At 70.3% G+C, this 115,343-nt stretch carries 101 protein-coding genes, 1 tRNA gene and 1 pseudogene (2 of these 103 only partly in view); 55 read left to right on the forward strand and 48 right to left on the reverse strand.

Annotation, left to right across the window (positions count from 1 at the left end; genetic code table 11):
* From lpxD to rpsB, 11 genes are all read right to left on the reverse strand, one after another.
* Positions 1-802: the 5' portion of a UDP-3-O-(3-hydroxymyristoyl)glucosamine N-acyltransferase gene (gene lpxD / locus NF681_12835; GenBank protein ID UST53208.1), read on the reverse strand. Its footprint begins 176 nt before the window's first position; only the first 802 of its 978 coding nucleotides appear in the window; the start codon lies at positions 800-802; its stop codon lies beyond the left edge, outside the window.
* Positions 803-829: 27 nt separating this feature from the next.
* A complete protein-coding gene (locus NF681_12840; protein ID UST53209.1) occupies positions 830-1,375 on the reverse strand; it encodes an OmpH family outer membrane protein in 546 nt (181 codons plus the stop codon).
* Positions 1,375-3,774 (reverse strand): outer membrane protein assembly factor BamA, encoded by a 2,400-nt coding sequence (gene bamA, locus NF681_12845; protein ID UST53210.1) that lies wholly within the window; start codon positions 3,772-3,774, stop codon positions 1,375-1,377. Before bamA ends, NF681_12840 begins: the two co-directional genes overlap by 1 nt.
* Positions 3,775-3,814: 40 nt before the next feature.
* Positions 3,815-5,173, reverse strand: coding sequence for an RIP metalloprotease RseP (rseP, locus tag NF681_12850; GenBank protein UST53211.1), 1,359 nt, complete (start codon positions 5,171-5,173; stop codon positions 3,815-3,817).
* A gap of 90 nt (positions 5,174-5,263) precedes the next feature.
* Positions 5,264-6,460: a 1-deoxy-D-xylulose-5-phosphate reductoisomerase gene (gene ispC / locus NF681_12855; protein UST53212.1), complete on the reverse strand. Its 1,197-nt coding sequence runs from the start codon at positions 6,458-6,460 to the stop codon at positions 5,264-5,266.
* Entirely contained in the window at positions 6,457-7,311 is an 855-nt protein-coding gene (locus NF681_12860; GenBank protein UST53213.1) for a phosphatidate cytidylyltransferase, read from the reverse strand. Before NF681_12860 ends, ispC begins: the two co-directional genes overlap by 4 nt.
* Positions 7,311-8,045 (reverse strand): polyprenyl diphosphate synthase, encoded by a 735-nt coding sequence (gene uppS, locus NF681_12865; GenBank protein ID UST53214.1) that lies wholly within the window; start codon positions 8,043-8,045, stop codon positions 7,311-7,313. The genes NF681_12860 and uppS overlap by 1 nt, the downstream gene beginning before the upstream one ends.
* Positions 8,045-8,605: a ribosome recycling factor gene (gene frr / locus NF681_12870; GenBank protein UST53215.1), complete on the reverse strand. Its 561-nt coding sequence runs from the start codon at positions 8,603-8,605 to the stop codon at positions 8,045-8,047. Before frr ends, uppS begins: the two co-directional genes overlap by 1 nt.
* A gap of 14 nt (positions 8,606-8,619) precedes the next feature.
* Positions 8,620-9,342 carry a UMP kinase gene (gene pyrH, locus NF681_12875; protein ID UST53216.1) on the reverse strand — a complete coding sequence of 241 codons (723 nt, stop codon included), beginning with the start codon at positions 9,340-9,342 and terminating at the stop codon, positions 8,620-8,622.
* Between the two features lie 99 nt (positions 9,343-9,441).
* Complete coding sequence (gene tsf / locus NF681_12880; protein UST53217.1) at positions 9,442-10,365, reverse strand: translation elongation factor Ts; 924 nt, start codon at positions 10,363-10,365, stop codon at positions 9,442-9,444.
* An 80-nt stretch (positions 10,366-10,445) separates the two neighbouring features.
* Positions 10,446-11,201, reverse strand: coding sequence for a 30S ribosomal protein S2 (gene rpsB / locus NF681_12885; GenBank protein UST53218.1), 756 nt, complete (start codon positions 11,199-11,201; stop codon positions 10,446-10,448).
* A 290-nt stretch (positions 11,202-11,491) separates the two neighbouring features.
* Between rpsB and NF681_12890 the strand changes: the two genes are divergently transcribed.
* Positions 11,492-12,742, forward strand: a complete 1,251-nt coding sequence (locus NF681_12890; protein UST53219.1) for a D-amino acid dehydrogenase — start codon at positions 11,492-11,494, stop codon at positions 12,740-12,742.
* 30 nt (positions 12,743-12,772) lie between these two features.
* Positions 12,773-14,248, forward strand: coding sequence for an NAD(P)H-hydrate dehydratase (locus tag NF681_12895; GenBank protein UST53220.1), 1,476 nt, complete (start codon positions 12,773-12,775; stop codon positions 14,246-14,248).
* 10 nt (positions 14,249-14,258) lie between these two features.
* Here NF681_12895 and NF681_12900 read toward each other — a convergent pair whose 3' ends face one another.
* Both NF681_12900 and rnr read right to left on the reverse strand, forming a co-directional pair.
* On the reverse strand, positions 14,259-15,032 hold the full coding sequence (locus NF681_12900; protein UST53221.1) for an SDR family oxidoreductase: 774 nt from the start codon (positions 15,030-15,032) through the stop codon (positions 14,259-14,261).
* Between the two features lie 38 nt (positions 15,033-15,070).
* Entirely contained in the window at positions 15,071-17,392 is a 2,322-nt protein-coding gene (rnr, locus tag NF681_12905) for a ribonuclease R (GenBank protein UST53222.1), read from the reverse strand.
* 89 nt (positions 17,393-17,481) lie between these two features.
* Here rnr and NF681_12910 point away from each other — a divergent pair.
* A tRNA-Leu gene (locus tag NF681_12910) sits at positions 17,482-17,566 on the forward strand.
* 399 nt (positions 17,567-17,965) lie between these two features.
* Here the strand turns inward: NF681_12910 and NF681_12915 are convergent.
* The 5 genes and pseudogenes from NF681_12915 to NF681_12935 all read right to left on the reverse strand — a co-directional run bounded on the left by NF681_12915 (position 17,966) and on the right by NF681_12935 (position 22,716).
* Positions 17,966-19,066, reverse strand: a pseudogene (locus NF681_12915) (winged helix DNA-binding domain-containing protein).
* A gap of 58 nt (positions 19,067-19,124) precedes the next feature.
* Positions 19,125-19,958, reverse strand: a complete 834-nt coding sequence (locus NF681_12920) for a DNA/RNA non-specific endonuclease (GenBank protein ID UST53223.1) — start codon at positions 19,956-19,958, stop codon at positions 19,125-19,127.
* Between the two features lie 253 nt (positions 19,959-20,211).
* Positions 20,212-21,627 (reverse strand): 30S ribosomal protein S12 methylthiotransferase RimO, encoded by a 1,416-nt coding sequence (gene rimO / locus NF681_12925; GenBank protein ID UST53224.1) that lies wholly within the window; start codon positions 21,625-21,627, stop codon positions 20,212-20,214.
* 45 nt (positions 21,628-21,672) lie between these two features.
* Complete coding sequence (gene phaR / locus NF681_12930) at positions 21,673-22,245, reverse strand: polyhydroxyalkanoate synthesis repressor PhaR (GenBank protein ID UST55768.1); 573 nt, start codon at positions 22,243-22,245, stop codon at positions 21,673-21,675.
* A gap of 99 nt (positions 22,246-22,344) precedes the next feature.
* Positions 22,345-22,716 carry a hypothetical protein gene (locus NF681_12935; protein UST53225.1) on the reverse strand — a complete coding sequence of 124 codons (372 nt, stop codon included), beginning with the start codon at positions 22,714-22,716 and terminating at the stop codon, positions 22,345-22,347.
* Between the two features lie 160 nt (positions 22,717-22,876).
* Here NF681_12935 and NF681_12940 point away from each other — a divergent pair, with 160 nt between their 5' ends.
* Positions 22,877-23,905 (forward strand): P1 family peptidase, encoded by a 1,029-nt coding sequence (locus NF681_12940; protein UST53226.1) that lies wholly within the window; start codon positions 22,877-22,879, stop codon positions 23,903-23,905.
* A gap of 5 nt (positions 23,906-23,910) precedes the next feature.
* Positions 23,911-25,284: an ABC transporter substrate-binding protein gene (locus NF681_12945; GenBank protein ID UST53227.1), complete on the forward strand. Its 1,374-nt coding sequence runs from the start codon at positions 23,911-23,913 to the stop codon at positions 25,282-25,284.
* An 81-nt stretch (positions 25,285-25,365) separates the two neighbouring features.
* On the opposite strand, the gene ettA is transcribed toward NF681_12945, so the two are convergent.
* Positions 25,366-27,027, reverse strand: a complete 1,662-nt coding sequence (gene ettA, locus NF681_12950) for an energy-dependent translational throttle protein EttA (GenBank protein ID UST53228.1) — start codon at positions 27,025-27,027, stop codon at positions 25,366-25,368.
* A gap of 344 nt (positions 27,028-27,371) precedes the next feature.
* On the opposite strand from ettA, the gene NF681_12955 reads away from it, so the two are divergent.
* On the forward strand, positions 27,372-29,186 hold the full coding sequence (locus NF681_12955) for a DEAD/DEAH box helicase (GenBank protein UST53229.1): 1,815 nt from the start codon (positions 27,372-27,374) through the stop codon (positions 29,184-29,186).
* A 113-nt stretch (positions 29,187-29,299) separates the two neighbouring features.
* On the opposite strand, the gene NF681_12960 is transcribed toward NF681_12955, so the two are convergent.
* Positions 29,300-30,223 carry a tripartite tricarboxylate transporter substrate binding protein gene (locus NF681_12960; protein ID UST55769.1) on the reverse strand — a complete coding sequence of 308 codons (924 nt, stop codon included), beginning with the start codon at positions 30,221-30,223 and terminating at the stop codon, positions 29,300-29,302.
* Positions 30,224-30,542: 319 nt separating this feature from the next.
* Between NF681_12960 and NF681_12965 the strand changes: the two genes are divergently transcribed.
* Genes NF681_12965 through NF681_12975 form a run of 3 tightly spaced genes read left to right on the forward strand, consistent with a single transcriptional unit; the run spans position 30,543 to position 32,928 of the window.
* On the forward strand, positions 30,543-31,520 hold the full coding sequence (locus NF681_12965) for a 2-dehydro-3-deoxygalactonokinase (protein UST53230.1): 978 nt from the start codon (positions 30,543-30,545) through the stop codon (positions 31,518-31,520).
* A complete protein-coding gene (locus NF681_12970) occupies positions 31,517-32,161 on the forward strand; it encodes a 2-dehydro-3-deoxy-6-phosphogalactonate aldolase (GenBank protein UST53231.1) in 645 nt (214 codons plus the stop codon). The genes NF681_12965 and NF681_12970 overlap by 4 nt, the downstream gene beginning before the upstream one ends.
* 11 nt (positions 32,162-32,172) lie before the next feature.
* Positions 32,173-32,928 (forward strand): aldolase, encoded by a 756-nt coding sequence (locus tag NF681_12975; GenBank protein ID UST53232.1) that lies wholly within the window; start codon positions 32,173-32,175, stop codon positions 32,926-32,928.
* A 3-nt stretch (positions 32,929-32,931) separates the two neighbouring features.
* Here the strand turns inward: NF681_12975 and NF681_12980 are convergent, their stop codons facing one another.
* The 3 genes from NF681_12980 to NF681_12990 all read right to left on the reverse strand — a co-directional run bounded on the left by NF681_12980 (position 32,932) and on the right by NF681_12990 (position 36,331).
* Complete coding sequence (locus NF681_12980; GenBank protein UST53233.1) at positions 32,932-34,383, reverse strand: MATE family efflux transporter; 1,452 nt, start codon at positions 34,381-34,383, stop codon at positions 32,932-32,934.
* Positions 34,384-34,412: 29 nt separating this feature from the next.
* On the reverse strand, positions 34,413-35,756 hold the full coding sequence (locus NF681_12985) for an MFS transporter (GenBank protein UST53234.1): 1,344 nt from the start codon (positions 35,754-35,756) through the stop codon (positions 34,413-34,415).
* 86 nt (positions 35,757-35,842) lie between these two features.
* The gene (locus NF681_12990; GenBank protein ID UST53235.1) at positions 35,843-36,331 is read right to left on the reverse strand and encodes a MarR family winged helix-turn-helix transcriptional regulator; all 489 of its coding nucleotides are present in this window, start codon (positions 36,329-36,331) and stop codon (positions 35,843-35,845) included.
* Positions 36,332-36,384: 53 nt separating this feature from the next.
* Here NF681_12990 and NF681_12995 point away from each other — a divergent pair, with 53 nt between their 5' ends.
* The 5 genes from NF681_12995 (at position 36,385) to gloA (ending at position 41,121) form a co-directional block, all read left to right on the forward strand.
* On the forward strand, positions 36,385-36,993 hold the full coding sequence (locus tag NF681_12995) for a PaaI family thioesterase (protein ID UST53236.1): 609 nt from the start codon (positions 36,385-36,387) through the stop codon (positions 36,991-36,993).
* Positions 36,994-37,108: 115 nt separating this feature from the next.
* Positions 37,109-38,173, forward strand: coding sequence for an extracellular solute-binding protein (locus tag NF681_13000; protein ID UST53237.1), 1,065 nt, complete (start codon positions 37,109-37,111; stop codon positions 38,171-38,173).
* A 20-nt stretch (positions 38,174-38,193) separates the two neighbouring features.
* The gene (locus tag NF681_13005) at positions 38,194-39,891 is read left to right on the forward strand and encodes an iron ABC transporter permease (protein UST53238.1); all 1,698 of its coding nucleotides are present in this window, start codon (positions 38,194-38,196) and stop codon (positions 39,889-39,891) included.
* Positions 39,888-40,589 carry an ABC transporter ATP-binding protein gene (locus tag NF681_13010; GenBank protein UST53239.1) on the forward strand — a complete coding sequence of 234 codons (702 nt, stop codon included), beginning with the start codon at positions 39,888-39,890 and terminating at the stop codon, positions 40,587-40,589. The genes NF681_13005 and NF681_13010 overlap by 4 nt, the downstream gene beginning before the upstream one ends.
* A 121-nt stretch (positions 40,590-40,710) precedes the next feature.
* Complete coding sequence (gloA, locus tag NF681_13015) at positions 40,711-41,121, forward strand: lactoylglutathione lyase (protein UST53240.1); 411 nt, start codon at positions 40,711-40,713, stop codon at positions 41,119-41,121.
* A 40-nt stretch (positions 41,122-41,161) separates the two neighbouring features.
* Here the strand turns inward: gloA and NF681_13020 are convergent, their stop codons facing one another.
* The 5 genes from NF681_13020 to NF681_13040 form a co-directional block, all read right to left on the reverse strand.
* Positions 41,162-41,698, reverse strand: coding sequence for a DUF924 domain-containing protein (locus NF681_13020; protein UST53241.1), 537 nt, complete (start codon positions 41,696-41,698; stop codon positions 41,162-41,164).
* A gap of 74 nt (positions 41,699-41,772) precedes the next feature.
* A complete protein-coding gene (locus tag NF681_13025) occupies positions 41,773-42,531 on the reverse strand; it encodes a haloacid dehalogenase type II (GenBank protein UST53242.1) in 759 nt (252 codons plus the stop codon).
* A 13-nt stretch (positions 42,532-42,544) separates the two neighbouring features.
* Entirely contained in the window at positions 42,545-43,180 is a 636-nt protein-coding gene (eda, locus tag NF681_13030) for a bifunctional 4-hydroxy-2-oxoglutarate aldolase/2-dehydro-3-deoxy-phosphogluconate aldolase (GenBank protein ID UST53243.1), read from the reverse strand.
* Positions 43,181-43,224: 44 nt separating this feature from the next.
* Positions 43,225-45,063: a phosphogluconate dehydratase gene (gene edd, locus NF681_13035; protein UST53244.1), complete on the reverse strand. Its 1,839-nt coding sequence runs from the start codon at positions 45,061-45,063 to the stop codon at positions 43,225-43,227.
* Positions 45,064-45,352: 289 nt separating this feature from the next.
* A complete protein-coding gene (locus NF681_13040) occupies positions 45,353-45,901 on the reverse strand; it encodes an OmpA family protein (GenBank protein UST53245.1) in 549 nt (182 codons plus the stop codon).
* Between the two features lie 48 nt (positions 45,902-45,949).
* Here NF681_13040 and NF681_13045 point away from each other — a divergent pair, with 48 nt between their 5' ends.
* Positions 45,950-46,669, forward strand: a complete 720-nt coding sequence (locus tag NF681_13045; protein UST53246.1) for a gamma-glutamylcyclotransferase — start codon at positions 45,950-45,952, stop codon at positions 46,667-46,669.
* On the opposite strand, the gene NF681_13050 is transcribed toward NF681_13045, so the two are convergent.
* Positions 46,638-47,345 (reverse strand): NTP transferase domain-containing protein, encoded by a 708-nt coding sequence (locus NF681_13050; protein UST53247.1) that lies wholly within the window; start codon positions 47,343-47,345, stop codon positions 46,638-46,640. The two genes, NF681_13045 and NF681_13050, sit on opposite strands and share 32 nt — an antisense overlap.
* Positions 47,346-47,401: 56 nt before the next feature.
* On the opposite strand from NF681_13050, the gene pdxH reads away from it, so the two are divergent.
* The 7 genes from pdxH to dnaJ all read left to right on the forward strand — a co-directional run bounded on the left by pdxH (position 47,402) and on the right by dnaJ (position 53,974).
* Positions 47,402-48,103, forward strand: coding sequence for a pyridoxamine 5'-phosphate oxidase (pdxH, locus tag NF681_13055; GenBank protein ID UST53248.1), 702 nt, complete (start codon positions 47,402-47,404; stop codon positions 48,101-48,103).
* 86 nt (positions 48,104-48,189) lie between these two features.
* Positions 48,190-49,047 carry an archaetidylserine decarboxylase gene (asd, locus tag NF681_13060; protein UST53249.1) on the forward strand — a complete coding sequence of 286 codons (858 nt, stop codon included), beginning with the start codon at positions 48,190-48,192 and terminating at the stop codon, positions 49,045-49,047.
* Entirely contained in the window at positions 49,044-49,421 is a 378-nt protein-coding gene (locus tag NF681_13065) for a winged helix-turn-helix transcriptional regulator (GenBank protein ID UST53250.1), read from the forward strand. Before asd ends, NF681_13065 begins: the two co-directional genes overlap by 4 nt.
* Positions 49,422-49,517: 96 nt before the next feature.
* Positions 49,518-49,868 (forward strand): FKBP-type peptidyl-prolyl cis-trans isomerase, encoded by a 351-nt coding sequence (locus NF681_13070; GenBank protein ID UST53251.1) that lies wholly within the window; start codon positions 49,518-49,520, stop codon positions 49,866-49,868.
* 208 nt (positions 49,869-50,076) lie between these two features.
* Positions 50,077-50,670 (forward strand): nucleotide exchange factor GrpE, encoded by a 594-nt coding sequence (gene grpE / locus NF681_13075; protein UST53252.1) that lies wholly within the window; start codon positions 50,077-50,079, stop codon positions 50,668-50,670.
* A 110-nt stretch (positions 50,671-50,780) separates the two neighbouring features.
* Complete coding sequence (gene dnaK / locus NF681_13080; GenBank protein UST53253.1) at positions 50,781-52,736, forward strand: molecular chaperone DnaK; 1,956 nt, start codon at positions 50,781-50,783, stop codon at positions 52,734-52,736.
* Positions 52,737-52,834: 98 nt separating this feature from the next.
* Positions 52,835-53,974 carry a molecular chaperone DnaJ gene (gene dnaJ / locus NF681_13085; protein ID UST53254.1) on the forward strand — a complete coding sequence of 380 codons (1,140 nt, stop codon included), beginning with the start codon at positions 52,835-52,837 and terminating at the stop codon, positions 53,972-53,974.
* 25 nt (positions 53,975-53,999) lie between these two features.
* Here dnaJ and NF681_13090 read toward each other — a convergent pair whose 3' ends face one another.
* Positions 54,000-55,028: a tripartite tricarboxylate transporter substrate binding protein gene (locus tag NF681_13090; GenBank protein ID UST53255.1), complete on the reverse strand. Its 1,029-nt coding sequence runs from the start codon at positions 55,026-55,028 to the stop codon at positions 54,000-54,002.
* Between the two features lie 167 nt (positions 55,029-55,195).
* On the opposite strand from NF681_13090, the gene NF681_13095 reads away from it, so the two are divergent.
* From NF681_13095 to NF681_13110, 4 genes are all read left to right on the forward strand, one after another.
* Positions 55,196-56,011: a DeoR/GlpR family DNA-binding transcription regulator gene (locus tag NF681_13095; protein UST53256.1), complete on the forward strand. Its 816-nt coding sequence runs from the start codon at positions 55,196-55,198 to the stop codon at positions 56,009-56,011.
* 252 nt (positions 56,012-56,263) lie between these two features.
* Positions 56,264-58,186 (forward strand): PrkA family serine protein kinase, encoded by a 1,923-nt coding sequence (locus tag NF681_13100; GenBank protein ID UST53257.1) that lies wholly within the window; start codon positions 56,264-56,266, stop codon positions 58,184-58,186.
* A 65-nt stretch (positions 58,187-58,251) separates the two neighbouring features.
* A complete protein-coding gene (locus NF681_13105; protein ID UST53258.1) occupies positions 58,252-59,547 on the forward strand; it encodes a YeaH/YhbH family protein in 1,296 nt (431 codons plus the stop codon).
* The gene (locus tag NF681_13110; protein UST53259.1) at positions 59,544-61,079 is read left to right on the forward strand and encodes a SpoVR family protein; all 1,536 of its coding nucleotides are present in this window, start codon (positions 59,544-59,546) and stop codon (positions 61,077-61,079) included. Before NF681_13105 ends, NF681_13110 begins: the two co-directional genes overlap by 4 nt.
* 10 nt (positions 61,080-61,089) lie before the next feature.
* Here the strand turns inward: NF681_13110 and NF681_13115 are convergent, their stop codons facing one another.
* Both NF681_13115 and aroQ read right to left on the reverse strand, forming a co-directional pair.
* The gene (locus tag NF681_13115; protein ID UST53260.1) at positions 61,090-61,794 is read right to left on the reverse strand and encodes a DNA-3-methyladenine glycosylase I; all 705 of its coding nucleotides are present in this window, start codon (positions 61,792-61,794) and stop codon (positions 61,090-61,092) included.
* The gene (gene aroQ, locus NF681_13120; GenBank protein UST53261.1) at positions 61,791-62,243 is read right to left on the reverse strand and encodes a type II 3-dehydroquinate dehydratase; all 453 of its coding nucleotides are present in this window, start codon (positions 62,241-62,243) and stop codon (positions 61,791-61,793) included. The genes NF681_13115 and aroQ overlap by 4 nt, the downstream gene beginning before the upstream one ends.
* Positions 62,244-62,350: 107 nt before the next feature.
* Here aroQ and NF681_13125 point away from each other — a divergent pair, with 107 nt between their 5' ends.
* From NF681_13125 to NF681_13140, 4 genes are read left to right on the forward strand one after another with little or no spacing between them, the layout of a single operon-like run.
* Positions 62,351-63,460, forward strand: coding sequence for an S-(hydroxymethyl)glutathione dehydrogenase/class III alcohol dehydrogenase (locus tag NF681_13125; protein UST53262.1), 1,110 nt, complete (start codon positions 62,351-62,353; stop codon positions 63,458-63,460).
* On the forward strand, positions 63,453-64,388 hold the full coding sequence (locus NF681_13130; protein UST53263.1) for an alpha/beta hydrolase: 936 nt from the start codon (positions 63,453-63,455) through the stop codon (positions 64,386-64,388). The genes NF681_13125 and NF681_13130 overlap by 8 nt, the downstream gene beginning before the upstream one ends.
* Positions 64,389-64,408: 20 nt before the next feature.
* Positions 64,409-65,278: an S-formylglutathione hydrolase gene (gene fghA, locus NF681_13135; protein UST53264.1), complete on the forward strand. Its 870-nt coding sequence runs from the start codon at positions 64,409-64,411 to the stop codon at positions 65,276-65,278.
* Positions 65,275-65,949, forward strand: a complete 675-nt coding sequence (locus NF681_13140; protein UST53265.1) for a 3'-5' exonuclease domain-containing protein 2 — start codon at positions 65,275-65,277, stop codon at positions 65,947-65,949. The genes fghA and NF681_13140 overlap by 4 nt, the downstream gene beginning before the upstream one ends.
* Positions 65,950-66,007: 58 nt before the next feature.
* Here the strand turns inward: NF681_13140 and NF681_13145 are convergent, their stop codons facing one another.
* Complete coding sequence (locus NF681_13145) at positions 66,008-66,556, reverse strand: gluconokinase (GenBank protein UST53266.1); 549 nt, start codon at positions 66,554-66,556, stop codon at positions 66,008-66,010.
* A 207-nt stretch (positions 66,557-66,763) separates the two neighbouring features.
* Here NF681_13145 and NF681_13150 point away from each other — a divergent pair, with 207 nt between their 5' ends.
* Positions 66,764-67,390 carry a hypothetical protein gene (locus NF681_13150; protein UST53267.1) on the forward strand — a complete coding sequence of 209 codons (627 nt, stop codon included), beginning with the start codon at positions 66,764-66,766 and terminating at the stop codon, positions 67,388-67,390.
* Positions 67,391-67,415: 25 nt separating this feature from the next.
* Here the strand turns inward: NF681_13150 and NF681_13155 are convergent, their stop codons facing one another.
* The gene (locus NF681_13155) at positions 67,416-68,504 is read right to left on the reverse strand and encodes a PA0069 family radical SAM protein (protein UST53268.1); all 1,089 of its coding nucleotides are present in this window, start codon (positions 68,502-68,504) and stop codon (positions 67,416-67,418) included.
* A 207-nt stretch (positions 68,505-68,711) separates the two neighbouring features.
* On the opposite strand from NF681_13155, the gene glgB reads away from it, so the two are divergent.
* From glgB to NF681_13190, 7 genes are all read left to right on the forward strand, one after another.
* Complete coding sequence (glgB, locus tag NF681_13160; GenBank protein ID UST53269.1) at positions 68,712-70,607, forward strand: 1,4-alpha-glucan branching protein GlgB; 1,896 nt, start codon at positions 68,712-68,714, stop codon at positions 70,605-70,607.
* 443 nt (positions 70,608-71,050) lie between these two features.
* Complete coding sequence (locus tag NF681_13165; GenBank protein ID UST55770.1) at positions 71,051-73,051, forward strand: alpha-1,4-glucan--maltose-1-phosphate maltosyltransferase; 2,001 nt, start codon at positions 71,051-71,053, stop codon at positions 73,049-73,051.
* Positions 73,052-73,090: 39 nt separating this feature from the next.
* On the forward strand, positions 73,091-76,417 hold the full coding sequence (treS, locus tag NF681_13170; GenBank protein ID UST53270.1) for a maltose alpha-D-glucosyltransferase: 3,327 nt from the start codon (positions 73,091-73,093) through the stop codon (positions 76,415-76,417).
* 39 nt (positions 76,418-76,456) lie between these two features.
* Positions 76,457-77,329 carry a hypothetical protein gene (locus NF681_13175; protein ID UST53271.1) on the forward strand — a complete coding sequence of 291 codons (873 nt, stop codon included), beginning with the start codon at positions 76,457-76,459 and terminating at the stop codon, positions 77,327-77,329.
* Between the two features lie 16 nt (positions 77,330-77,345).
* On the forward strand, positions 77,346-79,544 hold the full coding sequence (gene glgX / locus NF681_13180) for a glycogen debranching protein GlgX (protein UST53272.1): 2,199 nt from the start codon (positions 77,346-77,348) through the stop codon (positions 79,542-79,544).
* A gap of 14 nt (positions 79,545-79,558) precedes the next feature.
* Entirely contained in the window at positions 79,559-81,454 is a 1,896-nt protein-coding gene (gene treZ / locus NF681_13185; protein UST53273.1) for a malto-oligosyltrehalose trehalohydrolase, read from the forward strand.
* A complete protein-coding gene (locus NF681_13190; protein ID UST53274.1) occupies positions 81,447-86,645 on the forward strand; it encodes a malto-oligosyltrehalose synthase in 5,199 nt (1,732 codons plus the stop codon). Before treZ ends, NF681_13190 begins: the two co-directional genes overlap by 8 nt.
* Positions 86,646-86,684: 39 nt before the next feature.
* Here NF681_13190 and NF681_13195 read toward each other — a convergent pair whose 3' ends face one another.
* The gene (locus NF681_13195; protein ID UST53275.1) at positions 86,685-87,155 is read right to left on the reverse strand and encodes a CBS domain-containing protein; all 471 of its coding nucleotides are present in this window, start codon (positions 87,153-87,155) and stop codon (positions 86,685-86,687) included.
* 112 nt (positions 87,156-87,267) lie between these two features.
* On the opposite strand from NF681_13195, the gene NF681_13200 reads away from it, so the two are divergent.
* Together NF681_13200 and NF681_13205 are read left to right on the forward strand one after the other, a co-directional pair.
* Complete coding sequence (locus NF681_13200) at positions 87,268-88,578, forward strand: O-acetylhomoserine aminocarboxypropyltransferase (protein ID UST53276.1); 1,311 nt, start codon at positions 87,268-87,270, stop codon at positions 88,576-88,578.
* 1 nt (position 88,579) lies between these two features.
* On the forward strand, positions 88,580-89,392 hold the full coding sequence (locus NF681_13205; GenBank protein ID UST53277.1) for an alpha/beta hydrolase: 813 nt from the start codon (positions 88,580-88,582) through the stop codon (positions 89,390-89,392).
* Here the strand turns inward: NF681_13205 and NF681_13210 are convergent.
* A complete protein-coding gene (locus NF681_13210) occupies positions 89,381-89,773 on the reverse strand; it encodes a thioredoxin family protein (protein UST53278.1) in 393 nt (130 codons plus the stop codon). The genes NF681_13205 and NF681_13210 overlap by 12 nt on opposite strands.
* A gap of 196 nt (positions 89,774-89,969) precedes the next feature.
* Here NF681_13210 and NF681_13215 point away from each other — a divergent pair, with 196 nt between their 5' ends.
* The 8 genes from NF681_13215 to NF681_13250 all read left to right on the forward strand — a co-directional run bounded on the left by NF681_13215 (position 89,970) and on the right by NF681_13250 (position 97,941).
* The gene (locus NF681_13215) at positions 89,970-90,383 is read left to right on the forward strand and encodes a DUF2069 domain-containing protein (protein ID UST53279.1); all 414 of its coding nucleotides are present in this window, start codon (positions 89,970-89,972) and stop codon (positions 90,381-90,383) included.
* Positions 90,380-91,849, forward strand: coding sequence for an FAD-binding oxidoreductase (locus NF681_13220; GenBank protein ID UST53280.1), 1,470 nt, complete (start codon positions 90,380-90,382; stop codon positions 91,847-91,849). The genes NF681_13215 and NF681_13220 overlap by 4 nt, the downstream gene beginning before the upstream one ends.
* A 62-nt stretch (positions 91,850-91,911) precedes the next feature.
* Entirely contained in the window at positions 91,912-92,706 is a 795-nt protein-coding gene (locus NF681_13225) for a thymidylate synthase (GenBank protein ID UST55771.1), read from the forward strand.
* 14 nt (positions 92,707-92,720) lie between these two features.
* Positions 92,721-93,227, forward strand: a complete 507-nt coding sequence (locus NF681_13230) for a dihydrofolate reductase (GenBank protein UST53281.1) — start codon at positions 92,721-92,723, stop codon at positions 93,225-93,227.
* Positions 93,224-94,288: a nitronate monooxygenase gene (locus tag NF681_13235; protein ID UST53282.1), complete on the forward strand. Its 1,065-nt coding sequence runs from the start codon at positions 93,224-93,226 to the stop codon at positions 94,286-94,288. The genes NF681_13230 and NF681_13235 overlap by 4 nt, the downstream gene beginning before the upstream one ends.
* A gap of 130 nt (positions 94,289-94,418) precedes the next feature.
* Positions 94,419-95,858, forward strand: coding sequence for an NAD-dependent succinate-semialdehyde dehydrogenase (locus tag NF681_13240; protein UST53283.1), 1,440 nt, complete (start codon positions 94,419-94,421; stop codon positions 95,856-95,858).
* A gap of 103 nt (positions 95,859-95,961) precedes the next feature.
* On the forward strand, positions 95,962-96,120 hold the full coding sequence (locus NF681_13245) for a hypothetical protein (GenBank protein UST53284.1): 159 nt from the start codon (positions 95,962-95,964) through the stop codon (positions 96,118-96,120).
* A 165-nt stretch (positions 96,121-96,285) separates the two neighbouring features.
* On the forward strand, positions 96,286-97,941 hold the full coding sequence (locus NF681_13250; protein UST53285.1) for a histidine kinase famiy protein: 1,656 nt from the start codon (positions 96,286-96,288) through the stop codon (positions 97,939-97,941).
* 25 nt (positions 97,942-97,966) lie between these two features.
* Here the strand turns inward: NF681_13250 and NF681_13255 are convergent, their stop codons facing one another.
* The 12 genes from NF681_13255 to flgB form a co-directional block, all read right to left on the reverse strand.
* The gene (locus NF681_13255; protein UST53286.1) at positions 97,967-99,214 is read right to left on the reverse strand and encodes a histidine kinase; all 1,248 of its coding nucleotides are present in this window, start codon (positions 99,212-99,214) and stop codon (positions 97,967-97,969) included.
* A gap of 19 nt (positions 99,215-99,233) precedes the next feature.
* Positions 99,234-100,433, reverse strand: coding sequence for a flagellar hook-associated protein FlgL (gene flgL / locus NF681_13260; protein UST53287.1), 1,200 nt, complete (start codon positions 100,431-100,433; stop codon positions 99,234-99,236).
* 67 nt (positions 100,434-100,500) lie between these two features.
* A complete protein-coding gene (gene flgK, locus NF681_13265; protein UST53288.1) occupies positions 100,501-102,384 on the reverse strand; it encodes a flagellar hook-associated protein FlgK in 1,884 nt (627 codons plus the stop codon).
* Between the two features lie 66 nt (positions 102,385-102,450).
* Positions 102,451-103,347, reverse strand: coding sequence for a glucosaminidase domain-containing protein (locus tag NF681_13270; protein UST53289.1), 897 nt, complete (start codon positions 103,345-103,347; stop codon positions 102,451-102,453).
* A gap of 4 nt (positions 103,348-103,351) precedes the next feature.
* Positions 103,352-104,455: a flagellar basal body P-ring protein FlgI gene (locus tag NF681_13275; protein ID UST55772.1), complete on the reverse strand. Its 1,104-nt coding sequence runs from the start codon at positions 104,453-104,455 to the stop codon at positions 103,352-103,354.
* A gap of 16 nt (positions 104,456-104,471) precedes the next feature.
* The gene (locus NF681_13280; protein UST53290.1) at positions 104,472-105,254 is read right to left on the reverse strand and encodes a flagellar basal body L-ring protein FlgH; all 783 of its coding nucleotides are present in this window, start codon (positions 105,252-105,254) and stop codon (positions 104,472-104,474) included.
* On the reverse strand, positions 105,254-106,036 hold the full coding sequence (flgG, locus tag NF681_13285) for a flagellar basal-body rod protein FlgG (GenBank protein ID UST53291.1): 783 nt from the start codon (positions 106,034-106,036) through the stop codon (positions 105,254-105,256). Before flgG ends, NF681_13280 begins: the two co-directional genes overlap by 1 nt.
* Positions 106,037-106,079: 43 nt before the next feature.
* The gene (gene flgF, locus NF681_13290) at positions 106,080-106,820 is read right to left on the reverse strand and encodes a flagellar basal-body rod protein FlgF (GenBank protein UST53292.1); all 741 of its coding nucleotides are present in this window, start codon (positions 106,818-106,820) and stop codon (positions 106,080-106,082) included.
* A 31-nt stretch (positions 106,821-106,851) separates the two neighbouring features.
* Positions 106,852-108,069 carry a flagellar hook protein FlgE gene (flgE, locus tag NF681_13295; GenBank protein ID UST53293.1) on the reverse strand — a complete coding sequence of 406 codons (1,218 nt, stop codon included), beginning with the start codon at positions 108,067-108,069 and terminating at the stop codon, positions 106,852-106,854.
* A 37-nt stretch (positions 108,070-108,106) separates the two neighbouring features.
* Complete coding sequence (locus NF681_13300; GenBank protein UST53294.1) at positions 108,107-108,796, reverse strand: flagellar hook assembly protein FlgD; 690 nt, start codon at positions 108,794-108,796, stop codon at positions 108,107-108,109.
* 52 nt (positions 108,797-108,848) lie between these two features.
* Positions 108,849-109,253, reverse strand: a complete 405-nt coding sequence (gene flgC, locus NF681_13305) for a flagellar basal body rod protein FlgC (protein ID UST53295.1) — start codon at positions 109,251-109,253, stop codon at positions 108,849-108,851.
* A gap of 3 nt (positions 109,254-109,256) precedes the next feature.
* The gene (flgB, locus tag NF681_13310; GenBank protein UST53296.1) at positions 109,257-109,682 is read right to left on the reverse strand and encodes a flagellar basal body rod protein FlgB; all 426 of its coding nucleotides are present in this window, start codon (positions 109,680-109,682) and stop codon (positions 109,257-109,259) included.
* Positions 109,683-109,902: 220 nt separating this feature from the next.
* Here flgB and flgA point away from each other — a divergent pair, with 220 nt between their 5' ends.
* From flgA to NF681_13345, 7 genes are all read left to right on the forward strand, one after another.
* Entirely contained in the window at positions 109,903-110,643 is a 741-nt protein-coding gene (gene flgA, locus NF681_13315; protein ID UST53297.1) for a flagellar basal body P-ring formation chaperone FlgA, read from the forward strand.
* 104 nt (positions 110,644-110,747) lie between these two features.
* Positions 110,748-111,068: a flagellar biosynthesis anti-sigma factor FlgM gene (gene flgM / locus NF681_13320; GenBank protein UST53298.1), complete on the forward strand. Its 321-nt coding sequence runs from the start codon at positions 110,748-110,750 to the stop codon at positions 111,066-111,068.
* A 5-nt stretch (positions 111,069-111,073) separates the two neighbouring features.
* Positions 111,074-111,433 (forward strand): hypothetical protein, encoded by a 360-nt coding sequence (locus tag NF681_13325; protein ID UST53299.1) that lies wholly within the window; start codon positions 111,074-111,076, stop codon positions 111,431-111,433.
* 59 nt (positions 111,434-111,492) lie between these two features.
* Positions 111,493-111,726 (forward strand): hypothetical protein, encoded by a 234-nt coding sequence (locus tag NF681_13330; GenBank protein UST53300.1) that lies wholly within the window; start codon positions 111,493-111,495, stop codon positions 111,724-111,726.
* A 233-nt stretch (positions 111,727-111,959) separates the two neighbouring features.
* The gene (locus tag NF681_13335) at positions 111,960-113,123 is read left to right on the forward strand and encodes a zinc-binding dehydrogenase (protein UST53301.1); all 1,164 of its coding nucleotides are present in this window, start codon (positions 111,960-111,962) and stop codon (positions 113,121-113,123) included.
* A gap of 328 nt (positions 113,124-113,451) precedes the next feature.
* Positions 113,452-114,447, forward strand: coding sequence for a patatin-like phospholipase family protein (locus NF681_13340; GenBank protein UST53302.1), 996 nt, complete (start codon positions 113,452-113,454; stop codon positions 114,445-114,447).
* Positions 114,444-115,343, forward strand: partial view of an OBAP family protein gene (locus NF681_13345; GenBank protein ID UST53303.1) — the 5' portion only. It continues 3 nt past the right edge of the window; 900 of the gene's 903 nt are visible here — the first part of the coding sequence; its start codon is at positions 114,444-114,446; its stop codon lies off the right edge, out of view. The genes NF681_13340 and NF681_13345 overlap by 4 nt, the downstream gene beginning before the upstream one ends.

The following is a 115,343-nucleotide window of genomic DNA, read 5'->3' on the forward strand; positions in this document are numbered from 1 at the left end:
CGCCATCGACCAGCGTGAGATGACCCAGCACGATGGCGCCACCGCCCACCGTGCAATGTGCGCCGATCACCGCACTGCCCGCGACGCCCACGCATCCGGCCATGGCGGAATGCCTGCCGATGCGCACGTTGTGACCGATCTGGATGAGGTTGTCGAGCTTCACGCCATCCTCGATGACGGTATCGTCCAATGCGCCTCGATCGATGCAGGTGTTGGCACCGATCTCCACGTCGTCGCCGATGCGCACGGCCCCCAGCTGTTCGATCTTGATCCAATGCCCCTCATGCGGCGCGAAGCCGAAACCGTCGGCCCCGATCACGACGCCCGGATGCAGCAGGCAACGAGCGCCGATGACGCAATCCTCGTTCACGGTCACGCGCGACTTCAGCACCGTGCCGGCACCGATCCTCGCACCACGTTCGACGACGCAGAAGGCACCGATGCGAACGCTCTCGTCGATCACCGCGTCGGCGTCGATGGCCGCGCTCGGATGGATGCGCACGGCATCGGGACGCGCATGCGCGACCTTCCAATGCTGCGTCAGGCGCGCGAAATAAAGATAGGGATCGGGCGTGAGGATGCATGCGCCGCGGGACATCGCGACATCGCTCAGAGCGGGCGCCACGATGACGCACCCTGCCCGGGACGCCGTCAATTCCTTGCGGTATTTGGGATGGCTCAGAAAGGAGAGCGCATCCGGCGTGGCATTCTGCAGCGACGACAGGCGCTCGATCGACAGGGCCGCATCGCCATGCAACTCGCCTCCCAAGGCATCGACGATGGCGCCCAGTCGCAATGCCACTTGCAGATCTGACGTCGGTTCCGGTCCTTACTTGCCGCCGGTCGGGGCGGCAGCAGGCACGGAATTGTTGAGTGCCTTGATCACTTTTTCAGTGATGTCGTGCTTGGGATTGATGTAGATCGCTTCCTGGAGGATGGCGTCGTACTTCTCGGCTTCGGCGACCTGCTTGACCACGCGGTTCGCACGGTCGTAGACCTGCTGCAATTCCTCGTTCTTGCGGGCGTTCAGATCTTCCTGGAATTCTCGGCGCTTGCGCTGGAACTCGCGGTCCTGATCGACCAGGGCCCGCTGGCGTGTGGCCCGCTGGCCCTCGGAGAGCGTCGGCGCCTCGCGCTCGAACTTCTCGGATGCCACCTTGAGCGCTTCGCCCTGGCTGGCCACGTCCCGCTCCCGCTTCAGGAATTCCGACTCCAGCTTGGCCTGGGCCAACTTGGCCGGCTGCGCCTCGCGCAGCACGCGGTCGGGATTGACGAAGCCGATGCGGAACGTCTCTTGCGCCTGGGCGGGCAGGACAGCCAGCACAGCCAGTGGAACCAGCAGAACCGCACTGGCGACACGGAACGAATGAATCATTAGAACGAGGTTCCGATCTGGAATTGGAAGCTTTGAATTCTATCTTTGTAGATCGGATTGAGCGGGTCGGAGAGGTCATCCTCCTTCTGCGAGCGGATCGGCCGGGCAACCGCGAGACGCAGCGGCCCCAGCGGGGAAATCCAGCTGATGCCCAGACCGAGCGAAGCCCGGATCTTCTTCTGCGCAGCCCATTGCGCATCCGTCTGCGTGGTGCGGTCGGTGAAGACGTTGCCCACGTCGAAGAAGCCGTAGAGGCGCAGGGTGCGATCGTTGCCGGCGCCCGGGAACGGCGTGCTCAACTCGACATTCAGGATGGCCTTCTTCGTGCCACCCAGGGCGGCACGCGTCACCGAGTCACGCGGACCGAGCGAGTTCTGCTCGAAACCACGAATCGAACCCAGGCCGCCGGCATAGAAGTTCTTGAAGATCGGATAGAGCTGGTCCTGGAGTGCCTTGCCATAGCCGACTTCACCGTTGAACGCCAGCGTGTATTGCTTCGTGAGCGGGAAGTACTGCTGGTATTGATAGCTGCTCTTGATGTACTTCAGATCGCCGCCCACGCCCCATTCGAGGTTGCCGCGCTGGAGTCGGCCGCTGGTGGGGACGAGTGCGCTGTCGCGATCGTCCCGGGCCCAGCCGATGGTCAATGGCAGGCCCCATTTGCTGTCGTCGGTGCAGGACGTGATGATGCCGGCCGCGCTGAGTTGGCAGCCGAAATATTCCCGGTAGGCCTGGGGCGTGGTAGCCGCCACGATGGAGCCGGGCTTGAAGTTGAAGCGCTCGAGGCCGGCACCGAAGAAGACGGTGTCCACTTCGCTGAAGGGCACGCCGAACTTGATCGAGCCGCCTTCGCTGACCAGGGAATAGTCACCGTCCTGGGTGTAGTAGGGGCGCGACGTCTGGTGGAAAACGCTGAAGGTCCGGGAGATGCCGTCCTTGGTGAAATACGGATCCGTCGCGGTCAGCGAGATCGTCTTGTAGTACTTGCTGGTATTGACCTGCAGGCCCAGGAAGTTGCCCGACCCGAAGACGTTCTCCTGCGAAATGCCGAAAGTCAGCGACACCTTCTCGGAGCTGGAGAAGCCGGCACCCAGTTGCAGCGACCCGGTGGGTTTTTCCACCACGTTGACCGTGAGGTCGACCTGATCGGGCGAGCCCGGCACCTCCTGGGTGTCGACGGTGACTTCCGTGAAGAAGCCCAGGCGGTCCACCCGGTCTCGCGAGAGCTTGATCTTGTCGCCGTCGTACCAGGACGCCTCGTACTGGCGGAATTCGCGCCGCACCACCTCGTCGCGCGTCTTGTTGTTGCCACCGACGCTCAAGCGCCGCACGTACACCCGGCGCGCCGGCTCGGCCAGCAGGGAGAGTGTCACGCGATTGGTCGTGCGGTCGATCTCCGGCCGTGCCTCCACCCGCGCGAACGCATAGCCGAAGGTACCGAAGTAGTCCGTGAACGCCTTGGTCGTCTCGGCCACCTGTTCGCCGTTGTACGGCTGCCCTGCCCGGATGGTCACCAGCGACTTGAACTCCTCGTCGCGTCCGAGGTAGTTGCCGTCGAGCTTCACGCCCGCCACCGTGAACTTCTCGCCCTCGGTGATGTTCACGGTCACCGCCAGATCTTCCCGGTCGGGCGACAGCGCCACCTGGGTCGAATCGATGCGGAATTCCAGGTAGCCGCGCGAGAGATAGTAAGAACGAAGCGTCTCCAGGTCGGCGTTGAGCTTGGCGCGCGAGTACTGGTTGGACTTCGTGTACCAGCTCATCCAGCCGCCCGCGTCCTGGTCGAACAGGTTGAGAAGCGTGGACTCGCTGAACGCCTTGGCCCCGACGATGTGGACCTCGCGGATGCGCGCGGATTCACCTTCGGTCACGGTGAACGTCAGGTTCACCCGATTGCGCTCGATGGGCGTGACGGTGGTCACGACCTGGGCGTTGTAGAGGCTCTTGCTGACGTACTGGCGCTTGAGTTCCTGTTCGGCACGATCGGTCAGGGCCTTGTCGTAGGGTCGCCCATCGGCAAGTCCCACTTCGCGCAGCGACTTCTGCAATGCCGCCTTGTCGAATTCCTTGGTGCCCACGAAATCGACGTCGGCCACCGTCGGGCGCTCCTCGACGATCACCACCAGAACGCCGTTGTTGACATCGAGGCGCACATCCTTGAACAGCCCCAGCTCGAACAACGCACGGATCGCGGCGGACCCGGTCTCGTCGCTGTAGGTGTCGCCCACGCGCAGCGGCAGCGAGGCGAAGATGGTGCCGGGCTCCACGCGCTGCAGGCCTTCGACACGGATGTCCCGTACCGTGAAGGGCTCCACCGCCCAGGCGGCCGTGGCGGCCAGGGTGGCGGCGATCGCGGCCGCGACGCTTCGCAAACGGAAGCGACTGATTCTTTTGTTCATGAGATTTGCAGAATGCCGGCGCATGGAAGGCCGGCAGTGATTAACCAAAAAGCCGATTGACGTCGTTGAACAGCGCGATCGACATCATCACGAGCAACAGCGCCACGCCGCCACGCTGAAACCGCTCCATCCACGCATCCGAGACACTCTTGCCCGTCAGGCCCTCCCAAAGATAATACATCAGGTGTCCGCCATCGAGGACCGGCAGCGGCATCAGGTTGAGCACGCCCAGACTGACGCTGATGAGGGCCAGGAAGATGAGGTATTGGGTCAGTCCGAGACTGGCCGACTTGCCGGCGTAGTCGGCGATGGTGAGTGGCCCGCTCAGGTTCTTGAGCGATGCTTCGCCGATCACCATCTTGACCATCATGCGCACCGTCAGCGCCGAAACCTCCCAGGTCCGGACGACCCCCTTGCGCAATCCCTCGAGCGGTCCCTGGCGCACCGTGACCATCTCGGGCGGCGAACCCACGTAGGCACCGATGCGGCCCACCATGGTCGTGCCCTCTTCCTTGGCCTCGGGCGTCACGTCGAGGGACAGGGCGTGGCCGTCGCGCTCGATGCGCCACGTCTGCGAACGCGGGGTCGCACCATCGATCGACGCGCGGATGAGCTCGCGCAACTGCTGACCGTCGATGACGGACACCGATCCGATGGCGCGTACCACGTCGCCCTGGCGGAGACCGGCACGTTCGCCCGTGCCACCCGGGACGAGTTCGCCGATCTCGGGACGTGTCAAGGGTGCGAGGACGCCGATCCTGCGGAACATCTGCGCGTCGGCGTCGCGGGTCTCGATGCGGCTGAGCGGCAGGACGACTTGGCGTCCGCCATCGGCGATCTCCAGCGTGAGATCACGCCCGTCGAGCGCGCCCCGGGTCATGCGCCAGCGCAGGTCCTCGAACGAATCGACCGGCGTCAGGACGCCATCGAAGCCGGCCCGCGTGATCCGCTCGCCACCACGCAGGCCCGCCTGCTCGGCCAGCGATGCAGCGACCGGTCGTGCCAGCGTGGCCACCGGCTCCTGCACGCCGATCCAGTTCACCGTCGTGTAGAGCGCCGCCGCCAGCAGGAGGTTGGCGATCGGGCCGGCCGCCACGATGGCCACGCGCGAGCGCAGCGGCTGGGTGTTGAAGGCAAGATGGCGCTCGCCGGCGTCCACGGGCGCCTCGCGCTCGTCGAGCATCTTGACGTACCCGCCCAGCGGGAAAGCGCCGATGACGAACTCGGTGTCCTGCCCGGGGCGTTGGTTCGTCGGTTTCCAGCGGAACAGCGTCTTGCCGAAACCCACCGAGAACCGCAGCACCTTGACTCCGCACGCCACGGCCACGCGATAGTGGCCATATTCATGGACCGCGATCAGGAGACCCAGTGCGACGATGAATGCGATGACGGTGAGCATGGGAGATCCTCGAATGAAGGCGGCGAGCGGCGGATGCTCGACAGGAACCCGGAACGACGCCGTCTGAACGCCCGCCTGTCGGCCGGCGACTCAGGTTCCGGCGCGCCGGACGGCGGCACGCGCCGCCTCGCGGGCCATGGCATCGATCGCCAGCAGATCGCCGAGCGACGAGGGTTTGGAGGGTGACAGGACCGCCAAAGTTTCCATGTTGACCGAATGAATGCGGTCGAAACGCAGCCGCCGGTCGAGGAACGCCTCGACGGCGATCTCGTTGGCGGCATTGAGCACCGCCGTGGTACCCGGCGCGGCCGCCAACGCCTGCCAAGCTAATGCCAATCCCGGAAACAGCATGTCGTCGGGTGCCTCGAAGGTCAGGGCCGACAGCGCACGGAAATCCAATCGGGCCGCGCCGCTCTCGATGCGTTGCGGCCAGGCGAGACCGACCGCGATGGGCACGCGCATGTCGGGCGTGCCCAGTTGGGCGATGACGGACGCGTCGGTGAACTGCACCATCGAGTGGATGACGCTCTGCGGATGGATGACGACCTCGATCTGCCCGGGCGCGACACCGAAGAGGTGGCGAGCCTCGATCACCTCGAGCGCCTTGTTCATCATGGTGGCCGAGTCGACGGAGATCTTGCGGCCCATGACCCAGTTGGGATGGGCGCACGCCTGTTCGGGCGTGACCTCGGCGAGCGAGCCCGCCGCCCACGTGCGAAACGGCCCGCCCGATGCCGTCAGGATCAGCTTGTCGATGCATCCGGCCCAGCTCGAGGCATCTTCAGGCAGCGACTGGAAGATGGCGGAATGCTCGCTGTCGATCGGCAGGAGCGTCGCGCCGCCGGCTCTCACGGTGTCCATGAAGAGTTCGCCACCGACCACCAGCGCTTCCTTGTTGGCCAGCAGAAGCCGCTTGCCCGCGCGCGCGGCCGCCAAGCAGGGCGCCAGCCCGGCCGCGCCGACGATGGCGGCCATCACGGCATCGACTTCGTCATGCGACGCGATGACCTCGAGCGCATCGGGCTCGGACAGCACGCGGGTCGGAAGGCCATCGCGAACCAGCCGTTCGGCCAGGATCGCGGCATGCGGCGCGCTCGCCATCACCGCGAAACGTGGACGGAAGCGGCTGCACTGCGCCAGCAACTCCTCGACGCGGGTCGCGGCCGAGAGCGCGAACACCTCGAAGCGATCCGGATGTCGGGAAATGACGTCGAGCGTGTTGACGCCGACCGACCCCGTCGAGCCCAGGACCGTGATGCGCTGCCTCGGAGACGTCTGATCGGTCACGTCGCGGCCAATGAAGCCAGCATCATCGCGATGGGCAGGGTAGGAAGGAGCGCGTCGACACGGTCGAGCACGCCGCCATGGCCCGGCAGCAGGTTGCTGCTGTCCTTGGCGCCGGCGCTGCGCTTGACCAGCGACTCGACCAGATCGCCGACGACGCTCATGGCCGCCATGGCGATAACGCCGACGACAAGCAGCCACCAGCCCGTCGCGGCCAGCCGGCTGTAGAGACTCGCGACGTTCGCCCGGTTGGCCGCGTCGGCCCAGACCCAGATCAAGGCCAGCAGCATGACCCCGACCATGCCGCCCCAGACGCCTTCCCAGCTTTTGCCGGGGCTGATGGAGGGCGCGAGCTTGTTGCGCGTGAACCTGAGACCGAATGCCCGGCCGGCGAAGTACGCGAACACGTCGGCCACCCAGACGAGCAGGAAGATCGACAGCAGGAAGTTGATGCCCCAGGTCCGCGCCTGCACGGCGGCGAGCCAAGCGACCCAGAGCGCCAGCAAGCCGCCCACGAGCCGGATCGGCCGCGGAATCTTCGGCCATCCCGGCACGGCGCCACGCAGCAGCGCCGCGCCGCCAGCGACCCATGCGACGCTGGACACGATCCAGACCGGCAGCAGATCCTGGCCGATCAGGCCGGCCCACCACGAGAAGGCGCACAGCACCACCATCTCGATGCCCAGGAACACGGACATGCGGGGGCCGTGGCCGTTGAGCCGCCCCCACTCCCAGGCCGCGGCACCGATGAGGGCCAGCATGACCACCGTGAACGGCACGGGTGTCGCGTAGAACAGCGCCGGCAACAGGATGGCCAGCAGGACCAGCGCGGTGATGATTCGCTGCTTGAGCATCAGGCGGTGCGCCGGTCGCGCGACGTCGAGGGCTTGGCCTGGGCGGGGATCTTGCCGAACCGGCGCTCGCGGCGCTGAAAGGCGGCGATGGCCTCGTCGAGCGCCGCTTCGTCGAATTCCGGCCACAACCGGTCACTGAAGAAGAGTTCGGCGTAGGCGCTTTGCCAGAGCAGGAAGTTCGACAGGCGTTGCTCTCCACCGGTGCGGATGAAGAGATCCGGATCGCTCACGTGAGCGAGTGCCATGGCGCGATCGAGGTTGTGTTCGGTCAACGGCTCGCCGCGTTCGACCAGCGTCGCGGCCGCGCGCGCGATGTCCCAGCGTCCGCCATAGTTGAAGCACACGTTCAGCACGAGCCGCTGATTGTGCGCCGTGGCGTTCTCGGCCTGCCGGAGGCCGGCCGTCAGCTTCTCCGACAAGCCGCCCTTCTCGCCGATGAAATGCAACTGCACGCCATCGGCCGACAGCCGGGGCACCTCCCGCGCCAAGGCGCCGACCATCAGGTCCATGAGTCCGGAGACTTCGTCGACGGGACGGTTCCAGTTCTCCGACGAGAAGGCGAACACGGTGAGCACCTTGACGCCGCGATCGGCACAGGCCTTGACGCATCGGCGCAGCGACTCCACGCCCTGCTTGTGACCGGCCACGCGCGGCAGGAAACGCCGCGTCGCCCAGCGGCCATTGCCGTCCATGACGACGGCGATGTGATGAGGAACCGCCGGCGACGTGCTCATCAGACCGCCATGATCTCGGCTTCCTTGGCCGTCACCAAGCGATCGATCTCGGTGATGTGGCGGTCGGTGACCTTCTGGATCTCGGCCTCGGCGCGCTTCTGGTCGTCTTCGGAAGCCAGCTTGTCCTTCACCAGCTTCTTGACCGCTTCGTTGGCATCGCGTCGCAGGTTGCGCGTGGCGATCTTCGCGGACTCGCCTTCGTTGCGGACCAGCTTGGTCATCTCGCGACGGCGCTCCTCGCTCATGGCCGGGAGGGGCACGCGGATCAGGTCGCCCATCGATGCCGGATTGAGGCCCAGGTCGCTCTCGCGAATGGCCTTCTCGATCTTGGCGCCCATTCCCTTTTCCCAGGGCTGGACGCTGATGGTGCGCGAATCGAGCACCGACACGTTCGCCACTTGGCTGAGCGGCACCGACGATCCGTAATAGTCGACATGGATCGAATCGAGCAGCGCCGAATTGGCGCGACCGGTGCGGATCTTGGTCAGGTTGCTCTGGAAGGCGGCGAGCGACTGGTTCATCTTGGCGTCGGTCGCGCTCTTGATGTCTGAAATGGTCATGTTCGTTTTACTCCTCAGGCATGCACCAGCGTGCCTTCGTCCTCGCCCCTGACGACCCGCTTGAGCGCGCCGTTCTTGAAGATCGAGAACACCTTGATCGGCAGGTTCTGGTCGCGGCACAGCGCGAAGGCCGTGGCGTCCATGATGCCGAGATTGCGGGCGATCGCCTCGTCGAACGTCAACGACGTGTAGCGGGTCGCCTCGGGATGCTTCTTCGGGTCGGCGGTATAGACACCGTCGACCTTGGTGGCCTTGAGCACCAGTTCGGCACCGATCTCGGCACCGCGCAACGCAGCGGCCGTGTCGGTGGTGAAGAACGGATTGCCGGTGCCCGCGGCGAAGATGACCACCTTGCCCTCCTCGAGGTACTGCAGTGCCTTCGGACGCACATAGGGCTCGACCACCTGATCGATGGCGATGGCCGACATCACCCGCGCGATGAGACCCTGCTTGTTCATGGCGTCGGCGAGCGCCAGCGCGTTCATGACCGTGGCCAGCATGCCCATGTAGTCGGCCGTCGCCCGGTCCATGCCCACCGATCCACCCGCCACGCCGCGGAAGATGTTGCCGCCGCCGATCACCACGGCCACCTGCACGCCCATGTTCACCACTTCGCCGACCTCGCCGACCATGCGCACGATGGTGGCGCGATTGATGCCGAACGCATCGTCGCCCATCAGTGCCTCTCCCGACAGCTTCAACAGGATGCGCTTGTGGGCAGGGCTGGCTTCGGGCATGTGGAGGTTCCTCGGGGTAAAGATCGGAGACGAGTGTAAAACCATGTCACAACGGTCGCCCACCGAAAATTCGGCGCGCGACCGTGGACCGGTCGGTTGTCAGGCGGCGGCCTTGGCGGCGGCGACCTGGGCGGCGACCTCGGCCGCGAAATCGTCGACCTTCTTCTCGATGCCTTCGCCCACGACGTACAGGGTGAAAGCCTTGATCGACGAGTTCGACGCCTTGAGCATCTGCTCGACCGTCTGCTTGTCGTTCTTCACGAAAGGCTGGTTGTGCAACGAGACTTCCTTGAGGTATTTCTGCACGCCGCCCTCGATGCGCTTGGCCACGATCTCGGCCGGCTGGGTCGGCTTGCCGGCGGCTTCGGCGGTCTTGCGGTCCTCCTCGGCCTTGCCCGCGGCCACGGCGCGTTCCTTCTCGATCAGGTCGGCCGGCACGTCGGCGCTGGAGATCGACACCGGCTTCATCGCGGCGATGTGCATCGCCACGTCCTTGGCCGCCGTGTCGTCGCCTTCGAACTCCACGATCACGCCGATGCGCGTGCCGTGCAGATAGGACGCGATCTTGCCGTTGCCCGAGAAGCGCTTGAAGCGACGAAAGCTCATGTTCTCGCCGATCTTGCCGATCAGTCCCTTGCGCACGTCCTCGAGCGTGGGGCCGAAGCCGTCCTGCTCGTAGGGCAGCGCGCCCAGCGCGGCCAGGTCGGCGGGATCGTGCTTGGCGACCAGCGCGGCCGACGCGTTGGCCAACGCCAGGAAGCTGTCGTTCTTGGTGACGAAATCGGTCTCGCAGTTGATCTCCACCATGGCACCGGCGTCGCCGTCGACAAACGCCGTGACCACGCCTTCGGCGGTGATGCGGCCCGATGCCTTGCCGGCCTTGTTGCCGAGCTTGATGCGCAGCAGTTCCTCGGCCTTCTCCATGTTGCCTTCGGCCTCGGTCAGGGCCTTCTTGCATTCCATCATGGGTGCGTCGGTCTTCGCGCGCAGTTCGCCCACCATGCTTGCGGTGATTGCAGCCATTGTCATTTCTCCGTCATTCTAAAAATCAGATCAAAAAAAGGGGCCGAAAAGCCCCTTCTTCAAGGCTCGCGAGAACGCGATCAGGCCGAAGCGCCCTCTTCGACTTCGACGAATTCGTCGCTCTCGCTCTCGGCGATGGCCTTCACCACATCGTTCGTGGCGCTGTTGCGGCCTTCGATGATGGCGTCGGCGATGCCGCGTGCGTAGAGCACCACGGCCTTCGACGAGTCGTCGTTGCCCGGGATCACGTAGTCGATGCCTTCGGGCGAGTGGTTGGTGTCGACCACGCCGATCAGCGGGATGCCCAGCTTCTTGGCTTCCGCCACGGCGATCTTGTGGAAGCCCACGTCGATCACGAAGATGGCATCGGGCAGCGCGGTCATGTCCTGGATGCCGCCGATGTCGCGCTCGAGCTTCTCGATCTCGCGGGTAAAGGTGAGCTGCTCCTTCTTGCTCAGGCTGTCGAGCCCGGCTTCCTGCTGGGCCTTCATGTCCTTCAGACGCTTGATCGACGTCTTGACGGTCTTGAAGTTGGTCAGCATGCCGCCGAGCCAGCGGGTGTCGACGAAGGGCACGCCGGCGCGGCGGGCTTCGGCCGAGACGATCTCGCGGGCCTGGCGCTTGGTGCCGACCATCAGGATGGTGCCGCGGTTGGCCGTGAGCTGCTTCGCGTACTTCTGTGCGTCCTGGAACAGCGGCAGCGACTTTTCCAGGTTGATGATGTGGATCTTGTTGCGATGGCCGAAGATGAACGGGGACATCTTGGGGTTCCAGAAGCGGGTTTGGTGACCGAAGTGGACACCGGCTTCCAGCATTTCGCGCATGGTCGTCGACATAGGAGTTTCTCCGAAGGTTGGGTCTGAAATCCGGTCCGTTTCGCGGCTTGATCTGAAAGCCGCGACACCTTGAATGGACCGGTTTGCGAGTTGTTCCGCGCTGGTGACCGGCCGGCTGACCGTGTCGGGCGAAACCCAACGAGTATAACACTGCCCTTTCCAGCTTCAGGGTTTCCCCGGTGATGCCGACGCGGACGCGGGCGAGGGCACAATCGCCGCCTGAGTTTCCCCCCTCTCCCGTCGTTTTGGTGTCCGCCAGCCGGACCGCGCATCTGTCCACAAGAACTCCAATGAAAATCGCGATCGTGGGTGCCGGCATCATCGGCGTCGCCACTGCCTGGGAACTCGCCTGCGACGGCCACGAGGTCAGCGTCTTCGAGCGTCGCGGCGCCACCGCCGAGGAAGCCAGCTTCGCCAACGCCGGCGTCGTCGCGCCGGGCTATGTCACGCCCTGGGCCGCGCCGGGCATGCGCACCAAGGTCTTGCGTTCCCTGCTGTCGACGCACGGCGCCATCAAGGTGCGCTGGCCGTTGTCGATGCGCGACGTGGGCTGGATGCGGCAGTGGCAGCGCGCCTGCCGGCTGGAGACCTATTTGGCCAACCGCGCGCGCATGCAACGCCTGGCGTTCTACAGCCGCACGCGCCTGCACGAGATCAGCGCGGCGCGCGAACTCGCCTACGAGCGCAGCGACGGCTACCTCGTGCTGCTGCGATCGCGCCGTGAACAGAAACTCGTGCAGGCGGGCCTGGAAGTGCTGCGCACGGCCGGCACCGTCTTTCGCGAGGTCGACGCCGACGAAGCGCGGCGCATCGAGCCCGCGCTCAACCACGACACGCGCCTCGCAGGCGCCATCCATCTGCCCGACGACGAGGTGGCGAACTGCCGGCAGTTCGCGCTCCTGCTCAAACGCGAGGCCGAGGCCCTGGGCGCGCGCTTCCACTTCAATTGCGACATCGCGCCACTCGCGCGCGCGGCGCCACGCTCGCTGACGCTGGCGAGCGGCTCCGAGGCGGTGCCCTTCGATGCGGTCGTGATGTGCGCCGGCGTGGCCTCGGCCGCACTGCTGCGCCCGCTCGGGCTGCGCCTTCCGCTCGCGCCGGTGTACGGCCATTCGATCACCGCGACGCTGCGCGAGCCGCTCAACGCACCGCGCAGCGCCGTGATGGACGAGCGCTACAAGGTCGCCATCTCGCGCCTCGGCCAGCGCGTGCGCGTGGCGGGCAGCGCCGAGATCGGCGGCATGCCCGACACCCTCCATCCCGCGGCCCTGCAGACCCTCTACAAGGTGCTGCACGACTGGTTCCCCGGGGCGATCGCACTGGACGCAGGGGTACAGAAATGGAAGGGCGCGCGCCCGATGCTGCCCGACGGGCCGCCGGTCATCGGGCCGAGCGGCGTGCCGGGCGTTTGGCTCAACCTCGGCCACGGCTCCAGCGGCTGGGCGCTGTCGTGCGGGAGCGCGCGCGTGCTGGCGGACCTGGTGGGAGGCCACGACGCCGGCATCGACCTCGAAGGCCTGGGCCTCGACCGGCTGCTCTGACCCGCCGGGCGCCGCTCGCACAATCGCCGGATGCACCGCATCACCACCGGCCTCGGGGCCGATCTCTTCGACGTGGCGGCCACGCGCCGCATCGAGCACCGCGTCGCCGCCGACCTGGCGCCCCACGTGCTGATGCAGCGCGCCGGGGACGCGGTGGCCCGGCTGGCACTGGCCCTCGTCCCGCACGCGCGCCGCGTCTGGGTCGCCTGCGGTCCCGGCAACAACGGCGGCGACGGGCTGGAGGCCGCAGCGCGACTGCGGCAGCGCGGCCTCGACGTGGTCGTCACCTGGCTGGGCGACGAAGGGCGACTGCCGCCCGACGCGACGGCCTCGCTGCGGCGCGCACGCGAGCAGGGCGTCGCCTTCGCGGACGTCCCACCCGATACTCATGACCTGGCCATCGATGCCCTGCTGGGCATCGGCGCCTCTCGCCCTCCTGACGGCACGATGGCCCGCTGGCTTGAGGCCATGGCCCGGGGTCCGGCGCCGGTCCTGTGCGTGGACGTGCCCTCGGGGCTGGACGCGGACACCGGGCGACTCGCCGCCGGCATGACGCCGACTTCCCCGGAAGGCGCTCCGTCGGTCGCTACGACGACACGGCGTCACTGCCTGTCGCTGCTCACGCTCAAGCCCGGTCTTTTCACCGCGCACGGGCGCGACGCCGCCGGCGAAGTCTGGTTCGACGACCTCGGCAGCGACCCGGGCGGCGAACCCCCGGTCGCCCGCCTCCCGGGTCGCCCAGTGCATCGGGCACGCGCCCACGCGACCAACAAGGGCAGCCATGGCGACGTCGCCGTCGTCGGCGGCGCCCCCGGCATGGCGGGTGCGCCGCTGCTGGCGGCCACGGCGGCCCTGCACGCGGGCGCCGGACGGGTCTTCGTGGCGCCGCTCGACGACGCCGCCCAGAGGTTCGACCTGCTGCGTCCGGAACTGATGTTCCGCCACCCGAGCGAGATCGGCCTGGAGATCGCCGCGATCGTCTGCGGCTGCGGTGGCGGCACGGTCGTACGCGACGTCCTGCCACGGCTCCTCGACCAAGCACCCACCCTGGTGCTGGATGCCGACGCACTCAACGCCGTGGCACTCGACGGCGCGCTGCGGCTCGCCACGCGCCGGCGTGCCGAACGCGGCTGGCGCACGGTGCTGACGCCTCATCCGCTGGAAGCGGCGCGTCTGCTCGGCATCGAGACCGCCGACGTCCAGGCCGACCGGCTCGCGGCCGCCTCGATGCTGGCGATGGAGTTCGGCGCGGTCGCGGTGCTCAAGGGATCGGGCACCGTGATCGCGCTGGCGGGCGAAATCATGTACATCAATCTCACCGGCAACGGCCTGCTGGCGACCGCCGGGACGGGTGACGTGCTCGCCGGCATGGTCGGTGCGGCGCTGGCATCCGGGCAGCCGGCGTTCCAGGCCGCCTGCGAAGCGGTCTGGCGCCACGGCGACCTCGCCGACCGCTGGCCAGCGCACCTGCCGCTCACGGCCGGTGCGCTGGCGACGGCGGCCTGAGCCGGAGCGCTCAGCCGCGCCCGACGAAAGGCATCTTGGTGGCCATCACCGTGTGGAACAGCACGTTCGCCTCCAGCGGCAGGTTGGCCATGTAGAGCACCGACTGGCCGACGATCGCGACGTCGATCAGCGGCTCCACGGCGATGTCGCCGCTGGCCTGCGGCACGCCCTTGGCCATGCGCGAGGCCAGTTCGGTCATCGCGTTGCCGACGTCGATCTGGCCGACCGCGATGTCGTACTTGCGCCCGTCGAGCGAGGCGGTCTTGGTCAGGCCCTCGACGCCGTGCTTGGTCGCGGTGTAGGCCGCCGAGTTCGGGCGGGGCGTGGTCGCCGAGATCGAGCCGTTGTTGATGATGCGGCCACCGCGCGGCGACTGCGACTTCATCGTGCGGAAGGCCTGCTGGATGCAGAAGAACATGCCGCTCAGGTTGATGTCGACGACACCGCGCCATTGCTCGGCGGTCCAGTCCTCGAACGGACCGGGCGGGTTGCCCACGCCGGCGTTGTTGAACAGCAGATCGACGCGGCCGAAGCGCCCGACGGTCGCCTCGAACAGCGCGCGCACCGAGTCCGGGTCGGACACGTCCGTGGACACGGCCTGCGCGCGCGTGCCGGCGCCCGACGCGTCGGCCACCGCCTGAAGCGGTTCCGGGCGGCGGCCGGCCAGGGTCACGTTCCAGCCGTCGGCCAGCAGCGCCAGCGCCGCGGCGCGGCCGATGCCGCTGCCCGCGCCAGTCACGATGGCGGTGCGGGTCTGGGGGCTGGATGCATCTTTGTCGTTCATGGGTCTGTCTCCGATGTGAATGGCGTTCGAATGTCGGTTCAGCGGCGCGGCTTGCGCCCCTTCATCTTGTTGGCGGCTTTCTTGACGGCGGACTTGAAGGCCTGCATCGCCGACTGTGGTGCCTCGGCCCCGCGTTCGGCGATGTCGTTGCGCTCGGCCACGGCACGCTCGACGCGTTCCGGTGTCCCCCGGGCGGCGCCGTCCCTGGCGCGCGCCGCGCCCCGTGCGCCGTTCTTTCCACCACCACCGCCACCGCGCTTGGACTTGCCCCCTGCATCGCCCGACGCCACGCCCTTCTCCTTCATCGCGCGCGACACCAGGTCCTCGCCTTCGCGCACGAGGCGGAAGTCGATCTTGCGGCCGTCCAGATCGACGCGGCTGACCTGCACCCGGACACGGCTGCCGATGGCGTAGCGGATGCCGGTGCGCTCGCCGCGCAGTTCCTGGCGCATCTCGTCGAACTTGAAGTACTCGCCACCCAGTTCGGTGATGTGCACCAGCCCCTCGACGTACATCGCGTCGAGCGTGACGAAGATGCCGAAGGTGGTGGCTGAGGACACCACGCCGCCGTACTCCTCGCCGAGGTGCTCACGCATGTACTTGCACTTGAGCCAGGCCTCGACGTCACGGCTGGCCTCGTCGGCACGACGCTCGTTGGCGCTGCAGTGCAGGCCCGCGGCCTGCCAAGCGAGCACTTCCTTGGTGGGGGCGACGGTCTCCTTCTGCGGCTTCTGGGTCGGCGCCTTCACGCGCGAGGCCAGGCGCTTGGCCAGCTTGGCATGCGCCTCGCCCGGCGTCGGCAGCATCGGCAGCGTGTACTTCTGCTTGTTGAGGATCGCCTTGATGACGCGATGCACCAGCAGGTCGGGATAACGTCGGATCGGACTCGTGAAGTGCGTGTAGGCCTCGTACGCCAGGCCGAAGTGGCCGCTGTTCATGGGCGTGTAGATGGCCTGCTGCATCGAGCGCAGGAGCATGGTGTGGATCTGCTGGGCGTCGGGGCGGTCCTTGGTCGCCTCGGCGATGGCCTGGAACTCGCCAGGCACCGGGTCGTCGGTGATCGACAGGCCCACGCCCATGGCCTTCAGGTAGCCGCGCAGGATCTCCTTCTTCTCCGGCGTCGGGCCCTCGTGCACGCGGAACAGGCCGGGATGCTTGCCCTCGGCGATGAAGTCGGCGCTGCAGACATTGGCCGCGAGCATCGCCTCCTCGATCAGCCGGTGCGCCTCGTTGCGGGTGCGCGGCACGATCTTCTCGATGCGCCCGGCGTCGTCGCAGACGATCTGCGTCTCGGTGGTCTCGAAGTCGACCGCGCCGCGTCGCGCGCGCTGCTTGAGCAGCGCCTTGTAGACATCGGAGAGGTTGAGCAGGTCCTTGACGCGGTCCTTGCGCTTGGCGGCCTCGGGACCGCGGGTGTTGCTCAGGATCGCGGCGACTTCGGTGTACGTGAAGCGCGCGTGGCTGAACATCACGGCCGGGTAGAACTGGTAGGCGTAGATCTCGCCGTCGGCGGCCACCAGCATGTCGCACACCATGCACAGGCGCTCGACCTCGGGATTGAGCGAACACAGGCCGTTGCTGAGCTTCTCCGGCAGCATCGGAATGACGCGGCGGGGAAAGTAGACGCTGGTGGCGCGGTCGTAGGCGTCGATGTCGATCGGTGCGCCGGTCTGCACGTAGGCGCTGACGTCGGCGATGGCGACCAGCAGCCGCCAGCCCTTTCCGCGCCCCACCTTCGCGGGCTCGCAGTAGACCGCATCGTCGAAGTCGCGGGCGTCCTCGCCGTCGATGGTCACCAGCGGCACGTCGGTCAGGTCGATGCGCCCGCGCTTGTCGGCCGGACGCACTTTCTCGGGCAGCGCACGCGCCTCGGCGAGGCAGGCTTCGGAGAACTCGTGCGGCACGCCGTACTTGCGCACCGCGATCTCGATCTCCATGCCCGGGTCGTCGATCTCGCCGAGCACCTCCTTCACCCGTCCGACCGGCTGGCCGAACAGCGCGGGCGGCTCGGTGAGCTGGACGACGACGACCTGCCCGGCCTTGGCCGGACCGGTCGCGCCCTTGGGAATCAGGACGTCCTGACCGTAGCGCTTGTCCTCCGGGGCGACGAGCCAGATGCCGCCTTCATGCAGCAGGCGGCCGATGATCGGCTGCTCGGGCCGCTCGACGATCTCGACGACGCGACCCTCGGGCCGACCACGCCGGTCCTGGCGGACGATGCGCACCTTGACGCGGTCCTTGTGCAGCACCGCGCGCATCTCGTTGGGAGGCAGGTACACATCGGCTTCGCCGTCGTCGCGCTGCACGAAACCGTGGCCGTCGCGATGTCCCTGGACCGATCCTTCAAATTCTTCCAACAAGTTGTTGGAGTGTTCATTATTTTTGATATGATTGCTCTCTTTCCTGAAATTCAAAACGCGTTGCAAGGTTAGTTCCTTGCAGCAAGTGGGCCCAGATGGCGGAATTGGTAGACGCACTAGTTTCAGGTACTAGCGAGTAACATCGTGGAGGTTCGAGTCCTCTTCTGGGCACCATACCTAATTCGACAGAACCCCGACAGATCAACGATCCGTCGGGGTTTTTTCTTGTCTGCTCGAACGGCAAGGCGATCGATCCTGCGCCCGCTTCACCGAGCAGCGCCCGTCCATTCGCCGCGATCGTGAGGACGATCGGCGAATCGTTCGAGGCACTTCCGCGGGTTGCGGCCGGCAAGACAGATTCGGGCAAGGAAGGAAGACGGCGTCGGATGGAGGAAGGCGGGAATCCGCCGGGGTGTCGGTAAAGGCCCGACCGTGCGATCCACGCCGTGTGCGCCTGGATCGATCGCAGTCTATCCCAGATGAACCGATGCATCGGACCTCTCCGATTCGCGGGCGGCTGCGGCACCCGGACCGTTCCTTGCCGACCGTGCCGTGCGCGAGCGCGACGCATCGACGTTGTTCCAGGAAACGCGCCATGCGCTCCAGCTCCTCGTCCAGGGCGACGGGGAACGCCGGATCATCGGGTCTCGCCGCGTCCACGTAGCCCAGCACCGGCAACACGCGGCCGTCGCGCACCGAGACATTGGCCCACCCGATGACCTGCGTCCGCCAGAGCAGCGGCAGGGCGTAATGGCCGAACCTGCGCTCGGAGGGTGGCGTGTACGCCTCGAACTTGTATTTCCAGCCCCAGAACAACTCGAACCGGCGCCGGTCCCAGACCACAGGATCGAACGGCGCGAGCAGTCGCACCCGGTCGTCGATCGCGTGACGTCGCGAGCGAGGGTTCTCGTCGGCCGGCCAGAACCAGACCGTGTCGCCGATGCGGGCGCTCGCCAGCCGCTCGCGTGCCGCTGCGAGGGCCGCCCGCATCGGCGCCGCCAGATGCGGCGCGCCGTAGCCGACGAGCAGGCGGACCAGGTAGGTCAGGCTGGCGGCCGGCAACGGCGCGTACTTGCGCACCACCGGATCGATCAGTGCGCCAGCACGCCGCACACGGCCCTCGGTGCTGTCGTCGGCGACGGGCGGATGTGTCGCCGCCTCGTAGACCCGCGTGCCGCTGTCGCGTCGCTGGACGCGCAGCAGGCCGCGGTAGTGCATGCCGTCGAGCAGGTGCGAGCTGGCATTGCTGGTGCCGCCCCATTGGTTCGTCATGCGGCCGTGCGCGAAATGACGCTCGACATCGCGCGGATGAACCGTGCCCCGTTCGCGCACGAAGGCCAGGATGTCGGCGACCTTGCGTCGCGTCTCCTCGTCCCAGGACTGCGCGGCTTCGCGCGGATGCATCAGCGCGAGGTGGGCGCGCGGGAGGAACCCGTGGTTCACCAGGCCGTCCTCCTCGATCGCGAGGCGCTCGTAGCGGCGCTCGAGGTCGCCGGCGCGGTAGTCCTCCACCCGGTGGCGCAGCGTGAGATCCTGCGCCCGCGTGGGCGCGCGGATCGGATCGGCCTGCACGAAACCCAGGCGCCGGATGGCGGCCGGCAGCGTCGTCGGCTTGAAAAGGGAACGCGCCACGGCGTAGCGGCGCAGGTCGTCGAGATCGGGTTCGGGCGCCATCGCGTGGATTGCAACATGGCTCGGACCCGGCGGCGCGACGCGGGACGCGCGCCCTGCCCTACGGCGCCGCCTGCGCCAGCAGATCGAGGCCCGAGCGCTGCCGGAACGCCTGGTAGCTGATGGGGCGGAGGTCGTGGCGGCCGGCGTCGTTGGTCGCCCAGTAGGCCCAGGTGCGGCCGTCGGCGCGGCTGTGGACCACCTTCCAGGTGTGGCTGGGCACCCAGACCTGGCCGGCTCCGATGGTGCGGGGCCGCTGGTCGAACGCCGGGCCGGTGAAGACGAACACGTCGCCCGGCGCGCGGGCGGCGTACTTGCGCGTGGCCTGCTCGATCTGGCTCCAGGCGCGCTGGTTCAGCTCCGGGGCCTGGGGGACCATGTTGGCCAGCGAGAACGACTGCGCCTTGGCGGCGTCGGTGGGCATGTCGCCGGCGGGGGCCATGTGGCCCCGGTCGTAGCCGCTGCCCGCGTAGTCGGCGAGCTGCGCGCGGTCGGCCGAGGGCAGGCGCGCCTCGGGGTAGAAGCGGTCGGTCCGCTTGATCGCCTTGGCGGCCTCGACGCCGGCGCGCGTCAGGCGCTCGACCGTGTAGACCGGCGTCTTGCTCTCGCCCGAATGCAGCACCGCGAAGCTGTCGAAGCACAGCGCGCGCTGGCGGCCCGGCCAGGCCACCGCCGGCGCGTGGCCGGGGAAGTGCTGGGCGCAGCGGGCGAAGTCGCCCGCGACCGCCGAGGTGGCCGGCGACTGCGAGGCCGTCGCGGGCGTGGTCTGCGAGGGCGCCGGTGTCCGGGTCGTCGTCGCGGTGCCCGGACGGGTGGCGGGGGCCTGGTACGGCTGGAGGCTGCACCCCGGCGCCTGCACCGCGGCGGCCACCGCCAGCACCACGCTGACGCCCATCCGCCGGACCGCGGGCGGAAGACCGCCGTTTCGTTTCTTCGTTCTGTAACTGCGCTTTGCCATGCCCGGATCATCGGGGATGACAAAGATTTGTTAAAAATCTTCCTCAGATTGGTCTCAAAAATTCAGACCCCGTGAACGAGGGCGCCACACGACCCATGCCGTCCCCTGACCAGACGGTCCCCGGATCTGCGCTTCCTGACATGGGGCGACCCACGCGACGCGGCCACGACGCGCGCCCGTGCGGAGACCCTCAGACCGGCAGCGCGACCAGGTCGTGGCCTTCGACGCCGACGATGCGCGCGCGCGTGAACTCGCCGACCTTCATCGTCTTGCTGATCTTCTCGGGCGGCAGCAGCCGCACGATGCCGTCGATCTCGGGCGCGTCGGCATAGCTGCGGCCGACGCCGCCCTTGCGACCGAGGCCGGGGGCCGAATCGACCAGCACCTGCATCGTGGCGCCGACACGGCGCTGCAGCCGGGCGATCGACACCGCCTCGGCCACTTCCATGAAGCGCGCGCGGCGCGCCTCGCGCTCGGCCTCGGGCAGCATGCCCGGGATCGCGTTGGCGGCGGCCCCTTCGACCGGGCTGTAGGCGAAGCAACCCGCGCGGTCGATGCCGGCCTCGCGGATGAAGTCGAGCAGGTGCTCGAACTCGGCCTCGGTCTCGCCCGGAAAGCCGGCGATGAAGGTGCTGCGGATGACGAGTTCGGGACACATCTCGCGCCAGCGGGCGATGCGCTCCAGGTTCTTCTCGCCGCTGGCCGGGCGCTTCATGCGGCGCAGCACGTCGGGGTGGCTGTGCTGCAGGGGCACGTCGAGGTAGGGCAGCACGCGGCCGCTGGCCATGAGCGGAATCACCTCGTCGACGCTCGGATACGGGTAGACGTAATGCAGCCGCACCCACGCGCCATAGGGCTCGGCGATCTCGCCCAGCGTGCGCACCAGCTCCAGCATGCGTGTCTTGACCGGCGTGCCGTCCCAGAAGCCGGTGCGGTATTTGACGTCGACGCCATAGGCCGAGGTGTCCTGGCTGATGACCAGCAGTTCCTTCACGCCCCCCTCGAACAAGGCCCGGGCTTCGCCCAGCACGTCGCCGATCGGGCGCGAGACCAGGTCGCCGCGCATCGACGGGATGATGCAGAAGGTGCAGCGGTGGTTGCAGCCTTCGCTGATCTTCAGGTAGGCGTAATGGCGTGGCGTGAGCTTGAGGCCGGCGATGCCGAAGGCATTGGGCACGAGGTCGACGAACGGGTCGTGCGGCTTGGGCAGGTTCGCATGGACGGCGTCCATGACCTCCTGGGTCGCGTGCGGCCCGGTGACGGCGAGCACGCTCGGGTGCATCTGACGCACCAGGTTGCCGCCCTGGTCGCCGGTCTTGGCGCCCAGGCAGCCGGTGACGATCACGCGGCCGTTCTCGGCCAGCGCCTCGCCGATGGTGTCGAGGCTCTCGCGCACCGCATCGTCGATGAACCCGCAGGTGTTGACGATGACGAGGTCGGCGCCCTCGAAGGTCTTGGAGGTCTGATAGCCCTCGGCGCTCAGGCGGGTGAGGATCAGTTCGGAGTCCGTGAGGGCCTTCGGGCAGCCGAGGCTCACGAAGCCGACCTTGGGTGCGGCCGAGGGTGGGATGGTCAGGGTGGGTTCGGGGAAGACGACGTCGCTCATCTCCCGATTGTCGGCGTTAACGCCGCGCGGCCGCGCCAGGACGTGTCAACGTCCTTCGCTCGGGCGCTTGATTCCGAAGGCGCCGAGCACTTGCTCGGTGTTCTTCTGCATCTGCTCCTGCATCTGGATGAACACGTTCTTGGACTGCTCGACGTAGTTGCCCATCACGCCCTGGAGCACCGGCGACTGAGTGGTCATGAAGCGCGCCCAGAGCTCGGGCGTGAGGCCCTCGGCCTTGTCGGCCAGCTGGGCCTGCATCTCGGTCATGGCCTGGATGTTCTTCTCCAAGTAGGTGCCCATGACGCCGTGCATCGCCTTGCCGTGGAAACGGATGATGCTGGCGAGCACGGGCTCGGTGAACATCGGGGCGCCGCCGGCCTCCTCTTCCAGGATGATCTGGAGCAGGATGCTGCGGGTGAGGTCGTCGCCGCTCTTGGCGTCGCGCACCACGAACGGGGCACTGCGCATGACCAGCTGCTTGACCTCGGCCAGCGTGATGTAGGCCGACGTTTCCGTGTCGTAGAGCCGCCGGTTGGGGTACTTTTTGATCACCCGCGGTTCAGGCTTGGCGGCGATCTTGTTGCTCTGCACAGAAATTTCCTTGGATGGGTTGCCAATGGCGCGCAAGCCATTCTAGGAACCGGTTTTGTTGCACTGCACCCAAGGTTACCCTGAGCCTCCGATGCTCGGGCCGGCGTGTCGTCGCGGTCGCGCCGCTCACTCCTCGGGCGGCGGAGCGGTGAGGTATTCGGCACCGCAGACCTTGCAAGTCGCCGAATCCGGGCGCTCGTCCGTCGCGGGACGAAAGTTCAGCGGGTTCTTCACGCCGCCCAGGACCCAGCAGCGCGGGCAGTGCGCCTGACCCGTGACGGGAAGGTAGCCACGCGAACGCTGCTGGGCACGGTCGCGGGTGACGGGCGCGCCCATCTGCTCGATGCGCGCCACGTCGTGGGCCACCGAGGTCCAGTGCTTGCCCTGCGCCGTGTCGCGCAGGCCGTAGACGACACGGGCGAACTCCAGCGGCGCCTGCCGCAGCAGAGCGGCGATGCGGTGCTGTTCGAGTGACGGATCGATGGCGGTGTGATTCATCGGGCGTGCGGGCGAGCTTTGCTGGCAACAAGTTAACACATAGTTCTCATTTTTGTTCTTCTTTGGTTAACACGCTGAAAATATGAGTACTTTCATATGTTGAATCGATGGTCGACCGGCACCCCGGGAGGCCTCGCATCCCGCCCCGGATAATCGCATCATGCCCCCCCCGCTTCCTCTCGTTCCGGCCCCCGGCCCGGGTGCCATCACCGACGTCCCGGGCATCGAGGTCGGCCATTTCAGCGACACGCGCCGCCCGACCGGCTGCACCGCGATCCTGGTGCGCGACGGCGCGATCGGCGGCGTGGACGTGCGCGGCGCGGCGCCCGGCACGCGCGAGACCGACCTGCTCGCGCCTGGCAACCTGGTGACGCACGTGCACGGCGTCATGCTCGCCGGCGGCAGCGCCTGGGGCCTGGCCGCCGCCGACGGGGCGATGCGCTGGCTGGAGGAACGCGGCATCGGCCTGGACGTGCGTTTCGGCGTCCTGCCCATCGTGCCGGCGGCGGTGCTGTTCGACCTGCCGATGGGCGACGCGCGCATCCGACCCGACGCCGCCTCGGGCTACGCGGCCTGCGAGGCCGCTTCCTCGCGGCCGCCCGCCGAAGGCAACGTCGGCGCCGGCAGCGGGGCGCTGGTGGGCAAGCTCTTCGGCGTCGAACGGGCGATGAAGGGCGGCATCGGCAGCGCGTCGGTCACGGTCGGTGGCGTCACCGTCGGCGCGCTGATCGCGTGCAACGCGCTGGGCGACGTCCTCGATCCCGACACGGGGCGGGTCGTCGCGGGCGCGCGCACCGCCGACGGCGCCGCGCTGCTGGACACCCGGCGTGCCCTGCTGCGCGGCGACCCTCCGCGTCCGCTGCTCGCGGGCACCCACACCACGCTCGGCGTGGTCGCGACCGACGCGGCGCTGACCAAGGTCCAGGCCAGCCGGCTCGCCGCGGTCGCGCACGACGGGCTGGCGCGCGCCATCAACCCGGTGCACACGATGAGCGACGGCGACACCCTCTTCGCGCTGGCCACCGGTCGCGTGCCGCTCGAGGGCGATGCGCCCGGCATGACCGTGCTGGGCACCATGGCGGCCGAGGCGGTCGCGCGCGCCACCCTGCGCGCGGTCCTGGCGGCGCGCTCGGTGGATGTGGGTGGCTGGCACGTGCCGTGCGCGGGCGAACTGGCGGCCGGGCGTTGAGTCGGATGCCCAAGACGCTCAAGCTCGTCCTGCTGTCGCTGCGCGACCTGATCGTCTCGATCGGTCCGGTGGTGTTCGTCGTCATCGGCCTGCTGATCGCCGCCTACTGGTGGCTCGACCCGCAGCCGCCCCGGCGCGTGACCCTGGCCACCGGCCCGGCGGGGAGCGCCTATGCCGAATTCGGCCGCCGCTACGCGCAGGCGCTGGCCCTCGAGGGCATCCAGGTCGAACTGCGCGCGAGCGACGGCTCGCTGGACAACCTGCAGCTGCTGCGCAACGGCGGCGCCGACCTGGGCTTCGTGCGCGGTGGCAGCGCCGACGTGGTGGCCGACGAGCGCGCCGGACTGACGTCCCTCGGCAGCCTGTTCTACGAACCGCTGTGGGTCTTCTACCGCGCCGACGTGGCCGCGCGCGTCGATCGGCGGACCTCGGCGCTGACCTCGCTGGCCCAGCTGCGCGGCCTGCGCGTGAACGTCGACAAGCACGGCAGCGGCGTGCCCGAGATGGTCGACCAGATGCTGCGCGCCAATCGCCTGGACACCACCTCGCTCGCGCTGTCGCACCTCGAACCGACCCCGGCCGCCGAGGCGCTGGAACGTGGTTCGCTCGACGCGGTGATGTTCGCCTCGGCCCCGGAGGCGGCCCTGGTGCAGCGGCTGCTGCGCACGCCCGGCATCCGCCTGATGGACTTCGGCCAGAGCGACGCCTATGCGCGGCGGTTCGCCTTCCTGTCGGCGGTGACGCTGCCGCGCGGCGTGGTCGACCTGGCGCGCGACCTGCCTTCGCACGACGTGTCGATGCTCGCGGCCACCACCTCCCTGCTGGCGCGCGAACAGACGCATCCCGCGCTGCGTCAGTTGTTCGCGCAGACCGCGCAGACCCTGCACGGCGGCGCCGGCTGGTTCAACCGCGCGCGCGATTTCCCCAACACCCGCACCAGCGAACTGCCCGTGAGCCCCGAGGGCGACCGCGCCATCAACGGCACGCCGCCCTTCTGGCAACGCTATCTGCCCTTCTGGGCCAGCAACCTGGTCGAGCGCATGTGGCTGGTGCTGGGCGGCCTGCTGGTGCTGATGCTGCCGCTCAGCCGCGTCGTGCCGCCGCTCTACCAGTTCAGGGTGAGGTCGCGCGTCTTTCGCTGGTATGCGCAATTGCGCGACATCGAGAACAAGGTCGACGCCGACCGCAGCGACACCCGGCGCGAGGCGCTGGTCGCGGAACTCGACGAACTCGACCGCGTCGTCAACAAGGTGGCCGTCCCGCTGTCGTACGCCGACGAGCTGTATGCGCTGCGGCACAACATCCGCATCGTGCGGGAGCGGCTGATGGAAGGCGATGGGCCCGTCGGCACGGCACCGGCGCGGCGCGCGGCCGGTTGAGGACGTCCGGAGACGACCGGCCCGGGTCCCCACCTCCCCGTGCCCGGTGCGAGGGAGGAAGGGACCCCGGGCGAGCCCCCCTTACTTCAGGGCCTTGTAGCGCATGCGCTTGGGCTTGGCGCCCTCCTCGCCCAGGCGCTTCTTCTTGTCGGCCTCGTACTCCTGGTAGTTGCCGTTGAAGAAGGTCCACTGGCTGTCGCCCTCGGCGGCCAGGATGTGCGTGGCGATGCGGTCGAGGAACCAGCGGTCGTGGCTGATGACCATCACCGTGCCGGCGAATTCCAGCAGCGCATCTTCCAGGGCGCGCAGGGTTTCCACGTCGAGGTCGTTGGACGGTTCGTCCAGCATCAGCACGTTGCCCCCGGCGATCAGGGTCTTGGCCAGGTGGAGGCGGCCGCGTTCGCCGCCCGAGAGCGTGCCCACCTTCTTCTGCTGGTCGGCGCCGTTGAAGTTGAAGCGGCCCGCGTACGCGCGGCTGGCCATCTGGAACTTGCCGACGTTGATGATGTCCAGGCCGTTGGAGATGTCTTCCCACACGGTCTTCTGGTTGGCGAGCTCGTCGCGGTGCTGGTCGACGAAGGCGGCACGCACCGTGGAGCCGATGACGACGTTGCCGCTGTCGGGCTGCTCCTTGCCGGCGAGCAGCTTGAACAGCGTGGACTTGCCCGCGCCGTTCGGGCCGATGATGCCGACGATGGCGCCCGGCGGCACGGTGAAGCTCAGGTTGTCGATCAGCATGCGGTCACCGAAGGACTTGCTGACGTTGTGGAACTCGAAGACCTGCTGGCCCAGTCGCTCCGCGACCGGGATGAAGATCTCCTGCGTCTCGTTGCGCTTCTGGTATTCCATGTCGCTCAGCTCCTCGAAGCGGGCGAGGCGGGACTTGCTCTTGGCCTGGCGCGCCTTCGGGTTCTGGCGCGACCATTCGAGTTCCTTCTTCAGGGCCTTGGCATGGGCTTCCTCGCTCTTCTGCTCCTGCGCCAGGCGTTCACCCTTCTGCTCGAGCCAGGTGCTGTAGTTGCCCTTCCACGGAATGCCGCGTCCGCGGTCCATTTCCAGGATCCATTCGGCCGCGTTGTCGAGGAAGTAGCGATCGTGGGTGATGGCCACGACGGTGCCCGTGAAGCGCTGCAGGAAGACTTCCAGCCACTCCACGGATTCGGCGTCCAGGTGGTTGGTCGGCTCGTCGAGCAGCAGCATGTCGGGCTTGGACAGCAGCAGGCGGCACAGCGCCACGCGTCGCTTCTCGCCCCCCGACAGCAGGCCGATCGTCGCGTCCCACGGCGGCAGGCGCAGCGCGTCGGCGGCGATCTCCAGCTGGTGCTCGGAATCGGTGCCGGCGGTGGCGATGACGGCTTCGAGTTCGGCCTGCTCGGCGGCCAGGGCGTCGAAATCGGCGTCTTCCTCGCCATAGGCGATGTAGACCTCCTCCAGACGCGCCTTGGCGGCGAACACCGCGCCCATCGACTCCTCGATCGATTCGCGCACCGTGTGCTCGTTGTCCAGCTTGGGTTCCTGCTCCAGGTAGCCGATGGTCATGCCGGGCATCGGCAGCGCCTCGCCCTCGTACTCCTTGTCGACGCCGGCCATGATCTTGAGCAGGGTCGACTTGCCCGAGCCGTTGAGGCCGAGCACGCCGATCTTGGCGCCCGGAAAGAACGAGAGCGAAATGTCCTTCAAGAGCTGCCGCTTGGGCGGCACGGTCTTGCTGACGCGGTTCATCGAATAGACGTATTGGGCCATCTGTGTGTGTGCGTGTGTGGTGTCGGGTTTGCTGCGGAATGGCGTGGCGCGAGGGTGCGCTGGCGGCCGGTGCGGCGGGTCCATGGAGGCCCGCGCGGGAACGTCGATTATCCGCGCAGATCGACGGGATGCCGATCGTGCGACAATCCGCCTTCGTCGCCGGGTGCAGTTGCCCGCGACAGCGGCTCTTCCGCCGGGGACAAGAAGACACCACGCATTCGCATGCGACGGGCCTTCGGCTCCCACCCCTGATTCATCCGCCTTGACTGGCCGGGTCGCTCCCAACCAAAAGAGCACCACGGCGGGCTGATGCCACCGCGCCATGCAAGGCGCCATTGCTTCCAATGACTTTCGCAGAACTGAATCTGGCCCCGGCCATTCTCAAGGCCGTGCTCGAGCACGGCTACGACACCCCCACCCCCATCCAGGCCCAGGCCATTCCGGTAGTGCTCGACGGCCACGACCTGCTCGGCGGCGCGCAGACGGGCACCGGCAAGACCGCGGCCTTCACGCTGCCGCTGCTGCAGAAGCTCTCCACCGGCGAGCGCGCGCGCAACAAGTTCGGCGGCATCGGCATCCGCGCCCTGGTGCTCACCCCGACGCGCGAGCTCGCCGCGCAGGTCGAGGAATCGGTGCGCACGTACGGCAAGTACCTCGAGCTCACCTCCAGCGTGATCTTCGGCGGCGTGGGCATGAACCCCCAGATCAGCAAGCTCAAGAGCGGCGTCGACATCCTGGTGGCCACGCCCGGGCGCCTGCTCGACCTGCAGCAGCAGGGCATGCTGGACCTCTCGCAGGTGCAGATGCTGGTGCTCGACGAGGCCGACCGCATGCTCGACATGGGCTTCATCCACGACGTGAAGAAGATCCTGGCGCTGGTGCCGCGCGACAAGCAGAGCCTGCTGTTCTCGGCCACCTTCAGCGACGAGATCCGCGACCTGGCGGCCAACCTGCTGAAGAACCCGCAGAGCATTCAGGTGACGCCGCGCAACACCACCGTCCAGCGCATCACGCAGGTGATCCACCCGGTGGGCCGCGGCAAGAAGAAGGCGCTGCTCGCGCACATCATCAACGAGCACAGCTGGAGCCAGGTGCTGGTGTTCACGCGCACCAAGTTCGGCGCCAACAACGTCGCCGAATTCCTGACCAAGAACGGCATCGAGGCGATGGCGCTGCACGGCAACAAGAGCCAGAGCGCCCGCACCCAGGCACTCGCCGGCTTCAAGAGCGGCGACATCCGCGCCCTCGTGGCCACCGACATCGCCGCGCGCGGCATCGACATCGACGAGCTGCCGCACGTCGTGAACTACGAGATCCCCAACGTCAGCGAGGACTACGTCCACCGCATCGGCCGCACCGGCCGCGCGGGCAACAGTGGCGAGGCCGTGAGCCTGGTCTGTCTGGACGAGGAAGGCTTCATGCAGGAGATCGAGCGCTTCACCAAGCAGCAGATCCCCGTGAAGATCGTCGAGGGCTTCGGCCCCGAGGACGACGAGCGCGCCGAACCCATCGCCATGGGTCGCCAGACGATCTGGGGCGGTGCCGGACGCCCGCCGAGCCGCGACGTGATGCAGGCCGCCGCCAAGGCCGCCCGCACCGAGATGCTCCAGCGCATCCGCGACAACAAGGCCGGCCAGGGTGATCGCGCCGGCGGCGGCCAGGGCGGCAACGGTGGCGGCAATGCCGGTGGGCCGCGCCGCGGCCCGGCGCCCCAGGGTGCCCGTGGCGGCAACGGCGGCGGCAGCGCCCAGGGCCCGCGTGGTCAGGGTGCCCGTGGCCCGCAGGGCGGCGGCGCGGGTTATCGCGGCGCGCCGAGCCCGGCGCGCGCGCCCCAGCCGCACCATGCGGCACCTCACGCCGGCGTGCCGCACGACGAGCGTCAGCCGCGTCATCACGGCAACAGCCACAGCCCGACGCAGGCCAACCAGGTCGCGCACCTGCGCGCCGAAGCGGTCGCCGGCGGCGAAGGCCAGCCCGATCCGTTGCGCACCAGCGTCGACGCCTTCGGCGGCGGCCGTGGTCGCCGGGGCGGCGGTGGCGGTGGCGGTGGCGGCGGCTACGGTGGCAACCGTTCCGGCGGCGGTGGCCGTTCGGGTGGCGGTGGCGGCTACGGGGGTGGCGGCAACCGCTCCGGCGGCGGCGGCCGTTCGTTCGGCTGACCGGACGGGTCTCCCGATCCCTCATTGAAAAAAGGCGCTTCGGCGCCTTTTTTCATGGGGTGGTCGATCCGGCCGCGCCGCGGGGCGCGAAGGCGCCCGACGGAACGCGCGCCCTACGAACGGATGCCCAGCTTGGGCACCAGGTCCTTGAAGAATTCGTGGTCGCGCTTCATGGCCGCGCCGAACTCCGGCGCGTCCAGGTAGGAAAAGCCGAGGTTGAGCTTCTCCAGCGCCTCGGGCAGCGCCGGGTCGGCGGCGGCCTTGCGCGTGGCCACCCGCAGCACGTCGACGACCTCGGCGGGCGTGGCCTTGTGCACCGCCAGACCGCGCCACGTGCCGATCGACAGATCGACCTTGCGTTCCTTCAGCGTGGGCACCTTGTCGAAGGCCTTCAGGCGCTGGTCGGCCATGACCGCGAGCATCTTCAGCTTGCCGCCCTGCACGTGCGCGGCGACCTCGCCGGGGCTCACGGCCACCGCGTCGATGTGGCCGCCCAGCAGCGCCACCACGCCCGGCGCCGCGCCCTGGTAGGGCACGTGGTTGAACTTGACGCCGGCGCGGTCCTCCAGCGCGGCGGCGGCCAGGTGCCAGATCGAGCCGTTGCCGGAGTTGCCCACACGGACCTCGTCGGGCTTGGCCTTGGCGGCCGCCAGGAACTCCTCGATCGTGTTCCACGGCGCCTCGGCGCGCACCGTGATGGCGGCCGGGTCGGCGTTGAGCCGGGCGACCGGCTGGAAGTCGGCGTAGGTGAACTTGGACAGGTTCAGGTGCGGCAGGATCACCAGCTCGGCGATCACCACGCTGACCTTGTAGCCGTCGGACTTGCCGTTGAGCACGTCGCTCATGCCCACGACGCCGCTCGCGCCGGGCTTGTCGTTGACGATCAGCGGCTGCGGCAGGTGCTTCTTCACGATCTCGGCGAAGGCGCGCGCCAGCGCGTCGGTCCCGCCGCCCGCCGAGGCCGGCACGACCAGTTCGATGGGCTTGTTCGGGTAGGCGGGCGACTGCGCGCGCGCCAGGAGCGGCAGCGGCAGCATCGCCACGCCCAGGCCCTGCAGCACGCGGCGGCGCGGGGTACTCGACGGGTTCGACGGATCGGTCATGGGCATGGTCTCGGGCTCGGAGGGATCGGGCATGGGAGAAGCGCCGGGACGACGTCGACGGGAGCCCGTCGCAGGCCCCTCGCGCTCGGCGAAAACCCCGGCGGGCCGGGGGACTTGCCGACTTATCATATGACCATAGAAATCGGCGGACCGGCAGGGCAAACCCTGCGTTTCCGCCACCCGTCGCGCTGCCCGGGCGGCTGCCGCGCGGTCGTTTTCCCTGCAACCCTGTTATTCAAGGAGATCCCTCGGCATGGCATCGGTCGCGGTCGATTGGGGCACGAGTTCACTGCGCGGCGCGCTGCTCGACGCGGACGGCCGCGTCGTCGAGGAACGCGCCGCGCCACGCGGCATCCTGACGGTGCCCACCGGCGGTTTCGCGGCGCTCTTCGAGGAACTCTTCGGCGACTGGATGCGCGCCGCGCCGGGCACGCGCTGCCTGATCTCGGGCATGGCGGGCAGCCGGCAGGGCTGGATCGAGGCGCCCTACTGCCCCTGCCCGGCGGGGCTGGCCGACGTGGCCGCCCACGTCGTCGCGGTCGAACCCGGCCGCATCGCGATGGTGCCCGGCCTGAGCGCCGCGAACGACGGCGTGCCCGACGTGATGCGGGGCGAGGAGGTGCAGCTCTTCGGCGCCATGGCGCTGACCGGACGGCGCGACGGCGTCTTCGTGCTGCCCGGCACGCACAACAAGTGGGTGCGCGTGGCCGACGGGCGCGTCGCCGGCTTCCGCACCTTCATGACGGGCGAGTTCTACGCGCTGCTGTCCACCCAGTCGATCTTGGCGCGCACGCTCGACGCCGCCGCGCCGCTGGACGAGGCCGCCTTCGCCCAGGGCGTGGCGCGCTCGGGCAACGGCCACGGACTGCTGCACAACGCCTTCGGCGCCCGCACGCTGGCGCTGTTCGACCGGATGGGCGCGGCGCCGCTGTCGAGCTATCTGTCGGGCCTGCTGATCGGCGAGGAGCTGCGCACGCAGGCGCTCGACGCGGACCACGACGTCGTGCTGATCGGCTCGCCCGCGCTCACGCAACGCTATGCGCTGGCCCTGCGCGCGAACGGCATCGCCAGCCGCACGCTGGGCGCCGAGGCGACCTGGGCCGGGCTGCATGCGCTGCACGGGCCGACGGCCTCCGGCGGAGCCTGGGACGCACCCGGGCGACCTTTCTCCGAACGCCACACGCCATCCGGCAGGACGACCCTGGCACCGCAACGAACGAAACCGACATGACCCCTTCCGCCCACGACACCTTCGAAGCCGCGCTGCGGCAGCTCCCGCTCGTCGCCATCCTGCGCGGCCTGACGCCGGCCGAGGCGCCCGCCGTCGGCGACGCGCTGATCGAAGCCGGTTTCCGGCTGCTGGAGGTGCCGCTCAATTCACCCGATCCCCTCGAGAGCATCGCCCTGCTGCGCGCGCGCTGTCCGGACGCGCTCGTGGGCGCGGGCACCGTGCTGACCGTGCGGCAGGTCGACGAGGTGCGCGAGGCGGGAGGCGAGCTGATCGTCTCGCCCAACTTCGACGCCGCCGTCGTCGCGGAGACGGCGCGCCGGGGCCTGGTGAGCCTGCCGGGCGTGGCCACGCCGAGCGAGGCCTTCGGCGCGCTGGCGGCCGGCGCGAGCGGTCTGAAGCTGTTCCCGGCCGAGGCGGCCTCGCCGGCCGTCGCCAAGGCGTGGCTGGCGGTGCTGCCACGCGGCACGCGGCTGATGCCGGTGGGCGGCATCGGACCTCGCGACATGGCGGCCTGGCGGGCGGCGGGCGCGACCGGCTTCGGCATCGGCTCGGCGCTCTACAAGCCGGGCAAGTCCGCCGCGGCGGTCGGCGAGGACGCACGCGCGTTCGTCGCCGCCTGGCACGACGCCACGCGCGCCTGAGGGACGCGGCCATGCCGGACACCACCCTCGCCGACGCCCGCGCCGAGTACGCGAGCCCCGCCGTCGCCCGGCTGCGCGAGGACCTCGCGCTGGCCCTGCGCGCGGCGGCGCACCACGGCCTCTCCGAGGGCGTGTGCAACCATTTCAGCGTCGCCGTGCCCGGCGACGCCGAGCGCTACCTCATCAATCCGCGCGGGCTGCACTGGAGCGAGGTCGACGCCGACGACGTCGTGCTGATCGACGTGCGCGGCGAGGTCCTGGCAGGCCGCCACCGCGTGGAGCCGACCGCCCTCTTCATCCACGGCGCGGTGCATCGCATCACCGGTCACGCCGTGGTGCTGCACGTGCATGCGCCCTACGCCACCGCGCTCACGCTCACCGTCGACCGCGCGCTGGACCCCACGCTGAGCCAGAACGCGATGCGCTACCTGGGTCGCATCGCCATCGACGACGCCTACAACGGTCTGGCGCTCGACAACGCGGAGGGCGAACGCATCGCCCGCGCCATGGCCGGCAAGGACGTGGCCTTCCTGGCCAACCACGGCGTGCTGGTGGCGGGCGCGACCCTGGCCCACGCCTACGACGACCTGTACTACCTGGAGCGCGCCTGCCTGCACCAGGTCATCGCGCAGTCCACCGGCCGGCCCCTGGCGCCGGTCGATGCGGTGCTGGCCGCGCGCGTGGCGGCGCAGGTGCAGGGCGAACGGGAGCAGTCGGACCTGTTCTTCGAGGCCCTGCGCCGCCTGCTGCCGGCGTCTCGGCGCTGACGCTCAGGAACCCGCCGGCCGCAGCCGCCGCAGCAGGCCGGCCGTGGTACGCGGCCAGCCCACGCGACCGAACCACGCCCCACCGGCGATGGCCGAGGCGATGACCACGCCGTACACCGCCAGGGCCACGCCCTGCGCGACGAAGACGTGGACCAGTTCGCCGCTCCAGCGCAGCGCCAGCCAGCCGCCCACGCCCGCCACCGCCAGCCGCGCCAGGTTGCCCAGCACCGGCCACAGCAGCCGCCCCGCGCCCTGCGAGGCGAAATACAGCACCAGCCCGACCCCGAAGAAGCCGTAGAGCGGACCGACCGCGCGCAGGTACTGGGACCCGGTCTCCAGCATCGCCGGGTCGCTGCCGAACAGCATCAGCCAGGGCCGGGGAAACAGCGCCGCCGTGATGCCGATGGCCTCCGTGAGCACGAACGCCAGGCCGGCGCCGGTCCAGGCCGCGCGCATCGCCCGTTCGCGCTGGCCGGCGCCGATGCAGGTGCCCACCATCGCCACCAGCGGGGCGCCCAGGCCGAAGACCAGGGGCACCAGCAGGTACTCCAGCCGCGAGGCCGTGCCGTAGCCGGCGATGGCGCCGGCGCCGAAATGCGCCGATTGCGCCGTGGCGATGCCGATCGACAGGTTGGTCGCCACGGTCGAGACCGCGCCGATCAGGCCGACGCGCAGGATGTCGCGGAACAGCGTCCAGCGCAGCCGCACGCCCGCGAGCCCCAGCCGCAGCAGGCTGCGCGGCGAGCGCAGGTAGGCCAGCAGCACCAGCGTGCCGCCGAGGTAGTAGATCAGCAGCGCCAGCGCCCCGCCCGCGATGCCCAGGCCCGGCACCGGCCCCCAGCCGAAGATCAGGAGCGGCGACAGCGGCACCAGCACCACCACGCCGGCCACCGTGACGTTGGCCGGCACGGCCATGTTGCCGGTGCCGCGGATCACCGCCGCCAGCGCGTTGAACAGCCACACCAGCACCGCCCCGGCGAAGACCCAGTGCGAATACGTCAGCGCGGCGTCGAGCGCGGCCCCGCCGCCGCCCATGAGCGCGTAGAGCCAGCGTCCACCCAGCCACAACGCCACCGTGAAGACGACGCCGAAGCCCAGCGCGATCACCAGCGCGTGCACCACCAGCGCGTCGGCGGTGTCGCGCCGCCCCGCGCCCAGCGCGCGCGCGATGGCCGAGGCGATGCCACCGCCCATCGCGCCGGCCGAGGTCATCTGCATCAGCATCACGATCGGGAACACGAGCGCCATGCCGGCGAGCGCGTCGGTGCCGAGCTTGCCGACGAAGTAGGTCTCGACCAGGCCGACGGCCGCCTGCGCGACCATCACCAGGACGTTGGGCGCGGCCAGCCTCAGCAGGGTCGGGACGATCGGCGCCTCCAGCAGCAGGCGGGTGCGGGCGTCCAGGACCCGGGGTGCGGCCGTGGCCGTGGAAGCGGAGGCGGCGGTGGCGTTCATGGCGATCCGATCGTGACCGTGGGTTCGGTTCAGGCGCGCGCCGCCGCGCTCGACGCGCGGGCGGGGGACGAGGGCGATGCGGGCGGCGACGTGCCGGCCGGCACGCCGGGCCGGCGGATCGCCATCACGACCAGCGCGGCGACCAGGCAGGCGGCACCGGCCGCGTACAGCGCCGGCGTGTAGGTCAACAGCAGCGTGCGGGAGAAGCCGGCGCCGTAGGCCGCTGCGGCCGCGCCCAGCTGGTGGGCGGCGAAGATCCAGCCGAACACCAGCCCGACCTTCTGCGGACCGAACGCGGCCCCGGCGAGCTTCACCGTCGGCGGCACGGTGGCGATCCAGTCGAGACCGTAGAACATCGCGAACAGGCCCAGGCCGTAGAACGTGAAGTCCGAATGCGGCAGCCAGAACAGCGACAGGCCGCGCAGGCCGTAGTACCAGAACAGCAGCTTGCGGTTGTCGTAGCGGTCGGACAGCCAGCCCGACAGGATGGTGCCGACGAAGTCGAAGGCGCCCATCATCGCCAGCACCGACGCGGCCGGCACCGCCGACAGGCCGTTGTCGCCGCACAGCGAGATGAAGTGCGTCTGCACCAGGCCGTTGGTGCTCAGTCCGCAGATGAAGAAGGTGCCCGCCAGCACCCAGAACGTGCGGTGGCCCGAGACCTCGCGCAGGGTCGTGAACGGCGTGCGCCAGGTCATGGCGGCGGCGCCCGCCGCGGGGGCGGCGGCGGCGGCCTCGGGCGTCTGGCCGTAGGGCCGCAGCCCCAGGTCCGACGGCCGGTCGCGCACCAGCGCCAGGCAAAGAAAGGCGATCAGCACGGCCCCGACGAACACGGGCGCCACGGCCGAGCGCCAGCCCCAGTGCTCGATCATCCAGGCCGCCACCGGGAGGAACGCGAGCTGCCCGGTGGCGGCGCTGGCCGTGAGCAGGCCCACCACCAGCCCGCGGCGGGCGACGAACCAGCGGTTGGCGACCACCGCGCCGAGCACCAGCGCCGTCAGCCCCGTGCCGATGCCCAGCATCAGGCTCCAGACGATGAACAGCTGCCAGAGCTGCGAGGCCAGCGTGACCAGCGCCATTCCCGAACCCACCAGCGCCAGGCCGACGCACATCACCGCGCGCAGTCCGTAGCGCTCCATCAGCACCGCGGCGAACGGTCCCATCAGCCCGAACAGCGCGAAGCGCAGCGCGAGCGCCGAGGAGATGTCGCCGGTGCTCCAGCCGAATTCCCGCCCGAGCGGCTGCATCATCGCCCCGGGCAGGCCGAGCGCGGCCGACATGGTCAGCATCGTGAGGAAGGTGATCGCCGCGACGACCCAGCCGTAGTGGATGCCGTGGCGCTGCAGCCACGGGAAGAGTCGTTGGGCGAGCATGGTGCGGGTCCTGGCGGTGGGGGTTCGGAGGCGGCGCGACGGTCTTCGGCGGCGGTCTTCGGCGGCGGTATCGGTGTTGGCGTCGCTCAGTCGCCGCCGCCGGCGGGCGCGTCGCCGCCCATCAGGGCCATCGCGTCGTCGATCAGCGTGTGCAGCGCCCGCACGCGGTCGAGGCCCAGCCGGTCGTTCAGGGTCCGCTGCGCGACCTTCCAGTGCGCCTGCCCTTCACGCCGCTTGGCGATGCCCGCCGGCGTGATGCGCACCAGGCGGCTGCGCGCATCGTCGCCCGCGCCCAGGTCGAGCCAGCCGGCGGCGATCAGCGGCTGCAGGTTGCGGCTCAGCGTGGAGGCGGTCATTCCCATCGCGGCGGCCAGGTCGACCGGGCGCAGCGGGCCGAGCTTGAGCACATGCGAGAGCAGCGAGTACTGCGTCGTCTTCAGGCCGCTGCGCGCCATCTCGACGTCGTAGTGCTGCGAGACGCGGCGCATCAACTGGCGCACCTTGAAGCTGGTGCAGCCCTGCGGCCGGGAAGGCACGGCGAGCGTGCCGGCCGATGTCACATTGTCGGTGTCCATGCCAACGATTGTACCTACAATCGTTGCATGTGCAACTCAATCAGGACCCTGGCATGACCGACGACACGACCCGGACGACCGACACGGACGCCGCCCGCACCCTGGCGCGCTGGCTGGCCGAGGAACGCGCGGTGGCCGCGCGGCTCGACGCCGGTCCGGGGCCGGGCCTGGCCCGGCCCGAAGCGATCGCCGGGCGCAGCGGCCTGGAGGTGATGCGCGCGATGCTCGACGGGACGCTCCCCTACGCCGCCATCGCCCGCACGCTCGACTTCACCATCGTCGAGGTCGGCGACGGCCGCGCCGTGTTCCAGGGCACGCCCCTCGCGCGGCACCTCAACCCGCTGGGCACCGTGCACGGCGGCTGGATCGCGACGCTGCTCGACTCGGCCCTGGGCTGCGCCATCCACACCCTGCTGCCGGCCGGACGCGGCTACACGACGGCGGAGCTGGGCGTGAACTACGTGAAGGCCGTGACGCCCCGCGTGCCGTGCGTGCGCGCCGAGGGCCGGGTGATCCACTGCGGCCGGCAGCTGGCCACCGCCGAGGCCCGGCTGGTGGGCGCCGACGGCACGTTGTACGCGCACGCGACGACCACCTGCCTGGTGTTCGAGGCGCGCGTGGACCGGGACGCGGCGGCGACGCCGTCGCCCGGCGGCCGATAGCTGGCCCTGGCGCAGGGGCAATGCGGTCGGCGAGGCCGTTACAGTTGAAAATCATTCTCATCGGCTTTGCCGGTGCGCTTCGTTTCTCGACAACAACATCCGGAGGAATCCTTCCATGACCGACCGCCCCCGCGCGACCGGCCGCTCGCCGCGCGCCCTCGCCTCCCTCACCGCCGCCGGCATCGCCCTCGCCGTGCTATCGGCCACCACGGTCGTGCAGGCGGCCGACGAACTCACGCTCTACACCACGCGCGAGCCGGGCCTGATCCAGCCGCTGCTCGCGGCGTTCACCGCGACCACGAAGGTGCAGGTGAACACGGTGTTCGTGAAGGACGGCCTGCTCGAACGCGTGAAGGCCGAGGGCACGCGCTCGCCGGCCGACGTGCTGATGACGGTGGACGTCGGCAACCTGATCGACCTGGTCGAAGGCGGCGTGACGCAGCCGGTGACGTCCGCCGCGCTCGAATCGGCCGTGCCCGCGCCCCTGCGCGGTGCCGACGGACAGTGGTTCGCGCTGTCGATGCGCGCCCGCGTGCTGTACGCCGACAAGTCATTGAAGCTCGGCGCCTTCCGCTACGAGGACCTCGCCGACCCGAAGTGGAAGGGCAAGGTCTGCATCCGCGCCGGCCAGCACCCCTACAACACGGCGTTGGTCGCCGCGCTCATCGCGCACGACGGGGAGGCGAAGGCCGAGCAGTGGCTGCGCGGCGTCAAGGCGAACCTGGCGCGCAAGGCGACCGGTGGCGACCGCGACGTGGCGCGCGACATCCTCGGCGGCATCTGCGACGTCGGCCTGGCCAACTCCTACTACGTCGGCCAGATGAAGGCGTCCAAGGAAGGCACCGACGCGCGCCGCTGGGGCGACGCCATCCAGGTGGTGCGCCCGACCTTCGCCAACGGCGGCGGCACGCACGTCAACATCAGCGGCGCGGCGGTCGCCCGGAACGCGCCGCAGCGCGCCAACGCGGTGAAGCTGCTGGAGTTCCTGGTCTCGGCGCCGGCGCAGGCGCTCTACGCCCAGGCCAACTACGAGTACCCGGTGCGCAAGGGCGTCGCGCTCGACCCGATCATCGGCCAGGCCATCGGCGAGCTGAAGGTCGATGCGCTGTCGCTCGCCGAGATCGCGAAACACCGCAAGCAGGCCAGCGTGCTGGTCGACAAGGTCGGCTTCGACCGTTGAGCCTTCCCGCGAGTCACGGGATGTCCGCGGCCGGCCGTCCATGGCGGGCGGCCACGTTGCTGATCGCGCTGGGCGTGCTCGCGCCGGTGGCGACGCTCGCCGTGCTGGCGCTGCGCGCGGACGCCTCGCACTGGTCGCACCTCCTCGCCCACGTGCTGCCCGACGCGGCGTGGAACACGGCCGTGCTGCTCGCAGGCGTGGGCGCGGTGGTGCTGGCGGTCGGCGTGGGTTGCGCCTGGCTCGTGAGCGCCTGCGACTTCCCCGGCCGGCACGTGCTGCACTGGGCGCTGCTGCTGCCGCTGGCGATGCCGACCTACATCGTCGCCTTCGCCTACCTCGATCTGCTCCATCCCATCGGCCCGGTGCAGGGCGCGTTGCGCTGGCTGCTGGGCCACGACAGTCCGCGCGACTTCCGCCTGCCCGACCTGCGCTCGATGGGCGGCGCGATCCTCGTGCTGGGCAGCGTGCTCTACCCGTATGTCTACCTGACCGCGCGCGCCATGTTCATGACGCAGCCGGCGCACCTGATGGAGGCCGCGCGCACCCTGGGCGCGAGCCGCTGGGGCGCCTTCGGGCGGGTCGCGCTGCCGCTCGCGCGCCCGGCCATCGCCGTCGGCCTGAGCCTGGCGCTGCTGGAGACGCTCAACGACATCGGCGCCTCCGAATTCCTGGGCGTCAACACCCTGACGGTGGCGGTCTACACGACCTGGATCACCCGCTCGGACCTGGCCGGCGCGGCGCAGATCGCCTGCGCGATGCTGGTCATGGTGACGGCGCTGGTGCTGCTGGAGCGCCACGGGCGGCGCCACCAGCGCTTCGGCTCGGCGCAGCGCATGCGGGCCATCCAGCCCCGGCGCCTGCGGGGCGCGGCCGGCTGGGCGGCCACGGCGGCGGCGGCGCTGCCGGTGCTCGTCGGCTTCGCCGCGCCGGCGGCCTATCTGGTGTGGGAGACCGTGAAGCGCCTGCGCCAGGGCAGCGGCGTCTCGCCGGGACTGGTGGCCAGCCTGGGCAACACGATCGCCCTGGCGCTGGGCGTCACGACGGTGGCGGTGGCGGCCGGGCTGGTGGTGGCGTGGACCGCGCGCCGCACCGGCTCCGCGCCCGCCCGGGCGCGCTGGCAGGCGCGCGCGGCGACGCTCGGCTATGCGCTACCGGGCACGGTGCTGGCCATCGGCCTGCTCACGCCCGCGCTCGCCTTCGATGCCGCGCTGGCCGGGTGGCTGGGCCTGCCCGGCCTGCCGCTGATGGGCGCGGGCGTGGTGCTGGTCGCGGCATGCACGATCCGCTTCCTGGCGATGCCCGTGGGCGGCATCGAATCGGGACTGGCGCGCATCCCGCCCGCGCTGGAACAGGCCGCGCGCCTGCTGGGCGAGGGCCCCGGCGGCACGCTGCGCCGCGTCCACCTGCCGCTGCTGCGGCCGGCCCTGGCGACGAGCGCGCTGCTGGTGTTCGTCGACGCCATGAAGGAGCTGCCCGCCACGCTGCTGCTGCGCCCGGCCAACTTCGACACCCTGGCCACCTGGCTCTATGCCGAGGCCGCGCGCGGCACCTACGAGGAAGGCGCCATCGCCGCGCTGGCCATCGTGGCGGCCGGGCTGGCGCCGGTGCTGCTGCTCGCGCGCGCGCAGTTCACGACGACCGCACCGCCGGGCACGCCCATCGAAGCCGCCACGCCGGCCGACCCGTCCTCCCTGTATCCCTTGCCTCTGCATCCATGACGCCGACGCCATCGGGCACCGCCCTGCACCTGGAAGCCGTGCGCATCGCCTACGACGGCGCGCGCGGACCGCACGCCGTCGTCGACGGCTTCTCGCTCGCGCTGGATGCCGGGCGCATCGCCTGCCTGCTCGGGCCCTCGGGCTGCGGCAAGACGACCGTGCTGCGCGCCATCGCCGGCTTCGAGCCGGTGCGCGCCGGGCGCATCGCCCTGGGCGGGCAGACGCTGTCCTCGCCTTCGGTGCACCTGCCGCCGGAGCGCCGTCGCGTCGGCATGATGTTCCAGGAGTACGCCCTGTTCCCGCACCTGAGCGCGGCGCAGAACGTCGCCTTCGGGCTGCGCCGGTCGCCGCGCGCGGCGCAGGCGGCGCGCACGGCCGAACTGCTGGCGCTGGTCGGTCTGCCCGATGCGGGCGGGCGGCATCCGCACGAGCTCTCCGGCGGCCAGCAGCAGCGCATCGCGCTGGCCCGCGCGCTGGCGCCCTCGCCGGCGCTGCTGCTGCTCGACGAGCCGTTCTCCAACCTCGATGGCGACACCCGCGAGCGCCTGACCGCCGAGGTGCGCGCCATCCTGCGCGCGGCCGGCCAGACCGCGCTGCTGGTCACCCACAACCAGACCGAGGCCCACGCGATGGCCGACCACATCGGCGTGATGCACGGCGGGCGGCTGGCGCGTTGGGACGCGGTGGCGCGCGCCTGAGCGAGGACCGGCCGCGGCGTGGCGTGGGGTCTCCCGCCGGGGGTGGCGCGACGTGGCGGAGGCTGCGCCGACAATGCCCGGCCCACCATTTCCACGCCCCGGTCCACGGGCTTCTGCCGTAATGAGACTCCTCCACACCATGCTGCGCGTCGGCGACCTCCAGCGCTCGATCGACTTCTACACCCAGGTGCTGGGCATGAAGGTGCTGCGCACCTCCGAGAACCCCGAATACAAGTACAGCCTCGCCTTCGTCGGCTTCGAGGGCAATCCGGCCCAGGCCGAGATCGAGCTGACCTACAACTGGGGCACCGACGCCTACGAACTGGGCACCGCCTACGGCCACATCGCCCTGGGCATGCCCGACATCTACGCCGCCTGCGAGAAGATCCGCGCGGCCGGCGGCAACGTCTCGCGCGAGCCCGGCCCGGTCAAGGGCGGCACCACCGTCATCGCCTTCGTGACGGACCCGGACGGCTACAAGATCGAGCTGATCCAGCGCGACGAGGGCGCGGGCGGCGGCGGGTTGCGCTGAGACCCCGCGCGAACCGGGTCCCGGCAGCGTCGACGGACGCCTAGAAGCTCGATCCGGGCGTTTTCAGGAACGCCAGTTCCTCGTCGCTCGAGACCCGCCCCAGGATCGCGTTGCGGTGCGGATAGCGTCCGAAGCGCTCGATGATCGCCTTGTGGCGGCGCTCGAAATCCAGGTTGTTCTGGATGCCGAGCGCGGTGAACAGGCGTTCGGCTTCCTCGTGCACGCGCCGCGATTCGCTGTGCATGAAGGGCATGTAGAGGAAGACGCGGCGCTCGGGTGGCAGCGCCAGATCGTGGCCGGCCGCGACGGCCTCCTGCGCCAGGACCAGGGCCATCGGGTCGGCCGCGAACGCGTCCGGCGCGCCGCGATGGATGTTGCGCGAGAACTGGTCGAGCACGATCACCTCGGCCAGCCGGCCGGCCGCGTCGCCGCGCCAGCCGGAGAGTTCGCCCTGCAAGGCCGCCGCGTGCAGTGCGCCGAAGCGTTGCGCGATCGCGGCGTCGAAGGCGGGGTCGACCTTCCACCATTGGGCGGGCGTGGTCTCGTCGAACCAGAAGCGGAGAATGTCGTCGGGCATGTCGAGGGTCCGGGGAGTCGAAAACCGACGATTGGACACCGGATCGACCACGGCGCCGCGCGGGCGCCCGCCGCTCAGCAGCCCAGCAGGTCCGCCAGCCCCCCGATGTCGCGGGCATGGAGGTCGTTGCCGGCCTCGGGCGAGACGTCCTTGACCTGTCGCGCGCCGAATTCCAGCGGACGCTCGATGTAGGCCGTGCGCAACCCGCAGGCACGCGCGGCGGCCAGGTCGTCGTGGTGCGCGGCGGCCAGCATCACCCGCCCGGGCGCGACGTCGAACACCGACGCCACGCCCCGGTAGGTGCGCGCGTCGGGCTTGTAGGCCTGGAAGACCTCCGCCGACAGCACGCAGTCCCAGGGCAGCCCGGCGCGCTTGGCCATGGCCGCGAGCAGCGCGATGTTGCCGTTGGACAGCGGACAGATCGTGTAGCGCCGCTTCAGGCGCGCGAGTCCGGCGACCGCGTCCGGCCAGGCCGGCAGGCGGTGCCAGGCGCGGTTGAGGTCGCGCCGCGCGGCGTCGTCGAGTCGTCCGGCGACGCCGAAGTCGCGCAGCACGCCGTCGAGGATGCGCAGGTGCAGGTCGTCGAGCCGCACGAAGCCGCTCTCGCCCGCCTCGATGGCCGCCATGACGCCGCGCATGGCCGGCTGGTAGCCGGCACGCCAGGCCAGCGCGAAGGCGTCGCCGTCGATGCCGGGCAAGGCGCGGGACGCCTCGGCGGCGATGCCGCCGTGCCAGTCGACCACCGTGCCGAAGACGTCGAAGGCGATGACGTCGATGCCGGCCGGGTCGAAGCCGGACCGGAGAGCGGTGGTGGTCGAGGCGGCGGCGTCCATGGCGTGCCGGCGGTCAGCGCGCGAGCTTCGACGCGTCGCGCGCCAGCTGCTCGATGCGGCCCCAGTCGCCGGAGCGGATGGCGTCGGTCGGCACGATCCACGAGCCCCCCACGCACGCCACGTTCGACAGCGCCAGGAACTCCGGCGCGTTGCCCAGGTGGATGCCGCCGGTCGGACAGAACGTCACGTCCCCGAACGGCCCCTGCCACGCCTTGAGCATCGCCAGCCCGCCGGCCTGCACCGCCGGGAAGAACTTCAGCTGCTGGTGGCCGTCCTCCTGCGCCATCATGATCTCGCCTCCGGTCGCCACGCCCGGCAGCAGCGGCAGGCCCAGGTCGTGGCACGCCTTGCCCACCGAGCGGGTGTAGCCCGGGCTCACGCCGAATCGCGCCCCGGCCAGCGCCGAGGCCTGCGCGTCGGCGGCCGTGCGGATCGTGCCCGCCCCCACCACCGCCTCGGGCACCTCCCGGGCGATCGCCTCGATGCACTGCAGCGCCTGCGCCGTGCGCAGCGTCACCTCCAGCATGCGGATGCCGCCGGCCACCAGCGCGCGCGCCAGCGGCACGGCCTGCGCCACGTCGTCGAGCACGATCACCGGGATCACCGGCGCGTCGCGCATCACCTCGAGGGCGGTCAAAGAATTCGTCATGTCATGGCTCCGTCGTTGTTGGGTCGTGGGTGCGGGGGATGGGACTACAGCCACGTGCAGGCGCCTTCTTCGGCGGTCAGGGCGTTGCGACGCATGCCCGCGAAAAGTTCGCGGCCCAGGCCGTGGCCGTCGGCGAAGCGCTGTTCGTCGGTCATGGTGGCGTGCTCGCGGGCGGCCCACTCGTCCTCGGGGATCAGCACGGCCAGTGTGCCCGCCACCGAATCCAGCCGGATCAGGTCGCCGTCGCGCACCTTGGCCAGCGGACCGCCGGCGGCGGCCTCGGGCGAGACGTGGATCGCCGCGGGCACCTTGCCCGAGGCGCCGCTCATGCGCCCGTCGGTCACCAGCGCCACGCGGAAGCCCTTGCCCTGGAGCACCGACAGCGGCGGCGTGAGCTTGTGCAGTTCGGGCATGCCGTTGGCGCGCGGGCCCTGCCAGCGCACCACGCAGACGACGTCGCGATCGAGTTCACCGGCCGCGAAGGCCTTCTGCAGGCCGGCCTGGGAATCGAAGACGCGCGCCGGTGCCTCCACCACGTGCCGGTCGTCGGGCACCGAGGACACCTTGATCACGCTGCGTCCCAGGTTGCCCTTGAGCAGCTTGAGCCCGCCGCTGGCGCTGAACGGCGCCGACACCGGCCGCGCCACGGTCTCGTCCTTCGACGGCGCGGCGCTGCGCCAGCTCAGCGACGGGTCGCCGCCCCCGGCGAGCACCGGCACGTTCGCGAACTCGGCGATGCCCCCGGCGCGCACGGTCAGCACGTCGGCGTGCATCAGGCCGGCGCCGACCAGTTCGCCGATGACGAAGCCCGGTCCGCCCGCCTCCTGGAAGGCGTTGACGTCGGCGCTGCCGTTGGGATAGACCCGCGTGAGCAGCGGCACCACGTCGGAGAGGTCGGAGAAGTCGTTCCAGTCGATCCGGATGCCGGCGGCGCGGGCCACGGCGACCCAGTGGATCAGGTGATTGGTCGAGCCGCCGGTGGCCAGCAGCGCGACCATGGCGTTGACGATGCAGCGCTCGTCGACCACCTCGCCGATCGGCGGGCAGCGGAAGGACGCGTCGGCACCCGATGCCCGGCCAAGCACCGTGCGCACGGCCTCGCGCGTGAGCGCCTCGCGCATCGAATCGCCGGGCTGGATGAAGGCGGTGCCGGGCACGTGCAGGCCCATGGCCTCCAGCAGCATCTGGTTGCTGTTGGCGGTGCCGTAGAAGGTGCAGGTGCCGGGCGCGTGGTAGGCGGCCATCTCGGCCTCCATCAGGCCGTCGCGGCCGACCAGGCCCTGCGCGGCCTGCTCGCGCACCTTGGCCTTGGCGCTGTTGGACAGGCCCGAGGGCATCGGCCCGGCCGGCACGAACACGGTGGGCAGGTGGCCGAAGTGCAGCGCGCCGATCAGCAGGCCCGGCACGATCTTGTCGCACACGCCCAGCATCAGCGCGGCGTCGAACATGTCGTGGGTCAGCGCCACCGCAGTGCCCATGGCGATGGTGTCGCGGCTGAACAGGCTGAGCTCCATGCCGGGCGTGCCCTGCGTCACGCCGTCGCACATCGCCGGCACGCCGCCGGCGACCTGCGCGGTGGCGCCCAGACGGCGCGCCTCGTGCTTGAGGATGTCGGGATACCCCTGGTAGGGCGCGTGGGCCGAGAGCATGTCGTTGTAGGCCGTGACGATGCCGATGTTGGGCGCCCGTTCGGCGACGATGCGCAGCTTGTCGCTGGCCGGCACCCCGGCCACGGCGTGCGCCACGTTGGCGCAGCCCATGCGGTCGGAGCCGCGATCACGCCGGGCCATCTCGGCGATCTGGTGCAGGTAGCGCTCGCGCTCGGGACGGCTGCGCTCGCGGATGCGGTCGGTGACGCGGCTGACGATGGGATGGGTGGTCATGGGGAGGTCTTTGTGCTCTCTGGAGGAAGAGTGCCGCCGGGCGGTCCCGGCTTCGAGGGAACACTATCGTATCAAGCACATGCCGGAAAAACCCGTCCTTTCACGCGCCCGGGCGGCGGGCCGGCGCAATCGAACGCGGCCGGCGCAACGCGGTACGCGGGGGACGCGGCGGCGTATCGACGCGCCTGGCGCCGAGGCACCTTCCGGGCCCGGCCGGAACGGCATCCCGGCCGTGGCCCGGACGAAAAAAAGCCCGGTCGTCGCCGGGCTCGATCGGGGCGCGCGCCGGTCAGTCGACCAGCTTGACCTCGACGCGGCGGGCCTCGGCGTTGTTGCCCGAACCGGTGCCCATGACCGGCTTCTGCAGGTCCACGCGATCGGCCGGCACGCCCAGGCCGATCAGCACGTCGCGCACGGTCTGGGCGCGCAGCTTGGCGAGTTCCTCGTTCACCGCCGCGTCGCCGGTGGCATCGTGGAAGCCCGACACCATGGCGCGGCGACCGGTGCCGATGCCCTGGATCACGGCGGCCAGCGCCTCGGCCGCGCCGGGAGCGAGGTCGGCGCTGCCGGTGGCGAAGTAGAAGTTCACGATGCCGTTGGCCACGCTGATGCTGGCGCCTTCGGGGATGACGACGGTGACCGTCTCGGTGACGACGCTGACCGTCGGCGTGCCGGGCACGATCACGACCGCCGCGGCTTCCGGTTCGGCCGGACGCGTGGCCAGGCCGTAGCGGTAGACGGCGAAACCGACGACCGTGAAGACCACCAGCGCGATCAGTGCGAAAAGGAAGCCGAGGGCGAAACGCTGCTGACTGTCGTCGTCGTGGGGGGATGACATCCGGTGATCTCCGTAGGAAAGTGAATTGGGCACGTGAATAATGGGCGGGTGAGCCATGATCGCGAAATTGTAGGCGGCGCCGCGCACCGGTCCGCCGCGGCCGCCGCGCCGACGCCCCTCGACCCCCAGCCGTCGCTCGAACGCGTCATCGCCGAATGGGGCGGTCGCGACGACCTCTGGCTGTTCGGCTACGGCTCGCTCATCTGGCGCCAGGAGTTCGACGCCGCCGAGCACCGGCCGGCGCTGGTGCACGGCTGGCACCGGGCCCTCAAGCTCTGGAGCCGCGCGCATCGCGGCACGGTGCACAACCCGGGCCTGGTCTTCGGACTGCTTTCGGGCGGAAGCTGCCGGGGCGTGGTGTTCCGCGTGCCGGCCGCCGCCGGACTAGAGGCGCTCGGACGGCTCTGGCTGCGCGAGATGGCCGACTCGATCTACGACCCGCGCTGGCTCGACTGCCGCACCGCCGGCGGCACGGTGCGCGCGCTCGCCTTCACGCTTTCGCGACGCAGCCCGCATTTCGCCGGCCAGCTCGACGACGACCACTACCGCCATGTCTTTCGCAGCGCCAGCGGGAATTTCGGCACCTCGCTCGACTACGCGCGCCTGACCCTGCAGGAACTGCAGCGCCACGCGATCCACGACCGCGCACTGGCGCGGCTGGTGCGACTGGCCGAGCGGGTGGAGCAGGAGCGTGCGCCGACGCCGGAGCCGACGCCGGACGCGGCCGAGGTCGCGCTCAGTCTTCCGCCGGTCCCGCCACGCGACTGAGGAACAGGGCCTCGGCCGCGGCCAGGTCGGCCAGGGTGTCGATGTCGGTGACGATGCCGGCGTCGTCCACCGCCAGTTCGGCCACGCGCCCGGCGTCGCGCAGGCGCCGCAGCACCGGGGCGGCGCCGAACTCGCCGGTCAGGCGCAGCAGGTCGTCGCGGCAGGCGGCGGAGAAGGCGACCGGGTGCCCGCGCCGGCCCGCGTGAACCGGCTGCACGGCATGACCGGCGACCCCGTCCGGCGACGCCGCGTCCATCCCGGGTGCCCGGGCCGCCCCGGACGTCGGAATGACGGGCGTCGCCGGCCGCTCGCCCAAGGCCCGCGCCACGCGCCGCAGCGTGCGCGGCCGCACCAGCGGCAGGTCCGCCGGCAGCACCAGCCAGCCGGCGGCGCCCGCCGTCGCCCGCACCGCCGCCGCGATCGAGTCGCCCATGCCCGGATGGCCGGCGTCCTCGACGTGCCACGGCAACCCGCTCGCGCGCACGGCGTCCAGGGTGCGCTCGCGCACCGGCCGGCCGCCGATCGGCGCGTCGAGCTTGTGCAGGGTTCCGCCCGAGGCCCGGAAGCGCTCGCCGCGCCCGGAGGCGAGCACGATCACCGTGGGTCGGTCGGCGCTCGGAGCGGCCGGGACGTCGGGGACGGGCGCGAGGCCGCGGAGGGATTCGGGAGGCTGCATCGGCGTCAGTATCCGGTGCGCGTGCGCGACGCCCGTGCAGCACGGACAATTCGGCCATGACCGATCCCCAGCACCCCGGCGCCGCCCCCGCCCCTTCCTCCACCGAACTCGCCGCGCTGCGCAAGAGCTACGAACGCGCCGAACTCGACGAGACCCGTAGCGAAGCCGACCCGCTGCGACAGTTCGAGCGCTGGCTGGGCGAGGCCATCGACGCGCGCGTGCCCGAGCCCAACGCCATGACGCTGGCCACCGTCGGCGCAGACCTGCGGCCGTCCACGCGCATCGTGCTGATCAAGGGCCTGGATGCGCGCGGCCTGGTCTGGTACACCAACTACGACAGCCGCAAGGGGCGCGAACTCGCGGGCAATCCGTTCGCGGCCCTGCAGTTCCACTGGGTGGAGCTCGAACGCGTCGTGCGCATCGAGGGCGTGGTCGAGAAGACCGATGCCGCCGAGAGCGACGCCTATTTCGCGAGCCGGCCGCTCGACTCGCGCCTGGGTGCCTGGGCGAGCCCGCAGAGCGAGGTGATCGAGGGCCGCGAGGTCCTGGTGGCGAACGCCGAGCGGGCCGCCGCGCGTTTCTCGCAATCGCCGCCACGCCCGCCTCACTGGGGCGGCTACCGGCTGGTGCCCGAACGCTGGGAGTTCTGGCAGGGCCGCAGGAGCCGTCTGCACGACCGGCTGCGCTACCGCCGCGAGGACCAGGGCGCGCCTGGCGCGGACGCGCCGGGCTGGCTGCGCGAGCGGCTGGCGCCTTGACCGACGCGCGCACGCTCGAAATCCCCCGCCGCGCGGCGGGCCGAATTCCTAGAATGCACCGTTCCCCGCTTCCCGAGACCCACGCCGTGTCCGAACGACTCCCAGTGCTGCCCCAGTACGTCCTGCCCAAGCAGGCCCTCACCTCCTTCGCCGGCTGGGTCGCGGGCAAGGAACGCGGCGCCGTGACGACCTGGATCGTCCGGCGCTTCGTCGCCAAGTACGGCGTGAACATGAGCGAGGCGCTCAACAGCGACATCGCGGGCTATGCCAGCTTCAACGACTTCTTCACGCGCGCGCTCAAGCCCGGCGCGCGGCCGATCGCCCCGACGGCGCTGGTCTCCCCGGTCGACGGCGCGATCAGCCAGTTCGGCACCATCGACGGCGACCAGATCTTCCAGGCCAAGGGCCACCGCTACGGCACCACCGCGCTGGTCGGCGGCGACGCCACGCTGGCGGCGCGGTTCGAGCACGGCAGCTTCGCCACGATCTACCTGAGCCCACGCGACTACCACCGCATCCACATGCCCTGCGACGGCCGGCTGGTGCGCATGATCTACGTGCCGGGCGACCTGTTCTCGGTCAATCCGACGACCGCGCGCGGCGTGCCGGGGCTGTTCGCGCGCAACGAACGCACGGTGTGCGTGTTCGAGACGGCGCGCGGGCCCTTCGTGCTGGTGCTGGTGGGCGCGACCATCGTCGGCAGCATGGCGACGGTCTGGCACGGCGTGGTCAATCCGCCACGCGGGGGCGGCATCCGCGAGTGGCACTACGACGACCAGGACATCCGCCTGAAGAAAGGCGACGAGATGGGGCGCTTCCTGCTGGGCTCGACGGTGGTGCTGCTGTTCCCGGCACCGCCCCTGCGCTTTAACGCGGACTGGGCACCGGCCCGCGCGGTGCGCCTGGGCGAGCCCATGGCCGAGTACGCCAGCGCGGCCGAATGAGCGCCAAGGAGAACGTCGCCGTCAGCCAGCTGCTGGCACTGCTGGAAGCGCGCTATGCGCTGCGCGTGCTGTGGGCGCTGCGCGACGGTCACGCACAGACCTTCCGGCTGCTGCAGGACAGCGTCGGCGGCATCACGCCCAACACGCTCAACACCCGCATCAAGGAATTGCGCGAGGCCGGCGTGGTGAGTCATGGCGGCGACGGCTACAGCCTGACGCTGAGCGGGCAGGACCTGCTGCGACGCCTGTCGGACCTGCAGGCCTTCGCGGTCAAGTGGCAACTCGGCCAGCAGCGCAAGTCGGGCACCCCCGCGCCGGCGGTCGCACCCGCGACCACGCCCTGTGCCATGGCCGACCTGCCGCTCGTGCGCTGACGCACGGACCGGCATCGGCCTACCGCGAGGGCTGGAAACGCGTCGTTAAACTCCGCCGCTTCCATCCATCGACCCTCCCGAAAACAAGGAACGTTCATGCCCACCTCCCCCTCCGGTCTGCAATACGAGGACACCGTCGTCGGCGACGGCGCCGAAGCCAAAGCCGGCCAGCACGTGCACGTGCACTACACCGGCTGGCTCTACAAGGACGGCGTGCAGGGCGCCAAGTTCGATTCGAGCCGCGACCGCAACGACCCGTTCGCCTTCTCGCTGGGCGCCGGCCAGGTCATCAAGGGCTGGGACGAAGGCGTCGCCGGCATGAAGATCGGCGGCCAGCGCACGCTGATCATCCCGGCCGCCCTGGGCTACGGCGCGCGCGGCGCCGGCGGTGTGATCCCGCCGAACGCGACGCTGAAGTTCGACGTCGAGCTGCTCGACGCGCACTGAGCACGGCGCGCATCGCGCGGGGCACGCCGACGGCGCGCCCGACACCCGGGGCCGCATCGCGGCCCTTTTTCATGGGCGCGGCCGCGCCACGCCGCCCGGTCGCGCCGAGCTTCATGCACCGTTCGATTTCTTCTTGAAAAGTTCCGCGGGCATCCCCAAGTGGCCCGGAGTCGCTATTTCCAAGGTCCGGTTCACGCCGCCATCGAACATGTCAGCACCCTTCCATCCCGAATCCCCCGCCACGAATCCGAACGATCCGAACGCCCTGCAGGGCGCCGTCAGCCCCGAGGAACTCGAAGCCGCGCAGGCCGCCAACGCGGCGGACGCGCAGTCCGAACTGGCCAACGCGCAGGCCGAACTCACCGCGCTCAAGGCGAAGAACGCCGAGCTGGCCGACCAGTACCTGCGCGCCCAGGCCGACGTGCAGAACGCGCGCCGCCGCGCCGACGACGAGATCACCAAGGCGCGCAAGTTCGCGGTCGAGGCCTTCGCCGAGAGCCTGCTGCCGGTGACCGACAGCCTGGAGGCCGGCCTGGCCATCCAGGACGCCACGCCCCAGCAGATCCGCGAGGGCGCCGCCGCCACGCTGCAGCAGCTCAAGAGCGCACTGGAGCGCAACAAGGTCATCGAGATCGCGCCGGCCGCCGGCACCAAGTTCGACCCGCACCAGCACCAGGCCATCTCGGTCGTGCCCGCGCCCGGCCAGGAGGCCAACACCGTCGTGGCCGTGCTGCAGAAGGGCTACACGATCGCCGAACGCGTGCTGCGCCCGGCGCTGGTCACCGTCAGCGCGCCGTCCTGACCCACAAGCGGTCACCGCTTGGAAAATCGGCCGGTTCATGCACTTGAATCGCGCCATGTGATCCGCAGATTCTCGACAACTCAATTTTCCGCATCAGGAGCAAGAACATCATGGGCAAGATCATCGGCATCGACCTGGGCACGACCAACTCGTGCGTCTCGATCATGGAGGGCAACACGACCCGCGTGATCGAGAACTCCGAAGGCGCGCGCACCACGCCGTCCATCGTGGCGTATCAGGAAGACGGTGAAGTGCTGGTCGGCGCCTCGGCCAAGCGCCAGGCCGTCACCAACCCCAAGAACACGATCTACGCCGTCAAGCGCCTGATCGGCCGCAAGTTCGAGGAGAAGGAAGTCCAGAAGGACATCGACCTGATGCCCTACACCATCACCAAGGCCGACAACGGCGACGCGTGGGTGGAGAGCCGCGGCAAGAAGCTCGCGCCCCAGCAGGTCAGCGCCGAGATCCTGCGCAAGATGAAGAAGACCGCCGAGGACTACCTGGGCGAGCCGGTGACCGAGGCCGTGATCACGGTGCCGGCCTATTTCAACGACAGCCAGCGCCAGGCCACCAAGGACGCCGGCCGCATCGCCGGCCTGGACGTCAAGCGCATCATCAACGAGCCCACCGCGGCCGCGCTGGCCTTCGGCCTGGACAAGCAGGAGAAGGGCGACCGCAAGATCGCCGTCTACGACCTGGGCGGCGGCACGTTCGACGTCTCGATCATCGAGATCGCCGACGTCGACGGCGAGAAGCAGTTCGAGGTGCTGTCGACCAACGGCGACACGTTCCTGGGCGGCGAGGACTTCGACCAGCGCATCATCGACCACATCATTTCCGAGTTCAAGAAGGACCAGGGCGTCGACCTCGGCAAGGACGTGCTCGCGCTGCAGCGTCTGAAGGAAGCCGCCGAGAAGGCCAAGATCGAGCTGTCCAACGGCGCGCAGACCGACATCAACTTGCCCTACATCACGGCCGATGCGTCGGGTCCGAAGCACCTGAACATCAAGCTCAGCCGCGCCAAGCTCGAGAGCCTGGTCGACGAGCTGATCGAGCGCACCATCGCGCCGTGCCGCACCGCCATCAAGGACGCCGGCGTGTCCGTGTCGGACATCAACGACGTGATCCTGGTCGGTGGCATGACCCGCATGCCCAAGGTGCAGGAGAAGGTCAAGGAGTTCTTCGGCAAGGAGCCGCGCAAGGACGTGAACCCCGACGAGGCCGTGGCCGTCGGCGCCGCCATCCAGGGCCAGGTGCTCTCGGGCGACCGCAAGGACGTGCTGCTGCTGGACGTGACCCCGCTGTCGCTCGGTATCGAGACGATGGGCGGCGTGATGACCAAGATGATCACGAAGAACACGACCATCCCGACGAAGTTCGCGCAGACCTTCTCGACCGCCGAGGACAACCAGCCGGCCGTGACCATCAAGGTGTTCCAGGGCGAACGCGAGATCGCCTCGGGCAACAAGGCGCTGGGCGAGTTCAACCTCGAGGGCATCCCGCCGGCCGCGCGCGGCACGCCGCAGATCGAGGTGAGCTTCGACATCGACGCGAACGGCATCCTGCACGTGGGCGCCAAGGACAAGGGCACCGGCAAGGAGAACAAGATCACCATCAAGGCGAACTCGGGCCTGTCCGAGGACGAGATCCAGAAGATGGTGAAGGACGCCGAGCTCAACGCCGCCGACGACAAGAAGAAGCTCGAACTCGTGCAGGCGCGCAACCAGGGCGAGGCCATGGTCCACAGCGTGAAGAAGTCGCTGGGCGAGCACGGCGCGAGCCTGGACGCGGGCGAGAAGGAGAAGATCGAGGCCGCCATCAAGGACGTCGAGGAAGCCCTCAAGACCGAGGACACGGCGGCCATCGGCGAGAAGACCAACACGCTGATGAGCGCGAGCCAGAGGCTCGGCGAGAAGATGTACGCCGAGTCGCAGGCCGCGGCCGGCGGGGCGGCCGAGGGCGCGGGTGCGGGCGGTGCCGGCAACGGCGGCACGCAGTCCTCGTCGAGCGCGGCGGCCGACGACAACGTGGTCGACGCCGAAGTCAAGGAAGTCAAGAAGGGCTGATCGCCCTTCCCTGACCCGAGGCTGGATCACCCAGGTGGGTGATCCAGCCTTTTCCGTTTCCAGTCCCTGCTCCGCTCCGCTTCCGAAGATCACCGACCATGGCCACCAAACGCGACTATTACGAAACCCTCGGCGTTCCCAAGAACGCGAGCGACGAAGAAATCAAGAAGGCTTATCGCAAGCAGGCGATGAAGCACCATCCGGACCGCAATCACGGCGACACCAGCAAGGACGCCGAGGCCAAGTTCAAGGAAGCCAAGGAAGCCTACGAGATGCTGTCGGACGCGCAGAAGCGCGCGGCCTACGACCAGTACGGCCACGCCGGCGTCGACCCGAACATGCGTGGCGGCCCCGGGGCGGAAGGTTTCGGTGGCTTCGCGGAAGCCTTCGGCGACATCTTCGGCGACGTCTTCGGCGGTGCACGCGGCGGCCGCCAGAGCAGCGGGCGGCAGGTCTTCCGTGGCGGCGACCTGAGCTACGCGATGGAAGTCACCCTGGAGGAAGCGGCCGACGGCAAGGACGCGCAGATCCGCATCCCGAGCTGGGACGAGTGCGGCACCTGCCACGGCTCCGGCGCCAAGGCCGGCACCAAGCCCATCACCTGCACCACCTGCCACGGCCAGGGCGCGGTGCAGATGCGCCAGGGCTTCTTCAGCGTGCAGCAGACGTGTCCGCAGTGCCATGGCACCGGCAAGATCATTCCCGAGCCGTGCCCCACCTGCCACGGCCAGGGCAAGATCAAGAACAACAAGACGCTGGAGGTGAAGATCCCCGCGGGCATCGACGACGGCATGCGCATCCGCAGCACCGGCAACGGCGAGCCCGGCACCAACGGCGGCCCGCCGGGCGACCTGTACATCGAGGTGCGCCTGAAGAAGCACGAGACCTTCGAGCGCGACGGCGACGACCTGCACTGCGTCGTGCCGGTGAGCATGACCACCGCAGCGCTCGGCGGCGAGATCGACGTGCCCACGCTCAAGGGCGACGCGGCCATCGACATCCCCGAAGGCACGCAGAGCGGCAAGCAGTTCCGCCTGCGCGGCAAGGGCATCAAGGGCGTGCGTTCGAGCTATCCGGGCGACCTGTACTGCCACGTGCGCGTGGAGACGCCGGTGAAGCTCACCGAGCACCAGCGCAAGCTCGTGAAGGAACTCGACGAGTCCCTCAAGAAGGGCGGCGACAAGCACAGCCCCGCCGACAAGGGCTGGATCGACAAGGCCAAGGACTTCTTCAGCTGACCGGCGCACGCACCGGCCGGACCGCTCAATCGGCGCGGATGTCCGCGCTCTTGATGACCTTGCCGTATTTCGCGTGCTCGTCCCGGGTGAAGGCCGCGAGTTCCTGCGGCGTGCCGTAGGCCGGCGTCACGGCCAGCCCCTTGAGCTTGTCGACCACGTCGGGCGACTTCATGAGCCGGCCGAGTTCGGTGCTCAGGCGCTCGACCACCGGCGGCGGCGTGCCGGCGGGCGCGTAGAGCGCGTACCACGCGTTGACCGCGAAATTCGGATAGCCGGCCTCGGCGAACGTCGGCACGTTGGGCAGCTCGGGCAGGCGCGCGGGCGCGGCCACCGCGATGGGCCGCAGCTTGCCGCCACGGATCAGGGGCATCGCGCTGGTGGTGGTGTCGAAGATGACCGACAGGCGGCCACCCATCAGGTCCATCGTGTGCGCGTTGCCGCCCTTGTAGGGCACGTGCGTCATCTTCGCCCCCGCGGTCTGCGAGAACAGCTCGCCCGCCAGATGGAGCGGCGAGCCGTTGCCGGCCGAGCCGTACATCACCTCCCCCGGTTTCTGCTTGGCCGCCGCGACGAGCTGGCCGAGCGTGGTGTAGGCCGACTCCGTGTTGACCATGGCGATGGTCGGGGCCAGTCCGATCAGCCCGATCGGCGCGAAATCCTTCAGCGCGTCGTAGGTGACGCCGGGCAGCAGCTGCGGGCTGACGGCATGGCTGGCCAGCGAACCGAGCAGCAGCGTGTAGCCGTTGGGCGCCGCCTTGGCGACCAGTCCCGCGCCGATGGTGGTGCCCGCGCCGGGCCGGTTGTCGACCACCACGCTCTGGTTCAAGGCCTCGCCCAGCTTCTGCGCCATCAGCCGGCCGATGGCGTCGTTGGCGCCGCCGGCCGGATAAGGCACCACCAGCGTGACCGGGCGGTTGGGATAATCACCGGACTGGGCGCGGGCGCCCGTGGCGGCGCACAGGCCCAGCGACAGCGCCGCGCCCGCCATCAGGCAGACGCGACGGCGGGCCGGATGCGGCATGGAAAGCGGGAACGGGGAATGGATCTGGGACATGGAACGGGTCTCCTTTGTTCTGCGTCGCGGCACGGTCGCTACCACCTTGCACGACGTTTCAAATTCTTCCACACTCGATCAGGTTCGGGCAACACACATTCCTTCCGTCTCGGTCTCCATTGGTGGAAACACCTACCACCATCCACCAGAATCTATCGGTATCGATCATGAGCGTTTCCATCGCGCTGTCGGGCGTGAGCATGCTGCCGGTGCAGCGTCGCGAGCGGATCGTGGCCTTCCTGCAGCGGCACGGGGCCGTCACGCTGCAGCAGCTCGCGCAGGCGCTGGACGCCTCGCTGTCGACCCTGAGGCGCGACCTCGACGGTCTCGAAGCCGAGGGCGTGCTCGACCGCACGCACGGCGGTGCCGTCCTGCGACAGCAGCACTACAGCACCTTCGAGCCCGATCCACAGGCCGCCGCCGAGCTGTCGCCGCGCGAGAAACGCGCCATCGGCGTCGCCGCCGCGGCCGCGCTGCAACCGGGCCAGAGCGTGATCTTCGACAGCGGCAGCACCGTGCTGCAGGCCGCGCGTGCCGCCGTGGAGCGGCGCATCCCGCTGGTGGCGGTGACCAACGACCTCGCCATCGGCCAGGTGCTCGGCGCCAGTCCGGTCGTCAAGGTGCACGTGCTGGGCGGCCACCTGCGTGCCGGCAGCCACACGCTCACCGGCGACGGCCTGATCGAGGGCGCCCGGGCCCTGCAGGTCGACGTGCTGCTGCTGGGCACGCACGCGGTGACCGATGGCGTGCTGTCGGAGACCGATGCCGACGTCGCCGCCGTGAAGCGCGCCTTGCTGCAGGCCGCGCGCAGCCGGCGCCTGCTGGCCGATGCATCGAAGTTCCGCCCGCGCGCCTTCATGCGCGTGTGCGCCACCAGCGACCTGCACGAATTGATCACCGATGCCGGACTCGATCCGGCCGAGGCCGAGACGCTGCGCCGCGCCGGTCTGACAGTCAGCCAGGTGCGGGTGGGCGCGACGTGAATCCGCGCCGCGACCGGCGGGCAATGCACTCGAAAGCGGACTAAGGTTCTATTGGCAAAGTCCCGCGTCCGGAACTTTGCCTCGCCCCTGTTGCTCTGAAAGGACATTGCGCCTTCACGGGTGCGATCTTTGCTTTATGCTGAATCTCAGCACAGGCACGCAGCCCTCGCAACGCACCGACACCCAGGGTGTCGACGACCCGGCTGCTGCAGATCGGGGCCACCGCCTCATTGACTCGATGGAGGTATTTCCATGGACGTGATCAGCAACTTTGCCGCCCGCTACGACCGCACGCGAGAAGAGGTTATCTCGCTGCAGGAGTATCTGGACCTCTGCAAGCGCGACCCGCTCGCCTACGCCACCGCCGCCGAACGCATGCTGCGGGCCATCGGCGATCCGCAATTGGTCGACACGCGCAACGACCCCCGCCTCTCGCGCATCTTCGCCAACAAGGTCATCAAGCTCTATCCGGCCTTCAAGGAGTTCTATGGCATGGAGGACGCCATCGAGCAGGTGGTGTCCTATTTCCGGCATGCCGCGCAGGGACTGGAGGAGAAGAAGCAGATCCTCTATCTGCTGGGCCCGGTGGGCGGCGGCAAGAGCTCCATCGCCGAACGCCTGAAGCAGCTCATGGAACACGTGCCGTTCTATGCCATCAAGGGCTCGCCCGTGAACGAATCGCCCCTGGGGTTGTTCGATCCGGTGGAGGACGGCGAGATCCTGGAGAAGGAATACGGCATCCCGCGGCGCTATCTCCAGCGCATCCTCTCGCCGTGGGCGGTGAAGCGGCTGGAGGAATACGGCGGCGACATCCGCAAGTTCCAGGTCGTGCGCCGCTATCCGTCGGTGCTGCGCCAGATCGGTGTGGCCAAGACCGAGCCGGGCGACGAGAACAACCAGGACATCTCGTCGCTCGTGGGCAAGATCGACATCCGCAAGCTGGAGACCTACGCGCAGGACGACCCCGATGCGTACTCCTACTCCGGCGGCCTGTGCCTGGCGAATCAGGGCCTGCTCGAATTCGTGGAGATGTTCAAGGCGCCCATCAAGGTGCTGCATCCGCTGCTGACGGCCACGCAGGAGGGCAACTTCAAGGGCACCGAGGGCTTCGGCGCCATTCCCTTCGACGGCGTCGTGCTCGCGCACAGCAACGAAAGCGAGTGGAAGGCGTTTCGCAACAACAAGAACAACGAGGCTTTCCTCGACCGCATCTACATCGTCAAAGTGCCCTACAGCCTGCGGGTTTCCGAGGAGATCAAGATCTACGAGAAGCTGGTGCGGACCTCCTCGCTCGCGCAGGCGCCCTGCGCGCCCGGCACGCTGCGGATGATGGCGCAGTTCTCGGTCCTCACGCGACTGAAGGAACCGGAGAACTCCAGCATCTTCAGCAAGATGCAGGTCTATGACGGCGAGAGCCTGAAGGACACCGATCCGAAGGCCAAGTCGCTTCAGGAATACCGTGACTACGCGGGTGTCGACGAGGGCATGAGCGGCGTCTCCACGCGCTTCGCCTTCAAGATCATCTCGCGCGTCTTCAACTTCGACAGTTCGGAGATCGCCGCCAATCCGGTGCATCTGATGTACGTGCTCGAGCAGCAGATCGAGCGCGAGCAATTCCCGGCGGAGACCGAGCAGAAGTACCTCGCCTACATCAAGGAGCAGCTCGCCGCGCGCTATGCCGAGTTCATCGGCAAGGAGATCCAGACCGCCTATCTGGAGAGTTACAGCGAGTACGGCCAGAACATCTTCGACCGCTACGTCACCTACGCCGACTACTGGATCCAGGACCAGGAATACCGTGACGTCGACACGGGCGAGGTGTTCGACCGCGTCTCGCTCAATGCGGAATTGGAGAAGATCGAGAAACCCGCGGGCATCTCCAATCCCAAGGACTTCCGCAACGAGATCGTCAATTTCGTGCTTCGCGCGCGCGCCGGCAATGCCGGCAGCAATCCGGCATGGACCAGCTACGAGAAGCTGCGCACGGTGATCGAGAAGAAGATGTTCTCCAACACCGAGGAGTTGCTGCCCGTCATCAGCTTCAACACCAAGAGCAGCGCCGACGAACAGAAGAAGCACCAGGACTTCGTGGCGCGCATGGTGGAGAAGGGCTACACGCCCAAGCAGGTGCGCCTGCTGTGCGAGTGGTACCTGCGGGTGCGCAAGAGTTCCTGAGTCCCGCGGGCGGGAGACGGTGTCGTAGGTGACGCAGATGCGCTTCGGCGCGGAGGTCGGGCAACGTGGCAATGCTTCAACAGATCATCGACCGGCGCCTGTCGGGGAAGAACAAGTCGATCGGCAACCGCGAGCGCTTCCTGCGCCGCTACCGGGGGCAGATCCGGGACGCGGTGAGGAAGGCCGTGAGCGGGCGCAACATCCGGGACCTCGAACGTGCCGAGGACATCACCCTGCCCCGGCGCGATGTCTCCGAGCCGGTCTTCGGCCATGGCGCCGGCGGCAACCGTGAACACGTGCATCCGGGCAACCAGGAATACCTGAAGGGCGACCGGATCGCCCGGCCGCCCGGCGGCGGCTCCGGCAAGGGCAAGGGCGGCGGCGAGGCCGGCGACAGCGGCGAGGGAGAGGACGACTTCGTCTTCACGCTCACGCGCGAGGAGTTCATGCAGGTCTTCTTCGAGGACCTCGCCCTGCCCCACCTGATCCGCACCCAGCTCGCCGAAGTACCGGAATGGAAGAGCCATCGCGCCGGCTTCAAGAGCGACGGCAATCCCAGCAGCCTGCACGTCGTGCGCTCCATGCGCGGCGCGCTCGCGCGGCGCATCGCCCTGGGTGGCGCCGAGCGCATCGCGCTGCACCGCATGGAGGCCGAGCTGCTGCGCCTGGAACTCGAACCCGGCGCCGACGCGCCGCCGTTGTCCGAGCGCGTCGAGGCGCTGAAGGCCGAGATCGCCGAGGCGCGCCGCACCGCCAAGCACGTGCCCTACATCGACCCGATCGACCTGCGCTTTCGCAACCGCGTGCGCGTCCCGGTGCCCAGCGCCAAGGCGGTGATGTTCTGCCTGATGGACGTCTCGGGCTCGATGGACGAGTCGCGCAAGGACATGTCCAAGCGCTTCTTCATGCTGCTCTATCTGTTCCTTACGCGGCACTACGAGAAGATCGAACTGGTCTTCATCCGCCATCACACGCAGGCGCAGGAAGTCACCGAGGAGGAGTTCTTCCGCGCCACCGAGACCGGCGGCACGGTGGTCTCCAGCGCGCTGGTGCTGATGGAGGAGATCGCGCGCGCGCGCTATCCGAGCGGCGAATGGAACATCTACGGCGCGCAGGCCAGCGACGGCGACAACTGGCACCAGGACAGCGGGCGCTGCCGCAAGGTGCTCGACGAATCGATCCTGCCCCTGGTGCGCTACTACGCCTATGTGCAGGTGGCCGAGGCGGAGCAGAACCTGTGGCAGGAATACGCCCAGCTCGCCGCCATCAAGACCAACTTCGCGATGCGCAAGGTCGCGAGCGCGCAGGACATCTATCCGGTGTTCCGCGATCTGTTCAAGAAGGAAGGAACGCACGCATGACGACCGACCTGCGCTCCGCGTCCCGCGCACGGCAGTTGCCCAGTCCCTCGGACTGGACCTTCGAGCTGATCGAGACCTACCACCAGGAGATCCGGCGCACCGCCGAGTCCTTCGGACTGGACACCTATCCCAACCAGCTGGAGGTCATCACCTCCGAGCAGATGATGGACGCCTACGCCAGCGTGGGCATGCCGGTCATCTATCGCCACTGGTCCTACGGCAAGCAGTTCATCGCCACGGAGAAGAACTACAAGCGCGGCCACATGGGCCTCGCCTACGAGATCGTCATCAATTCCGATCCCTGCATCGCCTACCTGATGGAGGAGAACACGCTGGCGATGCAGGCCCTGGTGATCGCCCACGCGGCCTATGGCCACAACAGCTTCTTCAAGGGCAACTACCTGTTCCGCATGTGGACGGACGCCTCCTCGATCGTCGACTACCTGGTGTATGCGCGCAACTACGTGCACGAATGCGAGGAACGTCACGGCCTCGACGCGGTGGAGGAACTGCTCGACTCCTGCCATGCGCTGATGAACTACGGCGTCGACCGGTATCGCCGCCCCCAGAAGCGCTCGCTGGCGCAGGAGGTGAGCCAGCGCGCGGAGCGCGAGCATCACCTGCAGCAGCAGGTCAACGACCTCTGGCGCACCCTGCCGAGGCGCGTCGAGGCAACCGCCGGCGTGGACGCGCTGCGGCGCTTTCCGGCCGAGCCGCAGGAGAACCTGCTGTATTTCATCGAGAAGAACGCCGCCCTGCTCGAGCCCTGGCAGCGCGAGATCGTGCGCATCGTGCGCAAGATCGCGCAGTACTTCTATCCGCAACGCCAGACCCAGGTCATGAACGAGGGCTGGGCCACCTTCTGGCACTACACCCTGCTCAACACCATGTACGACCGTGGCCTGCTGGCCGACGGCTTCATGATGGAGTGGCTCGCCTCGCACACCAGCGTGGTCCACCAGCCGCCCGTGGGCCATCGCGCCTACAACGGCATCAACCCGTACGCGCTGGGTTTCGCGATGTTCACGGACCTGCGCCGCGTCTGCGAGAAGCCGACCGAGGAAGACCGCCGCTGGTTTCCGGACTACGCCGGCAGCGACTGGCTCGCGACGCTCGACCATGCGATGCGCAACTTCAAGGACGAGAGCTTCGTCGGGCAGTTCCTGAGCCCCAAGACCATGCGCGACTTCCGCCTCTTCGCGGTGCGCGACCATGTCGATCAGCCCGAACTGGTGATCTCCGCCATCCACGACGACGGCGGCTACCAGGCGCTGCGCGAATCGCTCTCGCGCCAGTACGACATCGGCAGCCGCGAACCCGACATCCAGGTCTGGAACGTGAACCTGCGCGGCGACCGCTCGCTCACGCTGCGCCACGTGCAGCGCAACGGCCAGCCGCTGCACGAGGGCACGCACGAGGTGCTCAAGCACGTGGCGCGGCTGTGGGGCTTCGACGTGCGGCTCGAGAACGTCGACGCGCAGGGCCGCGTCACCCTGCGCGACACGGCCCTCGGCCCGAAGCATCCGTTCTGAACACGCCCGCTCAGGGCGGTCGCGGCACGCGCAGGTCCCGGCGCGCCCGCAGCGCCTGCTCGCGCGCCACGCAGCCTTCGACGTGGTCGTTGACCAGTCCCATGGCCTGCATGAAGGCGTAGGTCGTGGTCGGCCCGACGAAACGCCAGCCGCGCTGCTTCAGGTCCTTCGACAGCGCGGCCGCGGCCGCGGTCGCGGAAGCGGTCGGCGCCGCCAGCGCCCCGGCGATGGCCCGCGCCGGCCGCGCCGAGGTGTCGGGCTCGAAGCGCCAGACATGCGCCGCGAGCGAGCCGCACGCGTGGCGCAGTTCGATCGCCCGGCGCGCGTTGTTGATCGTCGCCTCGATCTTGCCGCGATGGCGCACGATGCCCGCATCCGCCAGCAGGCGCGCCACGTCCGCCTCGCCGAAGCGTGCGACGGCCTCGGCATCGAAATCGGCGAAGGCGCGCCGGAATTGCGCACGCTTGTTCAGGATGGTCAGCCAGCTCAGGCCGGCCTGGAAGCCCTCCAGGCACAGCTTCTCGAACAGCCGGCGGTCGTCGGTGACCGGGAAGCCCCATTCGTGGTCGTGGTAGTGGCGGTAGGCCGGTGTCGCCCGGCACCAGCGGCAGCGCGCCAGCCCGTCGTCCTCGGCGACGAAGAGTCCGTCGCCGACCTCGGGCGCCGTCGCGGCCGGCGACGGCGAGGGTGAAGGCGACGGATCCCGCGTCGTCATCGGTCGTCGAGTCGCGCCAGCGCCCCGATGGCCAGGGCATAGCCCTTGACGCCCAGGCCCACGATGATGCCGCGCGCCACCGGCGAGATGAACGAGTGGTGGCGGAAGGCCTCACGCGCGTGCACGTTGGAGATGTGCAGCTCGATCACCGGCACGTTGGCGCCCTTGATGGCGTCGTGCAGCGCGACCGAGGTGTGCGTGTAGGCGCCGGCGTTGAACACCACGCCCAGCAGGCGGCCGGCGGCCACCTCGCGGCCGGCCTCGTGGATCCAGTCGATCAGCGCGCCTTCGTGGTTGGACTGTCGGCATTCGACCTCGACGCCGAGCTCCGCGCCCGCCGCCTCGCACAGGCGCACCACGTCGGCCAGGGTTTCGTGACCGTACTGGGCCGGCTCGCGGGTACCGAGCAGGTTGAGGTTGGGGCCGTTGAGGACCAGGATCTTCTTCATGGGCAGTCTCCGATTGGGGCGGACATTATGTGGGTCGCCGAACCGTCTTAAGCTCTGCCGTCCACGACGCGCGCCGTCGTCATCCACACCGCGAAGGAAACGCTTCCATGAAAACCAAAGCCGCCGTCGCCTGGCAGTCCGGCCAGCCGCTCACCATCGAGACCGTCGACCTCGAGGGACCGAAGTTCGGCGAAGTGCTCGTCGAGATCAAGGCCACCGGCATCTGCCACACCGACTACTACACGCTCTCCGGCGCCGACCCCGAGGGCATCTTCCCGGCCATCCTGGGCCACGAGGGCGCGGGCATCGTGGTCGACGTCGGTCCCGGCGTGACCTCGCTGAAGAAGGGCGATCACGTCATTCCGCTCTACACGCCGGAATGCCGCCAGTGCAAGTTCTGCCTCTCGCGCAAGACCAACCTCTGCCAGCTCATCCGCGGCACGCAGGGCAAGGGCCTGATGCCCGACGCCACCAGCCGCTTCAGCCTGGACGGCAAGCCCATCTTCCACTACATGGGCACCTCGACCTTCAGCAACTACACGGTCGCCCCGGAGATCTCGCTGGCCAAGATCCGCGAGGACGCGCCGTTCGACAAGGTCTGCTACATCGGCTGCGGCGTGACCACCGGCATCGGCGCGGTGATCTTCACGGCCAAGGTCGAGGCCGGCGCGAACGTGGTGGTCTTCGGCCTCGGCGGCATCGGCCTGAACGTGATCCAGGGCGCGCGGATGGTGGGCGCCGACAAGATCATCGGGGTGGACATCAACCCCGCCCGCCAGGAGATGGCGCGCAAGTTCGGCATGACGCATTTCATCAACCCGAACGAGGTCGACAACGTGGTGGACGCCATCGTGCAGCTCACCGACGGCGGCGCCGACTACAGCTTCGAGTGCATCGGCAACACCAAGGTGATGCGCCAGGCGCTCGAATGCACGCACAAGGGCTGGGGCCGCAGCATCATCATCGGCGTGGCCGAGGCCGGCGCGGAGATCGCCACGCGGCCGTTCCAGCTCGTCACCGGGCGCCACTGGGAGGGCTCGGCCTTCGGCGGCGCGCGCGGCCGCACCGACGTGCCCAGGATCGTCGACTGGTACATGGAAGGCAAGATCGACATCGACAGCCTCATCACCCACACCATGCCGCTGGAGGACATCAACAAGGGCTTCGACCTGATGAAGCGCGGCGAGTCGATCCGCGGCGTGGTGCTGTATGACTGAAGCGGCCGCGTCCCTGGGCAGCCTGCGCCGCGTGCGCGCCGGGGTGCTGGACGTCGCCTTCCACGAGAGCGGCCCGGCCGACGGCACGCCCGTGCTGCTGATGCACGGTTTTCCCTACGACGTCCACGCCTATGCCGAGGTCGCACCGCTGCTGGCCGCGCGCGGCTGCCGCGTGGTCGTGCCGTACCTGCGCGGGTACGGGCCCACCTCCTTCGTCGACGCCGCGACGCCGCGCTCGGGCGAGCAGGCCGCGCTCGGCGCCGACCTGCTCGCGCTGCTCGATGCGCTGGGCATCGAGCGCGCCGTGCTGGCGGGCTTCGACTGGGGCGGCCGCGCGGCCTGCATCGTCGCGGCGCTGTGGCCGGAGCGCTGCATCGGCCTGGTCTCGTGCAACAGCTACAACCTGCAGCACATCGCCGCCGCCGGCCAGCCCGCTCCGCCCGCGAACGAGCACCGCCACTGGTACCAGTACTACTTCCATTCTGAGCGCGGCCGCGCCGGGCTGGCGCAGGACCGCGAGGGGTTCTGCCGGCTCCTGTGGTCGCTGTGGTCGCCCACCTGGGCGTTCGACGACGCGACCTACGCGCGCACGGCCGCCGCCTTCGCCAACCCGGACTTCGTCGACGTGGTGATCCATTCCTACCGCCACCGCCACGGCCTGGTCGATGGCGATCCGGCCGTGCGGGACATCGAGGCGCGTCTCGCCGCGCAGCCCGACATCGCCGTGCCGGCCATCACGCTCGACGGCGCCGACGACGGCGTGATGTCGGTCGGTGGCACCGCCAGCCACGCGCACCACTTCACCGGCCATCACGCGCACCGCGTCGTGCCCGGTGCCGGCCACAACCCGCCGCAGGAGAAGCCGCAGGCCTTCGCCGACGCCGTCCTCGACGTCATCGCGCCCGCGCCCCTGTCGACCGCCCCCTGACCGCCCCCCTTGATCACCTCATGACCGACGCCCTCAAGACCCTCTCGGCGCACCGCTGCTTCGGCGGCACGCAGCAGTTCCTCGAACACGACGCGCGCGCGACCGGGCGGCCGATGCGCTGCTCGGTCTTCCTGCCGCCGCAGGCCACCCCGGACCGGCCGGTGCCCGCCCTGGTCTACCTCGCCGGACTGACCTGCAACGAGGAGACCTTTCCGACCAAGGCCGGCGCCCAGCGGCTGGCGGCCGACCTCGGCCTGGCGCTCGTCGCGCCCGACACCAGCCCGCGCGGCGCGAACGTGCCGGGCGAAGCCGACAGCTGGGACTTCGGCGTCGGCGCGGGCTTCTACCTCGACGCCACCGAGGCGCCCTGGGCCGCCAACTGGCGCATGGAAAGCTGGCTGATCGACGAGTTGCTGCCGTTGCTGGGCACCGCGCTGCCGATCGACCGGTCGCGCCTGGGCGTGTTCGGGCACTCGATGGGCGGCCACGGCGCCCTGACCCTGGCGCTGCGGCATCCGGGCCTGTTCGGCTCGCTCTCGGCGCTGGCGCCGATCTGCGCGCCGATGCGCTGCCCGTGGGGCGAGAAGGCCTTCACCGGCTACCTGGGCGCCGACCGCACGCGCTGGCTCGAACACGACGCCACCGTGCTGATGGAGAACCAGCCGACGGCGCCCTACCCCGGCGGCATCCTGGTCGACCAGGGACTGGACGACAGATTCCTCGCCGCCGGGCAACTGCGGCCCGAACTCCTCGAAGCCGCCTGCGCGGCCGTCGGCCAGCCGCTGACCCTGCGCCGCCACGCGGGCTACGACCACGGCTACTACTTCGTGCAGAGCGTCGTCGGCGACCACCTCGCGCACCACGCGCGTCAGCTGGGAGCGGCGGCATGAGCGATCGCCACGACACCCCCACGTCCCCCACGCGAATCCAGCAGTCCAACCGGCCGCAGGTGCCCACGCGCGAGGAGATCGCGCTGCTCGACGTCTTCGAGGGACTGGGCCCGCGCGACATCGAGGTCGTCTCGACCGCGCCGCAGGCGGCGGGCGCCCTGGCCGCCGTCGGCGCGCTGCGGGTCGTCGGCTTCGACACCGAGTCCAAGCCGACGTTCCTGAAGAACGAGGTCTCCACCGGCCCGCACGTGGTGCAGTTCGCCTCGCCCGACCGGGCCTGGGTGTTCCAGCTGCACGACCCCGAATGCCGCGCCGCCGCCGCGCACCTGCTCGCCTCCAGCGCGCTGACCAAGGTCGGTTTCGGCCTGGCCGGCGATCGCACGCAGATCCGCCACACGCTGGGCATCGAGCCGCAGGCGGTGGTCGACCTCGACACCGTCTTCAAGCGGCGCGGCTACCGCAACTCGGTCGGCGTGAAGGGGGCCGTGGCGATGGTGTTCGGCCAGCGCTTCGTGAAGTCGCGCAAGCAGACGACTTCGAACTGGGCCGCTAGGCACCTGTCCGAGGGCCAGGTCTGCTACGCGGCCAACGACGCCTACGCGGCGCTGCGCGTGTGCGAGGCGCTCGGACTGGACGCGCCGTCGCTGACGCCGCTGCCGCTGTCGGACTGAGCGACGGCGCGTCGTCGCGCCGGCGTCGGAGCGGCTGCGGACCGGCCGCGGCCTCGACTCAGACGGCCGCTTCCTCCAGCCACCGCACCACCGCCGCGACCGAACGCGACATCGTCGCCGTCGCCGGCACGTCGATGACGCCCGGCTCGCCGGTGGGCGCCTCCAGCGTGGCGAACTGGTTGGCCACCAGGCTGGCCGGGAACATGTGGTGCGACGAACGTGCCGCCACGCGGCGCTCGGCCTCGTCGCGCTCCAGCACCAGGAAGACGAAGCACAGGCCCGGCACCACCGCGCGCAGGCGCTCGCGATAGTCCCGCTTCAGGGCCGAACAGGTGAGCACCGCGCCCCCGCGCGCACCGTCCATCGCGCGCCCCAGGGTGTCGAGCCAGCCGGCGCGGTCGGCATCGGTCAGCGGGATGCCGGCACTCATCTTCTCGACGTTGGCCGGCGGATGGAAGTCGTCCCCCTCGATCAGCGGCAGCGCCAGGCGTTCGGCCAGCGCCGCGCCGAGCGTGGACTTGCCGCAGCCCGAGACGCCCATGACGACGAGCCAGCGGGCACCGGGTGGGAGGGAGCGGACCGGTGCGGTTTCGGTGGGGTGGGACATGGTGCGGACGTGGAAGCGGAATGAGGATCGGATGACGGCTGACTGCGCGGGCCGTCTTTGTACTGCGCCCGGTTCGGCGGAACGCCCGATTCTCGACACGTGCCGGACGATGGACAAGCCCAGGCACGCAGGAAGACCCTGCCTCGCTCCCACCACCAGCTCGTCGACGGAGTCTGCGACCTTCATCCACCCATTGCTTCGACCGCCATGACCACACTGCTTTCCCTCGCGCGTCCGGCCGCCCTCGCGCTGGCCGCCTCCCTGCTCGTCGCCTGCGCCTCGACGCCACGGCCCGAGGCCCAGTGGACCGATCCGGCCCTGGGCACCCAATCGCGTCTCCTCCAGGGCCAGAAGGTGCTGGTGGCCTGCGATGCCTACGACGTGGCGGTGCGCCAGCTCTGCCAGGACGCGTTGTTCCAGGAAGTCCTGGCCCGGGGCGCGCAGCCGGTCGTGCTGCCCGCCGGCGCCACCTTCATGACCGACCGCGAACTCGATGGTCAGCTGGTGGGCAGCGCCACGGGGCTGGGCGCCCGGGCGGTGATCGTGCTGGCGCTGACGCCGGCCACCGCCAGCGCGGGCTCGGGGGTGTCGCTGGGCATCGGCGGCTTCAGCTTCGGCCGGGGCGGCGGCGGCGGCATCGGCCTGGGCGTGCCGATCGGCGGCTCGCAGGTCAGCACCGGCTTCTCCGCCAACGGCCGCGTGACGGACGCGCGCACCGGGCGGCTGGTGTGGACCACCAGCTTCGTCGCCTCGCCCTCGCAGGACCTGCGCGCGCAGTCGGCGGCGCTGGCCAAGTCGGTGGTCGACGCGGCGCAGGCGTCCGGCTTGTTCTGAACCCGGCGGCCCGGCCCGCGCCGGCTCAGAACAGGTTGCCCTGGCCCGCCGCCGACGGCGGCCGGAACGCCCCCAGGTCCAGCGCGATGCGCTCGCGGCCGAAGCCGATGCGTCGGGTGGCCTTCTCGAAACGCTGCCGGATCAGGTCGGCCCACGGACCGCTTCCCTTCATGCGCGTGGCGAAGTCGGCGTCGTAGTCCTTGCCGCCGCGCAGGTCCTGGATGCGCGCCATGACGCGCGCGGCGCGCTGCGGATGGTGCAGGTCCAGCCATTGCCGAAACAGCGGCGCCACCTCCCACGGCAGACGCACCACCGTGTAGAAGGCGCTGCGCGCCCCGGCCTCCCAGGCGGCATCCAGCACCTGCTCCATGTCCTCGGTCAGGAACGGGATCTGCGGCGCCACGCTCACGCCGACCGGCACCCCGGCCTCGGCCAGCGCCCGGATGGTGCGCAGCCGCCGGTGCGGCGCGGCGGCACGCGGCTCCAGCGCGCGGGCCAGCACCGGATCGAGCGTGGTGACGGTGACGTAGACGGCGGCCAGGCGGCGGGCCGCCATCGGCGCGAGGAGGTCGAGGTCGCGTTCGACCGCGCTCGACTTGGTGACGATGCCCAGGGGATGGCGCGCCTCCTGCAGCACCTCCAGGATGGCGCGCGTGAGCCGCAGTTCGCGCTCGATGGGCTGGTAGCAGTCCGTGGCGGTGCCGATCGCGATCTGCCCGGGGCGGTAGGCCTTGCGGCCGAGTTCCGCGCGCAGCACCTCGGCGATGTTGCGCTTGGCGACCAGGCGGGTCTCGAAGTCCAGGCCCGGCGACAGCCCGAGGTAGCTGTGCGTGGGGCGGGCGAAGCAATAGATGCAGCCGTGCTCGCACCCCCGGTAGGGATTGAGCGAGCGATCGAAGGGAATGTCGGGCGAGTCGTTGTGGCTGAGCGCGGACTTCGCGTCCTCGAAGCGGACGTGCGTCTCGGGCGGCGGCGGACCGTCGGCCACACCGTCCTCCAGCGTGCCCCAGCCGTCGTCGAAGGCGTCGCGCGCGTCGCGCTCGAAGCGGTGCGGGAGGCGCGTCGCCGCGCCGCGGCCCTTGAGGGCGTGCAGGGGAATGAATGCGTCGGCCATCAGGACTGTGGTTATACACAGTCTTCGAGCACGGGAAAACGAGGACGACGGAATCGGACGCCCGGGCGCGCGAAGTGAGGACTGAAGTTAGCCATCGTCCGACACGCCAAAGCGCGCGCTGTCACCGGAGTGCCAACGCCCATGCGTTCCAATGGTTCGACAAGCAGTTGCCGGAATGGTCCGGCACGGTTTCGAGGAATTCCACCCGTGCACATCGAACAATCGCGCCTGAGCGAGCAGGACGTCTGGCTTTTCCGCGAGGGTCGGCATGCCCGGCTCCACGACACCATGGGCTGTCAGCTGCACGAGGGCGGGGGTGCCTCCTTCGCCGTCTGGGCGCCCAATGCCTGGGCCGTCTCGGTCATCGCCGACTGGAACCACTGGAACGACCAGGCGACGCGGCTCACGCTGCGCGACGACGGCAGCGGCATCTGGGAGGGCCACGCGCCCGAGGCCACGCGCGGCGCGGTCTACAAGTACCGGATCTTCTCGACCCAGAACGGCTACGTGGTCGACAAGGCCGACCCCTTCGCCTTCTACGCCGAGCAGGCGCCCGCGACCGGCTCGCGCGTCTGGTCGCTCGAGCACGAATGGAACGACGCCGAGTGGATGGCCGGGCGGGGACCGAAGAACGCCCTGGACGCCCCGATGTCCATCTACGAGCTGCATCCGGGCTCCTGGCAGCGCGAGGACGGCGCGATGCTCGGCTGGGCCGAACTCGGCGAGCGGCTGGCCGACTACGTGGTCGAGATGGGCTTCACGCACATCGAGCTGATGCCGGTGACCGAGCACCCCTTCTACGGCTCCTGGGGCTACCAGACCACCGGCTACTTCGCCCCGACCTCGCGCTACGGCACGCCGCAGGAGTTCATGGCGTTCGTCGACCACCTGCACCAGCGCGGCATCGGCGTGCTGCTCGACTGGGTGCCGTCGCACTTTCCCACCGACCAGCACGGCCTGGGCTATTTCGACGGCACGCACCTCTTCGAGCACGCCGATGCGCGCCAGGGCTTCCACCCGGAGTGGAACTCGAGCATCTTCAACTACGGGCGCAACGAGGTCCGCAGCTTCCTGATCTCGTCGGGCCTGTTCTGGCTGGAGAAGTACCACCTCGACGGCCTGCGGGTCGATGCCGTGGCCTCCATGCTCTACCTCGACTACGCGCGCAAGCACGGCGAATGGATCCCCAACAAGTACGGCGGCCGCGAGAACCTCGAGGCCATCGAGTTCCTGCAGGACCTCAACCGCGCGGTCTACCGCGAGCACCCCGACACCGTGTCCATCGCCGAGGAGTCGACCGCCTGGCCGATGGTCTCGCGTCCTACCGACATGGGCGGCCTGGGCTTCGGCATGAAGTGGAACATGGGCTGGATGCACGACACGCTCAAGTACTTCTCGCGCGACCCGCTGCACCGCCGCCATCACCAGGGCCAGCTCACCTTCTCGATGGTCTACGCCTTCGACGAGAACTTCGTGCTGCCCCTCTCGCACGACGAGGTGGTGCACGGCAAGGGTTCGCTGATCGACAAGATGCCCGGCGACGACTGGCAGCAGTTCGCCAACCTGCGCGCGCTGTTCGGCCTGATGTGGGGCCATCCCGGCAAGAAGCTGCTCTTCATGGGCTGCGAATTCGGCCAGCGGCGCGAATGGACGCACGACGGCGAACTGCAGTGGTGGGCCCTGGGCGACCCGAAGCACGCCGGCCTGCAGCGCTTCGTGCGCGACCTCAACCGGCTCTACCGCGACGTGCCGGCGCTGTACGAGGTCGATTTCTCGGCCGCCGGCTTCGAGTGGATCACCGCCGACGACAGCGAACACAGCGTGATCGCGTTCCTGCGCAAGCCGCGCGATGGCGGCGCGCCCGCGCTGGTGGTGTGCAACCTGACGCCGCTGCCGCGCGTGAACTACGTGGTGGGCGTGCCGCACGGTGGCGTCTGGGACGAGCGCCTCAACAGCGACGCCGCCGTGTACGGCGGCTCGGGCTGGGGCAACCTCGGCGACGTCACCGCCGCGCCGCTGCCCGCGCAGGGCCGGGCGCACTCGCTCACCCTCACCCTGCCGCCGCTGTCGACCCTCATCCTCACGCCCGCCCAGACCCTCTGACGCCCGACGACGCCATGCCCAAATCCGACCTGCCCAAATCCGCCAAGCCAGCCAAAGCCGCCAAGAACGCCAAGGACACCGCCGTCGCGGCGGCACCGGCACCGAAGAAGTCCGCCCGTCGTGCGGCCGAGGCCGCGGCCAAGCCGACGCCGGCCGTGCAATCGACCCTGATCGAGGAGACGCCGCCCGCGCTGGTGTCGATCCCGGCCAAGGCCGCGCCCGCCGCCAAGGCGCCCCGCGCCTCGCGCGCCAGGAAGCCGAAGCCGGCCGCCGTGGTGGACGGCACGCTCGAAGCGGGTGCCGATCCGGGGCCCGCCGGCGGCGCCGTGGTCGCCGAGGCGGCGCCCTCGGTCTTCGCCGACGCCGCCACGGCGGTCGTGCCGGTCACGCCCTCGCCGAAGCCGGCCACGGCGCCCGTCGCGCCCGCGCCCGCTTTCGCCAACATGCCCGAGGACGGGCACGTCCGCGCCGTCGTCGACGCGGTGCTGCCGGCCGTCGACGGCGGGCGTTTCGCCGTCAAGCGCGTGGCCGGCGAGCGTTTCGACGTCACGGCGCACTGCTTCGCCGACGGCCACGACGTGCTGCGGGTGATCCTGCAATGGCGCGCCGAGGGCGATGCCGAGGTCACCGAAGTGCCGATGACGCTGCTCAACAACGACATCTGGGAGGCCTCCTTCACGCCGCCGGTGCCCGGACGCTACGGCTACACGGTGGTGGCCTGGGTCGACGGCTTCGCGTCGTGGCGACACGAACTCACGCGACGCGTCGACGAGGACGACATCCGCATCGCCGCGCAGGTCGGCGCGATCGAGCTGCTGGCCGCCGCCGGCCGCGCGCGTGGCGCGGACGCCGACGCGCTGAGCCGGTTCGCCCGCGAGCTGGAGCAGGCCGCGCTCGACCGGTCCATGGAAGCCGCCGCCATCAAGGCCCTCGCGCTGGACGCCGACACCGAGGCGCTCGCCGCCCGCTATCCGGACCGTCGCGCCGAGGCGCGCCACGCGGTGGAACTGCCGCTGGTGGCCGACCGCGAACGCGCGCGCTTCAGCAGCTGGTACGAACTCTTCCCGCGCTCGGCCGGCGACACGCCGGGCGTGCACGGCACCTTCAAGGACGTCGAGAAGCGCCTGCCGGCCATCGCCAAGATGGGCTTCGACGTGCTGTATTTCCCGCCCATCCATCCGGTGGGCCGGGTGCAGCGCAAGGGCAAGAACAACGCGCTCGTGGCCGGTCCCGACGACGTCGGCAGCCCCTGGGCCATCGGCTCGACCGAAGGCGGCCACAAGTCGATCCTGCCGGCACTGGGCACGCCCGAGGACTTCCGCCACCTGGTCGCGCAGGCCAGGGCGCTGGACATCGACATCGCGCTGGACATCGCGTTCCAGTGCGCGCCGGACCACCCCTACGTCACCGAGCACCCGGGCTGGTTCCGCTGGCGTCCGGACGGCAGCGTGCAGTACGCCGAGAACCCGCCCAAGAAGTACCAGGACATCTACCCGTTCAACTTCGAGTGCGAGGAATGGCGCGGCCTGTGGGCCGAACTCAAGAGCGTGTTCGACCACTGGATCGGCGAGGGCGTGACGGTGTTCCGCGTCGACAACCCGCACACCAAGGCGTTCCCGTTCTGGGAATGGGCCATCACCGAGATCAAGCGCGAGCACCCGGAGATCATCTTCCTGGCCGAGGCCTTCACGCGCCCGAAGGTGATGCACCGCCTGGCCAAGCTGGGCTATTCGCAGTCCTACACCTACTACACCTGGCGCAACACCAAGGCCGAGCTGGAGGCGTACTTCACCGAGCTGTCGCAGGGCCCGGGCCACGACTACTTCCGCCCGAACGTCTGGCCCAACACGCCCGACATCCTGCACGAGCAACTCCAGGAAGGCGACGCGGCCACCTACCGCGCGCGCCTGGTGCTGGCGGCCACGCTGGCGGCGAGCTACGGCATCTACGGCCCGGCCTACGAACTCCTGGAGCACCGCCCGCGCCATGCCGGCAGCGAGGAATACCTCGACTCCGAGAAGTACCAGTTGCGCACCTGGGACCACGACCAGCCCAAGAGCCTGGCGCCCTTCATCGAGCGCGTCAACCGCATCCGCCAGGACAACGAGGCCCTGCGCGCGAACGGCAGCCTGCGCTTCCTGGCGGTGCAGAACGACCAGCTGATCGCTTACGCCAAGGCCTCCGAAGACGGCCTGAACGTGATCGTGACCGTGGTCAACCTCGATCCGCACCACGCGCAGGAAGGCTGGATCGGGCTGGAACCCGACTCGATCGACGTCGAGCCCGGCCAGCCCTGGCAGATGCACGACCTGCTGAGCGACCAGCGCTTCACCTGGAACGGCGACTGGCACTACGTGCGGCTCGACCCGCAGCGCGCGCCGGCGCACGTCTTCGTGGTGCGCCGCAAGGCGCGCGACGAGAACGACTTCGAATACTTCGTCTGACCCCGTCGACCCGACATCCTCCCTAAGAAGTCTCTCGCCATGAATGCTCCTTTGCCCGGCCTGACGCTGGAAAACCCGCAGATCGACACCAGCGACGATCCGCAGTGGTACCGCGACGCGGTCATCTACCAGCTCAACGTCAAGGCCTTCTTCGACACCAACAACGACGGCGTCGGCGACTTCAAGGGCGTGACGGCCAAGCTCGACTACGTGAAGGAGCTGGGCGTCAACACCATCTGGCTGATGCCCTTCTATCCCTCGCCGCTGCGCGACGACGGCTACGACATCTCCGAGTACGAGAACGTCAATCCCCAGTACGGGACCATCGAGGACTTCAAGGAGATGCTCGACGCGGCGCACCAGCGCGGCCTGCGCGTGATCACCGAGCTGGTCATCAACCACACCTCCGACCAGCACCCGTGGTTCAAGGCCGCCCGCCGCGCCCCGCCCGGCTCGCCCGAGCGCAACTTCTACGTCTGGAGCGACACCGACCAGATCTACCAGGGCACGCGGATCATCTTCACCGACACCGAAACCTCCAACTGGACCTGGGACCCGGTGGCCAAGCAGTATTTCTGGCACCGCTTCTTCAGCCACCAGCCGGACCTCAACTTCGACAACCCGGCGGTGATGGAGGCCATCCTGAAGACGATGCGCTTCTGGCTCGACATGGGGGTCGACGGCTTCCGGCTCGACGCCATCCCCTACCTCGTGGAGCGCGACGGCACCAGCAACGAGAACCTGCCCGAGACCCACGTGGTCATCAAGCAGCTGCGCGCGGCGATCGACGCCGAGTACAAGAACCGCTTCCTGCTGGCCGAGGCCAACATGTGGCCGGAGGACGTGCGCGAGTACTTCGGCAACGGCGACGAGTGCCACATGGCCTACCACTTCCCGCTGATGCCGCGCATGTACATGGCCATCGCGCAGGAGGACCGCGACCCGATCATCGAGATCCTGCAGCAGACCCCGGAGATCCCCGACGGCTGCCAGTGGGCGATCTTCCTGCGCAACCACGACGAGCTGACCCTGGAGATGGTGACCAGCCGCGAGCGCGACTACATGTACCGCATGTACGCGGCCGACCCGCGCGCGCGCATCAACCTGGGCATCCGACGGCGCCTGGCGCCGCTGATGGAGAACGACACCGACCGCATCAAGCTCATGAACAGCATGCTGCTGTCGATGCCCGGCTCGCCCATCATCTACTACGGCGACGAGATCGGCATGGGCGACAACGTGTTCGTGGGCGACAGGAACGGCGTGCGTACGCCGATGCAGTGGAGCCCGGACCGCAACGCCGGCTTCTCGCGCGCCGACCCGCAGAGCCTGTACCTGCAGCCCATCATGGACGCGATGTACGGCTACGAGGCGCTCAACGTCGAGACGCAGTCGCGCGAGGCCAGTTCCCTGCTCAACTGGACCAAGCGCATGCTGGCCGTGCGCAAGACCAGCCGCGCCTTCGGCCGCGGCCGGCGCCGCTTCCTGAAGCCCGGCAACCGCAAGGTGCTGGCGTACATCAGCGAGCACGACAACGACCTGATCCTGTCGGTGTTCAACCTCTCGGGCTCGGCCCAGCCGGTGGAGCTGGACCTGTCGGCCTACAAGGGCCGCGTGCCGGTGGAGATGCTGGGCAAGACCGCGTTCCCGCCGGTGGGCGACCTGCCCTACCTGCTGACCATGCCCTCGCACGGCTTCTACTGGTTCCGCCTCTCGGCCGACGTGGCGATGCCCAGCTGGCACCAGGAAGGCGTGCCGCTGCAGGACCGCCCGGTGCTGGTGCTGTTCGACGGCTGGACCAGCTTCTTCCGCGAACGCGTGATGCCCTGGCGCATCGGCATGGCCGAGCGCATGCGGCTGCAGCTGGAGACCGAGACGCTGCCGCTGCACGTGCAGACCCAGCGCTGGTACGCCTCCAAGGGCACGCCGGTGCAGCGCGCCCGCCTGCGCGACCACGCCGTCTGGGAGGACGGCGAGCGCAGCTGGATGCTGCCGCTCGTCGACCTCGACGGCCCGGCCGAGGCCTCGACGTACTTCATGCCCCTGGCGCTGGCCTGGGAGGACCGCGACGACGAGCAGATCAAGGCGCTGATGCCCGGCGCCGTGGCCAAGGTGCGCCAGCAGGCCGACGTCGGCGTGATGGCCGATGCCTTCTGCGACGAGCACTTCTGCCGCGCGGTGGTCCAGGCGATCGGCCGGCGCACCGAGCTGCCGACCACGCGCGGCAAGCTCCTGTTCCGCCCGACCGCGGCCTTCGCCAGCCTGGCGGGCGAAGGCATCGACGCGATGGCGGTCACTCCGCCCAGCGCGCACAGCAGCAACACCGTCGTCACGCTGGGCGAGCAGCTGTTCCTCAAGGGCTATCGGCGCCTGCGCCCGGGCATCAACCCGGAACTGGAGATCGGCCGTTTCCTCACCGAGGTCGCGCGCTTCCCCAACTGCGTGCCGGTGGCCGGCGCACTGGAGTACGCCGCCGAGGACGGCGGCGTCATGACGCTGGCGATCGTGCAGGCCTTCGTGCCCAACCAGGGCGACGGCTGGGACTACACCCTGGCCTACCTGGAGCGCCACCTGGAATCCCTGCGCACGTTCGACGCGCCGCAGCCCGAGGACGTGCACGGCGGTTTCCTGGCGCTGATCCACACCCTGGGCGAGCGCACCGCCGAGCTGCACCTGGCCCTGTCGGTGCGTTCGGGCGACCCGGCCTTCGACCCGGAACCGGTGACCACCGTGGACGTGCAGGGCTGGCGTGACCGCGCCGGCAGCGAGGCCACGCGCACGATGGAACTGCTGTCCGAACGCCTGTCGGAGCTCAGCCCGGAAGTGCAGGAGGACGCCAAGCGCCTGCTGGCCCATGCCGACGAGGTGCGCGCGCGCGTGGCCGCCTTCCCGCTCGAGGGCCAGGACGGCCTGAAGACCCGCTACCACGGCGACTACCACCTGGGCCAGGTGCTGGTCTCGCGCAACGACTTCCTGATCATCGACTTCGAAGGCGAGCCGGCGCGCACGTTCGAGGAGCGCCGCCAACGCAGCTCGGCCCTGCGCGACGTGGCCGGGATGGTGCGCTCGTTCAACTACGCGCACTGGTCGGCGCTGCGACGCGTCGCCCAGAGCCCCGACGAGCTCGTCAAGCTGGAAGCGGCCGCGCGCGACTGGGAGAACCAGACGCGCGACGCCTTCCTCAACGCCTACGGCGAACGCATGATCGAAGGCGGATCGACCCAGTCGGGCGAGGCGGCCGAACGCCTGCTCGCGCTGTTCGAGTTCGAGAAGGCCATGTACGAGCTGCGCTACGAGCTCAGCAACCGCCTCGACTGGGTGCAGGTGCCGCTGCAGGGCATCCTGGCCCTGGTCGACCGCGCCTGATCCGGCATCAGGCCCCACCCCTCACCGGAGAACGACGACATGGAAAATTTCGGCATCCACCTGGAGCCCTTGCGGGCCATCCTCTATCAGATCGGCATCTTCCTGCCGCGCCTGCTGTTCGCCGTGGCGGTCATCATCGGTGGCTGGCTGCTGGCCAAGGTGGTGCGCTTCGCCGTCATCAAGGCGCTGCGGGCGGTCAACTTCAACGTCCTGACCGAGCGCTCGGGCATGGACAACTTCCTGCGCCAGGGCGGCATGGTCGGCGACACGACCAGCATCTTCGGCATCCTGGCCTACTGGCTGGTGGTGCTGGCGGCGCTGCTCATGGCCTTCAACAGCCTGGGGCTGACCTACATCACCGACCTGCTGGTGCGCGTGGTGTGGTTCGTGCCCAACGTGTTCGTGGCGCTGCTGGTGCTGGCCTTCGGTGCCTACTTCGCGCGCTTCATCGGGGACACCGTCACCACCTACGGGCGCAACGTCAAGCTGCAGGACGCGCGCGTGCTCGGCAAGCTGGCCCAGTACGCGGTGATGGCGTTCGTGGCGCTGATCGCGCTCGACCAGATCAAGGTCGGCGGCGACATCATCCGCGAGAGCTTCCTGATCCTGCTGGCGGGCGTGGTGTTCGCGGTGGCGCTGGCCTTCGGCCTGGGCGGCCGGCTCTGGGCGCAGGAGCGCATCGAGCACTGGTGGCCGCGCGACTCGGCCTCCAGCCGCCGCACGCAGGACCTGAAGGACGCGCTGCGCGAGGCCGCCGCGAGCACGCCCACGCCGTCGTCGCCCACGCCGGGCCCGACCCCCGGCACCGGTGCCCCGGTGCGCGACGCGACCCGTTCCGATCCGTTCAAGGACAGCGGCCGCGACCCGGCGCGCGACCGCCCGCGCGGCCCGTTCGACGGCCGCCTGCCTTGACCGCACCGGCCCGACGATGAAGCGCAGCGATCCGATCCAGGTCGTCTGGCCCGGCAAGCCGTACCCGCGCGGTGCGAACTGGGACGGCGAAGGCGTCAACTTCGCCCTGTTCTCGCAGCATGCGGAGAAGGTCGAGCTGTGCCTGTTCGACGACAGCGGCCGGCGCGAGCTGCAGCGCATCGTGATGCGCGAGCGCACCGAGGACGTCTGGCACTGCTACCTGCCGCAGGCGCGGCCCGGCATGGCCTACGGCTACCGGGTCCACGGCCCCTACAAGCCCGACGAGGGCCATCGCTTCAACCCCCACAAGCTGCTGATCGACCCCTACGCCAAGGACTCGGTCGGCCAGCTGCGCTGGAGCGACGCGCTCTACGGCTACACCATCGGCAGCAAGCGCGAGGACCTGTCGTTCGACCGCCGCGACAGCGCCGCCTTCATGCCCAAGGGCCGCGTGCTGGAGACCGCCTTCACCTGGGGCGGGGACCGCCCGCCGGACATCGCGCGGCAGGACATGGTCATCTACGAGATGCACGTGCGCGGCTTCACGATGCGCCACCCCGCCGTGCCCGAGGACCTGCGCGGCACCTACGCCGCGCTGGCCACCGCGCCGGTCATCGAGTACCTGCAGCGCCTGGGCGTCACCACCGTCGAGCTGCTGCCGGTGCACAGCTACCTGAACGACCACCACCTCGCCCAGAAGGGCATGAAGAACTACTGGGGCTACAACACGCTCGGCTTCTTCGCCCCGGAGATGCGCTACAGCGCCTCGCGCAAGGTCAAGGAATTCAAGACCATGGTGAAGACGCTGCACTCGGCGGGCATCGAGGTCATCCTGGACGTGGTCTACAACCACACCTGCGAAGGCAACCAGATGGGCCCGACGCTGTCGCTGCGCGGCATCGACAACGCGGCCTACTACATCCTCAACGCCGGGCGCCGGCGCTACTACGACGACTTCACCGGCTGCGGCAACACCGTCAACCTGGAGCACCCGCGCGCGCTGCAGCTGGTGATGGACTCGCTGCGCTACTGGGTCGAGGAGATGCACGTCGACGGCTTCCGCTTCGACCTGGCCTCCGCCCTGGCGCGGGAGTCGGGCAAGGTCGAGAACCTGGGCGGCTTCTTCGACGCCATCCGCCAGGACCCGGTGCTCAACCGCGTCAAGCTCATCGCCGAGCCGTGGGACCTGGGTCACGGCGGCTACCAGGTGGGCAACTTCCCGCTCGGCTGGGCCGAGTGGAACGACCGCTACCGAGACGGCATGCGTTCCTACTGGAAGGGCGACGGCCACCGCCTCGGCGACGTCGCCCGGCGCCTGACCGGCTCGCAGGACCTCTACGGCTGGTCGGGCAAGCAGCCGCACGCCAGCATCAACTTCATCACCGCCCACGACGGCTTCACGCTGCACGACCTGGTGTCGTACAACGAGAAGCACAACGAGGCCAACGGCGAGGACAACCGCGACGGCAGCAGCAACAACGTGTCGTGGAACTGCGGCGTCGAGGGTCCGAGCGACGACCCCGACATCCGCTCGCTGCGCGCGCGCCAGAAGCGCAACCTGCTCGCCACGCTGATGCTCTCGCAGGGCGTGCCGATGCTGCTGGCGGGCGACGAGTCGGGACACACGCAGCACGGCAACAACAACGTCTACTGCCAGGACAACGAACTCGGCTGGCTCGACTGGGACCTCGACGGCGAGCGCGGCGAACTGCTCGAGTTCGCGCAGCGGCTGGTCCACCTGCGGCGCCGGCATCCCTCGTTCGGGCGGCGCAGCTTCTTCCAGGGCGTCGCGCCCGACGGCGCCGGCGTCCGCGACCTGGTGTGGTTCCGCCCCGACGGACAAGAGATGACCCCGGCCGACTGGGGCGACGGCAACGCGCGCTGCATCGGCATGTTCATGTCCGGGCTCGGCATCGCCGACGTCGGCCCGCGCGGCGAGATGCTGCGCGACGACGACTTCTTCCTGCTGCTCAACGCGCACCACGAACACATCGACTTCCGTCTGCCCGCCGACGGCGGCGCGCCGTGGCGGGTGGAGATCGACACCACGCATCCCGACGACGCGGCCGCCGCCGCCCAGGCACTGGCGGCCCCCCTCCCGCGCGACGGCGAAGACGCCGCCGCGCCTTCTTTCCCCGGCGACGCGGCCTGGTCCCATCCGCTGCATTGCCGCTCCCTCGTTCTGCTGCGCCGCCCGGCGCATTCCGGCCCATGACCCATTCCCATTCCATGCCTTTCGGCGCCACCGTCCTCGCGGACGGCGCCGGCGTGCTGTTCCAGCTCTGGGCGCCCGGCGTCGCCCACGTCGAACTCGACCTCGCCCACCGCGCCACCGCCGACGCCGACGCCGACGACACCGCCCGCGCCACCCAGCGCGCGATGGCGCGCGGCGACGACGGCTGGCACCGCCTGAGCGTGAGCGATGCCCGCGCGGGCGACCGCTACCGCTTCGTGCTGCCCGACGGCCTGCGCGTGCCCGACCCGGCCTCGCGCCGCAATCCCGACGACGTGCACGAGGCCAGCGAGGTTGTCGACCCGAACGCCTACGTCTGGCGCGACGGTGCCTGGACCGGCCGTCCCTGGCGCGAGGCGGTGATCTACGAACTGCACGTCGGCGCCTTCACGCCCGAAGGCACGTTCGCCGCCGCGCAGCGCCGCCTGCCGGAGCTCGCCGCGCTCGGCATCACGGTGATCGAACTGCTGCCGGTGGCCGACTTCCCCGGCCAGCGCGGCTGGGGCTACGACGGCGTGCTGCTGTTCGCGCCGGACGCCGTCTACGGCACGCCCGACGAACTCAAGGCCCTCGTCGACGCCGCCCACGGCCTGGGCCTGATGGTGCTGATGGACGTGGTCTACAACCACTTCGGCCCCGAAGGCAACTACCTGCACGCCGGCACGCCCGAGTTCTTCAACCCGGCGCACCAGACGCCCTGGGGCGCCGCCATCAACTACGACGGCGACCATTCACCGATCGTGCGCGACTTCTTCGTGCACAACGCGCTCTACTGGGTCGAGGAATTCCACTGCGACGGCCTGCGCATGGACGCCGTGCACGCCATCCGGGACGATTCGGAGATCGACATCGTCGCCACCATCTGCCATGCCCTGCGCGACGGTCCGGGGCGCGAGCGCCACGTCCACGTGGTGCTGGAGAACGACGCCAACGGTGCCCATTACCTGATGCGCGACCCCGCCACCCAGGCGCCGCTCACGGCCACCGCGCAATGGAACGACGACCTGCACCACGCCGCGCACGTCATCGTCACCGGCGAGACCGACGGCTATTACGCCGACTACGCCGACGACGCCGACGACGCCGTGGGCAGCTTCGGTGTGGCGCTGGCCGAGGGCTTCGTCTTCCAGGGCCAGCCCTCGCCCTTCCGCAACGGGGAGACGCGCGGCGAGCCCAGCGCGGCGTTGCCGCTGGCGGCCTTCGTGTCGTTCCTGCAGACCCACGACCAGGTCGGCAACCGCGCCTTCGGCGACCGCATCTCGGCCCTGGCCGACCCGGTGCTGCTGCGCGCGGCCTACGCCTGCCTGCTGCTGTCGCCGCACGCGCCGATGCTGTTCATGGGCGAGGAGTACGGCGCCTCGACGCCGTTCCAGTACTTCTGCGACTTCGGCCCCGAACTGGCGGCCGCCGTCTCCGAGGGCCGGCGCGGCGAGTTCGGCGGCTTCGCGGCGTTCAAGGACCCGGCCATGCTCGACCGCATCCCGGACCCGAACGCCGAGTCGACCTTCCTGGCCTCGAAGATGAAGTGGGAGGAGCGCACCGAGGGCGAGCACGCGGTGCTGCTGGCCCACATCGGCGAGCTGCTGGCGATCCGCCACCGCGCGCTGGTGCCGCGCCTGGCGGGCAACCACCACGGCGGGCGCTGGTCGCGCGAGGGCGAGGCGCTGCGCGTGGAGTGGACCGTCGGCGGCGCCGACGCGTCCGGCGCATCGACCCCGTCGGCCACCCTGCGCCTGCTGGCGCATTTCGGCAAGGCGCCGGTCGAGGGCGTCGCGCCATCGGCGGGCACCGTCCTGTATTCCAGCCGGACCGAGTCCGGCGACGCGACCGCGACCTGGCGCCTGCTGCCGGGCGCCGTCCACATCAGCATCGAGGAGAACGAGCTTGCCTGACGAGACCCCGCACGGAGAGCACGAAGCCCTCCAGCGCCTGAGCGCCTACTACGGCATCGCCACCGAATACGCCGACATCTTCGGCAAGCGCCACGTGGCGCCGGCCGCCAACCTGGTGTCGCTGCTCACGAGCTTCGGCGTCGATCCGGACGTGCTGCCCCACGAGAGCCTGCAGCGCGCGCACGCCGCCACCTGGCGCGAGCACCTCACGCCCGTGGTCGCCATCGACGCGGAGTCGCCGCGCTGGCTGCTGCGCGTGCGGGTGCCGGCCGCGCAGGCCGAAGCCACCTGGACGGTGCGTGCCGAGGACGGCACGGCGCACCACGGCCGCCTGGCGCTGCACGCGGTCTCCGAACTGCACCGCACCGAGATCGACGGCGTCGCCTGGTGCGAGCGGCTGGCGGAGGTCGCGCTCGCGCTGCCCATGGGTTACCACCGGCTGACGGTCGAGGGTCTCGCGGGCGAGACGCTGGTCATCGCGGCGCCGGCGCATTGCTACCGGCCCGACTCGCTGCGCGGCGACGCGCGCGTCTGGGGCCCGGCGGTGCAGCTCTACGCGCTGCGCTCGCGGCGCAACTGGGGCATCGGCGACTTCGGCGACCTGGCCCTGCTGGCGCAGCAGGCGGCCCAGCGCGGCGCCGGCATCATCGGCCTGAACCCGCTGCACGCCCTGTTCCCGCACAACCCGGCGCACACCAGCCCCTACAGCCCGTCGTCGCGCCTGCACCTGGACGTGCTCTACATCGACGTCGAGGGCGTGGACGAGTTCCGCGACTGCGAACCGGCCCAGCGGCTGGTGCAGTCGCCCGACTTCCAGGCCCGCCTGGCGGCGCTGCGCGAGGTGCCCCTGGTCGACTACCGCGGTGTCGCGGCGGCCAAGTACGAGGTGCTGGAGCTGCTCTACGCGCACTTCCGCGCGCAGCGCGAGGCCGCCGGAGACGCGAAGTCGGGCGACGCCTTCGACGCGTTCCGCGCCGCGCGCGGCGCCTCGCTGCGCCGGCATGCCGTCTTCGAGGCCCTGCAGGCGCACCTCTTCGCCGCCGACGCGTCGATCTGGGGTTGGCCGGCGTGGCCCGAGGCCTACCGCGACCCGGCCTCCCCGGACGTCGAACGGTTCACGCGCGATCACCTCGAACGCGTCGAGTACTTCGAATACCTGCAGTGGCAGGCCGCGCGCCAGCTCGAACGCGCCGGCGCCCAGTGCGAGGCGCTGGGCATGGCCGTGGGCCTGTACCTCGACCTGGCGGTGTCGGTCGATCGCGCCGGCGCCGACGCCTGGAGCGCCCAGGACCTGTTCGTGCACGGCGCCAGCGTCGGCGCCCCGCCCGACGAGTTCAACCCCAACGGACAGGGCTGGGGCCTGCCGCCGCTGCGGCCCGACCGGCTGCGCCGGGACGGCTACCGCTTCTTCATCGAGACGCTGCGCGCCAACATGCGCGGCGCCGGCGCGCTGCGCATCGACCACGTGATGGGCCTGATGCGGCTGTTCTGGATCCCGCCGGGCAAGACGCCGCAGGACGGCGCCTATGTCCACTATGCGCTCGACGAGATGCTGGCGGTGGTGGCCATCGAGAGCCAGCGCGCGCGCTGCATGGTGATCGGCGAGGACCTGGGCACGGTGGCCGACGAGATGCGTGGCGCGCTGGCGCGCTTCGAGGTGCTGTCGTACCGGCTGGTGTACTTCGAGCGCCATGCCGACGGCCAGTTCAAGGCGCCCTCGGAATACCCGCGCAACGCGCTGGTGGCCATCAGCACGCACGACCTCGCCACGCTCGCGGGCTGGTGGAGCGGCCACGACCTGCGCCTGCGCCTGTCGCTGGGCCTGTTCCCGGACCAGGCGCTGTTCGAGAAGCAGCTCTTCGACCGCGCCCAGGAACGCATCCGGCTGCTGCTGGCGGTCCAGCGCGAGGGCCTGCTGTCGGCCGACGCCGTGGCGCACGCCACCGGCGCGCAGACCCTGTCGAGCGAGGTCATCGCGGCCATCCACGCCTTCGTCGCCGGCACGCCGTCGCAGGTGATGATGGTGCAGCTGGAGGACGCCCTGGGCATGACCGAGCAGGCCAACATGCCCGGCACCACCGACTCCCACCCCAACTGGAGCCGCAAGCTCTCGCTCGACCTGCGCGAGATCGCCGCCGACGAGCAGACCGACCTGCTGTGCCGCACGCTGGCCGCGATCCGCCCGCACCCGGTGCTGCGGGCGCTGCCGCGCCGCACGGTCGAGACGCTAGTGCCGCGCGCCACCTACCGCCTGCAGTTCCACAAGGACTTCGACTTCGACGACGCGATCGCCATCCTGCCCTACCTGGCACGCCTGGGCGTGAGCCACGTCTACTGCTCGCCGATCCAGCGCGCGCGGCCGGGCAGCATGCACGGCTACGACGTGGTGGCGCACGACCAGATCAACCCCGAGCTGGGCGGCGCCGAGGGCTTCGAGCGCTTCTCCGCGGCCCTGCGCGCCAACGGCATGGGCCAGCTGCTGGACCTGGTGCCCAACCACATGGGCGTGCTGGGCGCGGACAACGCCTGGTGGCTCGACGTGCTGGAGAACGGCCCGGCCTCGCCCTACGCGCAGCACTTCGACATCGACTGGCAGCCGCTGAACGTCGAGCTGCGCGGCAAGGTCCTGCTGCCGGTGCTGGGCGACCACTACGGCGACGTGCTGGAGCGCGGCGAACTGGCCCTGGCCTTCGACGCCGGCAAGGGCAGCCTGGTGGTGAACTACCACGAGCACCGTTTCCCGCTCGCCCCCGAGACCTACACGCGCGTGCTGGAGCGCGGACTGTCGCGCCTGTCGGACCCCGACGTGGTGGCCAGCCTGGCGAGCATCGCGACCTCGTTCGGCCACCTGCCGGCGCGCTACGAGACCGAGCCCGAATCCGTGGCCGAGCGCGCGCGCGACAAGGAGGTCATCAAGGGGCGGCTCGCCCGCCTGGTGGCGCGCCAGCTCGACGTGGCGCAGGCCATCGTCGCGGCGGTCGCCGACTTCAACGCCGCGTCCGAACGCGACGCGCTGCACGCGCTGCTCGACGCGCAGGCCTACCGCCTGGCCTACTGGCGCGTCGCGGCCGACGAGATCAACTACCGCCGCTTCTTCGACATCAACGAGCTCGCCGCCCTGCGCATCGAGCGCGAGGAGGTGTTCGAGGCGACGCACGCCATGGCGCTGGACTTCGCCGCCTCGGGCGCCGTCGACGGCCTGCGCATCGACCACCCCGACGGCCTCTTCGATCCGGCCGAGTACTTCGAGCGCCTGCAGCAGGGCTACGCGCGGCGTGCCGGCCTGGTGCTGCCCGGCGTCGACGCCCAGGGCCGCGGTGCCCGGCCGCTGTACGTGGTGGCCGAGAAGATCGCCGCGTCGCACGAGGAAGTGCCGGTGCAGTGGGCGATCCACGGCACCACCGGCTACCGCTTCGCCACCGTCGTCAACGGGGTGCTGGTCGACACCGAGGCGGCCGAGCGCTTCGACCGCATCTGGCGCGGCTTCACCGGCGTGCAGCAGCCGTTCGACGAGCTGGCCTACGAGGGCAAGCGCGCCATCATGCGCAACGCCCTGGCCTCCGAGCTCACCGTGCTGTCCACCGAGCTGCTGCGCATCGCGCGCGCCGACCGCCGCACGCGCGACTACACGCTCAATTCGCTGCGCCGCGCCCTGAGCGAGATCGCCGCGTGCATGGCGGTCTACCGCAGCTACATCGTGGAGGCACCGTCGCCGCAGGACCTGGCTTACATCGACCAGGCGGTGGACGAGGCGCGCCAGCGCAGCCACGACGCCGACGGCTCGGTGTTCGACTTCGTGCGGCTGACGCTGCTGGGCGAGACGGTGCCGGGCGCCTCCAGCGGCCTGCGCGCCCGTGCCCTGCGCCTGGCCATGCGCTTCCAGCAGTTCAGCGCGCCGGTCACGGCCAAGGGCGTGGAGGACACGGCGTTCTACCGCTACTTCCCGCTGAGTTCGCTCAACGAGGTCGGCGGCGAGCCGGCGCACTTCGGCATGACGCTGGCGGACTTCCACGTCGCCAGCGCCGACCGCGCCGCGCGCTGGCCGCACACCATGCTGGCCACCTCGACGCACGACAACAAGCGCTCCGAGGACGTGCGCAACCGCATCGACGTGCTCTCGGAGATGCCCGCGACCTGGCGCCTGGCGCTGCGGCGCTGGCGCGCGATGAACCGCGTCTGCGAGCCGCTTGCGGACGATGTCGAGGGCGACGTCGAGGTCGGCCTGCAGGTGCCCTCGGCGGCCGACGAGTACCTGCTCTACCAGACCCTGCTGGGCACGCTGCCGGCCGGGGGACTGGACGACGACCGGCGCGAGACCTATGGCGAGCGCATCGAGCGCTACGCCCTGAAGGCGGCGCGCGAGTCGAAGGCCCACACCAGCTGGGTCAACCCCGACGAGGCGTACGAGACGGCGCTGACCGGCTTCGTGCAGCGCCTGCTGGGCGCCGACCAGGACGGCCGGGGCGACGGCCGGGACGTGCCCGAGGGTGGGTTCCTCACCGACCTGCATCACTTCGGCGCCACGCTGGCGTGGTTCGGCGCGCTCAACAGCGTGTCGATGGTGCTGATCAAGTACGCCTCTCCCGGCGTGCCCGACCTCTACCAGGGCAACGAGCTGATGGACCTGAGCCTGGTCGACCCCGACAACCGTCGGCCGGTGGACTACGCGATGCGCTCGCGCTGGCTCGACCGCCTGGAGGCCATCGCCGCGGCGCCGGCGCACGGCACGGCCGACGCGGTGCGCGAGCTGGCGGCCGAGCCGCACGACGGGGGCGCCAAGCTGTGGGTGCTGTGGCGCCTGCTCGGCCTGCGCACCGCGCAGCCGGCGCTGTTCCGCGACGGCGGGTACGAGGCGGTCGAGGCGCACGGGTCGAGGGCGCGCCACGTGGTGGCCTTCGCGCGGCGCCAGGGCGAGGAGTCCCTGATCGCGGTGGCCGGACGGCTGTTTGTCGGTTTGGCCACGACCACCGAATCCGAGGCGGCGCAGAAGGCCGCGGCGCACTGGCTGCCGCTGGGCGCGGCCGTCTGGGACGACACCACCGTCGCGCTGCCGGACTGGGCCGGTGGCGACGGGGCGCGCTGGGAGAACATCCTCACCGGCGAGACCCTGACCGTGCGCTCGGGCGGCCTGCGCATGGCCGAGCTCTTCGCGAGCTTCCCGGGCGCGGTGCTGCGGCGGGTGGCGGACTGAGCGGTCCGGCGGGCGGGCGCGGGGACGCCCGGCGGCCGGTCAGTTCGGGCGCGCCGGCGCCTCGGCGCCGTCCGCTTCGGCCGGCCAGTCGCGGATGTAGGCCTTGAGCATCTTGTTCTCGAAGTTCTGGCTGTCCACCACGGCCTTGGCCACGTCGTAGAAGCTGATCACGCCCATCAGCATGCCGCGGTCCATCACCGGCATGTAGCGCGCATGGCGCTCCAGCATGATGCGGCGGATCTCGTCGAGGTCGGTCTCCAGGGTGCAGGTGACCGGCGCGTCGTCCATGGCCTTGCGCACCAGCGCGCCGCCGATCTGGCCGCCGTTGCCCACGATGGCGACGATCACCTCGCGGAAGGTCAGCATGCCGACCAGGTCGCCGTGCTCCATGACGACCAGCGAGCCGATGTCCTTCTCGGCCATCGCGGTGGCCGCGGCGGTCAACGGCTCGTCGGGCGTGACGGTGTAGAGCGTGTTGCCCTTGACACGCAGGATGTCGCTGACTTTCATGGGGGTTCTCCGTGGGGAAGCGCGCCGTTCGGCGGGGATGTGCATTTTTACACGGCCGCGCGGCGCCCACCCACACAATGGCGGACCCGAATTCCTCCATGAGACACCCCCGATGCCCGGTTACTCCGACCCTGGTTTCGACACGCTGGCGCTGCACGCCGGCGCGTCGCCCGACCCCGCCACCGGCGCGCGCGCCGTGCCGATCCACCTCACCACCTCGTTCGTCTTCGAGTCCAGCGACCACGCCGCGGCGCTCTTCAATCTGGAGCGCGCCGGCCACGTCTACAGCCGCATCAGCAACCCGACCAACGCCGTGCTGGAGCAGCGCGTGGCGGCGCTCGAAGGCGGCATCGGCGCCATCGCCACGGCCAGCGGACAGGCCGCGCTGCACCTGAGCGTGGCCACGCTGATGGGCGCGGGCTCGCACATCGTGGCGAGCACGGCGCTCTACGGGGGCTCGCAGAACCTGCTGAACTACACGATGCGGCGCTTCGGCATCGACACCACCTTCGTCGCGCCCGGCGACCTCGACGGCTGGCGCGCCGCGATCCGCCCGGACACCAAGCTGCTGTTCGGCGAGACCGTGGGCAACCCCGGCCTTGACGTGCTGGACATCCCGGCGGTGAGCGACATCGCCCACGCGGCCGGCGTGCCGCTGCTGGTCGACTCCACCCTGACCTCGCCCTACCTGATCAGGCCCTTCGATCACGGCGCCGACCTGGTCTACCACTCGGCGACCAAGTTCCTCTCCGGCCACGGCACCGTGATCGGCGGCGTGGTGGTGGACGGCGGCAGCTTCGACTGGGAACGCTCGGGCCGCTTCGCCGAGCTGACCCAGGCCTACGACGGCTTCCACGGCATGGTCTTCAGCGAGGAGAGCACCGTCGGCGCCTTCCTGCTGCGCGCGCGCCGCGAGGGGCTGCGCGACTTCGGCGCCTCGATGAGCCCGCACACGGCCTGGCTGATCCTGCAGGGCATCGAGACCCTGCCGCTGCGCATGGAGCGCCACATCGACAACACGCAGAAGGTGGTCGAGTTCCTGGCCGAGCACCCGTTCGTCGCGCGCGTGGGCCATCCGCTGATGCCCTCGCACCCGAGCCACGCGCTGGCCGGCAGGCTGCTGCGCCACGGCGCGCGCGGGGCCGGCGCGGTGTTCAGCTTCGACCTGAAGGGCAGCCGCGCGCAGGGCAAGGCTTTCGTCGAGGGGCTGCGCCTGTTCAGCCACCTGGCCAACGTCGGCGACTGCCGCAGCCTGGTGATCCATCCGGCGAGCACCACGCACTTCCGCATGACCGACGCGGCGCTGGCCGGCGCGGGCATCTCGCAGGGCACGATCCGCCTGTCGATCGGGCTGGAGGACCCCGCCGACCTGATCGACGACCTGAAGCGCGCCTTGAAGGCCGCCGAGAAGGCGGAGGCCTGAGATGCACTTCATCGTCCAGGGCCACGCCACCTACGCCTACACCGGCGGCAAGGCCTTCGATGCCGGCCGGCCCACGGTGGTGTTCGTCCACGGCGTGCTCAACGACCACAGCGTGTGGATCCTGCAGAGCCGCTGGTTCGCCAACCACGGCTGGAACGTGCTGGCGATCGACCTGCCCGGGCACTGCCGCAGCGCCGGCGCGCCGCCCGAGAGCGTGGCGGCGGCTTCGCGCTTCGTCGTCGAGCTGCTGGACGCCGCGGGCATCGACCGGGCGGCGCTGGTGGGCCACAGCTTCGGCTCGCTGATCGCGCTGGAGACCGCCGCGCGCGCGCCGGCTCGGGTCACGCACCTGGCGATGGTCGGCACGGCCTATCCGATGAAGGTGTCGCCGGCGCTGCTGGCGGGGTCGCTGGCGACGCCGCTGCGTGCCATCGACCAGATCAACGTCTTCTCGCATTCGTCATTGGCGCCGCCGCCCTCCTCCGGCCCCGGCAACTGGCTGCAAGGCGGCTCGCGCGCCCTGATGCGGCGGGTGCTGGCCTCCAACCGCGAGACCAACGTCTTCCACACCGGCTTCAAGGCCTGCGACGACTACGCCGGCGGCGAAGCGGCCATGGACGCGGTGGCGGCGGCCGGCTGCCCGCTGCTGTTCCTGCTGGGGGCGGCCGACCAGATGACGCCGCCGCGCGCCGCGCGCGACCTCGCCGCCCGGGCGCCGCAGGCGAAGGTGGTGACGGTGGCGGCGGGTCACGCGCTCATGAGCGAGGCGCCCGACGCGGTGCTGTTCGCGCTGCGCGACTTCCTAGGCGCCTGAGCCGGTCACCTCGAAACGCGCCGGCGCCGCCGCCAGCGCGTCGAGCAGCGCGGCCACGCCGGCGTCCGACGGGCGGGCCGCCCGCAGGGCCGCGAGCGTGCGCGCCAGCGTCGCGGCGTGCGGCAGCAGCGGGCCCATGAAGCGGGTGCCTCCGGCGTCGGCCACCAGCACGGTCGGAAAGGTCTCGATGTCGAAGTCGCCGGCGATGTCGGCGTCGTCCTCGATGTCGACCCAGGCGAAGCGCAGGTGCGGATGCGCGCGGGCCACCGACTCGAACAGCGGCCGGTAGTCGCGGCAGGTGCCGCACCACTGCGCGCACAGGCACACCACCCAGGACGACGGATCGCGGGACGGAACGGCGGGCGGCGGAGCGGCGGTCATGGGCGCGGAGGGGCCGGAGGCGGCGGACGGGGAAACAGGAAGCACGAAGCAGAAGGCGGGAGGCGGCGGTCGGGGGAGTCGCGCCCCGGGGACTCGGCCGCGCATTGGGCGCGTCGGCGCGGGGGTCGGAACGCGGCCGGTATCATGCCACCGGACCTTTCTCGCGGCCGCTCCAGGCCCTTTCCCCCCTCCCCGCATGCAACCCTCCACCCGCCCGACCGCCTCCGTCGCCGCCACCCGCGCCCTGGCGGTGGGCAGCCTGATCGGGCTGATCGTGCTGGGCCTGGCGTGGGAGATGTGGCTGGCGCCGCTGCGCCCGGGCGGCTCGGTGCTGGCGCTCAAGGTGCTGCCGCTGGTGGTGCCGCTGGCCGGGCTGCTCAAGCACCGCATGTACACCTACCGCTGGGTCAGCCTGATGGTCTGGCTCTATTTCACCGAGGGCGTGGTGCGCGCCTGGAGCGACGCCGTGCCGCTGAGCCGCGCCCTCGCCGGGCTGGAGATCGCGCTGTGCCTGGCGCTGTTCGCCGCCTGCGCCTGGCACGTGCGGCTGCGCCTGCGCCACGGCATCGACCCGGTGGCCGCGCCCCGACTGGAAACCCCGAACCCATGACCTCCTCCTCGTCCCATTCCCTCCTGCTCGACGCCCTGCGCGCCATCGTGGGCGCGTCTCACGTGCTCACCGACGACGGCGGCAGCGACCTCACCGCCTACGAACGCGAGTGGCGCGGCCGCCTGCGCGGCAAGGCGCTGGCCGTCGTGCGCCCGGCCACGGCGCGCCAGGTCGCCGACGTCGTCAAGGCCTGCGCGGCGGCCGGCGCCTCGCTGGTGCCCCAGGGCGGCAACACCGGCCTGGCCGTGGGCTCCACGCCCGACCAGAGCGGCACCCAGGTCGTGCTGACGCTGCAGCGCATGAACGCGATCCGCGCCATCGACGCCGCCAACCTGACCGTCACGGTGGAGGCCGGCTGCGTGCTGCAGACCCTGCAGGAAGCCGCCGAGCGCGCGGGCTTCCTGTTCCCGCTGAGCCTGGCGGCCGAGGGCAGCTGCACCATCGGCGGCAACCTGGCGACCAACGCCGGCGGCACGCAGGTGCTGCGCTACGGCAACGCGCGCGACCTGTGCCTGGGGCTGGAGGTGGTGACGCCGCAGGGCGAGGTCTGGGAAGGCACCAGCGGCCTGCGCAAGGACAACACCGGCTACGACCTGCGCGACCTGCTCATCGGCAGCGAGGGCACGCTGGGCGTCATCACCGCCGCGACGATGAAGCTCTACCCGCGTCCGGCCGCGCGCCTGACCGCCTGGGCCGCCGTGCCCTCGCTCGACCACGCCGTCACGCTGCTGGGCCTGGCGCACCGCCAGCTCGGCGCCGGGCTGACGGGTTTCGAGGTGATGGGCCGTTTCGCCCTGGGGCTGGTCGGCAAGCACATGCCGCAACTGCGCGTGCCGTTCCTGGACGACGAGGCCGTGCCGTACTGCGTGCTGCTGGAGAACTCCGACAGCGAGTCGGAGGCGCACGCGCGCGAACGCTTCGAGGCCCTGCTGGAGACCGCCTTCGAGGACGGCTGCGTGAGCGACGCCGTGGTGGCCGAGAACATCGCGCAGGCGCGCTCGCTGTGGCACGTGCGCGAGAGCATCCCGCTCGCGCAGGCCGAGGAAGGCCTCAACATCAAGCACGACATCTCGATCGCGGTCTCGCGCATCCCGGCCTTCGTCGCCGAGACCGACGCCCTGCTGCGGCGCGAGATCCCCGGCGTGCGGCTGGTCAACTTCGGCCACCTGGGCGACGGCAACCTGCACTACAACGTGCAGGCGCCGGCCGAGGGCGACACACGGGCCTTCCTGCGCGAGCAGGAGGACCGCGTCAACACCCTGGTCTACGACGCGGTGGAACGCTTCGGCGGCTCGTTCTCGGCCGAGCACGGCATCGGCGCGCTCAAGCTGCACAAGCTGGAGAAGCACAAGTCGCCGGTCGCGCTGGCCATGATGCGGGCCATCAAGCAGGGGCTCGATCCGCTCAACACCCTCAACCCGGGCCGCGTGCTGCGCGCGGCCGACCACGCGGAGGTGGTGCGATGAGCGACACCGGCAACCCCGGCGGCGGCGCGGGCCGCCCGGTCCGCTCGCAGTACGAGGATTTCATGCGCCTGGTCGCGACCACCGGCGTCCACAAGGCCGACCGCACCGGCACCGGCACGACGAGCGTGTTCGGCCACCAGATGCGCTTCGACCTGAACGAGGGCTTTCCGCTGGTGACGACCAAGAAGGTCCACCTGCGCTCCATCGTCCAGGAGCTGCTGTGGTTCCTGACCGGCTCCAGCGACAACAACTGGCTCAAGGCGCGCGGCGTCACGATCTGGGACGAGTGGGCCGGCGAGGACGGCGACCTCGGCCCGGTCTACGGCGTGCAGTGGCGCAGCTGGCCGACGCCCGACGGCGGCCACATCGACCAGATCGCCGAGGTGATCCGCACCCTGAAGACCAACCCCGATTCGCGCCGCATCATCGTGAGCGCCTGGAACGTGGCGGACCTGTCGAAGATGGCGCTGATGCCCTGCCACGCCTTCTTCCAGTTCTACGTCGCGCCGGCGGCCGAGTCCGGCGGGCGCGGAAAACTCAGCTGCCAGCTCTACCAGCGCAGCGCCGACATCTTCCTGGGCGTGCCCTTCAACATCGCCAGCTACGCCCTGCTCACGCACATGGTGGCCCAGCAGTGCGACCTCGACGTCGGCGACTTCATCTGGACCGGCGGCGACTGCCACATCTACAGCAACCACGCCGAGCAGGTCGCGCTGCAGCTCACGCGCACGCCCCACCCCTACCCGGTGCTGGAGATCAAGCGCCGGCCGGAATCGATCTTCGACTACCGCTTCGAGGACTTCGAGGTCCACGACTACGTGCACCATCCGGCCATCAAGGCGCCGGTGGCGGTCTGAGGGGCGGTGCGACGATGGCCGGCCCGACGCCCCGCGTCCACCTCATCTACGCCCGCGCCGCCAACGGCGTGATCGGCCGCGACGGCGACCTGCCCTGGCACCTGCCGGAGGACCTGGCGCACTTCAAGCGCACCACCGCCGGCGCGCCGGTGATCATGGGCCGGCGCACCTGGGATTCGCTGCCGCCGCGCTTCCGGCCGCTGCCGGGGCGCGACAACATCGTCGTGACGCGGCAGGCCGGCTGGAACGCCCCCGGCGCCCGGACGGCCGACGGCCTCGAAGCCGCCCTGGCGCTGTGCGCCGGCGCGCCCGAGGCCTGGGTGATCGGCGGCGCGCAGGTCTACGCCCAGGCCGCCGGGATGGCACGGCGCGCCGTCGTCACCGAGATCGGCCGCGACTTCGAGGGCGACGCCCACGCGCCGGTGCTCGACCCCGCGCGCTGGCGCGAGACCGCGCGCGAGCCGCACGTCTCGGCCGACGGCCTGCCGTTCGACTTCGTCACCTACGACGCCCACCCATGACCGGCACCCACCGCACCCACCGCCCCGACCTGCGCGACCTGCTGTCGATCGAGCACCCGCTGGTCCAGGCGCCGATGGCCGGCGTGCAGGGCGCGGCGATGGCGATCGCGGTCTCCAACGCCGGCGGCCTGGGCTCGCTGCCGTGCGCCATGCTCGCGCCCGACGCGCTGCGCGCCGAACTGCAGGCCATCGCCGCGGGCACGTCGCGCCCCTACAACGTCAACTTCTTCTGCCACGTCCCGCCCACGCCCGACGCCGCGCGCGAGGCGGCCTGGCGCGTGGCCCTGGCGCCCTATGCCGCCGAGCTGGGGGTCGACCTCGCGGGCGTGCCGGCCGGCGGCGGACGGCGGCCCTTCGACGACGCGATGGCCGACGTGCTGGAGGACTTCCGTCCGCCGGTCGTGAGCTTCCATTTCGGGCTGCCGGACGCCGCGCTGCTCGCGCGCGTCAGGTCCTGGGGCGCCCGGGTGCTGGGCTGCGCGACCACCGTGGCCGAGGCCCGCTGGCTGGTGGCCCACGGCGCCGACGCCGTGATCGCCCAGGGCCTGGAGGCGGGCGGCCATCGCGGCCTGTTCCTGAGCGACGACCTGTCGACGCAGATCGGCACGCTGGCCCTGGTGCCGCAGGTCGCCGCGGCCGTCGATGCGCCGGTGATCGCCGCCGGGGGCATCGCCGACGCGCGCGGCGCGACGGCGGCATTGGCGGTCGGCGCGGCGGGCGTGCAGATCGGCACGGCCTACCTGCTGTGCCACGAGGCCACGACCACCGCGCTGCACCGCGCGGCGCTGCGCGGACCGCGCGCCGAACACACCGTGCTGACCAACCTCATCAGCGGACGGCCCGCGCGCGGCCTGCGCAACCGGCTGCTCGACGAACTCGGGCCGCTGAGCGCCCTCGCGCCCGCGTTCCCGCTGGCCACCGCCGCGCTCGCGCCGCTGAAGGCCGCCGCCGAGCGGCTCGGACGCGACGATTTCTCCACGCTGTGGGCGGGGCAGAACGCCACCGGCTGCGACGCGGTGTCGGCCGCGGAGATGACGCGGCGCCTGGCCGAAGCGTTCTAGGTCGCACCCCGGGCCGGCCGCCGTCGGCCGACCGGGCCCCGGGTCATCCGGCGCGCGGGCGACGCTGCGCCATCGAAGGACGATAGGATGTTTGGTTCCATCCCAACTTCCTGGAAAGACGCAAGCGAACATGACCAGCTACACCGACACCCGGCTTCTGATCAACGGCGAGTGGTGCGATGCCGCGAGCGGCAAGACCATCGATGTGGTCAATCCGGCCACGGGCCAGCGCATCGGCAAGGTCGCCCACGCCGGCATCGCCGACCTCGACCGCGCCCTGGCCGCCGCGCAGAGCGGCTTCGAGGCCTGGCGCAAGATCCCCGCCAACGAGCGTGCCGCGACCATGCGCAAGGCCGCCGGCCTGGTGCGCGAGCGCGCCGACGCCATCGCCCGCCTGCTGACGCAGGAGCAGGGCAAGCCCTTCGTCGAGGCGCGCGGCGAGGCGCTGGCCGCCGCCGACATCCTCGAGTGGTTCGCCGACGAGGGCCGCCGCGTCTACGGGCGCATCGTGCCCTCGCGCAACCTCGCGGCGCAGCAGCTGGTGCTCAAGGAGCCGATCGGCCCCGTGGCCGCCTTCACGCCCTGGAACTTCCCGGTCAACCAGATCGTGCGCAAGCTCGGCGCGGCCCTGGCCTGCGGCTGCTCGTTCCTGGTCAAGGCGCCGGAGGAGACGCCCGCCTCTCCCGCCGCCCTGCTCCAGGCCTTCGTCGACGCCGGCCTCCCGCCGGGCACGGTCGGCCTGGTGTTCGGCGATCCGGCGGAGATCTCGTCCTACCTCATCGCGCATCCGATCATCCGCAAGGTGACCTTCACCGGCTCGACGCCGGTGGGCAAGCAGCTCGCCGCGCTGGCCGGCTCGCACATGAAGCGCGCGACGATGGAGCTGGGCGGCCACGCCCCGGTCATCGTGGCCGAGGACGCCGACGTCGCGCTGGCGGTCAAGGCCTCGGGCGGCGCCAAGTTCCGCAACGCCGGCCAGGTCTGCATCTCGCCCACGCGCTTCCTGGTCCACAACAGCCTGAAGGACGAGTTCGCGCGCGAACTGGTCAAGCACGCCGAGAGCCTCAAGCTCGGCGACGGCCTGACCGAAGGCACCACGCTCGGCCCGCTGGCCAACGACCGGCGCGTCGCGGCGATGGGCAGGATCCTGGAGAACGCGCGCGCCACCGGCGCCAAGGTCGCCACCGGCGGCGAGCGGGTCGGAACCGACGGCAACTTCTTCGCGCCCACCGTGCTGACCGACGTCTCGCTCGACGCGGACGTGTTCAACAACGAACCCTTCGGCCCGATCGCGGCCATCCGCGGCTTCGACACGCTCGACGAGGCGATCGCCGAGTCCAACCGCCTGCCCTACGGCCTGGCCGGCTACGCCTTCACGCGGTCGATCGCCAACGCGCACCTGCTGTCCCAGCGCGTGGAGGTCGGCATGCTGTGGATCAACCAGCCCGCCACCCCGACGCCGGAGATGCCCTTCGGCGGCGTGAAGGACTCGGGCTACGGCTCCGAGGGCGGCCCGGAGGCACTGGAGGGTTACCTGGTGACGAAGTCGGTCTCGATCATGTCGGTCTGACAGCCGGCGGGGCGAACGCCGTCGCGAGGCGGCGTCTGCGACACCCCGGCAAGCGGCGTGCCGTCCCACCCGGGACGCGCGGCGCCGCCGGCAACTTGCGTGCATGACCGATCCACGCAATGTCGCGCACGACAAAAAAGTGCAACAGGAAAAGAAGCATCGCGGCGAGGAGATCGCCCCCGGTGCGGAACACGCTCCCCAGCCCGGCCTGAAGCCGGCGCTCAAGCACGACGAGCCCAAGGCCGAAGACCAGCAGGACTGAGCGTCCCGCTCGGACTTCCGCCCGACGGGACTCCGACCCAGGCACCGCGTTCGCGCGGTGCTTTCACGTGTCGCCCCCTCTTTTTCCGGATCGGACGCGCGCCGACCGGTTCCATCCCTCCAACTTTCTATTTCGGCGACGTTGCTTCGGCGCCGACCGAAGACCATGGCCCAGTCGGAAAAACCGAAGATCAGGAACTCGCTTCCCCCCGAGGTGTCGGTCGAGCACTCCCGGCACGACTCGATCGGCCAGCACCGCGACGACATCTTCTTCGCCGCCATCGAGACCACCCGCATGCCCATGCTGGTCACCGATCCGCGCCAGCCCGACAATCCGATCGTCTTCGCCAACCGCGCCTTCCTCTCGATGAGCGGCTATGCCGCCGAGGAAATCATGGGCCACAACTGCCGCTTCCTGCAGGGCCCGGACACCGACCGCGCCACCGTCGCGGCGGTGCGCGAGGCCGTGCGCGACCGCCGCGAGATCAGCACCGAGATCCTCAACTACCGCAAGGACGGCACGTCGTTCTGGAACGCGCTGTACGTCTCGCCGGTCTACAACCAGAACAAGGAACTGGTGTATTTCTTCGCCTCGCAGCTCGACGTGAGCCGGCGCCGCGACGCCGAGGAGGCGCTGGGCCAGGCGCAGAAGATGGAGGCCCTCGGCCAGCTCACCGGCGGCATCTCGCACGACTTCAACAACCTGCTGCAGGTGATGTCGGGCCACCTCGACCTGCTCGACCACCGCCGCAAGGCCGGCAAGGTCACCGACGACGCGGTGAGCCGCGCGGTCGACAGCATCCGCAGCGCCGTGCAGACCGCCTCCACCCTCACCCAGCAGCTCCTCGCCTTCTCGCGCAAGCAGCGCCTCGAAGGCCGGCTGGTCAACCTCAACGCCCTCGTGGGCGGCATCACCGACCTGGTGCGCGAGACGCTCGGCCAGGGCATCGCGCTGCACGTGGAACCGCAGGCGGACCTGGGCAACTGCCAGCTCGACGCGACCCAACTGGAGATGGCCGTGCTCAACGTCCTGGTCAACGCGCGCGACGCGATGCCCGAGGGCGGCACCGTCACGCTGCGCACCCACGCGGTCGAGGTGGACGGCGAGGACACGGACACCTTCGTCGGCCTGATGCCGGGGCGCTACGTGGCGCTGTCGATCACCGACACCGGCACGGGCATCGCCCCGGAAATCGTCGGCCGCGTCATGGACCCCTTCTTCACCACCAAGGAGGAAGGCAAGGGCACGGGCCTGGGCCTGTCGATGGTCCACGGCTTCGCCAAGCAGTCCGGCGGAACCGCGAGCATCGAGTCCAGGCTCGGTGCCGGCACCACGGTGCGCATGTACTTCCCGGCCAGCGACATGGCGGCGCCGCACGCCGCCGAGACGGCCGGCCGCACCACCCGCCGCGCGGCCGACCACGGCGGCAACGAGACCATCCTGGTGGTGGACGACCGCATCGAGGTGGCCCAGCTCTCGCGCGACATGCTCCAGGACCTGGGCTACGAGGTGCGGGTCGCGGGCAACGCGCGCGAGGCGCTGGCGCTGATCGAGGACCCGCGGGACGCCTGGACGCCCGACCTGCTGTTCTCCGACCTCATCATGCCGGGGGGCATGAACGGCTTCGGGCTCGCGCGCGAGATGCGCGGCCGCCTGCCGGACCTCCGCGTCCTGCTGACGACGGGCTTCGCCGGCTCGGCCGACGGCAAGAATTCCGATCAGGGTACCGAATTCGAGGTGCTGAAGAAGCCCTACCGGCTGGCGGACCTCGCGCGCCGCGTGCGCATGGTGCTCGACGACCCGGTCGCCCGGCCGGACTGAGGCGCCCGGCGCCCGGTGCCGGTCGTCAGGCCGTCCCGCCGCCCTGGCGGCCCAGTGCCGCCAGCGTGCGCAGCAGCGCGCGGTTGACGTCCTCGGGCTCCATCTCGTAGGTCTGGCGCAGCGCGCGCACGGCCGCCGGGTCGTCGGATTCCAGGGCGCAGGCGACCTGCAGGGTCGGCGCGTAGGGGCCGTCGTCGGCCAGCAGCGCCATGGCGATGCGGTCGGGCAGCGGGATGCGCGCCAGGCTCGCGCGCATCGGCTCGTCCATCACCAGATCGAGCTGCGAGAACAGCCCGCACAGGTAGATCTCGCGCCGCAGGTCCTCCTCGATGCCGACGTCCATCAGGTGGTGCATGAGCTGGCTGCGCACCACGATCGACGTGTTGACCGGCCGCAGGCTGGCGTCGTCGCTGGCGTGCGTGAGCTGCTCGGCCAGCCAGCGGTTGAGCGTGCGGAAACCCAGCATCATGAAACCGTGGCGCAGCGACGCGATGCCGCTGCGCAGCCCCAGGCCGGCCGAGTTGAGGTAGATCAGCAGGCGGTAGGCCAGCGCCGGTTCCTGGGCGAAGGCCAGCTCGATGCGGTCGAGCGACTGCTCGGCGTCGAGCGCGTTCATGGTCTGCACGATGGCGCGCCGCGTCGGCGGCAGCGGCTGGCCCCGGTAGCGGTGCAGCATGTCCTCGACCGGCCAGCCGGCCACCGCCCAGGCGCCCTGCTGGTCGAGCGCGTGCTCGGCGAGGTCGCGGCTGGCGACGCCGTCGACCAGCGTGTCGGGGCCCACCGGGCTGTCGGCCGCGCGCCCGGCCATGCGGGCGCCGGCGGCGGTGCTGCGCGCGCGCCGGGCCGCCTGCAGCGCGGTGGCGGCATCGGTGGGCGTGAGCTGCACGGCGCGGCGCACCGCCCAGCGTTCGGCCTCCAGCGGCCGCAGTTCGTCGGGCGTACCGGCCAGCACCAGTTGCGCGCCCCGCGCGTGGGCCCCGCGCACCGCCGCGCGCAGGGTCGCGTCGCCGAGCCACGCCGCGGGCACCTCCAGCGCCGCGTCGGCGCGCGTGGCGTGCCCGAGCAGCCCGGCGAGCAGTTCGCGCGAACTGGAGGCCAGCAGCAGGCCGGGCGACTCGGCCGACCACAGCTCCTCCAGCGTGCGCAGGAGGTGCAGGCCGTCGACGCCGGGGTCATCCGCGTGCACGTGGAGCCGCACGCCCGCAAGCGAGCGGGCGCGATTCCAGAGGGGGCGGTAGCCGAAGGTCAGGCTGCCGAGAACCGATTGCGCCATGGCGTCCTCGCTCCCCCGGTCAGCCGATGTAGTTGAACAGCGACAGCTTCTGGACCTGGGCGTAGGAGCTCAGCGCGGCCGAATACACCGTCTCGTTGGTCTTGAATTCCGAGATCGCCTTGACCATGTCGAGGTCCTCCGCGCGCGAGCGGTCGGCTTCGAGCTGCACGCCGCGCGCCTCCTGGCGGCTGGAGATGCTGTCGACGCGGTTGAGCAGGTCGCCGGCCCGCCCGCGCGAGGACGACAGGCGCGAGGACGCGGCGTCGAGCTGCGCCAGCGACTGCGCCACGCCCTGCGTCACGGCGCCGGGGGTGGCGCTGTCGCGCACGCTGGCGATGGCCTGGTCGAGCACGCCGAACAGGCTCGAGCGGGTGCTCGGGGCGACGACCAGGCTGTCGCCCGCCGCCGGCTTGCCGCTGGCCGACAGCGACAGGCCGTCGAACGCGATGGCCTGGCCGCTGCGGTAGGGCTGGGCGGCCTTCACCGTGGCCTGCGTGACGCTGTCCTTGACGTCGTAGGTGGTGGCGCCGGCGGCGTCGACAGAGAACGTGATGCGGTAGCCGTGGCCGGTCAGCGCAGCCGGGTCGTCGACCTGGCCGGCGTTGCTCCAGACGCCGCTGGTGCCCGCGTCCTGCGCGACGGTGAACACGCCGTTGCCGGTGGGCACGTCCATCCAGGTGGCGTGGCCGTCGAGCGCGGCGGGCACGCCGACCTCGCTGGCGCCCGGCTGGCCGGGGATGCCCTGGTAGCTGACGCCCGCGCCGTTGTCCACGAAGGGCGCGCCCGTGCTGCCCAGGCCGCCGAACAGCGGCTGTCCGTTGGTGTCGCGGGTGTTGGCGTGGCCCACCAGTTCGTCGCGCAGGGTCGTCATCTGCTGCGCGATGCTGGCGCGGTCGGTGGCCGACAGGCCCACGCCCCCGGCCTGCACGACCAGCGTGCGGAAGGTCTGCATCGCGCCCATCGCGTCGCCCAGGGTCGACTCGGCCGTGGCGACGGCGTTGCGCTGGACCTCCAGCGCGCGCTGGTCGGTGGCCACGCGCGCCTGGCGCGTGGTGGCGCGCTCGGCCTGCGCCGCGGCGGTCGGGTCGTCGCTCGGGCGCAGCACGCGCCGGCTGGCGCTGATCTGCTCCTGGAGCGTGGACATCTGCGCCTGGCGCGAGCCGATGCGGGCGATGGCGTTGTCGTAGGCGTTGGCGGTCGCGAGCCGGATGCTGGACATGAATCGGTTTCCTTCCTCTGTGCGGGTGGGCGTGCGTGGCGGGCGTCGTCGGGGCGCGGGGCGGCGCTCAGCGCATGTTCTGCAGCAGCGTGTCGAACAGGTTCTGCGCCACCTGGATCATCTTGGCCGAGGCCTGGTAGGCCTGCTGGAACTGCAGCAGGTTGGCGGCCTCCTCGTCGAGGTTCACGCCGTCCTGGTTGGCGCGCTTGGTCTCGGTGCTGGTGGCGATGGACTTGGAGACGTCGGCGGCGTACTGCGCGCTCTGGGAGCGCACACCGACCTGCGCGATCAGACCGGCGTAGCCGTCGACCATCGGCGCGCCGTCGAACACGGCCTTGTCGCGCAGCGCGAGCACCGCGTTGGCGTTGCCCGCGTTGAGCGTCGTGTAGCCGGTGGTGGTGGCCTGCACGGTGATGGTGTCGCCGGCCTTGGGCGTGCCGCCCAGGGCGAGCGTCCAGCCGTTGTAGCTGATCGGCTGGCCCGCCGCGTAGGCCACTCCGGCGGGGTTGCCGGTGCCGGTGCCGGCGACGTTGAAGGTGCCGTTGGCGTTGAAGGTCAGGGTCACCGGTGCCCGCAGGTTGGCGTCGGGCCGGGTGGCCGCGAGCGCGCCGATGGCGACGCTGCCGGTGTTGGTGGCCGCCGGGCGCGCCTCGACCGGGCTGGCCGCGGCCAGCTCGCGCGGCGAGGTCAGCGCCACGCCCATGGCGCCGGCCGCCGCCGCGTAGGGCTTGAGCGTGAAGGTGTCGCCCGCCGCCGTGCCGCCGGCGAGGTCCAGCCGCAGGCCGTCGACCACCGTGGGCATCGGCCCGGCGTGCTGCGTGGTCTTGCCGTCGGACAGGCGCTTGACCTCGAAGGAGCCGGCGGCGCCGAACTTGATCTCGTAGGACGAGGCGACCAGCGCGCTCGCGTCGCTCACGCCGGCCTTGACGGCCCCGCCGCCGGCGTTGGCCAGACCGGGCGTGGCCGCGGGAATGGCGATGTCCTGGAACAGGGCGTTGCCGGCGTTGCCGTCGAGGTCGATGCCCAGCCGGTTCTGCGTGTTGACCTCGGAGGCGATGGCGAGCGCCATGCGGCCCAGGCCGTCGCGCGCGGCCGCGAGGTCGCTGTTCTGGAACCGCAGCATGCCGGCGACCTTGCCGCCGGCGAGCGTCGACTCGTCGATCGGGCTGGCCAGCGTGCCGCGCTCCAGCATCAGGGCGCTGGTGCTGCCCTCGGCGGTGCGCAGCGTCATGGTCGAGGTGCTGGTGCCGAGCACCAGGGCCTGGCTGCCGATGAAGACGCTGAGGCTGCCGTCGTCGGCCGGCACGGTGGACACGCGCACGTGCGTGCCGATCTCGCGCACCATCTGGTCGCGCTGGTCGAGCAGGTCGTTAGGGGCGTGGCCGGTGCCCTGCGAACGGGCGATCTGCTCGTTGAGCGCGGCGACGCGCCCGGCCAGGCTGTTGACCGACTTCACCGAATCGGCCAGCCCGGAGTTGACCCCGCGCTGCAGGTCGTCGAGCTGCGTCTGGGCGTTGACGAAGCGCGCGGCCATCTCGTCGGCGCGCGAGAGCACCACGTTGCGCGCGGTGGTGTCGTTGGGCGTGGCGGCGACGTCGGAGAAGGCGTTGAGCATGTCGCTCACGGCCGCGCCCAGGCCGCTCTTGCCGCTCGGGAACACGTCCTCCAGCGCCTCGAGGCGGTCGGCGCGGGTCGAGTCCATGGCCGCCACCGACTGCGACTGCACCGCCTGGCGGGCCAGGAACTCGCCGTGCGAGCGCTCGATGTCGGCCACCTCCACGCCCTTGCCGATGTAGCCGCTGCCGGAGTACTGGCCCGGCACGGACTGCAGCACCGCGTTCTGGCGCGAATAGCCCACCGTGTTGGCGTTGGCGATGTTGTGTCCCGTGGTCGACAGGGCGGTCTGGTTCGCCATCAGGGCCCGGGAGGCGACGTTGAGCAGGTTACTCATGGGGAAATGTTCTCGGGTGCGGGACCGTGGGATGGAAGGGGAACGGCGTGGGCGGCGGCGCGGGCGTCACACCTGCTGCGCGCGCTGGAGCATGAGCGTCGAGTTGATCGCGCGACTGAGCTTGGCCGCGTAGGCCGGGTCGGTGGCGTAGCCGGCCTGCTGCAGCTCGCTCGCGTACGCGCTGGCGGCGGCGGTGCCGGCGCCGGCCGTGGCGCCGGCCGCCACGGCCTTGGCCTGCGCGTAGCGCGGGCTCTCGCCGATCAGGCGCGCGTAGTCGCGGAACGACGCCTCGTAGGAGTCGTAGGCGCGGAAATTGGCCTGCACCTTGCGCGGCTCGCCGTCGACGTACTCGGTGGTGGTGATGGTGGCGACCTTGCCGGTCCAGCCGGCGCCGGCCTTGATGCCGAACAGGTTGTGCGAGGTGCTGCCGTCGGCGTTGCGGATCTCGCTCCTGCCCCAGCCGGTCTCGTGACCGGCCTGGCCGACCATGAACGCGGCCGGGATGCCCGTGGCCTGCGCCACGCGCTCGGCCGCGGCGGTGTGCTGGGAGACGAAGCCGCTCTGGCTGGCGCCGGGGTTGACCACCGTCGAGGCCGCGGGCATCGACACCGTCGGCAGGCTGCCGCGCGCCTCGCCCGTCATCTTCTGGCTCAGCTGGCGGGTGATGGCCTCGGTCAGCCCGCCGGGCATGCCCGAGAGCTGCACCGAGAACTGCTGGTCGAGCAGGTCGGTGCCGAGCTTCTCGCCCTCGCTGTCCATCAGGCCGGACTTCATGGTCGCCTCGCGCATGCTTTTCAGCAGCTCGCGCATGAACAGCGACTCGAACTGCTTGGCCGCCTCCTTGACCGCCTTGGGGTCGTTGGTGCCGGCGGCGAGCTTGAGCGCGTCGAGCGAGCGAGCGTCGGCCGCCAGCGCGTTGCCGTTGCTCGCGGACAGGGAATTGGCGGTGCGGGAGATGGTCATGGCGTCAGATCACTTCGAGTTCGGCGTTCATGGCGCCCGAGGCCTTGATCGCCTGCAGGATCGCGAGCAGGTCCTGGGGCGTGGCGCCCAGGGCGTTGAGGGCGCGCACCACGTCGGAGAGCTGGGGCGAGTTGGGCACCTGGATCAGGATGCCGGGCTCCTGCTTGATCTGGATGCTGGCCTGCTCGGCCACCACCGTGCGCCCGCCCGACAGCGGCGCGGGCTGGCTGATCACCGGCGTCGAGCTGATCGTCACCGACAGGTTGCCGTGGGCGATGGCGCACGGCCCGAGCGTGACCGACTGGTTCAGCACGATCGAGCCGGTGCGCGCGTTGATCACCACCTTGGCCGACGGCGCGGCCTGGTCGAGCGTGATCTCCTCCAGCTCGGCGAGGAAGCCCACGCGGGCGTTGGATTCGGTCGGCGCCCTCACCTCGATGGTGCGGCCGTCGATGGCGCGCGCGGTGCCGGTGCCCATCTTGCGGTCGATGGCCAGCGCCACGCGGCGCGCGGTCTGGAAGTCCGAGCTGTTCAGGCCCAGGCTGACGCTGTCGCCCTCCAGCAGCGGCGAGGGCACCGCGCGCTCGACCTGCGCGCCGCCCGGCACGCGCCCGGCGCTCAGGTGGTTGATCTGCACCTTGCTGCCGCCGGCCGAGGCGCCGGCGCCGCCGATCACCAGGTTGCCCTGGGCCAGCGCGTAGATCTCTCCGTCGGCGCCGCGCAGCGGCGTCACCACCAGCAGGCCGCCCTTGAGCGACTTGGCGTTGCCCATCGAGGACACGTTCACGTCCAGCATCTGACCCGGCTGCGCGAAGGCCGGCAGCTGCGCCGTGACGATCACCGCCGCCACGTTCTTCAGCTGCAGCTGCGCGGCCCGGTTGTCCGGCAGCACGATGCCCAGCTGCTGCAGGTAGTTGGCCACGCTCTGCGTCGTGTAGGGCATCTGCGTGGTCTGGTCGCCGGTCCCGTCGAGGCCCACCACCAGGCCGTAGCCGGTCAGCTGGTTGGACCGCACGCCCTGCACGGACGCCAGTTCCTTGATGCGGATGGCATGCGCCGGCGCGGTGAGCGCGGCGCCGAGCGCGAGGGCGCACAGGAGACGGAGGATCGTTGTCATGGCGGGTTCAGAAAGGCAGGACGTTCATGAAGAAGCGGCCGAGCCAGGGCATGACCTGGGCTTCCTGCTGCGCGCCGCGGCCGCGCGACTCGATGCGCACGTTGGCCACCTGCAGGGAATTGACCACGCTGTTGGCCTGGATGGCGCGCGGGTCGACGGTGCCGGAGAAGCGCAGCACGTCGACGTTCTGGTTCACGCCGATCTGCTTCTCGCCCGTGACCACCAGGTGGCCGTTGGGCTGCACGTCCACCACCGTGGCGGTGATCGAGCCGGTGAAGGTGTTGGCGCTCTCGGTGCCGCCCTTGCCCGCGAAGTCGTACTTCGAGTCGGCCGCCGCGCTGGCGCGCGTGAACGAGTTGGCCGAGAGGAACGGCACCGCCGAGATGCTGGTGGCGACGCCGTTCTTCTTGTCGAGCGTGGAGGTCGACTTCTGGCTCGCGCTGACGTTCTCCACGATCAGGATGGTGACCGTGTCGCCCTGCATGCGCGCGCGCCGGTCCTCGAACAGCGGCCGGTAGCGCACCGGGTTGAACAGGCTTCCCGTGGCCGGGCGCACCGCCGCCACCGGCAGCTGCGGCGCCAGCGCGGCGACGTTCGTGCGGGGCATCTCCACCTCCGGCGTCTGCGCCAGGGTCGAGCACCCGGACACCACCACGCTGCCGAGCACCAGGGCCAGCGAGGCGAGGCCCGTGCGCGAGACGCCGCACGGCCGGCCGCGGCGCGCCGCCGGCGCCGCCCCCCGGAAGGGCGTCGGCGCGGCGACACGCGGTGCGCGAGGACGGGAGGCCATCAGAGCTGCCCCAGCTTCTGCAGCATCTGGTCGCTGGTCTGGATCGCCTTGGAGTTCATCTCGTAGGCGCGCTGCGTCTGGATCATCGAGACCAGTTCCTGCACCACGTTCACGTTCGACGTCTCCAGGAAACCCTGCATGACCGTGCCCAGGCCGTTGGTGCCGGCGGTGCCGCCGTTGGGCTGGCCGGAGGCGGCGGTCTCGGCGTAGAGGTTGTCGCCGCGCGGCTCCAGGCCGGCCGGATTCACGAAGTTGGCCAGCGCCAGGGAGCCGATGTTCTGCGGCGTGGGGTTGTTGGGCAGCGTGGCCGACACCGTGCCGTCGGCGGCGATGCTGACGTTGGTGGCCGAAGGCGGCACCGTGATGCCGTTGGCCACCGGCAGGCCCGAGGACGTCACCAGCCGGCCCTGCGCGTCGACCTGGAACGAGCCGTCGCGGGTGTAGCCGATGGTGCCGTCGGGCTGGGTCACCTGGAAGAAGCCGTTGCCCTTGATGGCGACGTCGAGCTGGTTGCTGGTCTGCTGCATGCTGCCCTGCGTGAACGAGCGGCTGGTGGCCACGGTGCGCACGCCCAGGCCCAGCTGCAGCCCGGTGGGCAGCTGCGACTGCTCGGAGCTGTTGGCGCCGACCTGGCGCAGGTTCTGGTACATCAGGTCCTCGAAGACGGCGTTGGAGCGCTTGAAGCCGGTGGTCGAGACGTTGGCCAGGTTGTGCGAGATGACGTCCAGTTGGGTCTGCTGGGCTTCCATGCCGGTCTTGGAGATCCAGAGCGAATTGATCATGGCGGGCGGTTCCTTGGAATGCGGGGTGCGCGGGGTGCGGGCCTCAGCCCTGGATGTTGAGGAGCTGCGAGGCCGACTTGTCGGAACTCTCGGCGGTCTGCAGCAGGCGCATCTGCTGCTCGAACTGGCGCGCCGCGGCGATCATGCCGACCATGGTCTCCACGGCGTTTACGTTGGAGCCCTCGAGCGCGCCGGTCTCTAGGCGGCCGGTCGGGCTCGCGGGCAGCGGGTCGAGCGTGGCGGTGCGGAACAGGCCGTCGTCGCCGCGCGCGAGCCGGTCCTCCGGCGTCGCCGCGGCGAGCTTGATGCGCCCGATGGTCGAGGCCGGCGTGCTGCCGGTCTGCGCGCTCACCGTGCCGTCGCCGCCCACCGTGAGCGTGGCGCCGGGCGGCACGTCGATCGGCGCGCCGCCGTCGGACAGCACCATCAGGCCGTTGGTGGTCGTCAGGGTGCCCTCGGGCGAGACCTGGAACGAGCCCGAGCGCGTGTACGCCTCGGTGCCGTCGAGGCCCTGCACCGCGAACCAGGCGTTGCCCTGCGCGGCCATGTCCAGCGTGCGGCCGGTGCGCTGCATGGCGCCGGGCTTCTCGTCGTGGCCCGAGGTGGCCTCCATCGCGAACACGCGGGTGGAGGCGCCGTCGCCGCGCAGGGGCACCGCGCGGTAGGTCGAGAGTTCGGCGCGGAACCCCTGCGTCGAGACGTTCGCCAGGTTGTTGGCGAGCACGCTCTGGCGCGCGGCGGCGGCGCTCGCGCCGCTCATGGCGGTGTAGATCAGGTGGTCCATCGCTGCTCGGGCTCCGTCCGGGGGGTCGCGTTCAGCGCAGGTTCACCAGGGTCGACATGACCTGGTCCTGGGTCTTGATGGTCTGCGCGTTGGCCTGGTAGGCGCGCTGCGTGGTCATCATGTTGACCAGCTCGGCCGTCAGGTCGACGTTCGATTCCTCCAGCGCGCCCGAGCGCAGCTGGCCCAGGGTGCCGTCGCCGGGGGCGCCGCGCGTGGGCTGGCCGGAGGCGAAGGTCTGGCTCCAGTAGCCCGCGCCGGTCGGCGACAGGCCCTGGGCATTCCTGAAGTTCACCAGCGCGACCTGGCCGGCCGACTGCGTCTGGCCGTTGGAGTAGGTGGCGGTGATGACGCCGTTGTTCTCGATGGCGATGCCGGTGAGCTGGCCGGAGGTGTAGCCGTCCTGGGACAGGTCGGCCACCGCGAAGCGCGAGTTCACCTGCGTCATCTTGCCCAGGTCGAGCGAGGCGGTGAAGGTCTGCGCCGGGTTGTTGGGCGAGGCCAGCGTGATGGGCGGCACGGGCGAGTTGGTCGTGTCCAGGCTGCCGTCGGTCTTGAAGTTCAGCTGGAACGGGGTCGAGGCGGCCGGGTCGGCGCCGTTGACGCTGGTGTAGACGTTCCAGGTGTTGTTGGCGGTCTTCTGGAAGTACAGGCCCACGGGCACTTCCAGGCCCTGCGGGTCGTAGGCGGTCAGCGACGTGCCGTACTTCACCAGCGGCGTCGGCGGATTCGCGCTGGCGGCGACGGTGGCGGTCGCGTCCAGGGTGATTTCGGCGGTCATCTTGGTGGTCGGCTTGGCCGGGATCGGGGTGCCGGTGGGCAGCCGGAGCGGCTGCGCGTTGAAGCTCTGGCGCACGCCCTTGACGTCGGTCGGGTAGCCCATCAGGTTGGCGCCGTTGTTGGTGATCAGGTTGCCTTCCTTGTCGAGCTTGAAGTTGCCCGAGCGCGTGTACGCGGTGCTGCCGTCGTTGGTCTGCACCTGGAAGAAGCCGCCGCCGTTGATGGCCACGTCCAGCTCGTTACCGGTGATGTTGATCGAGCCCTGGGAGAACTGCTGCGACACGGTGCCCACCTCCACGCCCAGGCCGACGTTGGTGCCGCCGATGCCGCCCGCGGCGCTGGCGTAGACCTCGGAGAACTCGGCGCGCGAGGACTTCATGCCCACCGTGTTGGCGTTGGCGATGTTGTGGCCGATGACGTCGAGGCTGCGGCTGGCGGCGTTCAGGCCGGAGAGGGCTTGCTGGAAACTCATGGAAGTTGCTCCTGGGAATGGAAGGTCTGGGGCGCGTTCAGAGGACCGAGCGCACGCTGGAATAAGGCTTCACGCCGCTGCCCTGCAGGGTCAGCGTGAGGCCGTCGGTGCCGCTGCCCACGGCGGTGACCCTGTCCTGCATCAACAAGGTGGAGGTGACGGCCGTGGCGCCGTTGGAGGCCACGGCCTGGAAGGTGAGTTCGGTGTCGCTCGGGTAGGCCGAGGCGTCGACCTGGAAGCTGTGCTGGCCGGCGTCGAGCGCGCCCAGCGAGATCGTGTCGACCACGCGGCCGGCCGGCGTCAGCACCTGCACCTTGACGTCGGAGGCCTTGCCGGCGAGGTCGAAGGCGCCCGCGCCGGTCTTGCCGTCGGCGCTGAAGGCGACCTTGTTGCCTTCCACCAGCACGCTGTGGCCCACCAGGTTGCCGGCCTGCAGCACCTGCATGGCGGACATCTGCGTGGACATGCTCTTCATGGTGTCGTTGAGCTGGGCGATGCCGCTGACGGTGTTGATCTGCGCGATCTGCGAGGTCATCTGCGCGTTGTCCATCGGGCTCATCGGGTCCTGGTTGTTCATCTGCGCGACCAGCAGCTTCAGGAACTTGTCCTGCTGCTCGGACGCGCCGGTGGCGGTGAGCGAGGACGTCGCCTCGGCGCCGGCGCTCGAGGTCGGCGCGTAGGTCTTGGTGCTGCCGGTCAGGGTGTTGGTCGCGATGGTGGCGGTCATGGGGGTGAGGTCCGGGTGAAGGGCGTGGGCGTGGGCGTGGATGAGGGCCGGCTCAGGCGCCGATCTGCAGCGTCTTCTGCAGCAGGCTCTTGGCGGTGTTCATGACCTCGACGTTGTTCTGGTAGGAACGCGAGGCCGAGATCATGTTGACCATCTCCTCGACCGCGTTGACGTTGGAGTGCGTCACGTAGCCCTGGGCGTCGGCCATCGGGTTGGCCGGCTCGTGGACCTTGCGCCCGGCCGTCTGGTTCTCGGTGACGGCGTCCACGCGCACCCCGGCGTTGCCCTCCCCGCCCATGTCGAGCGTCTGGAAGACCACCTGGCGCGCCTTGTAGGCCTGGCCGTCGGGACCGGCGACGGCGTCGGCGTTGGCCAGGTTGCTGGCCACCACGTTGAGGCGTTGCGACTGGGCGCTCACGGCGCTGCCGGAGATGCCGAAGATGGAGAACATGGACATGGCTTATTGACCCTGGATCGCGGCGAGCATGGTCTTGCCCTCGCCATTGATGAAGCGCAGCGTGGCCTCGTAGCGCACGGCGTTGTCGGCGAAGGCGGCGCGCTCGCGGTCGAGGTCGACGCTGTTGCCGTCGAGCGTGGGCTGCGTCTGCACGGCGTAGCCCACGGCCGCGGAGGCACCGCCCGCCGCGCCGATGGCCCCGCCCAGCGGGATGTGGCGCGCGTCGGCCGCACCGCGCGCGGCCGCGCCGCGCAGGCCGTTGCCCCCGCCGGTGGCGTCGCGCAACGCGTCGGAGAACGAGAAGTCGCGCGCGGCGTAGCCGGGCGTGTCGGCGTTGGCGATGTTGGCGGCGATGGTCCGCTGGCGCTCCGCGCGCAGCATCAGGGCCTTGGCATTGAAGTCCAGCGAGTTCGTCAGTCGATCGAGCATGGCGGCGGTGGGACGGATGGAGGTGGCGGGAGGGCGTGGCCCATGGCGGGGCGTGCGGAAATTGTCCGGTCGCAGCCACCGTCGGAAAGGCGGAGTAAGGGGGGGTTTGTCGGCCTGTTTCCGGCTTTGGGCGACGCCGTCGTGCCTACAGTGCAGGGCATGGCGAGGGCCCCTCGCCGTCCTTCGCAGCTCCCCCCACCGACCTCCAGGACCTCTCCGCATGCGCTTCCTCCATCTGCTCGCCGCCGTCCTCTGCGCCACCGGCCTCGGCCTGGGCGCGGCGCCGGCGCGGGCACAGCAGGCGCCCTCCGACGGCGCCGAGGTCGGCCCCGAATTCATCGCCTCCACCCAGCAGTGGCTCGACGACGCGGTCTCCCGGGTGCAGTCGGGCAATCCCGCGCCGCTGCGCATGGAGGTCGCCATCGGCGCGCTCGATTCGCGCCTGCGGCTCGCGCCCTGCTCCCATGTCGAGCCCTACATCCCGGTGGGCTCGCGCCTGTGGGGCCGCACCCGCCTGGGCCTGCGCTGCACGCAGGGCGGCGGGCGCTGGAACGTGTTCCTGCCGGTGACGGTCAAGGCCTTCGGTCCGGCCTGGGTGCTGCGCGACAACGTCGTCGCCGGCAGCGTGCTCACCGCGGCCGACGCCGTGCAGACCGAGGCCGACTGGGCCGCCGAGCCCTCGCCCGTGATCGCCGAGGCCGGCGCCTGGGTCGGCCAGGTGGCGTCCCGCTCGCTGATGGCCGGTCAGCCGCTGCGCCAGTCGATGGTCAAGGCGGCGCAGGCCTTCGCCGCCGGCACGCCGGTGCGGGTCGTGGCGCAGGGGCCGGGCTTCGAGATCTCCTCGGACGCCGAGGCCGTCACGCCCGGCGTGGTGGGCCAGCCGGTGCGCGTGCGCATGGAGAACGGCCGCATCGCCAACGGCATCGTGCTCGACCTGCGTACCGTCCGTCTGCCTCTCTGATGCCGGTCATCTGGCGACCCCCGTTCAAAAATGGCTCAAGTTCTCTCCGGCACCGCCGAAAGAAAACCCAAGGACCCTGCGACAGGGTCGTCGGAGAGCCAGCCATGAAGATCAATTCCCTCAACGATGCCGCCCACACGGCCGCCACGGGCGCCGTCCGCGGCGAGCGCGGCGCCACGTCCGCCACCCGTTCGGCGACCACCGGCCCGGTCGCGCCCGTGGCCCCCACGTCCGGCGTGCCGGTGACGGTGTCGGCCGGCGCGCGCGCCCTCGAAGGCGTCTCGGCCGGCAGCGGCATCGACGAAGCCAAGGTCAAGGCGGTCAAGGCCGCCATCGCCAACGGGAGCTTCATGGTGGATTCCGGCGCCATCGCCGACAAGCTCCTGGCCAACGCACAGGAATTCTTCACCCACAACCGGAGCTGAACCCGATGCCCGACACCCTCGATTCCACCCAGCGCCTGCTCGCCGCCGTCGAACGCCAGCTCGATCTCGTCGACGCCGTGCTCGTCGATGGCGACGCCGTGCGCCTGGGCGCCGCCTGCACCGACATCCGCATCGCCTCGCTGGCGTTCGCCGGCGCGCTGGAATCGGCGCTGTCGGCCGAGGCCTTCGACCGCGAATTCCGCGAGCGCATCGAATCGGTGGCACGGCGCCTGTCGCTGCAGCGCACCGGCCTGGCACGGCGCAGCGTCGTGGTGGAGCGCGCGCTCGCCTCCCTGATCAAGCCGCGCGCGAGCGCCACCTACGTCATGCCCGGCTCGCCGGCCGCCTCCGCCATGGCGCACTAGCGCCTTCGCCTGCCGTCCCCCACGTCCTTTCCTCACCCTGACTTTCCGGGAGCGCCACCATGAACCCGCTGCTGATCCTCTTCGGTCTGGACATCGGACTGCTCGCGCTGGCCTACTGGGCCGGCTCCCTGATCGGGCTGATGCTGGTGATGGCCCTGTGCATGGCCGTCGCGCTCGGGCTGATCGTGTTCTCCACCGCCCCGCCGGAGTCCGACGACGTCCTGTGGCGCGACGACGAACTGCCCACCGCGCTCGGGCCGAATTTCTCGTCCTTCGCCACGCTCGAGCGCTGAAGCGCCGCGCGCCACGCCGGGGCGTCCTCCTCCCCGCCGCGCCGCCGCGTTCCTGGTCCCCGTTCCTCCGTCTTCCTCTTTCTCCCTTTCGTTCGCGAGTTCCCGATGGTTGCGGGATTTGACGGCCGGCGGCGCATGCCCTGCGCCGCCGGCTTTTTCTTGGGGCGCGCGCGGCGGTGGATCGAACCGTGCGATGCTGGACGCGATCCGAGTGCCATCCCCAGAGGAATCCCATGCCGACCGAGACCGTTCCCACCGCCCTCCAGCTGCGCTCCCTCGTCACGCCCGCGGGCGAACTCCAGGTGACGCTGGCCAGCGTGCCGATCCCCGTTCCGGGCGACGACGAGGTGCTGGTGCGCCTGGAGGGCGCGCCCATCAATCCGTCCGATCTGGGCCTGCTGTTCGGTGCGGCCGACCTGGGCACGGCCACGGTCGCGGGCACCCCGGCGCGGCCGGTGGTGACCGCCCGCGTGAGCGAAGCCGGGATGAAGGCCATGGCCGGGCGCGTCGGCCAGTCCCTGCCCGTGGGCAACGAGGGCGCGGGGCGGGTGGTGCGCGCCGGCGCGTCGCTGGCGGCGCAGGCGCTGCTGGGCCGGAACGTCGCGGTGCTCGGCGGCGCGATGTACGCGCAGTACCGCGCGCTGCCGGCCGCGCAGTGCCTTCCGCTGCCCGAGGGCGCCACGGCCGCGGACGGCGCATCGTCCTTCGTGAACCCGCTGACCGCGCTCGGCATGGTCGAGACGATGCGGCGCGAGGGCCACACGGCGCTGGTCCACACGGCCGCCGCCTCCAACCTGGGCCAGATGCTCAACCGCATCTGCCTGAAGGACGGCATCGGCCTGGTGAACATCGTGCGCCGCCCGGCGCAGGTCGCCCTGCTGAAATCGATCGGCGCGGCGCACGTGTGCGACGCCAGCGCGCCCACCTTCGTCCAGGACCTGACCGACGCCCTGGCGGCGACCGGCGCGACCCTCGCGTTCGACGCCACCGGGGGCGGCCCGCTGGCCGGACAGATCCTGGGCTGCATGGAAGCCGCGCTCAACCGCACGACCGGGGCGTACAGCCGCTACGGCTCGACGACGCACAAGCAGGTCTACCTCTACGGCCGTCTCGACACCCGCGTCACGGAGGTCGACGTCAACTTCGGCATGGCCTGGGGCATCGGTGGCTGGCTGCTGTTCCCGTTCCTGGAGAAGATCGGGCCGGACGCCGTGGCGCGGCTCAAGCAGCGCGTGGCCGACGAACTGAAGACGACCTTCGCGAGCCGTTACGCCCGCGAGGTGTCGCTCGCGGAGATGCTGCAGCCGGGAATGATCGAGGTCTACGCCCGGCGCGCGACGGGCGAGAAGTTCCTGCTGAATCCCGCCCGGGACCTGACGCCGCCCGCCGGCTTCTGACGGCACGGCCGCTCGGGACGCCGCTCGCGACGAAAAAAACGGCCCGGAGGCTTTCGCGTCCGGGCCAAGTTCCGCATGAACACCTCGTCGACACGCCCCGGGAACCGCGCTTTCCCGTTGGCCGTGCTTCGCCTCAGTGGGTGACCGGTCGCGTCGTCGTGCTGTAGGGATTTCACCCGTCCCGGTGCGGTCCCCGGTTCACGAGGGGCCGCCGGCGGCTGTCGCCGCCTGGCTTCCAGGCCTACGCGCGGGCCCGGTCGGCGCCTGGATATTGCGAACGATCCGCATCGCGGCGGTGCCCGGTCGCCGCCACAGCCAACCGACACGCATGACCACGAAACTCAACCTCGCCCTGCAGGGGGGCGGCGCCCACGGCGCCTTCACCTGGGGGGTGCTCGACCGCCTCCTGGAAACGCCCGGCATCGACATCCGGCGCATCAGCGGCACCAGCGCCGGGGCCCTGAACGCCGCCGCGCTGGCCACCGGCCATGCCCATGGCGGCCCCGAAGGCGCCAAGGCCAACCTCGCCCGGCTCTGGCAGCGCGTGGCCACGGTGGGACTGCCCTTCACCATGCTGTTGCTGCCGCTGCGCAAGCCGGGCTGGGGCATCTGGGACGACGCGATCCCCCTGGTGTCGCCTTACATGGCCAATCCGCTGGGCATGGGGCCGCTGCGCTTCGTCCTCGACGAGGTCATCGACATCGAGGCCCTGCGCAGCGCCAGCGCGCCGGCGGTCCACGTGAACGCCATCGGCGTCAACAGCGGCCGCCACCGCGTCTTCGGCCCCGACGAGCTGTCGATCGACGCCCTGCTGGCCTCGGCCTGCGCGCCGATGGTGTTCCAGGCGGTGCAGATCGGCGACGAGGCCTACTGGGACGGCAGCTACGCCGCCAATCCCGCGCTGCGGCCGCTGTACGAGGGCGAGACCGACGCGGACGTGCTGATGGTCGAGCTGACGCCGCTCGCGCGCGCGGAGACGCCCATGACGGCGAAGAACATCCTCAACCGCATCAACGAGCTCGCCTCGACCCAGGGCCTGCTGGCCGAGATGAAGGACCTCGCCGCCTACAACACGCGCCGGGGCCACGACATCCGCATGCACGTGCTGAGCCTGCCGGACGCGTCGTCGGGGCTGGAGACGGAGCCCTCGATCAAGCGCAGCGTCGGCATGGAGCTGTTCGAGTCGCTGCGGCGCAAGGGACGCGCCACCTGCGAATCGTGGCTCCAGGCGCACCACCGGTCGCTCGGCGTCGCCGCGTCGATCGACATCGAGGCGCACTACCTGTCGAGCCTCGATCACCACCAGCACGCGAGGTCCGCATGAACGCCCCACGCCATCCCCGTGCGCGCCCGCGCCTGTCGCATCTGTCGCGCCCGTCGCCTGCATCGCTCCTGCCGGCGCTGGTCCTGGCGGTGTGTGTCGCCGGCTGCGACGGTGGCGGCTCGGCCTCCAACGTGCGGGTGCCGGGTGCCGAGACCTCGCCCACGACGAAGGCGCTGGACGCCGGCGCCGCCGCGCTCCAGAACCGGGCGCCGATCGAGGCCATCAACGCCTACCTCGACGGCTTCCACTTCTACGCGGGCCGCATGGAGGAACAGATGGAGGCCCACCACTACTGCGCCATCCTCAACGAGGACGTGATCCAGTGCGTCATCTACGACGGCAACGTCAAGGACGCCAAGCTGATGGGCGTGGAGTACATCGTCACCGAGCGCCTCTTCAAGGACCTGCCCGATGCCGAGAAGGCGCTCTGGCACAGCCACGTCCACGAGGTGAAGTCCGGGCAGCTCGTCGCGCCGGGCATTCCCCAGGTCGCCGAGAACGAACTGATGAAGAAGCTCGTCGGGACCTATGGCAAGACCTGGCACACGTGGCACACCGACCGGCAGAAGACGCTGCCGCTGGGCGTGCCGCAACTCATGATGGGATTCACCGCCGACGGCCAGGTGCACGCAGACATGGTGGAGGCCCGCGATCGGCGCATGGGCATCCGCAGCGCGGACAAGAAGCAGGAACGCGAGTCCATCGCGGCCCCCGCCATCGCCCCGGGCGCCGACGCCTGGAAGAACGGTGGCGCCGTGCAGCTCCAGGATCCGACCGGACAGGAGCACCATGGCCAGGGGAGTCCGGGCGCTCAGGGTCATCGCGACGGTCAGGCCGTTCAAGCCGGTACTGCCGGTAATGCCGCTCAGGGCGGTCACGCCGGGCACGGCGGGAAG

This window comes from Comamonadaceae bacterium OTU4NAUVB1, assembly GCA_024372625.1.
GTDB lineage: Bacteria > Pseudomonadota > Gammaproteobacteria > Burkholderiales > Burkholderiaceae_C > Variovorax.

Coding starts and splice junctions, on each gene's coding strand:
- fghA (UST53264.1), top strand. CDS start 64,409: ATGACCGACGCCCTCAAGACCCTCTCGGCGCACCGCTGCTTCGGCGGC.
- NF681_12975 (UST53232.1), top strand. CDS start 32,173: ATGCCGGACACCACCCTCGCCGACGCCCGCGCCGAGTACGCGAGCCCC.
- rseP (UST53211.1), bottom strand. CDS start 5,173: ATGCTCACCGTCATCGCATTCATCGTCGCACTGGGTCTCCTGATCGCG.
- NF681_13100 (UST53257.1), top strand. CDS start 56,264: ATGGACGTGATCAGCAACTTTGCCGCCCGCTACGACCGCACGCGAGAA.
- NF681_13145 (UST53266.1), bottom strand. CDS start 66,556: ATGTCCCACCCCACCGAAACCGCACCGGTCCGCTCCCTCCCACCCGGT.
- NF681_12985 (UST53234.1), bottom strand. CDS start 35,756: ATGCTCGCCCAACGACTCTTCCCGTGGCTGCAGCGCCACGGCATCCAC.
- uppS (UST53214.1), bottom strand. CDS start 8,045: ATGAGCACGTCGCCGGCGGTTCCTCATCACATCGCCGTCGTCATGGAC.
- NF681_13065 (UST53250.1), top strand. CDS start 49,044: ATGAGCGCCAAGGAGAACGTCGCCGTCAGCCAGCTGCTGGCACTGCTG.
- aroQ (UST53261.1), bottom strand. CDS start 62,243: ATGAAGAAGATCCTGGTCCTCAACGGCCCCAACCTCAACCTGCTCGGT.
- flgC (UST53295.1), bottom strand. CDS start 109,253: ATGTCCATGTTCTCCATCTTCGGCATCTCCGGCAGCGCCGTGAGCGCC.
- grpE (UST53252.1), top strand. CDS start 50,077: ATGTCAGCACCCTTCCATCCCGAATCCCCCGCCACGAATCCGAACGAT.
- eda (UST53243.1), bottom strand. CDS start 43,180: ATGACGAATTCTTTGACCGCCCTCGAGGTGATGCGCGACGCGCCGGTG.
- frr (UST53215.1), bottom strand. CDS start 8,605: ATGACCATTTCAGACATCAAGAGCGCGACCGACGCCAAGATGAACCAG.
- NF681_13130 (UST53263.1), top strand. CDS start 63,453: ATGACTGAAGCGGCCGCGTCCCTGGGCAGCCTGCGCCGCGTGCGCGCC.
- NF681_13245 (UST53284.1), top strand. CDS start 95,962: ATGACCGATCCACGCAATGTCGCGCACGACAAAAAAGTGCAACAGGAA.
- NF681_13270 (UST53289.1), bottom strand. CDS start 103,347: ATGACCATCTCCCGCACCGCCAATTCCCTGTCCGCGAGCAACGGCAAC.
- NF681_13005 (UST53238.1), top strand. CDS start 38,194: ATGTCCGCGGCCGGCCGTCCATGGCGGGCGGCCACGTTGCTGATCGCG.
- flgL (UST53287.1), bottom strand. CDS start 100,433: ATGTCCAGCATCCGGCTCGCGACCGCCAACGCCTACGACAACGCCATC.
- NF681_13225 (UST55771.1), top strand. CDS start 91,912: ATGCGCCTGGTCGCGACCACCGGCGTCCACAAGGCCGACCGCACCGGC.
- flgG (UST53291.1), bottom strand. CDS start 106,036: ATGATCAATTCGCTCTGGATCTCCAAGACCGGCATGGAAGCCCAGCAG.
- NF681_13150 (UST53267.1), top strand. CDS start 66,764: ATGACCACACTGCTTTCCCTCGCGCGTCCGGCCGCCCTCGCGCTGGCC.
- NF681_13335 (UST53301.1), top strand. CDS start 111,960: ATGCCGACCGAGACCGTTCCCACCGCCCTCCAGCTGCGCTCCCTCGTC.
- edd (UST53244.1), bottom strand. CDS start 45,063: ATGACCACCCATCCCATCGTCAGCCGCGTCACCGACCGCATCCGCGAG.
- NF681_13040 (UST53245.1), bottom strand. CDS start 45,901: ATGTCATCCCCCCACGACGACGACAGTCAGCAGCGTTTCGCCCTCGGC.
- treZ (UST53273.1), top strand. CDS start 79,559: ATGCCTTTCGGCGCCACCGTCCTCGCGGACGGCGCCGGCGTGCTGTTC.
- bamA (UST53210.1), bottom strand. CDS start 3,774: ATGAACAAAAGAATCAGTCGCTTCCGTTTGCGAAGCGTCGCGGCCGCG.
- NF681_13230 (UST53281.1), top strand. CDS start 92,721: ATGGCCGGCCCGACGCCCCGCGTCCACCTCATCTACGCCCGCGCCGCC.
- NF681_13110 (UST53259.1), top strand. CDS start 59,544: ATGACGACCGACCTGCGCTCCGCGTCCCGCGCACGGCAGTTGCCCAGT.
- NF681_13155 (UST53268.1), bottom strand. CDS start 68,504: ATGGCCGACGCATTCATTCCCCTGCACGCCCTCAAGGGCCGCGGCGCG.
- NF681_13070 (UST53251.1), top strand. CDS start 49,518: ATGCCCACCTCCCCCTCCGGTCTGCAATACGAGGACACCGTCGTCGGC.
- NF681_13340 (UST53302.1), top strand. CDS start 113,452: ATGACCACGAAACTCAACCTCGCCCTGCAGGGGGGCGGCGCCCACGGC.
- NF681_13200 (UST53276.1), top strand. CDS start 87,268: ATGCCCGGTTACTCCGACCCTGGTTTCGACACGCTGGCGCTGCACGCC.
- NF681_13240 (UST53283.1), top strand. CDS start 94,419: ATGACCAGCTACACCGACACCCGGCTTCTGATCAACGGCGAGTGGTGC.
- NF681_13210 (UST53278.1), bottom strand. CDS start 89,773: ATGACCGCCGCTCCGCCGCCCGCCGTTCCGTCCCGCGATCCGTCGTCC.
- NF681_12890 (UST53219.1), top strand. CDS start 11,492: ATGAAAATCGCGATCGTGGGTGCCGGCATCATCGGCGTCGCCACTGCC.
- dnaK (UST53253.1), top strand. CDS start 50,781: ATGGGCAAGATCATCGGCATCGACCTGGGCACGACCAACTCGTGCGTC.
- NF681_12990 (UST53235.1), bottom strand. CDS start 36,331: ATGGACACCGACAATGTGACATCGGCCGGCACGCTCGCCGTGCCTTCC.
- flgE (UST53293.1), bottom strand. CDS start 108,069: ATGAGTTTCCAGCAAGCCCTCTCCGGCCTGAACGCCGCCAGCCGCAGC.
- NF681_12920 (UST53223.1), bottom strand. CDS start 19,958: ATGGGCGTCAGCGTGGTGCTGGCGGTGGCCGCCGCGGTGCAGGCGCCG.
- NF681_13020 (UST53241.1), bottom strand. CDS start 41,698: ATGCCCGACGACATTCTCCGCTTCTGGTTCGACGAGACCACGCCCGCC.
- NF681_13090 (UST53255.1), bottom strand. CDS start 55,028: ATGTCCCAGATCCATTCCCCGTTCCCGCTTTCCATGCCGCATCCGGCC.
- NF681_12995 (UST53236.1), top strand. CDS start 36,385: ATGACCGACGACACGACCCGGACGACCGACACGGACGCCGCCCGCACC.
- NF681_13280 (UST53290.1), bottom strand. CDS start 105,254: ATGGCCTCCCGTCCTCGCGCACCGCGTGTCGCCGCGCCGACGCCCTTC.
- NF681_12970 (UST53231.1), top strand. CDS start 31,517: ATGACCCCTTCCGCCCACGACACCTTCGAAGCCGCGCTGCGGCAGCTC.
- NF681_13050 (UST53247.1), bottom strand. CDS start 47,345: ATGCAGCCTCCCGAATCCCTCCGCGGCCTCGCGCCCGTCCCCGACGTC.
- rpsB (UST53218.1), bottom strand. CDS start 11,201: ATGTCGACGACCATGCGCGAAATGCTGGAAGCCGGTGTCCACTTCGGT.
- NF681_12945 (UST53227.1), top strand. CDS start 23,911: ATGCCCAAGACGCTCAAGCTCGTCCTGCTGTCGCTGCGCGACCTGATC.
- ettA (UST53228.1), bottom strand. CDS start 27,027: ATGGCCCAATACGTCTATTCGATGAACCGCGTCAGCAAGACCGTGCCG.
- pdxH (UST53248.1), top strand. CDS start 47,402: ATGACCGATCCCCAGCACCCCGGCGCCGCCCCCGCCCCTTCCTCCACC.
- NF681_12980 (UST53233.1), bottom strand. CDS start 34,383: ATGAACGCCACCGCCGCCTCCGCTTCCACGGCCACGGCCGCACCCCGG.
- NF681_13010 (UST53239.1), top strand. CDS start 39,888: ATGACGCCGACGCCATCGGGCACCGCCCTGCACCTGGAAGCCGTGCGC.
- NF681_12955 (UST53229.1), top strand. CDS start 27,372: ATGACTTTCGCAGAACTGAATCTGGCCCCGGCCATTCTCAAGGCCGTG.
- pyrH (UST53216.1), bottom strand. CDS start 9,342: ATGCCCGAAGCCAGCCCTGCCCACAAGCGCATCCTGTTGAAGCTGTCG.
- NF681_12895 (UST53220.1), top strand. CDS start 12,773: ATGCACCGCATCACCACCGGCCTCGGGGCCGATCTCTTCGACGTGGCG.
- flgB (UST53296.1), bottom strand. CDS start 109,682: ATGCTCGATCGACTGACGAACTCGCTGGACTTCAATGCCAAGGCCCTG.
- flgM (UST53298.1), top strand. CDS start 110,748: ATGAAGATCAATTCCCTCAACGATGCCGCCCACACGGCCGCCACGGGC.
- NF681_13220 (UST53280.1), top strand. CDS start 90,380: ATGACCTCCTCCTCGTCCCATTCCCTCCTGCTCGACGCCCTGCGCGCC.
- NF681_12940 (UST53226.1), top strand. CDS start 22,877: ATGCCCCCCCCGCTTCCTCTCGTTCCGGCCCCCGGCCCGGGTGCCATC.
- NF681_13300 (UST53294.1), bottom strand. CDS start 108,796: ATGACCGCCACCATCGCGACCAACACCCTGACCGGCAGCACCAAGACC.
- rimO (UST53224.1), bottom strand. CDS start 21,627: ATGAGCGACGTCGTCTTCCCCGAACCCACCCTGACCATCCCACCCTCG.
- NF681_13095 (UST53256.1), top strand. CDS start 55,196: ATGAGCGTTTCCATCGCGCTGTCGGGCGTGAGCATGCTGCCGGTGCAG.
- NF681_12840 (UST53209.1), bottom strand. CDS start 1,375: ATGATTCATTCGTTCCGTGTCGCCAGTGCGGTTCTGCTGGTTCCACTG.
- NF681_12860 (UST53213.1), bottom strand. CDS start 7,311: ATGCTCAAGCAGCGAATCATCACCGCGCTGGTCCTGCTGGCCATCCTG.
- NF681_13205 (UST53277.1), top strand. CDS start 88,580: ATGCACTTCATCGTCCAGGGCCACGCCACCTACGCCTACACCGGCGGC.
- NF681_12965 (UST53230.1), top strand. CDS start 30,543: ATGGCATCGGTCGCGGTCGATTGGGGCACGAGTTCACTGCGCGGCGCG.
- NF681_13215 (UST53279.1), top strand. CDS start 89,970: ATGCAACCCTCCACCCGCCCGACCGCCTCCGTCGCCGCCACCCGCGCC.
- NF681_13325 (UST53299.1), top strand. CDS start 111,074: ATGCCCGACACCCTCGATTCCACCCAGCGCCTGCTCGCCGCCGTCGAA.
- NF681_13330 (UST53300.1), top strand. CDS start 111,493: ATGAACCCGCTGCTGATCCTCTTCGGTCTGGACATCGGACTGCTCGCG.
- NF681_13140 (UST53265.1), top strand. CDS start 65,275: ATGAGCGATCGCCACGACACCCCCACGTCCCCCACGCGAATCCAGCAG.
- NF681_13165 (UST55770.1), top strand. CDS start 71,051: ATGCCCGAGGACGGGCACGTCCGCGCCGTCGTCGACGCGGTGCTGCCG.
- dnaJ (UST53254.1), top strand. CDS start 52,835: ATGGCCACCAAACGCGACTATTACGAAACCCTCGGCGTTCCCAAGAAC.
- NF681_12935 (UST53225.1), bottom strand. CDS start 22,716: ATGAATCACACCGCCATCGATCCGTCACTCGAACAGCACCGCATCGCC.
- treS (UST53270.1), top strand. CDS start 73,091: ATGAATGCTCCTTTGCCCGGCCTGACGCTGGAAAACCCGCAGATCGAC.
- NF681_12960 (UST55769.1), bottom strand. CDS start 30,223: ATGCTGCCGCTGCCGCTCCTGGCGCGCGCGCAGTCGCCCGCCTACCCG.
- NF681_13115 (UST53260.1), bottom strand. CDS start 61,794: ATGACGACGCGGGATCCGTCGCCTTCACCCTCGCCGTCGCCGGCCGCG.
- NF681_13025 (UST53242.1), bottom strand. CDS start 42,531: ATGGACGCCGCCGCCTCGACCACCACCGCTCTCCGGTCCGGCTTCGAC.
- NF681_13235 (UST53282.1), top strand. CDS start 93,224: ATGACCGGCACCCACCGCACCCACCGCCCCGACCTGCGCGACCTGCTG.
- NF681_13000 (UST53237.1), top strand. CDS start 37,109: ATGACCGACCGCCCCCGCGCGACCGGCCGCTCGCCGCGCGCCCTCGCC.
- flgK (UST53288.1), bottom strand. CDS start 102,384: ATGAGTAACCTGCTCAACGTCGCCTCCCGGGCCCTGATGGCGAACCAG.
- flgA (UST53297.1), top strand. CDS start 109,903: ATGCGCTTCCTCCATCTGCTCGCCGCCGTCCTCTGCGCCACCGGCCTC.
- NF681_13175 (UST53271.1), top strand. CDS start 76,457: ATGGAAAATTTCGGCATCCACCTGGAGCCCTTGCGGGCCATCCTCTAT.
- NF681_12900 (UST53221.1), bottom strand. CDS start 15,032: ATGAACGACAAAGATGCATCCAGCCCCCAGACCCGCACCGCCATCGTG.
- gloA (UST53240.1), top strand. CDS start 40,711: ATGAGACTCCTCCACACCATGCTGCGCGTCGGCGACCTCCAGCGCTCG.
- NF681_13195 (UST53275.1), bottom strand. CDS start 87,155: ATGAAAGTCAGCGACATCCTGCGTGTCAAGGGCAACACGCTCTACACC.
- NF681_13255 (UST53286.1), bottom strand. CDS start 99,214: ATGGCGCAATCGGTTCTCGGCAGCCTGACCTTCGGCTACCGCCCCCTC.
- NF681_13250 (UST53285.1), top strand. CDS start 96,286: ATGGCCCAGTCGGAAAAACCGAAGATCAGGAACTCGCTTCCCCCCGAG.
- flgF (UST53292.1), bottom strand. CDS start 106,820: ATGGACCACCTGATCTACACCGCCATGAGCGGCGCGAGCGCCGCCGCC.
- NF681_13125 (UST53262.1), top strand. CDS start 62,351: ATGAAAACCAAAGCCGCCGTCGCCTGGCAGTCCGGCCAGCCGCTCACC.
- glgX (UST53272.1), top strand. CDS start 77,346: ATGAAGCGCAGCGATCCGATCCAGGTCGTCTGGCCCGGCAAGCCGTAC.
- tsf (UST53217.1), bottom strand. CDS start 10,365: ATGGCTGCAATCACCGCAAGCATGGTGGGCGAACTGCGCGCGAAGACC.